The following is a 115,343-nucleotide window of genomic DNA, read 5'->3' on the forward strand; positions in this document are numbered from 1 at the left end:
TTTATTGAAAAAAGAAACCGACACGGAGATTCGTAAATATTTACTTAACCATTTTATCGACCAATTCAGGGGCACCTTTTTCACCCAGGTGATGTTTGCCGAGTTTGAAAAAATCACCCACGAACTGGCGGAAAGCGGCCAGCCATTAAACGCGGATGTGTTCAGCAAAACGTATGAAACCCTGTTTCGGGAGTACAACGGGGACGAGATCGTGTTTGATGACGAGGTCAAATACGGATGGGCCAGAATCCCGCATTTCTACCGGCCATTCTATGTATACAAATATGCGACCGGCTTCGCGGCTGCGATTCATATAGGGGAAAAGCTATTTGCTGGGGATGCCCAGACTTTGAAGGCATATTTAGAGTTCTTGAAAAGCGGCAGCTCCGACTACCCGCTTGAATTGTTAAAGAAAACAGGAGTGGATTTGACCGAGTCTGAGCCAATAGATAACGCTTTGAAGCGGTTTGGATCGTTGATTGAGGAATTTGCGGGGGTATAACTGCAAGGTTACGGGTCATGAGAACAATTTCACTTTTTGGATTCCAGAAAAACCTAACTCAAAGACAATTTGCACTCAAATCCAGGTAGTTTTGTCTTTAAGAAGGCCTATCAAGGACAAAATGCCCCTTTTTGAAAGCCGTTTTGTGTTTGATGTTACAAAAAAATCCAAAACAACTCTCAACTAAGAGACATTCCCGAGGACTCCTAAAATCCTCGGGAATGTTTCTTTTTACATTGAAGCCGTCCGCTGTTCCTCCAGCCGCTCCAATATTCTTCTTTTTCGATAAAGCATCATCCCGGTCTCGGCCACATCGCCGATCGATGAACGATTGACGAAAGCCCCGAAAATGATACCGGCAATCGGGACCATTTGCAAAAGCTTTTTCCACCCAAAACTATCACGGTAGGTCATCACGACCTCGCGCCAGCCTTGCAATTGCGAAATCACCCGCTTGTTTTCTGTGCCTTGGTCATAGGCGGCCAGTTCCTCCAAAATCGCCTTTTTCCCGACAATATCTGAAGAGGTAAATTGCAGGCATTTTACGATGAAAATCCGTTCCGCCTTATCCTTTGGGTCAAAGCCATAGCACAGGGCAATTTCTTGCAATGTCTTCAGGGAAATTCCGAGTAACAGCGGGATATCGATGGCAAGAGTGAAGATACCGCCAATTCCAGTGGTCGCCCCTTGAACGGTAGCCATTTTCGTACGGGAGTTTTTTAGCTGGTCGGCCACTTCATCCATTTTGCTTAATGGCAGCTGCCGGAGATCCTCCAGTTGCGAATCGCTCAAATCAAACTTCTTATAAATGCTTTCTTCATTAATTAAATATCGCCCGCCAGTCTGGACGTAGCTCCCCAATTCATCAATCGCAACCCCAATCTTCTCTTGAATGAACTTGGGGGTCACTTTATCGAGCAGCACGAATGGGAGCCGGCCAATTTTTTCCCAGAACCATAATCCCTTTTGGTCCTTTTCCCAGGCTTCAATTTTTTGTAATTCATCTTTTAAAAATTCCACTGATTCCAATTTATTCAACTCCATTTTTCGTAGTCCACCTTAAATATACGAGCAATAATAATACTAGTTTCAACTTTACGGGAGAAATTATGTTGGAAATGGAATATTTACCCAGACATATGATTTGTTAGTTTAAAAAGAAAAGGAACCCATAATGGGTTAATCCATCTGAAAATAAAAAAAGACTATCAGGAATTTGATAGTCTTCTGAAATTAAATAGAGCTTGATGTATGAACCTGCACAACGTCCTTGCGTTCTTTTTTTCCATGAAGGAAATAATAAAGAATCAGAGCTAACACACCCACAATGCTCATGATGATGTATAAGCTGCTGTAGCCCGTCAGCGGGATGAGGAAACCGAGAAGGTATGGACCGAAGCCGAGACCGGCATCCAAAAAGATGTAATAAGTGGATGTCGCCAGACCCATGCGGTGGGGCTCAGTCCGTTTTACAGCAACAGCCTGAGAAACAGACTGCATATTGCCGAAGCCAAGACCAATGAGCGCACCAGCGAGTAACATGGCCCAGCCTGAATGTGCCAAACCTAACATCAGCATGCCTCCGCCTAAAATAAAAAACGCCGGATACATAATGATGTTCGCTCCCTTAATATCCATCAGCCTGCCAGTTACAGGCCGGGAAATCAACACGGCCAGCGCGTAGACAACAAAGAAAAAGCTTGCGGCGTCAACTTGGTCGATTTCAATGGCATAAAAATTAATAAACGAAAGCACACTTGAATAACAGAAGGACACAATTAAAAGAACGAAAGAGATCGGCAGTGCCTTCGGTTCCACATAATTCGAAAGCTTGAAGCCCTTTGTTTCTGCTGTCTGTGCCGGATTGGATAATTCCTGTGTTTTAACAACAAAAGTGATAAGTAAACAAATCACACATAAAACAAAACAAAAGCCAAAGATCATTTCAAAGGTAGTATGCTGGCTCATCAATATTCCGATAAACGGACCGATGGCCGTGGCAAGGGTGGCGCTCATGCTATAGTACCCGATGCCTTCACCTCTTCTTCTTGCAGGAATGACTTGGGCAACAATTGTGCCTGCTGCTGTACTCGCCACCCCAAGAGTCACACCATGAATAAAGCGGTTGATCAGTAAAAAGGTAATTCCAAGATGGACAAAATACAACAACGTGGTAATCGTAAATAGGATCAATCCAATAACCAATGTCCGTTTTTGGCCGAATGTCCCAATTTTGCTGCCGATGTAAAGCCGTCCGATTAACGTTCCGATAATAAAAATCCCGGTCACCAGTCCAGCTTGGCTCGTTGAAGCATGATATTCATTAACGGCATAAACGGCCATTGTTACCACTAACAAATAGAAAATCAGTGTTAAGAAAAAATTGACGGAGGAAACTATAATAAAATCCTTCGTCCAAAGTTTAGGTCTTGTTTGATCCAACCTGTTCATCCCCTTATTTCATTATGTTGTTCCGAATCTCTTCCATAATTCGGATTGCGTCTAGCTGTTCATGTTCTGTGATTCCTTTTAAAATTTCTGCTTCAAATTCGTCAATCGGCACGCGGGTTTCGACGTAAACCTTCTTTCCAAGCTGTGTTAGCATGATTCGCTTTTCCCGTTTGTCCTTGCTCGGAACCTGCTCAATATAGGCGAGTTCTTCCAGACGGTTCACCGTCCTGGTCACAGTCGGTTTTTCGACCCCTTGATAATGAGCAAGCTCAACTAGCGTTGCCGAGCCAAAATGGTATAAGTAGTACAAAATTGTCCATTGCGCCCTCTGCATGCCATGTTCACTAAGAAGCACATTCAGCTTATTTTCAAAAGGGCGGTAGAGCATCATAAAATGATGAAAGAATTTTTGCGAAGATTTAATGATAAACACCTCTTCAAGGAAAATAGTTACCTAGGGTAACAGTTATCGAAGGTAACTAATATAATATATCAGATATGTCACCAAAATGTCCATAGTCAGGTGCGCCTTTTTTTAAAAACCGGCACGTTGACTGTACAGTTATTTGTGTGATATAGTTATTTGTATGTAGAAAGGGGTGAGTAAGTTGGGAAGTTGTATCGAATTGGCGAGTTAGCTAAATATATGAATCTATCAAAACGAACCATAGATTACTATACCCAAATAGGCTTACTGAACCCTGTGAGGGCGGACTCGAATTATCGAATGTATAGTGAAGAATGCATTCAGACTTTGGAATTGGTGGAACACTATAAAAACTTGAATATGCCCCTTGAAGAAATCAAGGATGCCATCGAAATGATGAGGGCTGATTATGTCATCGATCAAGAGAAAGTTAAAAAGCATGTCGAACAGATTGCTGGCATAATGGAGCATCTGGAAGAAGAGATTAAACTGATCGAACCTTTTCTGCAAAAGTTATCCGGCAGTGAAAAAGAACAGGTTGTCAGCAAATTATCGCCTCAGGGGATTACGTTGGCGAAATCATTACTTTTACTATTAAACTAGTTAACAATTTTTTAAAACAACAGGAGGTGTATTCCTGCTTGACTTGGCTTGAGCAGGAGACCATTGATCGCTATAAACTTAATCGTAATTGCAATTTTAATTGCTTTTACAGCTTTTTTCGTAGCATACGAATTTGCAATTGTAAAAATCCGCAGTACCCGAATTGACCAGCTCGTAAGTGAGGGCAATAAGAATGCCCTTGCCGCGAAAAAAATCATCACTAACTTGGATGAATTTTTATCAGCCTGTCAGTTGGGGATTACCGTGACAGCGTTGGGACTAGGTTGGTTGGGCGAACCAACAGTTGATAAAATGCTTCACCCGCTGCTTGCTTATTTACATCTGCCAGAATCGGTTACGAATATCGCTTCTTTCGCCATCGCGTTTTCAGTTGTAACCTTTCTCCATGTGGTAGTGGGTGAATTAGCTCCGAAAACGGTTGCGATCCAAAAAGCAGAAACGGTCACGCTTGTGTTTGCTAGACCGATGATTATTTTTTACAAGTTAGCTTATCCCATAATCAAAGCGTTAAACGGTACAGCCCGCTTCATTGTCGGGATTTTCGGCTTAAAGCCTGCATCTGAACATGAAACAGCTCACTCGGAAGAAGAGCTGCAATTGATCATTTCAGAAAGCTATAAGAGCGGGGAAATCAATCAATCGGAATATAAGTACGTGAACAATATTTTCGAATTTGACGATCGTGTGGCCAAAGAGATTATGGTGCCGCGAACTGAAATCGTTGCCTTTGACAAATCGCAAACATTAGAAGAATGTATGGATATTGTCAAGGCAGAAAACTATACCCGTTACCCGGTTATAGACGGGGAAAAGGATAATATTCTCGGCATGGTTAACATGAAAGAAGTGTTGACAGATTACATCTCCGGCAAGAATTTGGAGAAGACGATGGAAGAATATGTCCGCCCAGTGATTCAGGTGTTTGAATCGATTGCCATTCACGATTTGCTTGTGAAAATGCAGAAGGAACGGATTCATATGGCCATCTTGATGGATGAGTACGGCGGAACAGCCGGTCTTGTAACGGTAGAAGACATCCTTGAGGAGATTGTCGGTGACATTCGCGACGAATTCGACGCCGACGAAGTACCAGAAATCAACAAAATCAATGACCATAAGACAATTGTCGACGGTAAAGTCCTGATTGAGGAAGTCAATGACCTATTTGGTTTGGACCTCGATGATTCGGAAATGGACACCATCGGCGGCTGGATTCTCTCTCAAAAAATGGACGTCGCTGCTGGCGATAAAATTCAATACGGTGACTATGAATTTACCATTCTAGAGGTTGACGGCTATCATATTATCTCATTGGAAATTGTAAAAATAATCACACATGCAACCTCTGCTTAAAATGAATAAGGATTCCTTTCTTGGTGTCTCAGGCACCGTGAAGGGAGTCCTTTTTATTTTGTTTTGCTGTGGGGCAGCAGATGATATTCTGCCCATAGGAGGGTCGAAAGGGTGTCATCGGTAAAAAAGAAGGTGTTATTCTTCCCGTTGGAGAGGTCAGAGGAGTGTCAATGGTAACAAAAGAAGGGGTTATTCTTCCAGTTATGAAAATTCTTGTTTTTTGTTTTAAGAAAATTCTATATAATGGATGAAGATGTGGCAATTTTGTCTATACCACTTGGTCCAATTATAAAGATATAGAGACGGGGGAAAAGTTATGTCGAATGAAAATGATATTTTGATGGAAAAAGGAAAACAAAACGAACCCAAAATAAAAGTTGTAAGGAAAGAGGGAGAGCCGACTGCAGCTTTTAAAGGGGCATCTTGGGCGGCATTGTTGGTGGGAGTTGCGGCCTATCTCATCGGTTTGTTTAACGCAACGATGGAACTGAACGAAAAAGGCTATTACTTTGCCGTTTTAATCTTCGGCCTATATTCATCGGTGTCTCTACAAAAAGCAGTAAGAGATAAAGATGAAGGAATCCCAGTTACCAGTATTTATTATGGGATCAGTTGGGTAGCACTTATTGTATCTGTTTCCTTAATGGGCATTGGTCTTTACAATGCAGGAAGTATTGTTTTGAGCGAAAAGGGATTTTATGGGATGTCATTTGTCCTTAGTATCTTTGCAGCGATCACCGTTCAAAAGAATATCAGAGATACACAGAGGGCTAGGGAAAGAGATTAGTGAACCAATGAGAAAAAAGATATTAGTCCTTGTAAAAAAACAACCGCAATGGTTGTTTTTTTGTGGCCAGATTAAGATTCTAAACTGTTACACTAATGCTGCCATCCTCGGTAATCTCAACAGTTGAATAGCTTTTAAAAGTATCTGGATTTGTTATTTCATGCTTGACTGGGTGGCCAAAGCTTTCCATGTAATGTTGATAAACCTCAGGATTTTTAACAATATGGTAAAAATAAACCCGTTTTCCTTCGACCATATCACTAGTTCTCAATAAAAATCGATCCTGGTACAGGTTCTTAAACCATGCTCTCGCTTCTTCATGACTCTGAAATTTAGGCACGTCTTCCGAATTAGTTATTAAGTCGATGTCCAATGGTATTGCTCCTTTCACTTAAAAGACTTGGAAATAGTTCATTGGAAAAGTTAGAGGATTTACGAAATCAGACCCTTTTTTAAAAAGCCTGAACGTGTCTAGTATGTTTATTTTTCTGCTGAATATCCATTAAAAATATTCTAATGTAAATATAATTGCTTTTTTTAGTAAAAAGTGCAGTAAATTCCATATATTTGGGTTGTGTAACCAGTAATAGAAATATGTAGGGAAACGGGTAAAAGTCTAACAACACCGAATGTAAATTCTGTGTAAATTTAGTGTAAAGACTCTTTATAACTGCTTTACAGTAAATACATAATCGAATAATTTTGAAGTATGCATAATATGTCGACACGAGAAGGAGTGGAATTTTTGGAGTTTAACATTCAAGAAATGATTTTCACCTTTATCGGTGGTTTGGGAATATTCCTTTTTGGTATTAAATTCATGGGGGACGGCTTGCAAAAAGCTGCAGGGGATCGATTGAGAGAAATCCTGGACAAGTTTACCTCGAATCCGTTGAAGGGTGTCCTCGCTGGTATCTTTGTCACCGTCCTGATTCAATCAAGTTCAGGGACGACCGCACTGACAGTTGGCCTAGTGAGTGCCGGCTTTATGACGTTAAGACAAGCAATAGGTGTTATAATGGGGGCAAACATTGGGACAACTGTCACAGCCTTTATTATTGGAATAGAAATTGACGAGTATGCGCTGCCTATTATTGCAGTCGGGGCTGCGGCACTCTTTTTCTTTAAACATCAAAAAATTCAATCCTTAGGTCAAATCATCTTTGGATTTGGCGCGTTGTTCTACGGGCTCGACTTAATGAGTACAGGCATGAAACCATTACGTTCGTTAGAAGAGTTTCATGCCTTAACAGTCAGCATGAGTGACAATCCTTTCCTTGGCGTTATTGTAGGAACCATCTTTACTGTTGTCGTCCAAAGCTCAAGTGCAACCATTGGAATCCTACAAGAGTTATTTGCTCAAGGAGCGGTTGGCTTGAAGGCAGCTCTCCCGGTACTATTTGGCGATAATATCGGTACAACCATCACAGCAGTATTGGCTAGTATCGGGACTTCAATCGCGGCAAGACGCGCTGCCCTTGTCCATGTCATGTTCAATGTCATTGGAACAACTATTTTTATGATTTTCTTGTTGCCATATACAAAGTTAATAGGCTTCCTGCAGACATCCCTAAGTTTAAATCCTGAAATGACGATTGCTTTTTCACATGGGATGTTTAACGTAACAAATACGATTATTCAATTTCCATTTATAGCTGTATTGGCCTGGATTGTTACAAAAATTATCAGAGGAGAAGATACGTTCATTAACGTTAAACCACAACACTTAAATCCAATTTTTATCGAGCAGTCTCCGTCCCTTGCCTTAAGCCAGGCAAAAGAAGAGGTTTTGCGGATGGCGGAATTTTCTCATAAAGGATTACAGGAAGCAAGTGCTTATTTCCAGACGAAACAAAGGAAACACGCTGATCTTGCGGCCCAGTTGGAAGAAGCCATCAATAATTTTGATAAAAAAATTACCCATTACCTCGTGGAACTATCAGCGAAGCCATTGTCAGCGAATGACTCACAAATGCATTCCAACTTGTTAAATTCCATCCGTGATATTGAGCGAATAGGTGATCACGTAGAAAACATTGTAGAAGTAGTAGATTGGCAAATTGCCAATCGTGTGGAGCTGTCAGATGAAGCGAAGGCTGAATTAAACGAGATGATTTCATTAACTCTTTCAACCTTAACGGATGCGATTGGTTCCTTAAAGGACACGGATGCCGAATTATCCCATCAAGTATTTACAAAAGAGGCACAAATTGATGCGATGGAACGGCAAATTCGGAAAAAGCACATCCTGCGTTTGAATGAACGAATTTGCAGTGCGAATGCTGGGGCGGCCTTTGCGGATATCGTGACAAACCTTGAGCGGATTGGCGACCATTCTGCCAATATTGCTGGGGCTGTACTAGAGGAAGATCGTACCGCTCCACAACCTACACCTAGCAAGCTTAAGCATTTTGAACTGAATAATCAGATTCAAACAGAAGTTTTATAACCGAAAAAAAGGGATTCCCTTGGCTCAGGCCGATTGGGAATCCCTTTTTGTTTCATATATGTGACTAAGACATTGTAAATTAAAATAGACTATTTGTAAAAGCTTTAACCAAATCCCTTTTTATGGTACTATCAAAAATTCCTATGAAAAAAATGGTAAAAAAGGCGGCTGGGCTTTGAATTAATAAGCAGGCCTTAGCATAGCTTATGTTTTATGAGATCAAATCAAAAATGATTTGGTCTTATATTTTTGGGCTAAGTAATGTTCATTTGAATAGACATAAAATGGGGGTGTGTAAATTTAGTAAAATGTTGATGCAAATAGGCAGAGTATTTTTGGGGGTCGTTTTTTTGACAGCAGGTGTGAATGGATATTTTGTCATCTTTGGACTGGAACCTTTTATAGCCACTAGTCCGAAAGCAATGGCATTATTCGAATTTAAATATCTATTAATTTTTGAAAAATCCTTGGAAATCATATGCGGATTACTACTGATCATCAATCAATTTATTCCTCTAGCCATCGCCATTTTATTGCCTATTGTAGCCAATATTCTCATGCTCCATTTGTTCCTGGACCAATCATTGCTTCCTTTAGCGATCTTCCTCGTCTTAACTCACGGATATTTGTTGTTCTTTTACAGAAAAAACTTTATCAGTATATTTGATAGAAAACCAAATTCCCATTAATTACAAAGTTTTCGAAACACCGTGTTCCACCTTTGTAACAATTACCTTCCGTCGTGACATATAACTAGATTTGCCCTCCTTGTTTACTATTTCACAAAAAGAACTTAGTATTGGATTATGGAATATTTTTTGTGAAATGTGAAACGATTGAGGGTTACGAGGAGGTCATACATATGAAAAAATCAGCTTTCCCTGATGGATTTTTATGGGGCGGAGCCACTGCTGCGAACCAAGTAGAAGGCGGTTATAATGAAGGCGGTAAAGGATTGTCTATTTTTGACATGGTCACATTTGTACCAAAAGAAGAACGTGGCGTGGGTCACTCCATGGATGTTCATAGCGAACAGGAATTAGAAGAATTGCTGGCGGGAAAAAGAGGGGACAACTTCCCGAAACGCCGCGGCGTTGATTTTTACCACCGCTACAAGGAAGATATCGCGCTATTTGCAGAAATGGGCTTTAAAACATTCAGGTTGTCGATTTCCTGGCCTAGAATTTTTCCAAACGGTGACGACCTAGAGCCGAATGAAGAAGGGCTGGCTTTCTATGATAACGTGTTCGATGAGCTTTTAAAATATGGCATTGAGCCGTTGGTAACCTTGTCTCACTATGAAATGCCGCTTCATTTGGTGCGAAAGTATAATGGCTGGACAGACCGACGTTTAGTTGAATTCTTTGTCAATTATGCAGAGACAGTATTCAAGCGTTACAAGGACAAGGTAAAATACTGGTTAACCTTTAACGAAATTAACATTTCCACGTTCTCGCCTTATATCGGCAGCGGTATTCTGGTTGACCGCGTCGAGAATAAGGAACAAGCCGTTTACCAGGCACTTCACCATCAATTTGTTGCTAGTGCCAGAGCGGTAAAACTATGTCACGAAATCATTCCGGATGCCATGATTGGCTGCATGCTGGCCCGCATGGAAACGTATCCGGAAACGTGCAACCCAGATGATGTATTAAAAGCATTAGAGGACGACCAAAAGAACCTATTTTTCACAGACGTTCAAGTGCGCGGCTACTATCCAAGCTTTATGAAACGTTATTTTGAGGAAAACAATATCAAAATTGAAATGCTGCCAGGCGATGAAGAAATTCTGCTTCAGCATCCGGTCGATTTCTTATCGTTCAGCTACTACATGTCAATGGTGTCAAGCGCCAATCCGAATAAAGTTCAAGAAAAAGGCAATATCTTCAGTGTAATCAAAAATCCATATTTAAAAGCATCCGACTGGGGGTGGCAAATTGACCCGAAAGGCCTGCGGATAACATTGAAGAAATTGTATGACCGTTACCAAGTGCCATTATTTATCGTGGAAAATGGCTTGGGGGCTTATGACAAAGTCGAGGAAGACGGATCCATTATCGACGATTACCGCATCGACTACATGCGCGAGCATATAGAGCAAATGGGAGAGGCCATCAAGGATGGCGTAGACCTCATCGGCTACACCAGCTGGGGCTGCATCGACTTAATCAGTGCCAGTACTTCCGAAATGTCCAAGCGGTACGGCTTTATCTACGTAGACCAGGATGATTACGGTAACGGCACATTAGAGAGAAGAAAGAAAAAATCATTTGAGTGGTATAAGAAGGTTATCGAAACAAACGGAGCAGAGTTATAATGAAATAAGGAAGAATCCGAATAATGTAGAGTTATTTGGGTTCTTTTTTACGTTTTGTGACAGAATCCTAGTGATGCAAGAGCATTTAATATGATGAAGGAATCTTCAATATTTGATAAAGGGGCTTACCGATGACTAATAATTGATATTTACCCTGCCATGCTAAACCAAAGTGACTATTACAGTGAGGAAAAAGCAATCGAGATCATGGACTGTTGTGATAAAATATTAGATCTAATGAGAAGGTGTATCACTGAATAAACAGTAAAAACCGTCGTCACTGACGGTTTTTTGCATAGTTCCTAATTGCGCCAATCCTTCGCCAATAAGCTATATTCAACCAAATCCTCATAATGGTCATAGAGCCATTGGCCATCCCTTTTGATGCCATCTTTCACAAACCCTAATCTCTCTGGGATCGCCAAGCTTTTATGATTATTACCTGCACATTGAATTTCGACTCTATTGATTTTTAATGTACCAAATAGATAGTCTAATAAAGCTTTTACAGACCGGGTAATAATACCATGGCCTTGAGCATCTTCCGACAGAAAATAACCGATGCTTGTTGAACTATTTTTCCAATCAATATAGTGAAGTCCGATCATCCCAACAAGTTTCCCCTTGTATCGTATGCCCGCATCAAATCCATTGTTATCAGCATAATTTCTAATCCAAATAGGGATGATTGGCTCAAAATCCTCCGCAGATTTCCTTTTATCAACCCAAAGTAACCATTTCCTCAAATATTCACGGTTTGTATCTACTAGTCCAAACAACTCTTCCTTGTGATGCTGCTGGAATAATTCTATGACGATCTCTTCATCTACTTTAAAAGAAAACAAACATACTCCCCCTTTTATTTTCAAAATTATAGCATAAATTTGGGAAAATACTCCTGATCATAATTAGATAAGTATTATTTATAAAATCTTATTCTTTTACTCCGATTACACGGATCCTTTTATAATCAGTAACCCAATGACTATCTTTATATAAATCTTCTTTTAAGTTATTTTCCACGTTTGATATGATCGATTCTTTCCTATCGAGGGGGATCCCTTCAAATAGGCTCATTGCAAACATGTCGATCCAGTTTCTCAAGCCCTTTTCACCATCTAATTTCGTCGGCCTATCAAAGTGTTGCGCAAAGGTTACCCTAAAACCTGCTTCCTCCATCAAAGTTGAATACTCCGCAATGCTCGGATAAATCCACGGGAAATGTTCCTTATTGAATGCGATTCCTTCCTGACCTATTTGCTTTATGATTTCATCGGTAATCGTTTGTACGTTCCCTTTACCGCCAAATTCAGCCACAAACCTGCCGCCGTCTTTTAAACTCTTATAAATGCTGTTTAAGGCCTGCTCTGGTGGTTTTACCCAATGAAGTACAGCATTGGAGAACACGGCGTCAAATTCATTACAATAACCCAAGTCCGTCGCGTTTTTCACAGCAAAATGTATATGGGGGTACTTGCTTTTAGCCTGTACAACCATATTCTCGGAGTTGTCCACACCGATCACATCCACTTCGCAATCGGACAACTGCTTGGCCAAATCTCCAGTTCCGCAACCAAGGTCAAGAATTCGTTCCCCTTTTTTTGGAGCCAATAATTCTACTAAACTTTCCCCCAATGCAGAAACAAATGAATGTTTACTATCGTATAAAGCGGCATTCCAGCTGTCCTTATTACTTTTACTCAAAATGAACCTCCCCTTTCCTATTAACTTATTATCGCATAGTGAAGCTGATTATTTTAAACACCAAGATTCCTTTTTTTCATGATAAAATAGATTAATAGTCTGTATATATGGTATTAACTGCATGGGGGAACGGTTATGGCTAAAGTGAAATCAGTGAAATTCGATGGGGAGCTTATCCACGTGTTTAACAGTGCAATCTATGTTTTCGAGTCTGGCCAGGACCTTACTCTGCAGCTGGACATGATCGTCAGCGAGATAGTCGTTAAAAAGGTCCAACAGGTAGAGAACGTAATCGCTGAAATTGAGTTGGAAGATAGCCGGATGATTGATTCCATTATGCATGTAAAAATAATCCCCGGTGTGCTGCCGCAGCTTAGTTTATTTGTTGAATTGGATGATAGGCAGGATTACGACTTTCTTGATTTCGTTAATGAAAACGATGCATGGTTTCCAAATATAGAAGAGGGTATCACGATTGATGCAATTAGAAAAGTAGAAATGCCAGAAGAAGAAATCCGGATCAAGCTTAAGCTCCCGATTGACCAGGTGGAATGGCTGAAAGCGCAAAAGAAAACACGTTTGAATGAAATCCTGAAGGAAATGATCTATGAATATTGGAAGAAACATAACTCAAAATAATGCTGCACAAATCGTGCAGTTTTAAAAAAAAAAATTTAAAAAACACGATGAACATGTTGAAGATGAAGGAAGCTATTGATTTCTGAATTAAATTCAAAAAACCCTCTTCTAATGAGGGTTTTTTAGGTTCATTCTTTCAAATATCGAGGATAATTCAAGATGAAATTTGGGAATAACAGGATTATTATTTTCTTTTTTCCATGCAACAACTAGATCATATTGGATAGGGTCATTCATTATAGGTAAAAATTCCACTCCAAAGTTGTCATAATATAAATATACTAATTTTGGAATGATTGAGATACCATGATTTGCTTCCACAAGAGTCATAATATGTTCGAAGTTAGCCACTTCATTGATATTTATAGGTGTAAAACCAGCTGATTTGCATGTTAATAATGTATTCTCATACGCTGGAAAATCGATTTCTTTGTTTAATACGATAAATCTCGAATCCCTTAATTCAGATAAGTGAAGTGGCCCGTCTTTCTTAGTTAGTGGATGATCTTTACTACAAATAACAACATATGAGTCACCGTATAACCGATGATAGGTAATAGAATTTGTTTTTAAACTTTGTAATGAAGAAAAGGCTATATCTATTTCATCCTTTTCAAAAGCGTTTAACAAAGGGCTTAAATAATATTGCTTCGTTTCTAATAGAATTTCAGGATAATGATTTCGAAATTCGTTTAGAAGTTGTGGAAGAAACCTTTTTTCAGGAGGTCCCAAAAATCCAATTCGCAATGTTTTATTTTCAAAACATTCATGGGCCTTTCTTGTCTTGTCAATCGCCTCATCTATTTTGTTGATAATCTCTAATGCTTCCTTTAAAAGAACTCCCCCAGATTCCGTTAATTCTACACTCCGTTTGGTTCTATGAAAAAGTTTAACACCTAAATACTCCTCAAATATGGAAATTTGCTTACTTACTGAAGCCTGTGATACATAAAGTTCCTTCGACGCAGTTGTAAAATTCAAATGGTTCGCGACTGTAACAAAATAGCGTAGTTGCTGTATATTCATTTTTATCACTCCAATGTAATGCGGTTAATATAAGGGATCAATTATTAATAACAAAAGGTTATTACTGTCATTACATCTAAGTATTTCATATTTTTTGAATATTATTATATTATACGTTGTAAGCGCTGACAACAATGAAATACTATCTTAATCAAGCATACTAGGAGGTGATGAAATGACGGCTACGAAACAATTACTAGATGAAAAGCTGATTCAGTATTTGCAAGGTGAAAGAATTGTTACTCTTGTAACAATTGATAAAGAACAAAATGTGCCCATGACAAGTACCATTTCATGGTTAGTTGCTCAAAATGATTGTAAAACCATTAAATTTGCTGTTGGTCATAATGCCTCTTCTGTTCAAAATATTCAATACAATCCATTTGTTTTGTTGAACGTGGTAGGCCCTGATAGCACATATGAAATAAAAGGGAGGGGCGCTGTTTCTGAAATTTTTAAAGGGAGAATGAAATTTAGAGTTGTAACGGTTGAAGTAGAAACGGTTACAAATAATATGTTTTATGGCGGAGTAGTCACTGCAGTTGCTTCCTATAAAAAAACATATGATGCCAACTTGGCTGCACAAATCGATCAAGAAATATATGACAAAATAAAAAATTAATATAGAGGAGGAATTTATTTATGAATGAAAAAGGGTATCAAACCGTTTTAGTAGAAACGAGAGAAAATTTTACTACTCTGTTAGAAAATGCGAGAAGTTTAGTTCCGAACCTTAAAGCTAGGGTTCAAGAAGTGGATGAAATACGAAAGCTGCCTGAAGCAACAATTAATGAAATGACCGAGTTAGGATTATTTAATATTTTGACTCCTGAACGGTATGGTGGGAATCAATTAACATTCCGTGAATATATCGATGTTGTAAGAGAATTGGGTAAAGGCTGTGGTTCCACAGCATGGGTTGCAGCTTTATATAACGTTGCTAAATGGTTTGTAGCTGCTATTTTTACAGATGAAGTTCATCAAGAAGTGTTTAAAGATAACGGTGCTAGTAATATTTGTGGGGTTTTTGAACCAAGAAAATGTAAAGTAAAGAAAGTACCTGGCGGCTATTTAATTGAAGAAGGCTTATGGGGTTTTTGTTCAGGGTCGCAGCATTCTGATTACTTTTTCTTGGGATTTCCATTAATTGATGAAAATGGTGAAGGAAATGAACTGGGTGTTGCCTTAATTCCAAAAGAAAACGTCAAAATCCTTGATGATTGGCATACGATCAGCATGAGAGGAACTGGCAGTAATAGTGTGACAGTTTCCAATGTATTTGTACCAGAAAATTGGACAGCATCTATTTCCAAAGGGATTGTTGGAGAGTTCCCAGATAGTTTAGTAAGAGGGGAGGCATCTTATAATTCTGGATTTGTTCCTGTTGCAGCCCTCGTATTAACTGCTCCCGGATTAGGACTTGTATCAGCGGCATTAGACTATTTTGTAGAGAGATTGCCAAAGCGTCGGATACAATATACTTGGTATAACAATCAAGCGGATGCACCTGTCACACATCTTCAGTTGGCTGAAGCAGTGATGAAGTCTGAGACGGCTCATCTCCATGTTTATCGTGCCGCAAATGAAATTGACCGATGGGCAAAGGAAGGAAAATATATGGATTTTGAAGCACGGGCAAAAGTTAGAGCTGATTGTAGTTATGCTACGCGTTTGACAATGGAGGCAATTGAAATTTTAATGTCTGCAGGTGGTGGTAGTGCGATTGCGGAGAACAATCCATTATCTAGGATCATGAAAGATGGTAAAACACCGCCACAACACGGTTTATTAACACCAACAACAGGGCTTGAATTGTATGGTAGGGTTTTAAGTGAGAGAGAACCTAATACTGTATTAATTTAATAATATAATTAAACCTGTACCTATTGTGCAGGTTTTTGTTGCAAAAAACTTTGGGAAAAATATTGTTTTTTTAAAATCTCAGAAATTTTAAAATACATATTGACATGAAAATAAATAATATTTATTATAAAAATCAGATAAATAATATTTATTCCGTTTCAAAAAGGATGGTGTTCATCATGTTTTAATCAATTCCGATAAATTGAAAACGGTTACTCTCTAAAAAATTGCCTCTAAATCTACAATCCTGCGGAATATCATGTATTCTATTGGTAAGTTTAGAATGCGGCGGTAATGGCAGGAGGATATAGTTTTATGAAAAATATAAGTGATCAGTTGGTTCATGAACTAGGAAGAAAAATAGTAACTGGAGAGTTTGCACAGGGGGGAATTCTTCCGAAAGTAGAGGACCTAAGCAAAACATATGAGGTAAGCCGGACGGTCGTTCGCGAGGCTTACAGGGGATTATCGACACTTGGACTTGTCCGGTCCAATCAAAGGGCTGGGACAGTGGTACTGCCGCGTTCCGAATGGCAATGGTGGAACCTGGATGTCTTAACATGGGTGCTGGAAGATGAAAACAATACCGACTTCTTGCTTCATCTCACAGAAATAAGACTCGGATTAGAACCGACAGCTGCAGCTTTGGCAGCCAGTAGGGCAACCGAAGATGAGCTGCTTAAAATAAAAGGTGCCTTTGAACGGCTCGAGCAATCCATCGGGGATGAAAAGGCCTGGGCAGTTGCAGACTCTGATTTCCATGAAAGCATCTTGCAGGCTTCCCATAACGATTTGATGATCAATACGGTTAAAACACTTCGTAAAGCGTTACTCGTTAGCCGTGAAAAAACACTAGAAGCGGCGAAAAATGAGCCTGAATCGCCTTTTGACACGCCAACACAAGAGGTTTTAGAGAGGCATCGTTCCATATTTGATGCTATCATGGCACGAAATGAAATTTTAGCTCACCATAAAATGTCGGAATTGATCTTGCGTGTAAAAAATATTTTGGAAAAAATATATGGTTACCAAGGTTAAAAAAGGAGGAGAAAACATATGGGTTTACAGATTGTCAGATTTGAAAATGAGGGAAAAGAGCAGTGGGGAGTAGTAACGGAAAAACAAATTCTAGTACTAGAGGATTCCTATAGCTCTTTAGCCGATTTTTTAAAAAATGGGGCAGAAGAAGCGAGAAAAGTAAAAGAAAGTGGAGCCGGCAAATCCGTCGCACTGGATGAGGTGACATTGCTTAGCCCAGTCACCAAACCGGCAAGAATTGTCTGTCAGGGGGCAAATTATTCTTCGCATCGGGCAGAAGCTGGACTTGAAGCGGCCCGCCCTCCATTTAACCTGATCTTCAGCAAGGCAGATAGTTCTCTTTGTGGCGCCTATACCGAGATTGTCCGCCCTGCTAACGTGCAGCTATTGGACTATGAAATTGAATTAGGATTGGTCATTGGAACAGAAATAGACAATGCTGTGCAAGTGACGGATGAAACTTTGCATCAATACGTTGCTGGGCTCGTGATTTTTAATGATGTATCCGCCCGAGATGTGCAGCTGACAGAAGGCCAGTGGTTGAAAGGAAAAAGCTACCGGACATTCGGACCTACTGGACCATTCCTCTACCTGCTGGACAAGGAAGAAATCGCGCTAATCCATGACCTTGAAGTAAAATGCTGGGTCAATGATGAATTGCGTCAATCAGCGAATACCAATCAGCTGCTATTCAAACCTGCCGAAACCATTTCAGAGTTGTCAGAGATTATGGACCTATCAGCTGGGGATTTAATCGTAACTGGTACTACAGGCGGTGTTGCGCTAAATCTTACCCCGGACGTTCTCGGCCAAGTCTCCGGGATGGGAACTCCTTACCAGAAAAAAATGGAAGTGCTTGTTGAAAGTCAAATCAACAATGGCAAATACTTAAAAGATGGCGATGTTGTTCGCTGCCAGATCAAAAGCGCAGATGGAACCATTGACCTTGGTGAGCAAGTTAACAAGGTCGTTCCTAGTAAAGTAGCTATTTCTTAAAACTCTAGCTGGGATTTAATTTAGTTTAAATCCCGGCTCCTTCAAATCATTTTACCCATCATAGAGAAAAGATTCTTATACTTCTTTAACAAATATGTATCCGCTTACAACCTAAAACTACTAAAAAATAACGAAGGGGAATGATTGATGAAAAACGAAAATTTTGATGTGGCGATTGTTGGTTATGGTCCGGTATCAAAGCTATTGGCAGCCTTACTCGGTCAAAAAGGCTGGAAGGTTGGTGTTTATGAGCGGTTCCAGAAAGCGTATCCACTCCCGCGTGCAGTCCATTTTGATGATGAAACCGCCCGCATTTTGCAATCCGTGATTCCTGCAAGCGAAATTGAGAGAATCATCGACGTTGCGGAAGATCTCTATACATGGTGTAATGCCGAAAGAAAAATTCTGTTAGAAATAGACTTTTCCATGTTTGGTGTTTCTGGTTGGCCAGGGCATATGTTCTTTAATCAACCTGAGCTTGAAGAAGTATTGGATCGCGCCTGCCAAGAGCAGCCTACCGTTAGCGTCAATTTTGGCAAAGAGGCTATTGGATTGACCGAATTTGACGATCACGTGGAACTAGTTGTAAAGGATCTGCAGGGGGAAGTAAGCAAAATTCATGCCAAATATGTGGTAGGCGCTGATGGAGCCAACAGTTTTGTGCGAAAAAATATGGACCATACGATCACGGATCTCGGATTTGTCGCGGATTGGCTTGTGGTGGATATCATTCCTCAAACAGAAAGGGAATGGAAACCTATGAATCTGCAAGTCTGCGACCCGGCGCGCCCGACAACGGTCGTTTCAGGCGGGCCTGGCAGAAGACGCTGGGAATTCATGGCCCTTCCAGGGGAGACGAAGGAAGAGCTGAACAAGGAAAAAGTGGCGTGGGAATTACTCAAGCCATGGGATATTACCCCAGAAAACTCTATTTTGGAACGTCATGCCATCTATACCTTTAAAGCCTTATCGGTCGATGAATGGCGTAAAGGAAGATTGATATTAGCTGGAGACTCTGCCCATTTAACGCCGCCATTCGCAGGCCAAGGAATGTGCGCAGGCCTGCGTGATTCCAAGAATTTAGCCTGGAAGCTCGATTTAATCCTATCAGGAAAAGCAGACGACAGCATCCTCGATACGTATACGAAGGAACGGAATCCACATAACCGCGAGGTGGTCGAATCTGCCTTGTTTTTAGGGAAAGTCATTTGCATAACGGATCCGGAAGCCGCCGCTCAGCGTGATGAAATGTTCTTTACAGGTCAAGTGCCGCCATTTCCGGAATTTCCGTATTTGACCGACGGCCTTCTTGATCAACAAAGCAGCAAATATGCTGGAAAACTATCTTTCCAAAGCACGGTCAGTTATCAAGGCCAGACAGGACTATTCGATGATCTTGTCGGGAACGGCTGGATCATTATGAGCCCAGTGGATGATCCAAAAAATGTCCTGACGGAAGAACAGCTGGCTTTTCTAGAGAGCATCAGTGCAAAATGCGTCAAGATTTCAGAACCTTCAGATATCACATCTGAAAATCGGGTAGTGGATGTCGATGGAAAATACCATCAATATTTTAACGACACTGGTTTGAAGGCTGTTGTAGCCCGTCCCGACTTTTACCTCTTCGGTGCAGTAGACAATTTATCGGATTTGCCGTCACTTGTTGATAATTTAATGAAACAATTAGGTCAATATATGAACTCCATTACGGTGGGCTAAAACTATTTTTTAATCAAAACATTAGGAGGAATTTACTATGTCAAATGTAAAAGTATTTCGTTTAGCGTATGCCGATTTTTATGCAAAAAATCCGGTTGAGATGGTCGACTATTATACAAACACAATGGGGTACCGGATTACGGAGGAAAAGGATGGCGTTACTTATCTAAGCAACGGCTTTGACCATCACAATGTCGTCATCACACCTGCTGATGAAAAAGCAATCCGCCGCTATGGATACCAATTGGATGGAAAATTAACCTTAGAAGAGGTACAAGCACAGCTACAATCAAAAGGAATTGCTTGCAGTTTAAAAATAGATGCCAAACCGGGTGTCGCTAGATTACTAGAATTACAAGATCCGGCAGGAAATGTTCTTGAATTATTTACGGAAATGGAGCAAACAGCGGTTGGCTTCGGCACTGCCGGCATTGTTCCAATCAAATTGGGGCATATCGCCTTCTTGGCCAAGAATTTCAATGAGACGATAGAATTCTATAGTAATGCATTAGGTTTTAATTTTACCGACCAAATTGGCGAGGAATTTGCAAACTTCCTAACCTGTAATACTGACCACCATGTCATCAATATTGTGGCTTCTGACGAGACAAGGCTGCACCACATTGCCTACCAGCTTAAGGATGCCAGCCATCAATACTCTAGTTCGGATGTATTGGCGAAAAACGGGCGGTCTGTCATCTGGGGCCCTTCCCGCCATACTGCAGGCCATAATATCGCAACCTATCATTATGATCCAGATGGAAATGTAGTGGAATTGTATATCGATATGGATGTCCTGGTTCCAGAACTCGGAATTTTCGAACCTCGCCCATGGCATGAGGTACTGCCGATGAAACCTAGAGTTTGGGAATCACTCAGTGCGTGGGGCACAGAATTTGAATTCGATTTGGCCAAAGTATAAGGAGACCGGAATCAATGGTGCAAGAAACCTTTTTCCTTGAAGTGAAACCAGGAACCCAACAGGAGTTTGAGCATGCTTTTAAAAAAGCAGCGGTGCTGATGACAACTGCCAAGGGCTTCTTGGGATCTGAGCTGCAACGGTGCGTGGAACAAGAGAATAAATACCTAGTCTGTGTTCATTGGGAAACAGTTGAGGATCATGTGATTGGATTTAAAAATTCCCCAGCGTTTCAAAAAATGAAGGCTTTAATCGGTCCTTTCTATTTGCACATCCCGCAAGCGGAGCATTATAGACGAATTGTTTAATAGAAAATGTGATAAGCCGTGGAAAGATGAAATAGGATAGAAGAATGGGACTATGGGGTCGTAGGCTATGGACTTTCCGTCCCTCTTCTTTTTTCTATACTAAATAATTACATAAAAATGAACGGAGGAGCAGCAGATGAACACTTATTTGATAGAAGGAGCGAGAACCCCGTTTGGCACGTATGGCGGTTCTTTGAAGGATGTAAGCGACTTGGACTTGGGGGTCGTAGCGACAAAGGAGGCAATTGAAAGAAGCGGGATTCCGGCCTCTGATATCGATGAAATTATCTTTGGCAATGTGATTGGGACAGGGAGCCATTCCCCCTATTTGGCCAGACATATTGGCTTGAAAAGCGGCATGACCGTGTCATCAGCAGCGCTCACGCTCAATCGGTTATGCGGCTCGGGCCTCCAGTCGATTGTAACAGGGGCACAAGCCATTGCTTTAGGGGAAGCCAGAGTGGTAGCGGCTGGGGGAAGTGAAAGCATGAGTAGTGCACCTCAAATTTTAAAGGGAACGCGCTTTGGTTCTCCAAACAAGGCACCTGAAGTGGTTGATATGCTGTGGGGAACCTTGATCGACCAATATGTTGGCTGCGGAATGGGCATGACGGCAGAAAATTTGGCCGAAAAATATCACATCTCTCGCGAAGAACAGGATGCATTTTCGGTACTATCCCAGGAAAAGGCCGGAAAGGCAAGAGATGGCGGCCGTTTTGGGGATGAAATCGTTCCGGTCATCCTCAAGGATCGGAAGGGAAAAGAAATCGTAATCAACGTGGACGAGCATATAAGAGATGGTGTCAGTGTGGAGGGCTTAGCCAGATTAAAACCTGCTTTTAAAAAGGATGGTTCTGTCACACCGGGAAACGCCAGCGGCATCAATGATGGAGCAGCGGCCGTCATCCTGGCATCAGAGGACTATGTACAGGAACATCAATTAAAGCCGTTAGCTAAAGTCGTTTCATGGGCCGTAGCAGGAGTAGATCCGAAAATAATGGGCATCGGGCCTGTTCCTGCGAGTAAAAAAGCTTTGGAAAAAGCTGGGTTAACCCTTTCTGATATTGACTTGGTCGAACTGAATGAGGCATTTGCCGCTCAATCGCTGGCAGTCATTAAAGAGTTGGGTGTCGATAAGGAAAAAGTAAATGTAAACGGCGGGGCGATCGCGTTGGGGCATCCTCTTGGTGCGAGCGGTGCGAGAATCACCTATTCTCTTGCACTTGAACTAAGGAAGCGGAACTTGAGATATGGTTTAGCCACCCTTTGTATCGGCGGCGGCCAAGGAATTGCCATGATCATTGAATCTGTCTAGTCATCACAAATTCGATTAGGAGGAATAACAATGGGAAATAACCATGTTACGTTATCAATTGAAAATAATGTTGCGATTGTCACATTAAACCGTCCCGAAGCGGGGAATGCGCTTGACTTACAAATGGCCAAGGAATTGATGGAAGCAGCCATTTTTTGCTCCGAAAGTGAAAAAGTAAGAGCGGTAGTCATTACCGGAGCAGGAAACAAGTTTTCCGTCGGGGGCGATTTAAAAAGCTTTGCAGCGCATGGGGAGGATATGAGCGCGCATCTGAAACAGGTGACCGCATACCTGCATCAAGCTATTTCGTTTTTTGCCAGGATGAACAAACCTTTCATTGGAGCCGTTAATGGTGTTGCCGCTGGCGCTGGGATGAGCCTGGCGTGTGCCTGTGATTTGGTATACGCAACAGATAAGGCCAAGTTTGTCATGGCCTATAATCGTATCGGATTAACCCCGGATGGCTCGGGTAGTTACTTTTTGCCGCGCCTTGTCGGAATGAGACGGGCTTTAGAGCTCATGTACACCAATCGCGTGTTGACTGCAGAAGAGGCGTATGACTGGGGAATCGTCAATCAGGTTGTGACAGATGACAAATTAATGGAAACAGTTATTGGATTGGCTGAAACATTGGCAAAGGGACCAATGAATGCCTATGGAGAAACGAAGAAGCTTTTTCTTCATTCGTTGCAGGAAACACTGGAGTCGCAAATGGGCAAGGAGTCGATGCTGCTTGCTGAGCGAGCGAGCAGTCAAGAAGGAAAAGAAGGAATCGCTGCATTCCTTGAGAAGCGCGAAGCCAAGTTTTTCTAAGGAAATTAAATATCTGGAGGGGATATGGTTGAAGACAGAAAAGCTGCAAGAGAAATTGCTCTGGGAGCCCTCACAGGAAATGCAAAATCAGTCCAATATCAAAAGATTTATGGCTTGGCTGGAAGAAAATCGAGGGCTGAAATTTGACCAATACGAACAATTATGGGAATGGTCGGTCACAGAAGTGGAAAACTTTTGGGCCGCCATCTGGGATTTTTTCGAAATCAAAGCCGATAGACCATACGATGAAGTGCTGTCCGGCAGCAAAATGCCGGACGTTCAATGGTTCCCGGGGGCCGTGCTGAACTATGCTGAACACATATTCAGAAATGAGGAACCGGGTAAAACCGCCGTCATCCACCAGTCCGAACTACGGGAACAACAGGAGCTGACGTGGGATGAATTGAAAAAGAATACGGCCGCCATCGCTCAATACCTAAAGTCGATTGGAGTAAAGCGCGGGGACCGGGTAGTAGCGTATGCTCCTAATATTCCGGAAACACTAACCGCCTTTTTGGCTTGTGCCAGCATGGGCGCTGTTTGGTCGAGCTGTGCACCGGAATTTGGAATCAAAAGTGTCATTGACCGGTTTAAGCAAATCGAACCAACCGTCATGATCGCAGTCGATGGCTATCAATATGGCGGGAAGAAATATGACCGGCTTGAACTAGTTAAAAATTTACAAGCAGAGCTGCCATCCTTAAAGAGCACTGTTCTTGTTCCCTATTTGGGAGAGCAGTCCGTGATGTCTGAACTGCCAAATACAGTTGGTTGGGATAATATTTTAGCAGAATACGAGGATGCACCTCTCACTTTTGAACCTGTCCCTTTCCAACATCCACTTTGGATCTTGTATTCATCGGGAACAACCGGAAAGCCGAAAGGAATTGTTCAAAGTCAAGGAGGAATCCTGCTGGAGCATCTGAAATTTCTCAGTCTGCAAGGGGATTTGAAAAAAGGTGATCGATTTTTTTGGTACACGACAACGGGCTGGATGATGTGGAATATTACCGTCAGCGGACTGCTGACCGGAGCTGCGGTTGTGATGTATGACGGCAATCCAGCCTATCCTAATCATGATACCTTGTGGAAGCTGGCGGAATCCACGAAAATGACAACTTTTGGTACGAGTGCGAGTTTCTTAATGGCCAGCATGAAGGCTGGTGTAAAACCGAAGGAACAGTTCGATCTGTCTCACTTAAGAAGTATCGGCTCCACAGGCTCTCCATTGCCTGAAAGTGGATTCCAATGGGTTTATGAGGACGTTAAAGAAGATGTATGGCTTTATTCGACCAGCGGGGGAACGGATATTTGTTCTGGGTTTGTCGGCGGCAGCCCGACATTGCCTGTCCATTCCGGTGAAATCCAAGCCCGGTCATTGGGAGCCGCTGTGAAGGCATTTAATGATGGTGGTCAAGAGGTACTGGATGAAATCGGGGAACTTGTGATTACAGAACCAATGCCATCCATGCCGATTTATTTTTGGAATGATGAGGATGGGCTCAGATATCGCGACAGCTATTTTAACGTTTACCCTGATGTCTGGCGCCATGGAGACTTTATCGAAGTTACCTCGAGAGGGTCAGCTGTGATTTATGGCCGTTCCGATGCAACGATTAATCGCGGGGGCATCCGCATGGGAACGAGTGAAATATACGGTGCCCTGGAAATCATCCCGGAAGTGGTGGATAGTTTAATTGTTGACATTCCCATCAGTCCCGAGGAGTCCTACATGCCGTTATTTATTGTACTGAGGGATGGAGCAGAACTTTCAGCCGATTTAGTGACGCGCATTAACCAAACTATACGTATAAACTGTTCTCCAAGGCACGTGCCTAATAATATTTATTGCGTGAAGGATCTGCCGAAAACATTAAATGGCAAGAAACTGGAAGTTCCAGTTAAGAAAATTCTAATGGGCATTCCAACTGAACAGGCTGTTAATGAAGGTTCCCTTTTAAATCCGGAAACGCTCCAATACTTTGTCGAGTTTAGAACCAAGTTGGTTTCGGGTATCAAGATTTGATGTATTCCAACGCGTGGTATGACAGCTTCTCATGATGCATTGGAAGAGAAGTATGGAGGGAAATGTTTTTGATTTGTATTTATTTGGATAATCAAAGACAGAATCCCTCCGGAAAAAGGCGAAAATGTCTTTGATCAGGTTTCTCAAAGACAAAATGAGTTAGGAAAGGGTCGAAACTGTCTTTGATTTGTAATTATCTGGATAATCAAAGACAAAATCCCTCCGGAAAGCGGTTAAAATGTCTTTGATGAGTCTTCTCAAAGACAAAATGCGTTAGGGAAGGGTCGAAATTGTCTTTGATTTGTAATTATCTGGATAATCAAAGACAAAATCCCCCTGGAAAGGGGTTAAAATGTCTTTGATGAGTCTTCTCAAAGACAAAATGTGTTAGGGAAGGGTCGAAACTGTCTTTGATTTGTAATTATCTGGATAATCAAAGACAAAATCCCCCTGGAAAGGGGTTAAAATGTCTTTGATGAGTCTTCTCAAAGACAAAATGCGTTAGGGAAGGGTCGAAACTGTCTTTGATTTGTAATTATCTGGATAATTAAAGACAAAATCCCCCTGAAAAGCGGTTAAAATGTCTTTGATGAGTCTTCTCAAAGACAAAATGAGTTAGGAAAGGGTCGAAACTGTCTTTGATTTGTAATTTCTGGATAATCAAAGACAAAATCCCCCTGGAAAGGGGTTAAAATGTCTTTGATGAGTCTTCTCAAAGACAAAATGCGTTAGGGAAGGGTCGAAACTGTCTTTGATTTGTAATTATCTGGATAATCAAAGACGATATCCCCTTGTAAAGAGGCCAAAATGTGGTTGATCAAGCTTAACAAAGATAATTTCCGTCATCCTATTACCTAATCCAAAAGAAAAGCAACTCCTAAACAATAGCTGCCCTCAAACTATTCACCAATCACCCATTTCCATAAATTTTTCCTTCGTCTCTGCATCAAAAACCGCCGCTCTTGGCAATCCTTCCTCGGAAACAGAAAGAAAAACATACACTTGCCGATTTGGGTGACGCCCGCCGCCACTAACCCGAAAATGTGCATACTTGTCAGCCCGCATAAGAACAGCATTAATATCCTTATAAGAGATCAGTTCACGAATATTCAGCTTTGCATTCTTAAATTCCTTATATTCCCACCAGTCAAGGGACTTATAAAACGCATTGGCATCTTTGAATTTCTTCTTTGAGTTATCCTGGTAATTGCCCCATGGTTCCTTATTCGGAAACATAGACTCAACTACTTTGACTAACTCTTTTTTTGAAAGCTTAGTACCACTCAGCATCACGTTGTATTGCATTTTCTCATGCGAAAAAACGAATTCGTAACCATTAGCTGCTTTACCGATTAGGCCAGTCTTGCCATCCCTCAGCTCAACCGTCTTATACCCTTTTGGAACCCTACCCTCAGGCGAAGCCACAATTTCAAGTAGACCCGACACCATAATATTCTTATATTCTAAAGAGACCTCTTCGCTGCGGACCTTCCCATCCACATGCGTTATTTCAAACGGAAAATAGCTGGGTACGAGGAGATCTTTATCAAACTTGTCTCGATATTCCTTCGTCACGATCAATTCATTCATGAGGGGATTGGCCAAATCTGAAAGTACCTTAATATCGGATATTTTGTAATTTTTCCATGAAATTTCCCAAATAAACGCCATTCGCTCCGCATGGCCATGCTCGAAAAAATGCCCCATTAAAAGGACTGAATTTTCTCGCGTGGACGGAAGTGTGGCCAATCCTCCAATCGGTGTTTTTTCCCTGATTTCCGGAAGTTTGATATGAGGTTCTTTCAGTGAATTTAGCCTTTGGTCGTTGTTATGAAGCAATGCCTTTTCAAAGACACGAGAAACTTCATGTTCAAAATTTCTTTCCTTTGCAGATCCTACCATATTCGGTATGCTCAAAAAACAAACCAGCACCAAGAACAATATTTTCTCCTTCATTTTTTCATCACCTCCAATTAACATCACCGATAAAGCATCGCTCTATTCGCTTAAAACGCGTAAATTCCGTTAAATGCACTAGACTTCTTGCATAATGACTAAAACTACAATTGCGTCTACTATGTGTTCGATAGTTTCCTGGTTACTATTTGAAGCACGTTGGAGAATAATGTTGATAATATTTCTACAATTTGAAAAAAATAATCCTAAGAAAGGAGGGATTGAATTGAAAAAGTGGTTCATTCGATTGTTTGTTTTACTGGCAATGATGGTGGTTGCGACAACTCCAGGTTTACTTCATGTATTTGCGGAATCCAACGCCGTAAAGCAGTCTCTTACGCCAGCGAATGCGATTGAAGTGGAGTTGAACGATAATTACTTTAATCCGAAAGTCATCACGATTCCCAATGGGAAAAGTACAACGTTGGTATTGAAAAACAGAGGAAAGAAAGAGCATACCTTCACAGTGGATCAACTCGGTATTGATGCAGAAGTCCAACCGGGAACAGAAAAAACCATTACGGTGACCCCGAAAAACCCTGGTACATATGAACTGGTTTGCCGGTACCATTTGCAGCAGGGAATGGTTGGAAAAATAGTCGTCCAATAACAAGCGGGGATAAGGTACTAAGTACAATATTTTTTAAAGTGAATAGGATAGTTTATAAAAGGTGAAGGGAGTTGAGGGAAATGTACCATAATCCTAATGTTAATCAGTATCAATATCCTTATCATGGGAATAGTCCACGGTATAACTATTACAGTCAACCAATTAACTGGGCTTTTCGTAATGCTGACGGATATTATCCTTATCGGCCTTCGGCAGCGTTAAGGGACTATGGACCTAACCCACTTGTAATAAATATTAATGAGGCTGCCAAGCAAAATAATACGTATCGCACTGCATTATGGACCGGGAAACATTTTCAAGTTACCTTAATGAGTTTAAATGTTGGCGAAGACATCGGTTTAGAAATCCATCCTCATGTTGACCAGTTCTTACGAATTGAGCAAGGGCAAGGGATTGTACAAATGGGCAAAAGGAAAGACGCATTAAGTTTTCAAAGGCCTGTTTCCGATGACTTTGCGATCATCATTCCTGCTGGAACATGGCACAATGTAACCAATACGGGGAATGTTCCATTAAAGCTATACTCGATTTACGCTCCGCCAAATCACCCTTTTGGAACAGTTCATCCGACAAAAGCGGCTGCAATGGCTGCGGAATAAGTATATAACTACATGTAAAATAAGTAACGAGCTGCTATCTAGGGCAGCTTTTTTGTTTTTTCTAAAAATTTAGGTATAATAAAATTCTCATGACAAAAATAGGATATTATGAATCTAGGAGAATCAATAATGCAAACTACACTTCAATTGATCAAAGCATCCGAAGACATGCTAGAGCAAGTGAATGAGATTTATTTAAACTGCCGGGATCACCTCCTCGAAAATGGGGTTCTACAGTGGGATGACCACTACCCAAACAAAGAATATTTCCAGGAATGTATCGAAGATCAGGTTTTATTGGTACTCTTGGAAAAAGAGAAAATGATTGGCCATGTTGTCCTTAATGACTGGCAATCCGAGGAGTGGGCACCCATCCCTTGGACAGGAAGCCGGCCTCTTGTCATCCATTCATTAATGATTAATCCGCAAGTGCAAGATAAAGGACTTGGTACAAATTTTGTTAAGCTTTGCGAGCACTTTGCGGTGGAACAAGGGTATAAAAGTATCCGATTAGATGCCTTTTCGGGAAATGCGAAAGCGACACATTTATACGAAAAGCTTGGCTATCAGAAGCGCGGCAGTGTCTTTTTTGACTCAAAACCGGAAGGGCACCAGGAATATATTTGTTTTGAAAAAGTACTCTAAAGGAGTTCCAATCATGCGTTTATCAGAATTAACCTATGATCAGTACAAAACTATAGTAGAGGACACCGCCTTTTGGGACCGAAAAATAGCGGACATTATCCGTAAAGAAAACCTGCCTGAAGGAAAGCTGTCCCGATTTTCTTACGGGTCCAATATCGTTTACAGCCTAAACCATGAACTGGTAATCAAGCTATTTCCCAGTTATTTCAACGACCAATTTGACCGGGAAGTGGAGGTGCTCCGGGCAATCGCTGGCCAGATCACATCTGTTGAAACGCCAAAAATTATATCAGTGGGAAATATTGAAGGCTGGAATTATCTCATCATGACGGAATTAAAAGGCACGCTATTGATCGATTTGTGGGATGATCTCACAACGGATGAAAAGCAGGCATTCAGTGTGGCTTTAGGAAAGGTAATTAGCGAGTTTCATAGAGTTCCTCCAGGCGATTTTTCAAAAATAAACGTGAATTGGCAGGAGTTTATCCGTGGTCAGTTTCGGGGTGTGAAGGAAAAGCAGGCCGATTTGCCACCTGTTTTGCTGGAATCACTGGAAACCTATGTCGACGAATCGTACATCGATTACACCCCTGACTTGAAGCTGTTGACGGGGGAGTATACGCCGTTTAATTTGCTATTTAATAAGGAAGATGGAAAGTGGACCTTAACAGGTGTCATCGATTTTGCCGATTGCTTTTTGGGTGATGGGGATTATGATTTGCTGGGGCCAATCCTGTTTATGTTCAATGGGGACAGCGAACTGATTTCATCATTTTTAAAAAGCTACGGTTATGAAGAGTTGAACGAATCATTGCGGAAAAAGCTGATGACTTACACGATATTGCATCGGTACAGCGACATAAATTATTATATTGCAAAAAACGGACAGGCTAAACAAAGCGAAAACTTTGAAGAGCTTTCCACTTATTTGTTTCAGTTTTGATTTGGGGACTATTCCTGAGAAGGATGCTTATACAGGACTTTTAAATCAGATAATTTCCAATAATTAAATATTTGCTAGTTCCAAAAAATCATGCACATTTTTTTGATTCCGACATATATTAGCTTCTGTGTGGATTATACAGAGGGAAGGATGACAGAGGATGAGCAAAGACCAAGTAACGATTGTAAGAAAAGATACGAGCGGGGAAGGTACAATCAAGATTATTGAATGGAATGTAACCGACCCGGCAGAAAGCACCTATGCAGTAGTTACCCCAGTTAAAATGAAATAAACCTACTAACCAAAACCACCTTTATGTACACACATACATAAAAAAGGTGGTTTTTTTATAATCATAGGTTTTATTGAGTGTTCATAAAACACGTTACCAATGATTTCGCCTATTGTCGAGTCCTTTGAATCGTAAGTATTTTTTTAAAATGACTTATTGAACTTCATTTTTCCTTTTTTACCAAATAACCTAATAAAAAATACAAGATACTTAAACACAGAATAAGAAATTCAAACGTTGTTCCTAAGGCTCCTCTCGAAATAAAAAAAGTCAATAAAAGTGCGACACCAATTAACATACAAAACCCAATGTAAAAATATCTCCATCCTTTAAATTTGATACCATAAGAACCGGCTCCTGTTAAAACACCACTTAAGCCTATGCTAAATAAAATTATTAAAGTAAATTTTTCTCTAGATGTTGTCTCTATTTGGGAACCAAGAGCTTTTCCTAAAGATGTACCTAGTAAATATAGGAGCCCGTACCCTAAGGTAACTATTATGATTATTGCCCCTAAAATCATTCCAATCGTTTTAGACATTCTATATTTGCCCATATTTTCGCCCCTTAGTATCAATAACATTGGCTCGAAACTACATTTCAGTTGTCTGCTGGCTATATTTTGGACTACTAAAATATATTGTTGGTTAGTGTAATTTTACACCTCAAATTGTACTAAATCAATATTATTTTCCGAACTATTTGAAAAGACCGCCCACAATATGGACGGTCTAATTTTTATCGTTAGTCACTACTTTCATCAGAGCTCTCGTCATGAAATGAATCATCCCAGCAATCAGGAAGACAGTCAAAACACTGCGTAAAGGAGTCATCAGGGCATTGCCCTTGGATGACCTGAGTTGGGTCAAAATTTGGATTATCGAGAACTTCATAGGGTCTCATCATTTCATGATCTTCATGCTCAAGGATATGGCAGTGCCATGGGTAAATCCCCGTAAATGGCCCAAAGCGTGCAATAATGCGAGTGACCTCTGCGGGATTTGCCCTAACGATATCCTTCCAACCTCTTTCATTGGGATCGGGATCGACTGGCGTTCCCACATCGATGACATTTCCATTTTCATCGACGGTGATCGGTGCCCGATTGAGAATCTGAAATTGCACAAGGTGCAAGTGAATCGGATGGGTGTCGGCTGTTAGATTGTAAAGTTCCCAAACCTCAACAGTGCCATTGTATGGGGTTTCCGTTATCGGCAATTCGTCCCATTCCATATCATTGAGGAGAAGTTTTAAACGGTGAAATTCATCCGTTCTTTCCAATAGGAAGTTCTGTCTGACCGGGACGTTATTCGGATCCAGCCTTTCTATGCAACTAAGTGTCGATGGAATTTCACTTTTGTCCGGCTTGGAGACTTTTTCGCGAACGAGAAATTGCATAATTTCCGGAAGGGCCGGGGCGTCCGGGCTGCCTGTAGGGAAGGGGGTAGGTGCGTCATTTGTCAGAATGATCTGCTGGCCGGCATGGTTTGAAAAATCGACAATCACATCCGCCCGTTCCCCTGGAGCAAGCAGCAGTCCATCCCGATTTAATACGACAACGGGCGACTCAAGAAATCCTCCGTCCGTCCCGATTTGGACAAAGTCTTGCCCGGAGCTTAACCGTAAACGATAAAAACGGGAATTAGAACCATTCAGGAGGCGGAAACGATATTTTCGCGGCTCCACTTCCAGAAAAGGCCATACTTTTCCATTCACCAATGCAGTATCCCCGAAAAACTCCGGCACAACCGATGGATTTGGTGGCGGCGGCGGAGGAGGCTGTTCAGGTAGAGGCGGATAGAATAATTCACCCTGCCGATCCCCGCTAAGATAGAACGAGCGATCTTGGATAACCAACGGAATCTCATATTTCCCCCTAGGAAGATTCAACATCTCTTCGGCTTCATCTCTAATAAGATAAAACCCGGCAAGCCCTGCATACACATTTAATCGAGTGATGCCAACCGCATGGTCATGGTACCAGAATGTGGTTGGGCGCTGGCAATTGGGATAATAATAAACCTCATGCAAAAATTTAGGCCCTGTATTTTTAAAATTTTTCGTAAACCATGCTTCTGGATATCCGTCATTTTCCGGTCGTACCCGTCCCCCGTGCAAATGGACAACGGTTCTGACCGAAGGCTGGTCAGGTTCTGCGCCATGAACCGTACGGTCAACGGGCAGGAGGTGTTCAAAGGGCAAATGGTTTTCCCATTTAACCAGAATCGGATGATTCCTTCGAACCTCAAATGTCGGACCAGGATACAAACCGTTATACCCCCAAACGGTAGTGGGCGGTAAATCACGGTGCAATTTTTGTTGAACTTGCTTCATTGCTACCTCGTGGTAGGGGATTCCATTGTGTTTCCCCTTGGCTTTTATAACACTTGGTAATGGTAACGCATCAACAAATTTGTCTAAAGACAATCTATTATCACTCCTTAATATGGAAATTTTATTAACCCTATATAATATGTAGGGAATGAAGAGAAGTATGGTCGGTGGTCTTAGAATATAGTGGCGGTTGAATACTACTTTAAAAATCTGGCTGCAAAAAGAGCAGCCTTTTTCTTATGGCATAAAAGCGTAAGCTGTATGTTTTTTATCGGTTATATAGGTAGATGAAAAGTATAGTCACTTAGAATATAATGGATTTATATGGAAAAGGAGAGGGAGGAGTAGGATTATGGTTTATATCGCGCTCCTACGGGGGATTAATGTCGGTGGAAAAAATAAAGTTGACATGAAATTGCTGAAACAAACATTTGAACAAGCCGGGATGAATGATGTGGTGAACTACATCAATACAGGCAATATTATTTTTTCAAACAATGGTCTTTCAAAAACTGAACTATCACGGATTTTGGAAGAAGCGATACATAAGGATTTCGGATTACAAATTAAAGTAGTCGTTCGGAGTTTCGAAGATGTCAGTAAAATCATAAATGCTATTCCAGATACATGGAAAAATGACAATGACATAAAGAGTGATGTCCTGTTTTTATGGGAAGAAATTGATGATGAATCCGTCCTTGAGAATTTGGCCATCAAACCAAACATCGAGACGGTGAAATATGTCCCTGGCGCGATCCTTTGGTCGGTTGACAGGAAAAATGTAACCAAAAGCGGCATGTCAAAGATCATTGGATCAAAGATATACAAACAAATTACGGTAAGAAATGTCAACACCGCCCGTAAGCTCTATGAGCTGATGCAAGCTTGAGTTTTTAAGACCTGTATTTACGGGTGATACAATTGTATGTGAAGTTAAAATTGAAAAATATGAGAGGCAGGACAATAATAGAACGGCGATTACGGCGACCTTTATCGGCAAAAATCAGCATGAGAAAGAAGTGTTAAAAGGGGATTTTTCAGGAGTAATTCTTTAAATGCTGTTTTATCATTAGCGGGTGAATTGACACTCGCTTTTTTTCTTTATTTCAATACCCATTAAATATGAAAAGTTAAAGAGTCCAGAATTGTTCTTACTGTAATTTTTAGTTGTTTAATGAAAGTATTTCATGTCAACAAGGCAATTATTTATTGCAAAATGCAAAGGATAGTTTACATTTTGTAATACATGATTTACAATTTTAGTAAATAGTGTGAGAAGGGAAATTACATGCTGGAAAATAAAGTTAGAGAATTGCGTGCTCGTTTTAGATGGACTCAACAGGATTTAGCTGATGCGATTGGAGTTACTAGACAAACAATTGGTTTAATTGAAAAAGGGGACTATTCCCCTTCGGTTACATTGGCATTAAAAATCGCGAAGACATTTCATGTGACCGTAGAGGAAGTTTTCTTTTTGAAAGAGGAGGATTGATTTTTATGTTAAAAACGATTTTACGTTCGCCGATTTTTCCTATCATTTTACTGATTTTTATCATAGCCTCTTTGGTACTACAACTGAACACACAGCCTTTATTGGGGAGAATATGTTCATGGACTGCTTTTATTTTCGCCTTGATTTGGACGATCCTTATAAAACGGCAAAACAACAAAGATCCCAAAGGCAGTATCAAATTATCGGGTTTTATTCCGTATGAGTTTCGAGAAATGGATGAAGGCCAACAATGGGTAACTTTTAAGGCTTGCCGTAATGTCTATATTTATTACAGTCTTGCAATTCCTATCGCGGCGTTCATTTGCTTTATATTTTCCAAATATATATTCGTTCCGCTATTGAGTATAGGTGCGTTAGGCGTGGGACAATACATTGTTTATTGGATGACAACTTCTCGTCTATTAAAACGGACTTAATAGAAGAGATAGATGATCCTTCGTTTATAACGGGCAGTAAATTGAAAAGAGCAACTGGCAGGGGGAAACAAAAAATTTGTTATTAAATCAATTGCCAAAATAGGGCATGATAGTAGTAAATAAAACCTTGGAGTTAGTATTATGCACATAATATATAATGCCTTGTTCTTATTAGCAGCAATTAAATGGGGTGATTGGAAACGCTGGAGGGATTATTATCCAACCATCCTGTACTTTATTTGCGTTGATGCGTTAAAGAACTTCCTGCTCTTTAATCATAAGATGTGGACATACAAAGAAACATTTTTTGCAGAGAACCTATTGCAAAATCATACGTTTATTAACCTGATGATTATGGCGATTGCTTATCCTGCGACAGTCTTGATCTATCTTGGCCGTTTCCCAGATGAAAAATGGAAGCAAATAGTTTGGATGTCATTATGGATATTTATTTACTGGATTGTGGAATACATCAATCGAAATTATTTGGACTTGATTCATCATCATCATGGTTGGAACATGTGGTGGTCCTTTTTGTTTCTGGTGGTCATGTTCTCAATGCTCAAAATTCACCACAAAAACCCTCTATTGGCTTGGTTTTTGTCGGTGCTTTTTACTCTATTTTTATGGAATGTATTTGACGTTCCGATTGAAAAAATGAAATAAAAGAAAAAAGGGTGGCACCCACTGTACCACCCCCATACCTACCCCTGTATAAACGGCCGATTCTTCAAATGGCCGGTGTGATCCTTCAAATGATGGTAAAACAAATCGTACTGCACCCAGCGGAACGGGATTTTGAATGCAAGTTTGTTTTTCTTGCCATTTTAGGAACTTTATAAAAAAATGAAGTATACTGAAAGTAGAAAACTATAAATGATCGAATAAAATCTAAGAAATGGAGGGGAATGTTGTGAAGTGGGAGGAAGTTCGAGAAATCTGCCCGGACCAATATGTGAAACTTAATATTCTTGACTATCATTACGAAGGAAATAAAAAGATTGTCACGGATGTTGCGTTAATTAATACCATTAAAGATCCGAAAGTAGCAACTAAAGAATTGCTTAAATCTAAAGGGGATACAATTGTTTTCCATACTGGATCAGAAAAAATAGAAATTGAAATAAGGAACCCAACTGGCTTTAGAGGTTTAAGATTATGAAACTAGAATTAATTAACCAATTGCTAGAATCTCAAATAACCATCTGTTATAATGGACAAACTAAAGTTATTGATAAGTTAATCATAGATACTGGTGCTGCACATACCATAATTTCATCTGATATTGTTGATGATCTTGGTATTCGTTTTGAAAATGGTGATCAATTAGTTAGTGCTTTTGGAATTGGTGGGGAGGAGTACTCCTTCAGAAAAGCTGTTGGTTCTATTAAACTAGGGGATTTTGAAATTAAGGATATAAAACTAGACTTTGGAGATATGAATGATTGGGATATCAACGGGCTAATTGGACTTGATATTTTGATAGGCGGCAAATTCATAATTGATTTAGGAAACTTAGAATTGGTTCAAATATAACAGAAAACGGGTGGTGCCTCGCACTACCCGTTTTCTGTTATATTCCTACCCCTGTATAAACGGCCGATTCTTCAAATGGCCGGTGTGATCCTTCAACTGATGGTAAAACAATTCGTACTGTACCCAACGAAGCGGGATTTTGAAAGCCAGTTCGTTTTTCTTGTTATACACTAGGACATGCTTCCGGTTGTATTCGACCTTTTTGATTTCATCCATGCCAATGGTAAACTGCTTGGCCCCGTCCTGCTTCACCAACTGGCGGCCGATAATCAGGACTTTGCGTTGCTTATTTCTAGTAAACTCGTAAAAACAGGCAGCTCCGCCAATCGCAGTGAACAACAACGACGGCCATAGCGGCGCTTCAAACCCGGAAAGCAGGACCCTGACCCAATGGGTAATCAGCAGGGCGATAAAGAACCAGGCGCCTCTGCTGAGTCTTGGCGAGCTCTCGTAATAAACACTCTTTTCCATCTCCTGCATTGCTTCCGAGCGATAGTTGAAAAATTGCTGCTTATGGTCCTCATTCGAAGCTGAATCCAGGTCAACAAACTCTGTATACGTGCCATCCCACATCACGGCGGTATCATCGCTATCCTCCAACGCATAGCCGCCGGCCCAGCCGACATACACTCGATCTTGCTCACGGAAGCTCATCAAGTAATAGCGCACTGGCTGACCGTAGGTGTTTTCTGTCTCGACCTGATCAACGACCTGGATGTCCTCAGGATAGTGAGCCATTCCGTCCTCATCCTCAGGCAAGTGAATAATCGTCGAGAACAGCCGGGTCCGTGCCAAATGCTGCTGCTTTCCCTCCGTAATCGGGTAGAGGTGCTCCAAATTTTTATCCTTCAGTTCCCAGTACACCATTTCCGCCGTTTCAATATTTTTAGCACATTCCAACAGAGTACTGTTATCATAATGCAGATTCTTGCCAATCGAAATCAGCAATGCTTCCGCTTTCAGGAAAGGATCGCGAAACTCCTGAGCTTCCAGAAGCTCGCACTGTGTTTCCTTTGAAAAATAAAAATCCATTAAACTAATAAACAACCGCATCCGATTGCGGACAATCAAATAACTGTCCTTCCAGGCTGTGTACACATACTTCGTTGTATAATCTTGATCAAACTTGAGGTATTCCTGCTTCTCAGCCTGATAATCCTGTAACAAGACGGGGAGCACCTGCTCCTTTTTGAACCCTTGTACATGTCCGGAAGAGTTTAACGACAACAGCAGATCATAGATCATAAATTTATAATGTTTGGATTCCAATTTATCAATCGTGGACTCAAGGATTCCCTTGATTAAAATGGGATAGGATGACAGCTTCCGATAGGGAATCAGAAAATCCTCGGCATTCATTAACCCAACGATTTTTTCCTCTAAAAAGTAAAAGATTTCTTCGTCCTCTGTTTGCAAAAGAAAGTCAATCGCCCGTTCTTTGGCCTGAATGTCGAAGCCGTCAAAATGCTTGATCAGGCCTTCAATGACCTCGGGTCTGGCAAAATCACAGACAAAATCGATAAGATAGACGGAAGGATTGTCCCAATGATCGACAGGCTGAGGAAATTTGCCGGCAGCCGCTTTAATCATATCCTTAAGAACGTCAATCTGAACCTCGTAGCCGTCCTGCTGCTTGAGCTCCAATAGCTGTCCAAGGGCTTCGTAACGTTTTTCCGGATTACCGTTTTTCACTTGCCTCACTATCTTGCGCAGCTTTAATTCGTACAAACTCTTCACCTGTCTTCCCTAAAACTAAGAATATATTACTATCATTGTATTTCACGGTAAAATGCCCGTCAAACAGAAAAAAGAATAAATGCAAACAAGGAGAATAAATGGGAAATAGCCCTAATTTATAAAGTGAGTAGGGCTCTCTGTAAGGAACAGGATTCAATAGTAATACTTCTTATTTAGTTTTTCATGTTGTTAATAAAGCTAAAATTCAACGAGTTAGTGTTTGATTTACCCTATTAGTATAACGGCATTCGGTTTTTACAACTAATCAATTTTTATAACTTATACCTGAAAATGGATATATTTTTTTAAAAGGTTATTCTAAAATATAGATATACTAAATGACAAAAATAGACTTTTTTCTTATACCTGTTCTTTTATTGGTTTAAAGAGGAGAATTATCAATATCAGTATCACTGGGGGCTGTTTTTATAATGATTCAAGAGGTTGCAAGTTGGTCTAAAGATAATATTCCTGGTCTAATTGGGCGGAAAAAGGTCGATTGGTCTATTGTGGAGCATGGAGAAACAGTAATACCACTTGACTTTCATCATAACTTTTATGAAGCTAACGCAGGAGCTGTTATTAATAGAGGAAAAAGAGAAGAGGTAAGTTTAGTAATCAACGGTAAAAAATATAAGGCATTTTTAAGAAATGCTGACAGGAAAGTTGAATCTGATACTTTATTGATAACGTTCGGTAAAGACCTGAAGGATTTGGTTAAAGAGGCTTTTCATTCTAGCTATGAATATTTTACAAAGAATCCTAAAAGCAAAATCCCGGATGAAATAGCTGAGTTTATTGAGTTTTACAGAACGGAAGAACCTTATAAATATCGGTTAAGTTTGATTACAAATGAATCGAAAAAACTAGTTAGACTTTCAGATAAGGAAATGGTTGATCATATTTACAATTACATAAAAACTAAAGGTTTCTATTATGAAAAGGAAGAAGTTATCAATTTGTTTTTATCTCTAAAAACAAAACCGTTTGTTATATTGTCAGGAATTTCTGGGACGGGTAAAACAATGATGATAAAGTGGTTTGCAGAAAGTTTGGGTGCTACGAAAGAAAATGGACAATTTACATTGATACCAGTACGCCCGGATTGGAGTGACGGTTCAGACCTTCTTGGTTATCGGGATATAAAAGGTGAGTTTATACTAGGGCCTGTAACGGTAACCTTAAAGCGGGCTGCAGATAATTCAAATAAGCCTTATTTTATCTTGTTAGATGAAATGAATTTAGCACGTGTTGAATATTACTTTAGTGATTTTTTGAGTGTAATGGAAAGCCGTGAATGGCGAGATGGAAAACTCGTAACACACAAAGTTTTACCTGAGGAATTAATGGGTGAAAAGGTTGGAGTACCGGATAATGTTTATATTATTGGTACAGTAAATATGGATGAAACGACTTTTCCTTTTAGTAAAAAGGTTCTTGATAGAGCCAATACCATAGAATTTAATCGAGTAGTTTTAGATAATTTTTCTTTTTTAGAAAATACAAGTGTTGTTGAAAATATAAGTATAAACAACTCCAATATTATGGGTGGTTTCTTACATTTAAAAGATGCCTTTCAAGAAAATTCAGATTTAATTCGTTATATTTCTAATGAGTTAATGAAGATCAATAATATCCTTGAACGTATAGGTGCTCATGTTGGGTACCGTGTTCGGGACGAAATTTGTTTTTATATAATTTATAATAATAAAGAGAAATTATTGAAATTTAACAACGCTTTTGATAATCAAATCTTTCAAAAGATTCTACCGCGTATTTCTGGTAGTGATTATCGTGTTTTTAATGTATTACAAGAACTTTATACATTTTGTACAGGTAATAATATTAGTGATGAGAATATCGAAGAGGTATTAAGGGAAGTAGATGGAGCCAAGTATGTGAGAAGTGCTAAGAAACTTGGAGAAATGATTAGGAAATATAATGAAGGTGAGTTTACTTCTTTCTGGCTTTGAGGTTGATGGTATTAAACAATTACTTTATTAATGTAATGAGATATAACTGAGGTGATATAAATAAATGGATAATTTAGATACGATTTTAATTAAGATCGGGCATTCATATAGGGAAGGAATGACAGCTGAAGAGCTATATCGAGCGACAAGCATAAGTTGGAAAGTAGGGGAAAACAGATTACAATCAGGGGAATACAAATATTACTGCAGTGTTTTTAATAACAAAATTAAAGAGATTTACGAACTTGTAGGATACGAAAAAGATCATAAACCAGAAAATACTGGGCGCTTTATTTTGAAAGGAAGAATTGCGGATCAATCAATTAGAAAAAGAATTTTAGGATTGGATGTTAGTGAAGTTCATAAAGGTTTAGGGAATCCAATTAAATATGTATGCATGGAAAAATTGTTATCAATGGCTGACTTTGATTCCAAAATTAAAGAAGATAATTATGATATTATTCATGTGAAAAATTGGACGGTAAATGAAATTATTGTCCATGTTAATAAATACATAGCCAACAAAGGGTTCTATTATGAGAAAGTGGAAATTTCAAATTTATATTTATCACTAAGGTCAAAACCATTCGTAATTATTTCAGGCATCTCTGGAACTGGAAAAACAATGCTGGTGAAATGGTTTGCAGAAAGTTTAGGGGCTAACAAGGAAAATGGGCAATTTACACTTATCCCTGTGCGTCCTGACTGGAGTGACGGTTCAGACCTTCTTGGATATCGGGATATTAAAGGAGATTTTGTACCTGGTCCTTTAACAAAAGTATTAAAAAATGCACATGAAAATCCTGACAAACCGTATTTTGTATTACTAGATGAAATGAATTTAGCAAGAGTTGAACATTACTTTAGCGATTTTTTAAGTGTAATAGAAAGCCGCGAATGGCAAAATGGAAAAATTGTTTCTCATTCGGTATTACCGGAAGAAATAATTGGTGAAAAGCTTGGAGTACCAAGCAATTTCTATATTATAGGAACGGTAAACATGGATGAAACCACTTTTCCTTTTAGTAAAAAGGTATTAGATCGAGCAAATACAATAGAGTTTAATCGTGTGGACTTAAATAATTTCTCCTTTTTAGAGAATAATGTGAAAATGGAATCAATTAATATTATCAACTCACAAATTATGGGGAACTTTTTGCATTTAAAAGATGCATATCAAGAAAATCCTGAATTAATCCGTAATGTTTCAAATGAGTTAATCAAGATTAATACCATTCTTGAAAAAATTGGCGCTCACGTCGGATACCGTGTACGTGATGAAATTTGTTTCTATATGATTTATAACCAAAAAAGTGAATTAATGAGCTTTTATGAGGCATTTGATTATCAAATTTTACAAAAGATATTACCGCGAATCTCGGGTAGTGACAACCGTGTATTTAATGCATTAAAGGAACTTTACACATTCTGTACCGGAATTAATATTAATGACGACAATATTGAAGGACTAGAAAATGAGATAAAAGAGGCGAAATACACCAAGAGTGCAATGAAATTGATTGACATGATAAGGAGGTATAATGAAGGTGAGTTCACTTCTTTCTGGCTCGGGGGTTGAAGATGTTGAGCTTGTCGTTATTGAGACCTCTGAATTAATTTTATATATAAAAGGAAAACCTTTTCATGAACAATATAGCAACTTAAAAGCATATCGTAAAATGAAAATTGAGGATAGAATGCATTTTTCTGTTGATGAAGGGAGTAATGTTGAAAGAATTTTAGTATTCGATGTAAATCAGGGAGATCTTGCACTATATGACAATCAAGAATTTCGTCCAATTTTCTTTGAAAATGGTGTTTATCAACTGGTAGTAACTTCAAAGAAGGGAAGAAACCTTAGCTTTAATCATGAAAATCAACTCATGAGAAAGTCGGTAGGTATGGTCGGAAGCGGTTTAAACAAGTTAATGATCGGTAACCTTCATTTTCTAAATGAGATTGGTTACTCAACATTTGAAATATTCGATGAAGACCAATTGTTGTTAAAAGTTACTCTTGAGGTTTTTCCTTCAAAACTAGATTACAAAGAGGACTATAAACAGCTATTAGATGAAGTGAATAAAGAAATTTATAATTTGGCTTTTCATTTTATAAAGAAAACATACATGCAAGCTTCGAGTACTACGAGCAAATATCCTTCCTGGGCGGAGTTTTATCGTCTATTAGATGTGCATTTCACAAGATTTATGAAAGCCATAAAACGAATAGAGATACAACCCTATCATGTATTAACCACAACATACCAAAAATCAAGGGGAGATCAAATTCGTCGTGTTGATACATTTGGACGAAATTATTTAAGAAAAAGACCACACCTGTTTCTTGAAGTTAAAAATGGAATCACAATAAATCACAAGAATGTAATGCCCTCTCACGGAATGAGTATAAAGAAAAGTTTGACCTATGATACATTAGAAAATAAATTTGTGAAATGGATGATAAAGCGGCTTATTAATAAGCTTGATGATTTGCACAAGAAATTGACTAAAACTAGTGATTATTATGAAATTCAACAAAATGAATGGCTAGTATCAAAAATAACCGAGATGAGAAATCAATTAAAGCAAAAAATGCAAACGGTTTTTTGGCGTAATATTGGTAACTTGGATCGATCTGTAATGAGCCTAGTCATACAAATGGCACCAGGATATAGAGACGCTTATCAAATTTATTTGATTGTATCTAGAGGGCTTAACTTGAATAGCAGCTTTTATAAAATGTCTGTAAAGGATGTAGCTGTGTTATATGAATATTGGACATTTATAAAGCTTGGGCAAATACTTTCTCGCAAATATATTTCTATTTCCAATAATATCATTAAAGTCAATCGTGATGGTTTGTTTGTCAATTTAGACAAAACAAGGTCAGCATCATGGTCATTCGAGCATCCAATTACGTCTGAAAAAATTATTCTTCATTTTCAAAGGTCTGTTCAAAAGTTGCCAACAGTGTCTCAAAAGCCAGACACAATTTTAAGTATTGAGAAAAAAGGAAAGAGTTTTTCTTATAAATATATCTTTGATGCAAAATATAGGATGAATTTTGCCGATAGCAGCAATGATTTTAAAATACCTGTACCACTAGAAGAAGATATAAATACAATGCATAGGTACCGTGATGCATTAGTGGTTAAACATGGGGGGCCTTATGAGAGAGAAGCATTTGGAGCCTATGTATTATTTCCAGGGTTTAATGAAAAGGACTATGAAGACCATTCTTTTTATAAAAGTATAAATGAAGTGAATATTGGGGGACTGCCATTCTTGCCCAATACTACAAGAATGGTTGAACAATTTATTGAAAACCTAATCGAAAAAAGCCCTGAAGAAATTCAAAAGGAAGGAATTTTACCTAAAGGTACAAAAGAGGATTGGATTTCTTCATTAGATGACAAGGTAATGGTTGTAAACGTTAATAATCAAGTGGAGTATCGCGCCTTTAAAAATGAAAAATTCTTTATATTGCCTGTGAGAAATTTAAAAAAAGGTTGGCAAGAAGCAAAATACATCGCCTTGTATTTATCAAAAGATATTTCAAAGGAATTGAACGGTGTATACTTTTATAGCCAGGTTGAAGAGGTGCAAATTGTAAAGGGTACAGAAATTCAATTTATACCCACAATAAAGGATCAAGATTATGCTTTCTTTAAGTTAAAGCCTTGGGAAACATTGGGACAGGTTATCCGGCCGGTCCAGTATGGAATAAGTGTTTATGTATTAACAACATTAAATACGTTAAAGTACTCTAATGAACTCCCTGAACTTTTTATGAAATCAAATGAAGAAGTAACTTTATGGAGAATGATGAGGCGAATTTCAAACCACATTAAGGTTCATCTGGATGAAAATGAACTTGATAATGCAAGTAATATTACGTATCTAAATTTAAGGAATATTGATATTCATATAAATCATGTCGATAAAACACTTGTCATTGAAAATTCATCCTTAAGTGAAATTATGGATTTAAAGGATTTAGAGAGCCAGCCTTCAAAGGTATTTAAGGTAATACTTAGAATGATTGAATAGTTTTTTGGTGAGGGGAAAAATGAAAAACCAATATAAAATACGTAAATCAGAAGTTGTTTTATATCTTCAGGACCAAAAAGGAAATATTACTAATGAAGCGGTAATTGATTTAATGGATTTAAATTTAATAAAACAATTTCCAAATACTTGGAGACTTCAAAGTTTAAAAAACAGAATGGAAGTAAGAGGAACCTATAGGGTTGAAGGAGAAAAAAAACAAACAACATTAGCTAAATGGATTTTAGATTTTCCAAAGTCTCCAATCTACTTTAAAGACGGTAGTACACTGAACCATAAAAGAGAAAATTTAACTTTTGAAAAGCCGTTAAAAGCCAACAAAATAACCATTGAGAACAATATTGGCTATTTATATATTAACAGGAGACATGAAGATGACTTAAAAATAAAAATAGATACAGACATTACACATGGGTAGCTGATAAAAAAAAGGATATTAATGATTATATTATTTATACCAAAATTTACGAAGGAAAATCTTCAAGAAAAATTTCTCTTAGAAATTACTTGTTGAACAATGATGGTGAGAAAACAGCATATTTTGCAAACAATGACCGCCTCGATTTTAGGATGGAAAACATTAGATACTACGCAAATGAAATGACCAATGATTATTATGTGGATCAAGATATAGCTTATATATTTGTTAAAGTCCGAAATGAAAATAGATATGTTGTAACACTGATTGATACGGATGATCTAGAAAAGGTAAAAATGATAGGCTATACTTGGCATTATGCGCAGGGGATCGGAGAACCATATATTGTAAACACAATAGTTAATAAGAATGGAGAACGGAAAAGGGTATATCTTCATCGAGTGGTTAATGATTGTCCGGAGGACAGAGTAGTTGATCACATTAACATACTACTTTAGATAATCCAAAGAGAAATCTACGTAATGTTACCCTATCGGCAAACCAACAAAATAGAAAAGGAGCAAATAAAAATAGTTTATCAGGTATTAGAAATGTAAATTGGGATGAAAAGAATAAAGATTGGATTGTTACCTGTGGACAGCAATATGTTATGAGAACTAAGGATTTTAAAGAAGCCCAACTTGCAGCAATCCACGCTAGCAAAGATAAGTTTCCTTTTGCGACAAAATAAAAAGTGATCTTTGAACATATCAAATTAATCTAATGTAGGGAGCTAATCCTATGCCAATATACAACAAATTAGTTCGTGACCGTATCCCTGAAGTAATTGAGGAAGATGGAAAGAAATTTTCTACAAGAATTCTAGAAACCGAAGAATACATAAAAGAACTAAAAAAGAAAAGCTTCGAGGAACTGAATGAATATGTAAATACTCAAAACGACAAGGATGCGATCGAAGAACTAGCAGATCTATTGGAAATCATCCATGCCCTTGCCGAATGCCATGGAGCATCTTTTGAAACTGTAGAGGAAGTCCGCAAACAAAAAGCGGAAAAGCGGGGAGGCTTTAAAGAAAAAATCTTCTTGATTGAGGTTAAAGATGAGTAAGGTCCAATTGATAACCAGGGAACTGGGAGACCATTTGGTCAAGAAGCTGGAAGAGGCTTCCGCGATATGTATTTTAACCTCATTTGTGATGAAATCAGGGGTCAATTTTTTAAAGGAATCGCTAATACAAGCGACTAAAAATGGTGCCGATATTAAAATTTGTACCGGGGACTATTTATTCATTACCCAGCCGGCTGCCCTGGAAGAGTTGTTAACGATTGCAGGATTGGACATTCGTATTTGGCAAACTAATGGGGTTTCGTTTCATCCGAAGGCTTACCTGTTTAAATCCAATGTGCATGACTATCTGTTTGTTGGATCGTCCAATCTTTCTACTTCCGCACTGAAACATGGTGTGGAATGGAATTTGATGGTCAGTGATGAAAAGGACGTATTTGATCACGCGCAGTCTGGATTTCTTTCTATTTTTTTCGCGGATCAAACTGTGCCTTTAAACCGGGAAACATTGGAAGAATATAGGCGGAATTTCAACGAGTATCATCGTAAACATCCTAATCTGCATCAAAAATGGTCCGAGCTCGAAGAAATGGATTTAATGCTGCCTTCAAAAAGAGAAGTTCCAAAGCAACCTGAAATGATTATTGAAACACCTGTCCAATACGGTGAAATTCAACCCCGGTTTGCTCAATTGGAAGCACTTGAGGAACTTAATAAAACCCGTGAAGAGGAATATAATAAAGCTCTTGTCGTAATGGCGACAGGCCTTGGCAAAACATATTTGGCGGGCTTTTTTGCAAAAAGCTTCAAGAAAATCCTATTCATCGCCCACCGGGAAGAAATCCTTTTTCAAGCGAAAGAATCGTTTGTCAATATCATGCCAAACAAACGGTTTGGAATATATAACGGGAAAATAAAAGAAAGTGATGCAGACGCGATATTTGCCTCAATTTTTACTTTAAGTATGAAAACACATTTGGAGCAGTTTGTACCGGATGAATTTGACCTGATAATAGTGGATGAGTTCCACCATGCCGCTGCCGCTTCTTATAAGCGGGTGCTTGACTATTTTAGACCACAGTTCTTACTGGGAATAACAGCCACCCCAGACCGAAATGACAATAAGGATGTATATGCCATTTGTGATGGAAACGTGGCGTACCGTCTGGATTTCTTGGAAGCAATTCAACGTAATTGGTTATCGCCATTTAAGTATTACGGGGTATATGATGATACCGACTATACACAAATTACTTGGCTGGGTAACCGATACGATGAGGAAGAGTTGCTCCAAGCACAGTTAAGTTTTGAATTGGCGGAGAAGATTCTTCGCGCCTGGGAAGAGAAAAAGCAGACTAGAACATTGGCATTTTGTTCATCTATTAAACAGGCAAACTTCCTTTCCCGTTATTTTAATCAGCATGGGTATCATACAGTCAGCTTGCATTCCCAGCAGGTTGAAATTGGTAGAAAAAAGGCGATTCAACAGCTATCTGATGGTGTAATTGATATTATTTTTACTGTAGATCTTTTTAATGAGGGTGTTGATATACCTTCTATAGATACTTTATTATTTGTTAGGCCGACAGAATCTCTGACCGTGTTTACCCAGCAAATTGGCCGTGGCCTGCGGTTGAAAGAAGGTAAAGAAACATGCGTAATAGTTGACTTAATAGGAAACTATCGAAATGCCGATCTGAAATTAAGTCTATTTGATACCCAGCCGACTGAGGGAAAAGCACGGAACATCCAACCCCAATTGCCTGAGTTTTGTGAGATGGACCTGGATGTTCAAGTTATCAATCTGCTTAACGAGATGAAGCGGAAAAGGCAGCCGAGAAGAGAGGGCCTATATAGTGATTATTTCGCGTTAAAGAGAAATATTGGGAGAAGACCAACTTACTTAGAGCTTCATTTGCAGGGTTCCTCCGACTCCTATCAATATAAACAGGAATTCCATTCTTATGTCGGATTCCTGGATTGGGCTCAGGAATTATCGGAGCGGGAAGTCGAGGTTTTTCGCCGATATGAAAACTGGCTCGTTGAGGCAGAAAAAACAACTATGTCAAAAAGCTATAAAATGGTTGTTTTATTGGCGATGCTGCAACGTGGACCGTCAAATTGGTATAATCCGATTTCATCCGTAGAAGTTGCTCCATTTTTTCATCAATATTTAATGGAAAAAGAACACAGGAAACGGATTGATTTCTCCGATAAAGGTGCAATGAAACTTTGGGATTATGATGAAAAAGGCGTCAGCAGATTGATTGCTAGCATGCCAATGACCAAATGGAGCGGCAGTTCAAAAGGGTTAATTTCCTACGAAAATGATCTTTTTACTTTATATTTTGATGTTGTGAAAGAGGATGAGGATATACTTTTCCAATGGACAAGAGAAATATGTGAGTATCGTCTTCATTATCATTTTGAGAGGAAGGCAAAGAATCCCCAGATTTAATAAATCCGAGGATTCATTTTTTTGAATAACTAATTTCCAATATTTATTTCTTCCTTAACACACCTTTTTTAACTAGATTTATAAGCGTCCCTTTATTCTTATATCTCTGATAGGCAATAAGCCGATTTAAATCTTTAACTGTTAATTTGGTGGGTTCAATGGCAAGTTCAAATTCATTATTGACCTTTTCTATTAAAGAGAGGGCATATTCAGTTTGCTTTGCAGTTAATTTGTAATCGTCTTGATTTTCGGTTTGTTTTTCAACATCCATATTTGTAACGTTATTATCTAATGCGGCAGAGTGTTCTTTTAATTTCGCATCTATTAGAGCCTCTACGTCAGCCTGGCTAAATGGTGGAACCTGTTCTTGTTTGGTATTTTGAATTGGCTTGAAAAATTTATCAATAATTCCCTTAAGCAATATCACCACTCCACTTTCCTAGCGTTCGAACTACACTTTTACTATGTATCAATAAAATATATCCCAATTATAATATTAAAATATTGGAATAAAAAAACAACACTTTTTGGTAGAATTTTGTTAGTCTAAGCAAAGTTTGTAAAAAATAAGGGGATTTTGTAAACATTTAGGTAAATTGCACTAATTGTTGTATAATGGAGAAAAATGCAATTTTTGGGGCGATTGTTATGGCGATTACGATTCCTGAAACAATTAGAACATCTGCTACTACGGGGGAAAGATTGTTCTTTCGGACACTAAAAACCTTTCTTCCCGATGATTATATAGTCTATTTTGAACCGGAAATCCAGGGGAAACGGCCAGATTTTGTTATCATAGGCCCTGATCTTGGAATTGTCGTATTGGAAGTTAAGGATTATACCAAAAAAACACTCTTTCAATTGAACCATGATGAATGGCATATTGTCACTACCTCTGGAGATCAAGCAGTGATTAAAAGCCCGATGAAACAAGCAAGAGATAACATGTTTCATCTTGTGGACGTATTGAAGAAAGATAAAAACTTAATCCAATTGGAAGGCAAGTATAAATTTCAATTAAAATTTCCTTATGGACATGGGGTAGTTTTTACTCGATTGTATACCAAAGATTTTATACAGGAAGGGTTATATTCGGTAATTGAACCCAACCTTTGTTTAACAAGGGATGAAATCGACCCTGACAAAGATGGATTTTCTGAAGAAGTTTTGATGGAAAAGATTTTGAATATGTTTGTAGTTCCTTTCCGGCTAAGAGAACCTCTGTCAATTGAGGATATTAATGCCATTCGCTATCACTTATTCCCTGAGGTACGGATCAGTGCAGAATTTAAAGCGCCAGTTCCATATCAAGATCAGCTTCTTTTATCTCTTCATGATATCAAAACGATGGATCTTCATCAGGAAAATCTGGCCAAACAAATTGGTGACAGGAACAGGTTAATTCGTGGAGTGGCAGGCAGTGGAAAAACCATTATACTTGCTAGCCGTGCCAAAATGTTATCTAAACAAAACCCGGATTGGAAAATACTTATCCTATGTTTTAACATTTCACTTGCGAATGCAATCCAACAAATGATTAACCATATGTTAAATGAACCTGAGGATCTATTTGATTTCGACCCGGAGGCAAGGGAAGTTCAAAATCAAAATATAATTGTACGTAATTTTCACTCATGGTTAAAAAATGATTTGAAAATAAATGAATATCAATTGCCGGATATGATTGAAAAAATTGAGCGAAATGAAGCAATTCTCCCAACCTATGATGCTGTATTAATTGATGAAGGACAGGATTTTGAGGCAGATTGGTTGAGAATGGTGAGCCTGCTTATTAATTCTAATACTCAATCACTACTTTTAGTTGAAGATAGGGCGCAAACAATTTATAAGCGTAAACGCTCATACCTTCAGGATACTGGTTTAAGTTTTCAGGGAAGGTCAAAAGTATTAACGATTAATTATCGGAATACTTCTCAAATCGTCAAGTTTGCCTGGGATTTTTACCGGGAGCACTCCATGTTTAAAAATAAAGTAGTAAATCGTGATCTTGAAGGGGAGATTATTGCTCCGCAAAGTACAAAAAGAAAAGGACCTGATGTGGGTATTCTTAAGGCATCAAATTTTTCCAATGAGATAAAAGTGGTTGCAAGACAAATTAAAAAGCTGCATGAAGAGAGAAAAGTTCCATTCGATGATATGTTGATTCTTTACCGCGTTAAAAAGACCCATAAATTCCCGATTATTGATACAATTAAACGTACATTGGATGAATTTGGTTTGCCTTACTATTGGATAACTGAAAGTGATGTTTCGAAACGCTCCTTTAAGAAGGAGGATGGAAAGCTCAAAATAAGTACGATTGATAGCAGTAAAGGCTTAGACTTCCAAGCTGTCTTTATCGTAAATGTTGATTCCATGCCTTTTCCTTTGGAAGATGATAAGGAGCGGGAAGTATCATTATTATACATAGGAATGACCAGAGCAAAACAATACCTCTGCTTGTCTTATTCAGGAGAGTCTGAATTCACGAAGTATTTTGATCAAATTTTGGTAGAAAGAACCCAAAAGAAGAGCGGGTTTGAAAAGATAAATTAAGGTTTTGCAAAGAGTCGGAGTTGAGAATTTTTCCGACTCTTTGTTATTAAGAAGAAAATTTTCTTAATTGTGCTTAACTTTTGATAAAATATATCGTAAGAGATTTATCCTTAAGGAGGTCAGACTTTTGATAGTAGTGAGTTCTTGCTTAGCGGGGTTGCAGGTAAGATATGATGGCGGGCACTGTTTAAGAAATGAAATCACGAAACTTGTAGAAGAAGGGAAAGCCATTACGGTACGCCCTGAAGTGCTTGGTGGATTATCTACACCTAGAGAACCTGCTGAAATTATCGACGGTAACGGGGAAGATGTACTCGATGGTAAGGCTAAAGTCGTGAATCAATCAGGGAAAGATGTTACCGATTTTTTCATAAATGGCGCTTATGCTGCACTTGAAAAAGCTCTAGAAATAAATGCCACGATGGTGGTTCTTAAGGAAAATAGCCCATCGTGCGGCAGTTTAAGAATCTATAATGGCAATTTCAATGGTGAAAAAATGGCGGGTATGGGTGTTACGGCTGCTTTATTACGAAGAAATGGAATAAAAGTAATATCAGATGTACAATTTGCTGAAACTCTCCTTGGTTGAATAGACTGTTCTACGCTAATCCCCTTTGACATCAATTTTTTATGAGAATGTACTTGAAGTAGATGGGCTTTAATACAATAAGGTACAAATGAAGAGCGGAAAAATGAAATAATGTATTGTTGTAAAAATTTGTGGTAGGCCTACATCCCCCAGACTTGCCCGTATTTGAAAGGAGTAAAGGGTAAATGAACAGTCCAATTTAAGATCTCCCCTGGATTCAAAAACTTAAAAATTTGGGGGATATCATGAAATACAATCGAAACTTTTCTTTATTGCTTTGTGGTCAGTCTCTCGCCGATATTGGCGATATCTTATATATCGTGAGTGTAATCAGTACGATTTTTGCATTAACCGGTTCGGCAACGTCCGCTTCCTTTGTCCCATTTACGATTACTACATCGATGTTTGTTTCTAGCCTGTTGACACCACTTTTAATTGGAAGAGTCAATTTGAAGTGGTTATTGGCTGGGTCCCAAATGGGAAAAACGGTTTTGCTTTTCATTCTCGGATTTTTGTTAATGGGAATAACAGCATCGAACTACTATTTTATTTTTCTCATGATCGGCTTCATTGCCTTTCTTGACGGATGTGCCAATCCCATCAGACAGACATTAATTCCGCATTATGTGAAACCTGAGCAGTTGCTAAAAGCAAATGGCATCGCTGAAACCGTTGCTCAAATCATCCAGGCTGTGATGTGGTTTATCGGTAGTTTGTTTTTGGTCGTTATCAGTGCTCAGCAGCTTGTTTGGATTGTTGGTGGTTTGTTTGTTTTTTCGAGTGTGTTGTTAAGTTTGTTAGAAAACGTCATTCACCAACTAACTTCGTCAAAAAGCAAAGTAGAACAGATAAAGGAAGGCTGGAAAACCTTATCTAAAACTCCAGTTTTAAGAAAGATTGCTTGGATCGACATTTTCGAGACAATTGCCGGAACGGTGTGGATTGCGGCGATTCTCTATGTGTTTGTCAATGATGCCTTGCATGTGGATGAACAATGGTGGGGATATATAAACGGTGCTTTCTTTATAGGATTGATTTTTGGAAGTATTTATTGCGTTAAATACGCTGCTGTTATGGAAGACAAATTGGGTGTGTTTATTTTTGTAGGATCATCCGCAAGTTGCATTATCACCATACTGTTCGGGTTAAACAATATTCCAATTATCGCTCTGTTTTTATCTCTGTGTGTGGGATTGTTTGGACAGTTGAAAAATATTCCGCAACAAACCGTCATCCAAACCAGTGTCCCAAAAGAACAACTGTCCACTGTTTATACTTCTTTAGGAGCGATTGGATCGGGAATCTTTGGCGTAGGTTCGCTTATGATGGGGATCTTGGCAGATTTGGCGGGGATACGAATGGTCTTTGTTATTTCCGGGATATTGCTGGCCATCGTAAGCGTAGTTGTTTATCGCAACAGGGTATTGTTTGTGAGAAATGTGAAGGAACATAAAAGGGGAATGTAGGGCTTTGTTCCTGCAAAATCGTTTATTATTTCTAGTAATTTTCTTATTGACTTCTGTTAAATTATTTACTAGACTATTGATAATTATCAAAAAAAGGCTATGATGAGAAAAAGTAAAATGATGTTGTTTTTCACCAGAGAGCTTCGGTAGCTGAGAAGAAGCAAAAACATGCATTTGAACAATGGTCTCTGAGCTTCGTACTGAACGTACTTTTGTATTAGTAGGATACGACGGGATTTGGCACTCGTTATTCATGTCACAGTATAAGAGTAGTTTGTCTACTCCGTACTTGTTGAGGCAAATGGTGTAAGCTATTTGCAAATTAAGGTGGTACCGCGTGGAATTCAAACCTCGTCCTTAACTATTACAGTTAAGGCGAGGTTTTTTTGTTTTTTCATTTAAATTTTTGGAGGTAATCATTTATGAGTATTTTTATCGGTGGGGCCTGGGCCTATGCGAACGGCTCCTTGCATTTGGGCCATATTTCAAGTTTGTTGCCTGGGGATATTCTCGCGAGATATTACCGCTTAAAGGGAGAAAAGGTGTTGTATGTTTCAGGAAGCGATTGTAATGGAACACCGATTACAGTGAGGGCTAAACAAGAAGGTGTTTCTCCAAAAGTGATTGCAGACCGTTACCACAAAGAATTCGTGGATTGTTTTTCAAGATTAGGATTTTCATACGATACTTATACAAGGACTGATACTGAACATCATCATAAAATCGTTCAGGAGATCTTTTTGGAGTTACTGGAAAATGGGCTGATTTACAAAAAAGAAATGGAACAAACCTATTGTGACCATTGCCAGCAGTTTTTGCCTGACCGTTATGTGGAGGGGATTTGTCCGGTTTGCAAGGGACCTTCGCGCGGCGACCAATGCGACCATTGTTCTACCATATTGGAGCCGCTTGATCTGCTCGAAAGAAAATGCAAACTTTGCGGTCATGAACCTACAGCCAAATTCACTGAGCATTTTTATTTTTCATTAAGCACATTTCAACATGTTTTGGAGAATTATACCGAGGAAGCAGCGGACAAAAATCTTTGGAGAGAGAATGCCATCTCCCTTACGAGACGCTATTTAAAAGAAGGGCTGCAGGATCGAGCGGTTTCAAGGGATTTGCCGATAGGGGTCAGCGTTCCCGTGCTTGGATATGAGGATAAGAAAATCTACGTTTGGATTGAGGCTGTGTCAGGCTACTATACAGCCAGCAAACTATGGGCGAAAGAAACAAATAGCGATGATTCACACTTTTGGAATTCTTCAGCAGAATCTTATTATGTTCACGGCAAAGACAATATCCCATTCCATTCGATTATTTGGCCAGGGATTCTTGCTAGTCTTGGAAAGGAGCCATTGCCGACGCATATCGTTTCAAACGAGTATTTGACGTTGGAAAAGAAGAAATTATCGACAAGCAAGAATTGGGCCGTTTGGGTTCCGGATATTTTGGAAAGATACGACCCGGACTCGATTCGCTATTTCTTAACCATCAACGCACCAGAGAACCGAGATGCTGATTTTTCTTGGAAGGAATTCATTTATAGCCATAATAGCGAGTTATTAGGGGCTTACGGAAACTTCGTCAATCGGACTTTAAAATTTATTGAAAAGTCATTTGGTGGTGTTATTCCTGAAAAAGACATCACGACCACTATTCAGGATCAAGTGAATCGCCTCTATGATGAAGTTGGCCATTGCATTGAAAAGGCTGCCTTCAAGCAAGGACTGGAAAAAGTATTTGAACTGGTTAGATTTTGTAACAAATACTTTGACGAACAACAGCCTTGGAAACAAATAAAGAAGGATCCCGAGTCTTGCAAACAGACTCTGGCAGATTGTGTTTACCTTATTGCGAATATAGCTCAAGTCCTGACTCCATTCCTGCCTTTTTCAAGCAGAAAAGTAAAGGAAATGATCACCACAACAGAAACAGAATGGAGGGCGTTTGTTGTTCCATCGCAGTGTTTGGCAAAAGTAGAACCATTGTTTGAACGGATCGACCCAGTAAGGATAGAAGAAGAGCTTGAAAGATTAAAAAACCAATCGTGTTGTCTATAAGCGGGAAATGTAAGTTTTTTAAATTATATACATTTTTCCCCTTGACTTAGAGGTAACTCTAAGTTGTAGCATGGGTACAGAGGTGATGTTATGTACAGTATTTCAGAAGTATCAAGGGAAACGGGATTTTCTCCTCATACCTTACGTTACTACGAAAAAATCGGTTTATTGTCAAATCTGGCCAGACATAATGGCAAACGAACATACTCGGAAGGAGATGTTCGTTTGCTACGGTTTATGAAAGTATTGAAAAATACGGGAATGTCTTTAGAGGATATTCAAGAATTTTTGCTGGACGGATGTATTTTGGAAAGTGAGGATTCACAGCAAGTTAGAAGCACAAAAGTACAAAAAAGAATGAACATTTTACAAAAGCATTTACAGTCCTTGTTGCAGCAAAGGAAAGAAATTGAAATGGTCATTAAACTGACAGAAGAAAAATTAGACATTTATCAAGAAATGTTCGAGGGGGACAAAGATGAAGAGTAAAGTGTATGCAATGTTACTTGGGTTTGCGGTCTTTACTGGTGCTACTTTCAATCTTACAAAATTCTCCCTCCATTATTTCTCTTCAGCAAGTGCAGCGGGGTGGAGGTTTGGTATCGCTGCCGTTTTGATGGTTCTCATTATTGGCATACAAAAGAATGTAAGATGGGACATCGCTAAAAAATATGCTGGAATATATGCCGTATTAGGGATTATAGGTGTTTTTGGCTTTAATTCATTATTCTTTCTAGGGATGAAATATACCTCTCCTTTAAATGGAGCATTAATTATGGCCACAAATCCTTTGCTCACTACCATTTTAGCCTATTTCATTGTAAAAACACCGATTGCTAGAAGGCAGATAATAGGCATCATTTTAGCTCTCGTAGGTGTAATATTGGTATTAACTCAAGGTTCATTTGAAGTTCTAACTTCTCATTCAATATCTTTTGGAGACTGTCTTATCTTATTAGGAAATTTATGCTGGTCATTATACGGGGTATTGGGCAAAAAGTATTTAAGTCAAAGTTCTTCTATGGAAACAACCACCTATACTATGATCATCGGTGCCATTTGTCTGCTTGTATTGTCCCTATTTTTACCGAGCACACAGCCTCTATCAGAAGTTACGTTCACAGCTTGGGGAGCCATTTTATTTATGGCGATTTTCACCAGTGTGCTGGGTTATTTGTGGTGGAATAAAGGGATGGAAACGATAGGAGCAGCTAATACCTCGCTTTTCTTTAACTTAGTTCCTGTTGTAACAATGATGATCTCCATCATTACCGGAACGAGTGTGACCATTTCTCAAATAGCAGGAACGATTCTGGTGATCTTAGGGGTGTTATCTTCAACGGGTTTTTTGAAGTTAAAAAAAGGTCAAAAGCTTCTGTCACAGGATGTAAGGAGAAAGAAGCTAATCTCACAAAATCAAATGAAGAATACGTTGTGAAAGACGATCATTCTTTAATCCTTTGAAAAAATAGTTAATTTGTCGCAGAAATCTTGTTCGAATTTTAGGTAATGCTTCATACAATGAATTAAAAATATCGAGCAGGAGGTTTTGAATGATTACGGCAAATTTGAACTCATTGCAATTTTTGGAAGGTTGGTTTGAAAACGACCCAGCCACAAGACAAAGGACAGCATTTCCGCTCTATAAAAGCACTGGCACAACGAGTCTATCCGTTGTTTATTTCGAGATTGAACCCGGAAACAATCTCGGCACTCATTCAGATAGTGCTGAAGAAATCATTCTAGTTTTGGAAGGAAAAGCGGAAGCAACTGTCAACGATGAAATAGGACAATTAACCAAGGGTGAAATGGCTGTTATTCCTAAAATGGTTCCACACAATATCCGAAACATTGGTTCCGAAACCTTAAAAGTGGTCGGCTTTTTTTCAAGTCCATACGTTGCATCTACATTTGTTGAGCCACTTATGCCGATTAATCAAAATGTTGTTGGCACTCCCCCTATTGAAAGTGAAAATCCAATGAGTTGGAATGAAATCTTTTGTAAAATAACCGGTCAATAAAATTAGTCAATTATGGTTGGCAGTAACACCATTCACTCCGGACACGTAGAGTGTGTTTCTCAGCTAGTTTTATAGGAAGGCAACTAACGGAGGGATATTATTTGGTGCCTATTTTAGTAGAGTTAACAGAGGAAAAAATTAAAGAAGCCATTTGTAAGAACTTTGTGGACCAATGTGATATTTTACCAAAGGAACAAATTAGTGCGTACCAACAAGATGGGATGAGATGGTTCTCATCTTCTATACCAAACCCATTATTTAATCGAGTGGTGTCTACGAATTGTAGTGAAGAGGATTTGCCCCTGGTAGTTAATGATATTACGAATTATTATCAAGAAAAAAACCTGCCATTTATGTGGATGACTTGGTCGGCAGTAGATAAGCCTCACAACCTGAAAAAATATCTAGAGGAAAATGGATTCGGATCTATTGGAACAATGCCAGGAATGGCATTAAAGTTAGAGGAGTTATCCGGGGAAACTACAAATATCCCAGGGCTAGAGGTCGAGAAAGTGAAAACAGAAGATGAGTTTAGTAGTTTTAATGAAGGTATTGAAAGAGGGCTTTGAAGCCACCGACGAAGTTGCAAATGGTTTTAGAATAATTAATGAGGCCATTCTCAATCGACCTGAATATGGTACACATTTCTTAGCACGTTTAGATGGTGAGGTAGTAGCAGTATCTTCAGTCATTTATCTTGCTGGTGTTGCTGGAATATACAATGTAGCTACACTTGAAAAGGCTAGAGGCAAAGGAATAGGCACTGCCATTACCAAGCAGCCGCTATTTGAAGCTAAATCAAAAGGATATCAATTGGCGATACTCCACTCCAGTGATCTAGGATTCAATATATATAAAAATAATAAAACTTGATCATCTTATGGCTATGATAGTAAATCAGCCTTTTCTTTTTTTAGTTGACAGATTTTAAGACAAAACACTCATGAATGCCGTTTACTAAGCATTAGTGGGTGTTTTTTTGTGAATGAAAATGAACGTCCAGAAACCTAACCCCATAGGTAAAAATCCCTAAAAAAAATATATACATTTAATGACAAAAAGCGTATACTTTTTTCGTAAATAAAGGAAAACAAGCCATTAATTGGTGTTCCAAAGAGGGGTTTGTTAAAGGGGAGAAACTAGATGGGAATGGTCTTGCTTATTTTAGCAGGGGTAATTGAGGTTGGGTTAGCGGTATATAGCAACAAGACGAAATCCAATCAGAAGCGGTTAAGAAATTGGGTGCGGATTGGTAGTTTTGTTGTTTTTGCCGTGTTTGCAACGATTATGAAGTGGAGTTTAAGATGGGAGATTCCTGCCGCAGTGCTATTACTTTTTGGCATTATCGCAATTATTTCATTACTTAGAAACAAAGAAGAGAAAAAATATCGTCCTGTAGGCAACCTATTTAAGGCAGTTGGTGTGTGGGCGTTGATCGCTGTCGCTTTCTTGCCAGCATTAATTTTTCCACAGCACAAGGCAGTAGCAGTATCTGGTGACCTCAAAATCGGTACAAAATTGTTTACATTAACGGATGAAAATCGAGTGGAAAGTTTCACGGATTCAGGCGAGAATCGAAAGGTCAATATTGAGTTTTGGTATCCACAGAATGGAAGCGGGAAATATCCACTCATCGTCTTTTCTCACGGTGCGTTTGGCATTAAGACAAGCAATACGTCAACCTTTGAAAATCTGGCAAGTAACGGGTACGTCGTTGTTTCGATTGATCATCCCTACCACTCTTTGTATACGAAAGATGCGGATGGCCATATGACGTTGGCGGATCAATCGTTTACGAAGGAAATACAAGATGCGAATAATGGTGTTTATGATGAGGAGAAATCCTATGAGCTCGGGCAAAAATGGTTGAAATTGCGAACAGACGACATCAATTTTGTGATCGATTCGATTAAGCAACAAGCAGGCGATCAGGCTGCGGATAAAGTGTATCAGTTAATCGACACTGATAAAATTGGTTTAATCGGCCATTCCTTAGGCGGAGCTGCAGCTGCCAAACTTGGCAGGGATCGAAATGACATTGCGGCGGTCATTAACCTGGATGCAGATTTGCTTGGTGAAGAGCTTGGCGTGAAGGATGGCAAGCCGGTCATAAATAAAGAAATCTATCCTGTTCCTTTATTCAGTATTTATACAGATACAATGAAGAGCTTAATGGACAGTGTCACGGACCCGGATGTTGTGCTTCCACAGCAGTATATCTCGGATACGGCTTCTGATGCCTATGAGGTTCATATTAAAGGAACCAATCACTTGAGTCTCACCGATTTACCAATTGTGTCACCGTTTTTAGCAAATATGATCAATGGTTCAACCGAAAAGGGAAATGCCGAACAAACCGCGGATCAATACAAAGTGCTAAAAACGATGAATGGACTTGTCCTGAAATTCTTTAATAGTTACGTCAAGGGCGAAGGAAGTTTTAAAGCGTCCGAGACGTATTAGTCAAAAAAGTGTAATGCCGGGAGGGTTTTGCTACTGCAAAATCCTTCATTTTTTATGAAGGGGGAGATGGACGGATATGAATCGAAGAATCGAGCGATATTTTGCAGAAGGGCTGGCAATAGAATATTCTATCGTCGGTGAAGGAGCGCCCATTTTAGTGATGCATGGGGGACATTCCAATTGTCACGAAGAATTTGGCTATAAAGCTTTAGTGGAGAATGGTTTCATGATCATAACCCCGACTAGACCAGGATATGGCGGGACATCTAAGGAGATTGGAGAAAATCTATCAAAAGCATGTATGTATTATGCTAAATTACTAGACCATTTAAAGTTGGAAAAAGTTCACTTGCTCGGTATTTCTGCAGGGGGTGCCAGTGCGATTTATTTTGCTTCAAAATATCCAGACCTTGTTTGGTCGCTAACCTTGCAATCTGCTGTGACAAAAACATGGCTAACGCAGGAGGATAAAAAGTACAAAGCTGCAAGGCTGCTATTTCATCCTAGAGTTGAAAAGCTGACATGGCGTTTAATTTCATCGATAAACAATGTTTTCCCAGGATTTATTTTTAAACAAATGTTTCCCTCCTTCAGTAATCTTAAGTATGCGGAAGCAAAGGAAAAGATCAATAAATCCGATGTCGAAGCGATTAGGAAGATGAATAATCGGCAGCGGTCAGGATATGGTTTCATGATTGACTTAGAACAGGTGAATGAACTTACAGACAATAACCTAAAAAGCATTACTTGTCCCACGTTAATTATGCATAGTAAATTTGATGGTTCCGTTCCAATAGACCATGCCTATTTTGCACACCAACAGATCGCTTCTTCAAAACTTTGTCTGCTAGACTCATGGGGACATTTAATTTGGCTTGGTAACTCGTCTGATGAAACAGATGAAAAGATAAATACATTTCTGGGTTCTTATCTTTTGAATGCTGTTAAATAAGCTTAGTGGTTGTTTTTGGAGTGTATCTCGCAACTCGCAACTAAATAAAAGAAAGGCAACTACCTTTTGGGCGTTGCCTTAATATGTTTCCTGTTTTTGGGAAGATGATACTACAATTTCAGTCCTGGTAATTTTGAATCATACTGGTGCTAAATCTTTTAATTGAGCTAGATTTTGAATGTTTTCTTTTGCATATAGATTTGCTGGCATTTTCAAAACTCTTTTTAACCATTTATTTTTATTATGTCTGTCTTCTCTATCTTCAGAAATCAAATTGTAAAGCAAATTCCCCCTACATCTTCTGCTGCATCCAATGTAATGTTTTCTGGATTCCTTTTGAATACGGCGTCCGTGGTACCGGCCCTATTTTTGCTTCGTACTTCTTCCCGCTCAAGATTACGGGGTTCTCTGTCAAGTACATCATCTCTACCAGCTCCCTCATGAAAGGCTGAAAGATTCCCATGAAGCGAATCATTGTTTTTGACACGGTTCTGATTGACTTTGTATATCCTGCTTCCTTTCGTAAAATCTCAATAATTTTTTCGCCCGTTATCGGATGCGCGGACGGAATGTTCCAATTTTGATTGTACGTATCTTCGCGTGAAGCTAATTCCACCATCGCCTTTGCAGCGTCGAATGTAAAAATAAACTCACGAGCGATCTTGAGACCACCAACGAAATTTGCAGTTTTATGCTGAACTACGTTTTTGAGCGTTTCATGAAGGATTGTATTTTCCGCATTGGGTCCGTATACATCCGGTAAATGAACAATTAATGAAGGGACACCGCTTCCTTTCAATCGATTTTCCATTGCAAGCCGGATTTTCCCTTTTTTTGTATGGGGCTCCTTCTTCGTCTCTTCATTGGCTTCAACGTGGGATTGCCTTCCATATGCATAAATATTATCGACTAGGGCAACTTTTGCTTGGTGCTTCTTTGCAGCCCGGATGACTATCTCGATGCATAAAGGATGCTTCTCCTCCCATTCTGGATAAGGAAAGCTTACTGCATGAAAGATGACATCGACACCCTCAGATGCCTCGACAACGTCCTTTTCCACTAAGGCATCCCCCGGAAAAATGGTTACCTTCGATTCCTCATGATAAAGAGCGTGTAACTTTTCTTTTCCCCTAGAAAAAGCAACCACCTCCAGACCTCGGCCAGCCAACTCACGAACTAATGCATACCCGATTCCACCTGATGCACCTAAGACTAGTGCTTTCTTCATTAATAACATCCTCCTTTTTTAATTGACCGCTGGTCAAACACTGCTAAAAAAATAAAGGGAAGCTCAAAACCGGCAAAATGATTTAGTGCAATCCTTTTATGATAAATTGTACATGTGATTTAGCTGCCAGCTCCGCTTCATCAAAGCGTTCAACATATCCACAGTAATGTGACACAAAGCCATGCAGCGCGATAAATGCCGACCAAACATCGATAATCTTCAGTTGTTTCGTAGATAAAGATTGGACCGTTTGGGCAAATTTTTGATAACAGAGGTTGGCTGCTTCCTGGGAAAGGCTATCCACCTCCGTATTCCTTACCATAAACATGATTTCATACTGACTTTGATGGTTTAATCCGAATTCAATAAAGCGAAGAAGCAGGTTAGAAAGCTTTGTAGCATCATCTTCAGGCCCTTGAATTGATTCTTCTATAAGATTGTTCAATATCGAAAAATCATCTTCGACAATCGCATAAAACAGTTCTGCTTTATTTTTAAAATGGTAATAAATCGCACCGTGACTACAGCCTAGTTCCTTTGCTATATTCCGCATGGAAACTTGTTGAAAACCTTTTTCGACAAACTTGGTCCGTGCTTTCTGTAAAATTAATTCTCTTGTCAGCTCTTGGGATGCTGTTTTGCGAGGGGACATATTCAAACTCCTTTAATTGACCGCTGGTTAATAATAAGCATAACACGTACTATTTCAAAATGGAAGTAATTTCTAATCGATACACCATTACTAATGAATCCAAGCTGTAAAAACAGGCAATCAATGAGCTGTCAGTTGCAGAGAGAAGAACCGAGACGGTACCACTGAGATTTTAGTCTTGTAGAAAATGTTATAATATAGAGTATTATTTGTATTTCTTAATGGAGGCAGTTAAATGGATTTATATAAAATTGCGGAGAATATAAATATTTTAAGTGACTTTCTTGGAAAAAAAGAGATAGATTCTTTGTCTAGTCGTGACTTGGAAGAAAAATACTATATTTCACAAGCGGATTTGCTGATTTTATTTGGAGGCAGTATTGGATACGGCCCTAACGGAAAAAATTATATTGCTCATGTTGATATTCCTGTTTATGTTTTGAAAGCATATGATGAGTTAAAAGTTGAATATGGAAATTTGATAAGAGCTGCAAATCCTTTGTACGCTTCAAAACAATAAGCTGGAGGGTCCACACTGAATAGATAGGGGTGTTATCCAATGGTGAGGAATGATTGGTGCATTGTTTTAGGAATGATTTGGACGATTATTTTTTCGGGCATGAGTTTTTATTGGGCAATGGGAGGCATGCTTGGTGTTAGATCTCTAGGAGGGTCTATTTATCAGATGTCCCAAAACCCTTCCCCTTCATTCGTGATGATTGTATGGCTTACCGGTGTCATTAAATTACTTGGATTCCTATTTTTGTTGATGTTGCTTGTACAGTGGAAGAAGCCTATAATACCCCGTATTCTATAATTCGTTGCGAAAATGGTAGGGGCTTTATTGTTTTTATATGGATTTCTTAATTTTGTTACCATTACATTAAGTGCGCTAAATATCCTAGATTTTGATTTAGATTCATATGCAACGTTTTGGAGGTTACTATTCTGGGAGCCATTTTGGATGATTGGTGGGGTTTTTTACCTTTATTCCATTAAAAGCAATAAAACTTCATTGAAGGCACCTTCTTAATAGATAACATCAGAAAGGATGATAATATGTCAGAAATAAAAGATGAAATCATTTTAAGAGGGCTTAAAGAAAATAATTTAAAAAATGTAGATTTAAACATACCAAAAGAAAAAATCATCGTATTTACTGGACTTTCAGGTTCAGGAAAGAGCTCTGTCGTTTTTGATACATTGGCAACAGAAAGCAGAAGACAAATGACGTTAAACTATCCTCTCTATGTCAGAAATCAAATGCCAAGGTACGAAAGACCGCACGCCGATCTTATGCAAAACTTAAGCCCTGTTGTAGTAGTTGAACAAAGACCTATAGGAGGAAATTCCCGCTCAACAGTAGGCACCTATATGGATATCAATCCATTAATCAGACTTTTGTTCTCGAGAATAGGAAAGCCATCCATCGGTTCTGCCAATGATTTTTCAAGTCAAAGTTCCTTTGGCAGATGTCAGGAATGTGGAGGATTTGGGGAAGTAATTACGCCCGATATAAATAAGCTTGTAGATTTCGATAAATCTCTTCGAGAGTATGCCATTAGATTTAAGCCGTTATCTCCTTCAGGTTGGCAAGGTAATTGGATGATGACGTGTGGATTATTTGATCCGGATAAACCGATAAAGGACTACTCAGAAGAAGACCTCCACCTGCTATTATATGGTCCCCGGGAAGGTCAAAGAGCCTATGCGCCATTTCACACAAAAAATGGACCCCATAATGCAGAGTGGGATGGGTTATTGCCTAGATTTACGCGGGTCTATATAAATAGAGATATCTCAAAACTAAAACAAGTATCCCAAGATGATGTATTAGCAATGTCAACACATTCATTGTGTCCGACATGCCAAGGTTCAGGCCTAAACCCCAAGGTATTGGAATGTAGAGTAAATGGCCTAAATATCGCAGAGTACGACCAATTAGAACTTCCAGAATTACTAAAAGAATTAAAGAACATAAGTGACCCTATGGGAGAATCGATCGCTAAACAAGCAATCCCGCATGTAAAACAACTAGTCGACATGGGGTTAGGATATTTGAGTCTATCCCGAAAAATGGGCACTCTGTCCGGCGGCGAAGCTCAAAGAGTCAAAATCGCCCGTCATCTAGGGAGCAGCCTAAACAATATCACATACATATTCGACGAACCGAGTGCAGGGCTCCATCCAGAAGAGGTGGAACTGTTAATACAGATGTTAAAAAGGATAAAAGATCAACATAATACGGTAATCGTAATCGAACACGATCTATCCGTAATAAAAACAGCGGATGAAATAATCGAGATGGGACCAGGAGCAGGTGTAAATGGAGGGGAAGTTGTCTATCAAGGCAAATTAGCAGGACTAAACAACACTCCAACCGCAACAGCTCTAAATCACAAGCTAAAAATCAATAAACATCCAAGGGTTATAGAAAGTTATTTTAAAATAAACAGAGCAAATAACAATAACTTAAAAAATATAAGCGTCAATATTCCTAAAAATGTCTTGGTCTGCATTTGTGGAGTATCTGGTTCAGGTAAAAGCTCCTTAATGTTGGAAGCCTTCCCAGAAAAATATCCGGAAACGATAATGGTAGGACAAGGCAGCATCGGCATCTCCAGCCGTTCAACCCTAGCTACCTATATGGGAATAATGGACGATATTCGCACAATATTTTCAAAAGAAACAGGACAACCAGCAGGTTTGTTCAGCTTTAATTCTTTAGGAGCATGCCCTATCTGCAAAGGGAAAGGAGTCCTAACACCAGAAGTGGCATTTGCAGATCCCGTGACGATCCCTTGCGAAGCATGCGGCGGAACAAGATATTCGGACGAGGCGCTGTCCTATCGATATCAAGATAAAAATATTGTAGAGATTCTAGATTTAACGATCGACGAGGCAATAATTTATTTTAAAGCGCCAAAGATTATAAAAAGAGTGCAAACGTTAAAAGACGTAGGACTAGGATACCTGACCTTAGGACAGACGACAAGTTCCCTTAGCGGAGGGGAAATCCAACGATTAAAACTGGCAAGCCATTTACAAAAAGAAGGACAAATTTACCTATTAGATGAGCCATCTCTAGGACTACACTCAGCAGATAATGAAAAACTCTTAGACGTTTTTCAAAATCTCGTCAACAGAGGCAACTCTGTTATCATAATCGAACATAAACTAGACTTTATCGCGGCGAGCGACTGGGTAATAGAATTAGGTCCTGGAGGAGGAAAACAAGGCGGACAGATTATATTCGAAGGCATACCAGAAGAGATGGTACATGCAGACACATTGACAGCGAAATGGTTTAAGCTGCATGAAAAATTTTGACATATTCATGACAAGTGAAATTCTGTGATTTGGTTCACATTAAAGACCAGCCAAAACCAATATGCTAAATATGTGAAAGAATTGCACATATTAGTTTTTTGGAGGTCTTTTTTATGAGTATGTTTTGCCATCAATGTCAAGAAGCCTTGAAAGGAATTGGTTGTAACTTAAATGCAGGAGTATGCGGAAAGACAAGTGAGGTTGCGAATCTGCAAGATTTGTTGATCTACACGTTAAAAGGTGTTGCTTTGTATAATCAACAAGCACGTCAGGCTGGCATTCATCTCCCAAAAACCAATCGTCTGATCATAGATGGTCTTTTCACGACTATTACCAATGCCAATTTTGATGAGCACTCGATTTCAAAGCGAATCGAAAATGCTCTTCAAGAGCGCGATCTTATCAAGAGCAGACTAATCAATCAGGGTGCCTTAGAAAAACGTCAATATCCAGAATATGCTACTTGGACTGGGAAACGGAATGAATTTGTAATGAAATCTGAAGAAGAGCAAGTCGGTATTCTCTCAACAGAGAACGAGGATGTTCGAAGCTTGCGTTCTCTTGTCTTATTCGGGTTAAAAGGTATGGCTGCCTATGCTGAACATGCCCAGAATTTAGGGTATGAAGATGAAGCGATTTTTGACTTTATCGAGAAGGCCCTCATTGCAACCGAAAATGATACAATAACAGCGGATGATCTGATCAGCTTAGTAATGGAAACAGGAAAATTTGGTGTTGATGTGATGGCATTACTGGATAAGGCCAATACCACTTCTTATGGTCATCCTGAAATGACGGAAGTAAATATTGGTGTACGTAACAAACCGGCCATTCTTGTTAGCGGTCATGATTTGAAAGACTTTGAAGAACTTCTAGAGCAAACAGCGGGCACAGGTGTTGATGTGTATACCCACTCTGAAATGCTTCCTGCAAACTATTATCCGGCCTTCAAAAAGTATGACCATTTTGTCGGCAACTACGGGAATGCTTGGTGGAAGCAAAAAGAAGAGTTTGAAAGTTTTAACGGACCAGTCTTGTTTACAACCAACTGTATTGTACCGCCTAAAGCAAGCTACTCTGACCGTATTTATACAACAGGTGCAACCGGGTATCCAGGATTTAAACATATTCCTGACCGCGAGGAAGGCGGGAAGAAGGATTTTTCAGCGATTATTGAACATGCGAAGAAATTGCCAGCCCCAACACAAATTGAGGAAGGAACCATCGTTGGCGGCTTCGCACACAATCAGGTGGTTCAATTAGCCGATCAAGTGGTTGCTGCTGTCAAATCTGGTGCCATCAAGAAATTCTTTGTAATGGCAGGCTGTGATGGAAGAATGAAGTCACGTTCCTACTATACAGAATTTGTGGAAACACTTCCGAAAGATACCGTCATTTTAACAGCCGGTTGTGCAAAATATCGATACAACAAGCTGCCTCTTGGCGATATCGGCGGCATTCCGCGTGTACTTGATGCCGGACAATGCAATGACTCTTACTCTTTAGCCGTGGTTGCCATGAAGTTAAAAGAAATCTTTGAGTTAAATGATATTAATGAATTGCCAATCGAATATAACCTGGCATGGTATGAGCAAAAAGCGGTGATTGTCCTATTGGCCCTATTATATCTGGGAGTGAAAGAGATAAAATTAGGACCTACACTTCCTGCGTTCCTATCGCCAGGTGTAGCGAAAGTCCTTGTTGAAAACTTTGGCATCAGCACCATTTCAACAGTCCAAGAGGACATGGAAGCATATATGGCTTTAGCTTAATCGAATGAAAACAAACGAACAGTAATAACCTTAACCTTAGCCTGGTTCTGTGGTTTTGATGGTAGTGTTTTTTTAAAAAGGTTCCTTTCAGAAGCGAATGTAATAGATTCGTGATGAGGGGGATCTTTTTTTAAATCTTCCCCTAATATAATTGGTTTTGATAAAATGGATAATGAGTACAAATGAATGAATGGATCATTTAAAAAAATCATTACCATAACCATAACGGAGGAACTGAGATGCCTATTAAACTTATCGCTGTCGATATGGATGGAACTTTTTTGAATAATCAACAGGACTATGACCGGGAACGCTTTCGCAAGCAATATCTAAGAATGAAGGAAGAGGGAATTCGCTTTGTGGTCGCCAGCGGAAATCAATACTTTCAGTTGAAGTCTTTTTTCGGCGAGTTTCAAGATGAGATTACATACGTTGCCGAAAATGGCGCTTTTGTTGTGGATCAGGGTGAGGAATTATTTTCGGCCAATATTCCGGGGGAAGTCGTAAAGGCTGTAACAGAAGAAATTTTGCAGCACACTCAGATTTCTGTTGTTTTATGTGGAAAAGAAAGTGCTTATGTTTTGGAGAGTCTCCCGGAGGAATCTTTTGGTATTATCAATAGGTACTATCATCGGTTAAAACGTGTGACGACTTTCGATGTGGTTGATGATCAAATTCTAAAATTTGCCTTGGCTTGTCCGTTTGAAGAGACCGAAGGGTTGCTTGAATTGCTTCAGAGCAAAATAGGCATGTACATGACACCTGTTTCAAGCGGTCACGGTGATATTGATTTAATTTTACCAGGGTGCCATAAAGCAGCGGGAATTGAACTGCTGCAAGAGAAATGGGGTCTTAACCCGGGGGAAATGATGGCGTTTGGCGATGGCGGCAATGACATTGAAATGCTAAGGCATGTTTCCTACAGCTTTGCCATGGAAAATGGCAGTGAAGCAGTCAAAGAAATAGCCAAATACATAGCCCCTCCCAACACCAACAACGGTGTGTTAGAAGTGATTGATCAGTATTTTGACAAGCAGGGGCCATTCGCGAACGAAAAACAAGTTATGATGGATGCATTTTAAAGTGGTAAACAAGAAAGGCATGTAAACAGGCTTCCAGATTTACATGCCTTTTTTATTAGAATTCGATGTTTTTGAAATACTTACTTAATGTAAAAGCAATCCCATCTTCTTCATTAGAACGAGTCACTTCATCTGCTACTTCTTTTAAGTCATCTACTGCATTGGCCATTGCTACGCCGATTCCAGCATATTTAACCATGGTGGCATCATTGTGCCCATCCCCAAATGCGATCATTTCTTCCCTTTTATATCCCATTGGAATTAGCACAGTATCCAATGCCTTTGCCTTATCAATTCCGTTAGCCGTATATTCGAAGTAAAATGGAGCGGTAAACATACAGCTTAAGTTGTCTTTGAATGGTTCCATCATGGCTTTGTAATTTTGCTGAAGGTAATCAGGATCTCCTGCAGTTAAAATTTTATTTAATGGATAGTCTGCAAATGCGGCTAAATCATCCACCTCACATAACTTGTATTTACCGCCACGTGATTCATATTTGATAATATTAAGTGTGTTCCCATTGTATTCAATTTCATTGTTGAACACATCGTTCACATACATATAGTCATCTTTGTCAATCATTGGCTTAACATCAAACTTCTTCATATGCTCCAGTACAGCTTGTCCTTCCTCAACACTCATCGTTTCGTTGAATAATACTTCGTTTGTCTGACAGTCAACAACCTTTGAGCCATTAAACGAAACGAGTAGCCCATTATTTTCATCCATTTTTAATTCTTTGGCAAAATCCATAAGTCCAGAGGTTGGTCTTCCGGAAGCTAGGATTAAAATCGCTCCCGCTTTTTGGGCTTTCATTAAAGCATCCTTCGTCTTTTCGCTAATGACTTTATTGTTGTTAGCAAGCGTACCATCTACATCCATAATAATAACTTTAATATCGTTCATGTTAATTCCACCTTAAGTGTTATGGTAAATTAGACAAGTATTAAATCTGTCTTTTTATCTATAAATAAATCTTATCATTTATAGAAAAGGAGATTAATAAGCCTGAAACAATTAATTATTTGTGACAGAAGAAGATAAGAGTTACAACGTTGTAACAACCTGTTACTTAGGGGGGGCAGGGACGACTCACAGCTCGATTGTCCCTAAGCATTAAGTCGATGTTAAAAATCCAGCACAGTGTTACTTGCTTCCATATGATAAAATAGAAATAGTGCATAAATCGAGTATAGATCGTTGTTGAAAGCAGTGATGGGAAATGGTAATGGAAAATCCATTGAATAAAAAAATATACCGAGGACTACTTTTAGGAGAGATAATTTTGGGTAGTAAAAGCACCCTGATCATCCTTTTGCTATATGTTTTATTGTGGCGAGTTACCTACACGATTTCACTAATCGGGCAATTGAAAACCAATATCCCGATTTTTCTAGCACTCTGCTTTTTGTTGCTTGTCATGTTTATACATATTATTGTTGTTTATCGTAAGTATATGAAACAAGACTGGATCTACCAAAGTGCCAGCCAGATTGAAATCAATGAGAAGCAATTCGTTTTTGTATCAAGGAATTCTATTGACCGTTATGTAATACCCATGGGAACTTTAACAAAAGTAAAAGAAAATAAAAAGTGGTATTTCCTATACTTTCAGGATCACATGTTTGTCCCGATATTAAAGGTTACGGGATATACTCCTGATCAAAAGCCCGCTAGGCCGATTCTTTGGAAATGGACGGTGTTGATTTTTTCACTGGTTACCATTTTAGGAGGATATTATGTTGGTTCCAATACGGTCAATTTTAGAGGGGCTTTAGCTTGGAAAATCTTCGAGTGGAGAACAGAGACGCGACTGAAGCTAGAGGATGATAATTTTTATACAACCAGGCTGGAAGGAATCATCGATGCTGTTAAAGCGGAAACGGAACTGGAACCGTATTTGATGACCAATGATTTAAAAATAGAATTTAACAAGGATGGGACCATCACAGATATCTACACGTATATTTACGGATTTGACGAAAACCAAAAGTTACAATCGGGATATTTAATTTATACAAAGGGAAATAAGTTCAAGCTCCATAAACAGGATTGGAAAGGGCAAGGAACCGCGTTTTACAATCCGAACAACGATTTAACGATTGTCATTAAGATGCTGAACTGGATCCCTGTTAAAGAGGAAGTAAAGCAGTGGAATGAAGAAAAGAATGCTGTCCTGTATAAAGGAATAAGAGACTGGAGAAGTCCGGATGGAATTCGTTTTATCGATGAAAAAGGAAAAATTTATATTCCTGCCATGACGGAAACAGAAACAGGTCCAACGGTTTCCTTATACATTCCGGGCAAGGAGGATTTGATTACACCAAAGCGGTATATTTATGAACCATTTTATCGTGGAGATTACTGAAGTAAGGATGAACGCAGATGAAAAAACCTAGCAGTCGATTACTCATTTTCATATCCATATTCATAGTTATTTTCGTTATTTTTCAATTGGTGAATGGGGGACCTGAAACCCCCGATACGGAACCGGTCAAAGTAAAAAAGGTTGATATAAACAGTAAGCTTCCCTATACTGTTCAAGTGGAAGAATCTGATCAAAAACCGGAAACGATTGCTTACCGAGTGTGGTTTGATTTTGTAAAAAATTTAGAGCGTGAAGGAGCGATCGTCAATCCGGGCTTTACTAGATTTACGAAATTGTCGGGGGACGAGAATTCTTTTGAGGCAGCGGTGGTTTTTCAGGTAGGGATCCCGGAAGGAACACAAGAAATCGATTACGGTTGGGGCAAGATGGAGGAAAATAGAATTGTTCCTAACATCGTTTGGAAACTGACGATCAATAAGGAAGAGGAATTAACATATACCTTAACTAAGATTGAGAGAACAACGGATACGGAAATTGGTTTGCCGCCTGTTGAGTCTCTGGAAGAATATCGAAAACAGGCCGGTATGGAGGAACCTTCGAAAAATATTAGGTATGAAATGAAGGATGAAACGCTTAGGGTCACCTATGATAATGGCAAAAACTGGCGGGATGTTCCTGTTCATGTTGGGGAATTATTAGGCAGTGAAACCACTGTTACGAAACAACAGTTAACCGATGGCAGCTATGTGCTTAAACCGGAGATAACAGCGTTTGTATTGAACGGAGGGTCGCGGGTCCTGGTCAGTACGGATAAAGGGAAATCTTGGCATGATGCCGTCGTTTCGGATCAGCTGCCATTTTTGCGCTTCGTAAAACTAGGGTTCACTTCTGCCCAGGATGGATACCTGATCGTGACCGGCGATAAAACGATGAGCAGTGAGGCGCACTTTATTTTTAAAACCAACGATGGCGGGAAGTCCTGGGCTAACGCTGCCCCGGTGAAAGACGTTTATTCTTTAGTGACCGACGGCGGGTTTATTAACGCTCAACTAGGCTTCATGTCCTTTGGTGAATTGCGCTATGAAGTTCAGCCCCCTGTTCCAAACCTATACCGGACTGCCGATGGCGGAGCGAACTGGGAACGCGTAGAGGTTCCGATACCAGAGGAATATCAGGGCTATTTCACGATTGCGGAGGTTCCTACTTTTAACGGAAATGAAGGCACTTTGTTAGTAAAACAAGGACCAGATGGTGATTACTTGGGCGGAAAGGTATTGGCCAAGTTTACCTCGGCCGATCAAGGGAAAACATGGTCATTTGCTGGGTTGGTCGATCCGAACGGAGTGCTTCGAACGAGGTAGGGAGACTTAAAAGCCAAGTAGTAAAAATATCAAAGGAGACAAAACAAAATGAAAATCATTGTTACTAGTTTATTTGTGCAAGACCAAGACAGGGCGCTGGAGTTTTACACAGAAAAGCTCGGATTTGTAAAAAAACATGACATTCCGATGGGGAAATTTAGATGGATTACGGTTGTTTCTCCTGATGCTCCTGAAGGTACCGAGCTTGTGCTCGAACCGAATGAGCATCCTGCAGCACAGGAGTATCAAAAGAAGTTATTTGCCGACGGCATCCCCGCCACCATGTTTGGCGTTGCAGATCTTCATCAAGAGTACAAACGATTATTGGAAAGCGGCGTGAAGTTTACGAAGGAGCCAACCAAAATGGGCGAAGTCACAATAGCGGTCTTCGATGATACTTGCGGCAACCTTATCCAAATGATACAGAAATAACCGATGCACGAGACCCTTGATTTCGGATAATCAAGGGTCTTGTTTTTGCCTATTTTATTATAGGTTTTTTCAAAAAACTATTTTAGAAAACAGGATAGTACCTGATATTTCTATACAAATGTTCGCATAGTTTTCCGCTGCTTAACGAATAATATGAGCGTTAGAGAAGGGGAGATCAGAATGCCTAAACATGAGAAAAATCAGGATGTTGTCGAGCAGCCATTAATGTCAACAGGCACACCAGAGCCTGGGTTTAAGGTGGATTCTGAGAAGTCAGAACCAGTCAGCCCGCCCAAAATTGGTGACACGGTTATTGGAGACGAGGTAAATGAAAGTTAGTCATCGAACAAATTATTTTTTAGGAGCTGAATGGCAATGGAAAAAAAGGATGATTTCCTAAAAGGGGCAAAAGTCACCAACGATAATCAAATTTACGGGACGCCAAATAGCAAGAGCAAAAATGGAACTGGCGATTCGCCAAATGACAATGGCGGAAGGACAAAAGGGATTCCGAACAACTGATCTATCAACCAAGAACTACTTGGTTGATTTTTTTTGCGGACCATTTGTGATGAATTTGGATCGGTTTTGTCCGCAGGACCCCGGGACTTCGGAAAATTTGGAGTGAAATTGAGTTGGTTTTGTCCGAAGTAGGCGGATTCAATATGTTTTAATTAAAGAGCAAATCAATTATTACCATTTCAACCCAATCAAGCAATAGTAAAACAGAGCAGCCGCGAAGGGTGCTCCGTTACTTAGGTATTTGACAATACTTCTTTAATTTTGGAAACCACTTCGCCAGGACTAAATGGTTTGGAGATAAAACCGCTTGCCCCTAATTCCAATGCACGCATTTGGTCTTCTTCTCCGCTTTGTGCCGTTAGTAAAATAACCGGAGTTTCTTTGAGTTTTCTGAGTTCTTCCAGCACCTGGAACCCATTCTTCCCAGGCATAAAAACATCTAAAAGAATTAAATCATAGTTTTCGTTTAAAGCTCTATTTAGGCCGTCCGCCCCGTTATGTTCCACATTGACATGCCAGGTTTCCCGTTGCAAATAAATCCTTAACAGGTTACTGATTCTTGTCTCATCTTCCACAATTAAGATATTCAATACTAGTAGTCCCTCCAAATTATTTCCTTTTCTATATTTCTATAATAGCAAGGGTTTTCCCTTTATACATAGAGAAAAACTTAGTTAGTTTTAATTTAATATATTTTTATATGGATATTTTGGTAAATTATAATTAAGATACAAAAGAACTGATTAGAGGATTATCAAGAAGGGGACTTTTTAATGACGGAGTGAACCATTTATAACGACCGATCCTCAGATTTAAAGGAGGTCCCGGTCGATAAGAGCCTCTCAAAACGCCCGAGCTGCAGATTTAAAGGAGGTCCCGGTCGATAAGAGTATCTCAAAACGCCCGAGCCCTAGATTTATAGGAGGTCCCGGTCGATAAGAGCCCCTCAAAACGCCCGAGCTGCAGATTTAAAGGAGGTCCCGGTCGATAAGAGCCCCTCAAAACGCCCGAGCTCCAGATTTATAGGAGGTCCCGGTCGATAAGAGCCTCTCAAAACGCCCGAGCCCTAGATTTATTCGAGGTCCCAGTCGATAAGAGCCCCTCAAAACGCCCGAGCTGCAGATTTTCACGAAGTCTCGGTCGATATGCCCGCCTAAATCAACCAACCCCAACTATTTACGTATTAAACAAGGTCCCATTCAATGCCGCGATATACCTGTCCCCCGACTTTTGGACGGACAATTTCGCATCCTCTTTCACGATGCCGTGAAAAGCATTATATATACGGTCAAACTTAAATTCGGCAGTGGTGTCTGCCATCTGGCGCACTTTTGCTGCCGGAAGCGGGATTAAATTAGGGTAGCTATACATGAAACTGACCCATTTTTGGTCGGCGACCACCTGGATAATATCCCCTGTTAATAGAATGCCCTTTTGCTCATTTCCGTCCTTCCATTCTAGGACAGACCCGCCTTTAAAATGCCCGCCTAACCGATTGATCACTAGGCCCTTATGCAATTCGAGGGACTCGCCAGACCAGAAAATGATTTTGTCACTTGGACGCATGACCCATTCACGATCGTCTTCATGGATATAAACGGGCACGTTGAAGGCCTCGGCCCATTCAACCTGCGTTGAGTAATAATGCGGATGGGAGAGCGCAATCGCTTGGATTCCGCCCAATTCGTTAATCCTTGCAACGGTCCGTTCATCAATAAACGTGATGCAGTCCCACAACAAATTGAAGCCGGCGCTCTGGACAAGATAGGCGGTTTGGCCAATTCCGAACTTTGGCGTCGTTTTTATGCTGAATAACCCTGGTTCTTCAAAATGAAACATGTTCATGTATTTGCCATTTACCAGTTCCTCCAAGGTTGTCCATGACTGCCCATTTGGAGTTATGTATTGCCGTTCTTCATCACAAATCAAACAATGTTCCGGTTCCTCCATCGCCAGTTCATACTGGACCCCGCAAGTATTACAAATATAGTTTTTCATAACTCTCCCAACCCTTCCAAAATATGTATAAGAACATAGTAATCATACCAAATGGAAAATAGATTTTTAACTTAAAAGTATTAGAGTTTTCTACGACAACTGGACTATTTTCAAAAAGGGATTGGCTGTTGTGGCATTGAAACAAGATTCATCCATATAATTGTTCTACACCATTATTGAAGGGGGATTGGTTTCATGAATCAACAAACCTTGATATTGGATTTGGATGATACGCTGATTCATTGCCATAAGTACTTTAAGGAGTCCCAGAACAAATTTGGACAATTAATGCAAAAATGGTTTAAGGAATTATCGAAACAGGAATTGATCCAGAAGAAGACCGAAATTGGCATTCGAATTGTGGAGGATTACGGCCTGCATTCTGTAAATTATCCTGTTTCGCTTGTCGAGACCTATCTATATTATTGTAAAAAATACAAAAAGAAGCTGGATGAAAAGAAAATCGCACAAATTCGGGAAATTGGCCAAAGTGTATTTGAACGGAACGTGGAGCCGTTTCCCCATACCTTTAACGTGCTCCGCAGGCTACAAAGTGATGGACATCGATTGTGTCTGTTTACTGGCGGGGATATTGCCAATCAACTTCGGAAAATTACCCAATTAAACCTTGAACAGTTTTTTGATGGTGGGGTGTTTATTTTTGAAAAAAAGGATAAAGATGCCTTAAGGAAAGTCTTGCACCAGCTGAATGGTGATAAAAAATCGACGTGGATGATCGGAAATTCGTTGAGGTCTGACATCAAGCCGGCCATTGAGCTAGGCATCAATGCGATTCATATCCCATCACAAATCGAATGGTACTATAACGTTGTCGATGTTGAGATCGAGCCGAGCGGCACGTTTGCCGAACTGCCATCCCTTCAGGAACTCCCCGGCTATTTACAAGAACACTGCTTTCATTATGAAGGCATCAGGGGCCACCCAATAACCCTCTGATTTAACACAATTCCATCATTATTGTAAAAAACGACTGATCGCTATTGATTAGTCGTTTTAATATTTCCTCATAAAAAAAGGATTAACAATCCACTTAATCAGATGAATATTTTTTTAGTATATGTCAATGGTAAATAGTAGAAATGTGTTGAAAATTTTTTCAGAAAAATATAAAATTAAATCGGGATAAAAGAAATAACGCTTTTATCTTATTAAAGGATGGTCTTTTTTTTGGAAAAGAAACAAGTTCAAATGGAACTGGCCAGCTATATTGGCCGGACACTCCGCGAAAATTTTGGTAAAGGTCCTGAATCTGTTTTTGTTTCATTAGGGGATTCGGTATTAACGGTGTACTTGAGGAATTTTAGCACCCCAATGGAAAATGTTCTGCTAGGACAGCAACAAGATATGTTGGTTCAGCGAACAAGGGATATACTGATGGGGACATTGATTCCCGAATTTAAAGCGTACATTAAAATTCTCACTGGAGTAGAAGTGAAGGAATTTTATTATGACTGGAGCTTGCAGAATAACAGCGGTGTTTTTGTTTGCATTGGGTCAAATTTCTCTGATCGTGACTTTGATGATGATTTTAATGGCAAACAGGCTGTTCAGGAAGAGGTTCGGGTCATTAGCATTCAGGCACAGAGGGAACCTGAGAAGATTTTCTCGTTCCTATTAAATGACAGAACACTGGTCGTTATCCGAAAAGGGATTCTTGTCCCGATTGAAAAAGAACTAATCATGTTAGGCAATTCTGAAGCGTTAAAGTTGGCAAAGCGAAATTTGGAAAAACGATTACTGCATAATAAAAGGACTTTTGAGGGGATTCTTCAATCAAAAGTGGTTGACATTTTTGTGGATTGGGATTTTCAATTGGACAAAAGTGCCATCGTACTGATTTTGTCTCCAACAGCATAGAGGCGGAAGTGAGTTAGACAATTACAGTTGAGCTAAACGCAAGCCAAGATGGGATGACTTTGTCCTGTCTTGGCTTTTTTTATAGTTTATAGAAGATTATGGGGAAAGGAACGGAGATAGAGAGATGAACAGTCCTGTAGAGAATATTAAAAGCGAGAAGCAATTGGTATTAAAGAAATATGCTGATGAGAGAATTAGCAGCAATGAAGTCCTGATTAATCAAACCAAGGATGCTATTTGCTATTTGGATTTGGAAGGTTTTGTAGTGAAGGTTAATCCGGCATTTGAAGCATTAACCGGATACAGTGCCGCAGAAGCGCTGCTTATGAAAAAGCAGCAGTTTTTTTCACTGGATTGCCTTGATCGATTGTTCCATGCTTGTCATAAAGCTACGCTGGGCAGGGTGCAAAACTTTGATTGTCAAATGCAGACCAAAAACGGAGCATTTGTCGATGTGAATGTCACGAATATCCCCATTGGTGTTGATAATCAAATTATCGGTATTTGCCTGGTGGCCAAAGATATTACCCGCATAAAAAAGAAAAAGGCGGAGGTTAAAAAGATCGAGGAATTCCATCGGGTATTAACTGAAAACGTGCTCGATGTCATCGTTTGTACAAACCTGCTGGGAAAGATTGTCTATATTTCACCGTCCTGTGAAATGATTTCCGGTTTTACCCCTGAAGAGATTGTCGGCAAATCCTATACCGACCTGATTTATCCTGAGGATTTAGACCTAGCTAACACGAATCATAATGTTTCAATGACACTGCTAGAAAACACTCGCGGCAACTACCGCATCCGCAAAAAAGATGGAGAGCTTATTTGGATTGAGACACTAAGTAAGCCGATTGTCGATCCGGAAACGAACACTGTCGTTGAAGTCGTGTCTGTGTTTAGGGACATTACCGAACGGATTAAGGCTGAGGAAGACTTATGGAGCCGGAAACGGGCGTTTCGCGACTTGGTCGAGCATTCACCCGATGCTGTCGTAATCACGGATTTTAATGATATCCTGTTTATTAACGAAACCGGGTTTGAGTTATTGGGGGCAGAAACAAGTGAGGAGATTTTGGCCAAAAGGTTCTTGGATTTTATTCATCCTGCAGACCATCGAAAAGCTAGAGAGATGATTGAAACCGTTCATAACGGTGATAGTATCGATTTTCAAGAATATAAGATTACTAGATTGGATGGCACGGTTTTTGATGCTGAAATAAAAGGAATACCTACCTATTTTCAAAATCAATCAGCCCAGCACATCATTATTCGCGATATCACCGAGCGGAAGAAAACCCAGGATCTTCTGCTTCATTCTGAAAAACTGTCGGTTGCCGGGCAATTAGCGGCGGGAATTGCCCATGAGGTTCGAAACCCATTAACCGCGATTAAGGGATTCCTCCAGCTAATGGAGGTGCAAATGGATAACAAAGTGTATGTGGAGATTATTCAGTCGGAGATAGAACGAATTGAGTTGATTTTAAGTGAGCTTTTGGTCCTGTCCAAACCACAAGATTCAAAAATAGAAACGGTCGACTTGATCTTGTTGATTGAAGAAATCAAAACGCTAATCGATACACAGGCGATCATGAACAACGTCCTGATTTACATAGAGAAAGATTTCAAACAACTCTTGGTCAACTGCGATAAAAACCAGCTTAAGCAGGTATTTATCAATTTTTTAAAAAATTCGATTGAGGCGATGCCGGACGGAGGAACCGTTACCGTTGAATTGAAGAGAGTAGGTGCGGACAAGGTGAAAATTTTCTTCAAAGATACCGGTGTCGGCATCCCGCCACACGTATTAAAACGAATTGGGGAACCCTTCTTTACGACAAAGGAAGGCGGCACCGGTTTGGGAATTATGATTTCCAAGCAAATTATTGAAAACCATCACGGCAGCGTCCATCTCTGGAGCGACGACCAGGGCACGATTATTGAGGTCATTTTGCCGGTGGGATAGGGTATCTCGTCGGGGGAGTGGGTTATGTCCTCGGGCGGAGAAGAGTATATTTCTCGTGTCGAGCGGAGGGCAAAAAAGCGGGGTCGCGGATATATTGGATTTATCGCGGATATATCTTATTTATCGCTGATATATTCAAATTATCGCGGATAAAACCTTCAAACCCGCGGATATAATGGATTTTGTCGCGGATATCCTTGAGCTGTGACAGGCAGATTAGCTTTTTGGACGAAAAAATGCTTAAACCATTCTTTTTTGTAAGTTTTAAAGGGTATAATATTAATCATGGAGTAAGGTTTGCGACTCCTGCCGGCTTTTTTGCACCCGGCAGGGTTTTTTTCGTTGGGGGAATGTTTCGATGATATATATCTATGTCGGGATTGCCGGTTTTTTTGGCGCTTTGTTAAGATATTTAATTGGTTTGGGATTGGCGGGGGAGAACAGCGTGTTCCCTGTGGCCACCTTGACCATCAACCTTGCCGGGAGTTTCCTTTTGGCCTGGTTGACGACAGTCGTTTTAAAAAAAATATCCTTGCCTGATTTAATTAAAACGGCGATTGCCACGGGCTTTGTCGGTTCGTTTACTACTTTTTCGACTTTTAGTGTCGAAACGGTCGAATTATTCCGGGAGGACCAGTTGTTTTTTGCGTTTGCATATGTCCTACTCAGTTTTTTCGGAGGCTTGGCGATGAGTCGGCTTGGTTTTCGTGTTAGGAAAGGCGGGGCAAGCGAATGACATTTTTACATATGCTTTTGGTCGGTGTTGGCGGATTTTTTGGCGCGATATCACGATTTTCCCTTAGTCGGTTAATTAACCGCTGGTATCCATCCAAGATTCCGGTCGCCACTCTGACGATCAATCTAACAGGTTCCTTTTTGCTAGGAATGATAATCGGGGCGGGAATGAACAAATTCGGGTTCCTCTTGCTTGGGACCGGGTTTATGGGGGCGTTTACCACGTTTTCCACTTTCAAACTGGAGGGTGTCCAACTCTATGCGGACGGGAAACGCAGAGAATTTTACCTGTATAATGGATTAAGCTACGGATTTGGAATTTTATTGGCCTTCCTGGGCATGATGTTGGGCGGTACTTTTTGACATTGGATTTGAGGATTTTCATGATTGATTTCGCAAACACTATTAATTAAAACATTAAGAAAGGTACCCTTTTAATGGATAAAGAAACAGAATCTCCCTTCTACTCGAATAAAAGACGTTACATACCTGTATTATGGAAATTTTGGCTCAGTCATGGCGTTGCCTTAATCTGGATGATCGTGTCAATCTTGATATCGATTCCTTGGGTAAAAGAACTGGGAGAGCTGGTCACAGTTCCACTTGCGATTGTGATCATTGCCGGTATCGCCTACATTCCAGGCTATTTGAATGCCTTTCTTGTGGTGAGTCTGCTTTTTGACAGGCAGCCGAGCTTTAAAAATGATACCCCGACCGAACCAGTTTCGGTTTTAATCGCCTGCTGGAATGAGGAGAAAGGCATTTTCGAGACACTAAAGCAAATTGCCAAACAGGATTACCGCGGTAACCTCCTTGTTTATGTAATTGATAATAGTTCCACCGACCGAACGGCCCAAGTGGCAAAGCAGTTAGGTGCTGAATTGGGATTGAAGGTGACGGTTCTTTTTGAAAAAACACCCGGGAAGAATTTTGCTTTAAATACGGGCCTGAGACACGTTAAAACGAAATATGTCATTACGCTAGACGCCGATACATTACTGCACCCGCAGGCGATCCGCCGGTTGATGGCGAGGATGGTGTCTTCTCCTGATAACGTCTGCGCCATTGCCGGGGCCGTCCTCGTCCGCAACAGCCGGGAAAACTGGCTGGCCCACATTCAGGAATGGGATTATTTTTTGGGAATTGCCTCGATTAAACGGCTTCAGGGGCTGTACCAGGGAACGCTTGTGGCACAAGGTGCGTACAGCCTTTATCTCGCTGACGTGATTAGAGAAGTGGGGGGCTGGCCAGATGCAATCGGTGAGGACATTGTACTGACATGGGCCTTCCTGGCAAAGCATTACAAGGTTTATTTTGAGCCGACCGCTGTCGCTTTTACTGATGTTCCGACCAAAATCAAGCACTTCGCCCGTCAGCGCAGCCGCTGGGCCCGGGGGATGATTGAAGCGTTGAAGCGGGTTAAACCGTGGCAGCATCCGATGATTTTCACGCGCTATTTGACGGGTTCCAACCTATTGATGCCGTATCTTGATGTCGTGTATACATTTGTTTGGATTCCGGGCCTCCTGTTAAGCTTCTTCGGTTTTTTCTGGATTGTCGGACCTCATACACTCTTTGTCCTGCCGCTCACCTTGCTAACCAACTATATTTTGCTGCGGTACCAGAAAAATGTATTCAAAACCTTGAAATTACGGATTCGGAAAAATTGGGCCGGGTTTATTCTGTACGTTTTGTGTTATCAAATCATAATGGCACCGATATCTGTTTGGGGGTATGTCCAGGAATTCATGCAGCTGCGCAGAGTATGGAAGTAACTTGGGATTTTTCAAAAACTTTTTGAAAAATCCCTTTTTTATTGAGCGGAAATTGCTGTAAAATTGAGAGGGCATAAGGGGGAATTTACTTGCATAAACGATCAATCATCTATTTGTCTATTTTTCTATTTTTCTATCATTCATCCAATACCATTATTGGGACGTTTCTACCGCTTTATTTTCAGGACAAAGCTTTATCAGGGACTGAAATTGGCTGGATCATGGCAATCGGTCCATTGACCTCGCTGTTTTTCCAACCGTTTTTCGGTTATATGAGTGATAAATACAAAACAATTAAACGGATGTTATTTATTTGTTTAATCGGGGTCATCATCATCAGCTTGGTCATGTTTCAAGTGCAGGGATTTTTGTTGCTGCTGTTAGTTTGCGGCGCCTTCTTTTCTCTGTTTATTCCAATCGGAGCGTTGGGGGATAGCCTCGCGCTTAGCACAGCCCACACGGCTGGCGCTTCCTTCGGAAGAATCAGAATGTGGGGGTCAGCGGGCTTTGCCGTCACCTCGTTCCTTGGCGGACAGATTCTTTTAAAAATCGGCATTGGAAATCTGATGTATCCATATTTATTATTCGCGCTCCTCACGTTCGCGGTTTGTTGGAAATTGACGGATGTAAATGTCCCAGCCGATCCGGTGAATTTAAAAGGGGCTGTTTCGGTGGTGCTTCAGCCGCGGTTTGTTGCCTTTTTGGTGTTTATCATGTTTGTGACGATTGGCCACAGGACAAATGATATTTATTCGGGTTTGTACATAAAAGAGCTGGGCGGGAATGAGTCGTTGGTCGGCTTGTCGTGGTTTGTCGGTGTTACGTGTGAAGCGTTAATCTTTTTGTTAAGCCCGGTTTGGATTCGGTGGTTTAATGAAATGACCTTTATGGTCATTGCCGCTGCCTTATACGGGCTGCGCTGGATTCTGATTTCGGCCGCCTCATCGCCGCTTGAGGTAATTGGGCTACAGGCGATGCATGGAATTACTTTTGGTGTTTTTTACTTATGCGCCTTCCAATATGCAACGAATTATTTTCCGGCTAAATTCCGCTCGACCGGCCAGCAGGTATTTATTTCCGTATTCTTCGGCCTCTCGGGTATCATCGGCTCGCTCGCGGGTGGCATGATTTTCGACCATCTCAGCGGAGTGGCCCTGTATAAGATTATTGGTTACAGCGCCTTTGCCGGCTGTGTCGGACTGGTGTTGTATCATACTTTTGTTAATAAAAACAAGATTGGGATTACGCATGGGTGATTTTTTTAGTTACCTTCTTTTGGGGAATTAGAGGGTAACTTCGGACAAAATGGGATGAGCAAAAGGTAAAACTGTCCTCAACAAAAACAAAACCAACAAAGGGGAGAATACATATGCGTGAAGAAGGACTAATCGAAGTAATTGGGGGAAGGGTTTATTATCAGAAGTACGATAAGGGAACGGGCAGGACGCCGGTAATTGTGCTCCACGGCGGACCGGGTTCATCCTGCTATTCACTCGAATGCTTGCAGGCACTTGAAGAAGACCGCCCTGTCATCCTGTACGACCAATTGGGCTGCGGGCGGTCGGACCGGCCAACCGACCCATCATTATGGAAAATTGACCGCTTTGTCGAAGAGCTGGGCCGAATTAGACATGCGCTAAATCTTGAAGAAGTGCATATACTCGGCCACTCCTGGGGGACAACGCTTGCGGCGGCGTATTGCTTAACAAAACCGAGCGGCGTGAAGAGTGTTATTTTTTCAAGCCCTTGCTTAAGCGCACCAATATGGGAGCAGGACCAAAAGCGCAATCTGCAAAAGCTGCCGGCAGAGATTCAAGAAATTATCCAGCGCTGCGAAGAAAACGGTACAACGGATTCGGAGGAATTTGAAAAAGCAATCGAGGTATTCGGCAATGAATTCGTTTGCCGAATTCCAAGACCAGATCACCTCAAACTCAACCGTCACTACCGAAATCCTGAGATTTACAATATTATGTGGGGGCCGTCGGAATTTACTGTAAAAGGTAACTTAAAAGAGTTTGATTGCACGTCCCGATTAAACGAAATTACATGTCCGACGCTGTTCACCTGTGGCCGTTATGATGAGGCAACACCAGAATCGACGCACTATTTCAGCAGTCTGGCACCAAACTCCAACTTCCACGTATTCCAACAAAGTGCGCATTTGCCGTATATCGAAGAACCGGAAGAGTATTTGCGGGTGGTCAGCGGATTTTTGAAATCAGTCGATGGCCGATAAGCAATTTTTTAAAAAGTCCATCTAAACAGATGGATTTTTTTAATAAGGACATAGGTTACATAATATAATTATGCGTAATTATATTTTTGCAGGAAATCAATGGTTTCTGTCGAACTAGTTAAATAAAATAAATACATTTCGCAAGAGGGATTATTATGAAAATATGGGGACAGATTGCCCTCGTGAGCATTTCGATACTGTTTACCGCTTATCAATGGCTGATCCATCAGGTTCCTTTTTTTACGGTCGACTTTGTTATTTTTACGATCATCGCTTGGATTGTCGGCTGGCAGTATGACAGGGCCCGTCATTTCGAAAAAAAGGCACGGGCCAGCGAGGACAGCTACAAACAATTGCTTGATGCGATGCCGGAAACGATTTTTATTTATCATGACGATAAGATTGTATATGCCAATCTTTCCACCTTGCGGATGATTGGGGCTAGAAGCCGGGATGAGGTGCTGAGCCGCTCTGTTTATGAATTTCTGGACCATGAATATGAGGAACGCCTAAGAGAAAGAATCAAGTTGATCAAGAAGGAAAAACGTCCTTTGACTAATATTGAATATAAGCTTAAGCGCCTTGACGGTTCAAAGTTTTTCATTGAAGCGTCTTCGTTGTTGATTGTTTTTGGGGGAAAAGAGTCTATTTTAACAGTTGGAAAAGATGTGACTGAAAGAAGGGAACAAACCGACAGGCTGCTGCAAAAATCGGAAAAATTAGCGCTGCTCGGGCAAATGGCGGCTGGAATTGCCCATGAAATTCGCAATCCGCTTACGTCAATCCGAGGGTTTATTCAGCTATTTAAACACAATCAACTTCAAGAAGATTATTATGATATTGTTTTAACTGAACTTGACCGCATCAATAACATTGTTGGCGAGTTTCTGGTTCTGGCCAAACCGACGGCAGCGGCCTTCACCGAATTAGATGTAAAGAATTTGATCAAGGATGTCGTGACCTTTTTTAATACGCAATCAATCATGAGCAATGCCCAAATTTTTGTGGAATTTGACAGCGAGTTACCTAAGCTAATGGGGGAAGAGAACCAGCTTAAACAGGTGTTTCTTAACCTTCTAAAAAATGCTGTCGAGGCAATGCCAAACGGTGGAAATATTGATGTGACGGTGACCGTGAAGGAAGAAGGAAAAATTTCAATCCAGGTCTGCGATCAAGGGGTCGGAATTCCTGTCGAACGGATTCCAACACTTGGCGAGCCGTTTTATACGACAAAGGAAAAGGGTACCGGCCTGGGGCTGATGACTTGTTTTAAAATCATTGAAAGCCACAGTGGTGAGTTAAAGATTCAAAGTGAAGAAGGGTCAGGAACAACTGTTGAGGTGACCTTGCCGACAATAACGCAGCCGTTGCTGAAGCCGCGGGAAATGAGCTATTCAGCGGCGGAATAGTTTAGGGAAATAGTCCGAACATGCTGATGCAGCATGTTCGTTTTTTCGGCCTTTAGTAGGGAAAAATATACGACTAAATGGTCAAAAATTTGGGAGCTAGCTGCTGTAAAATAAAGTAAATCACTTAAAAGAATAGATTGATAAAAAGATAATTGTTATAATGTTCTTTGGCTAAATATTAAGGTGTAAAAAAAAGGAAATTATTCAACGTTTTTGTGGGGGTTTTTATGGGGAAAAATCGATATGTATTATGGGGTCTCGTGATTACGACCCTTATTTCGGCTCTGGATGCCAATATTATGCAGACGGCCAGTCCGACAATCGTAAAGCAGCTCGGCGGCAGTGAACTGTTTGCCTGGATTTTCGTTGTCTATATGCTAGCGAGTACCGTCACGGTCCCGCTTTACGGGAAACTTGCGGATATGTACGGGCGGAAAAAGCTTCTGATGATTTCGGTGGCTATGTTCACTTTAGGTTCGATCCTTTGCGGGATGGCGAATTCGATGGTACAGCTAGTCATTTATCGCGGCGTTCAAGGTCTCGGTGCTGGCGGAATGGCTCCATTATCGATGATTATCGTCGGTGATTTGTTTTCAATTGAAAGGCGCGGAAAAATTCAAGCGGTGTTTAGCAGTATTTGGGCGATATCTTCCATTGTCGGTCCGGTATTGGGCGCTTTTTTCGTAGAAACATTGACCTGGGAATGGATTTTTTATATCAACATTCCAATCGGCATTGCCACTGTGCTTTGCTTGCTTCCTTATAAGGAACAGATGGAATTCAAGAAGACGTATATCGACTATAAAGGGTTCTTTTTGTTTGGAACTTCGATTACGTTGCTATTGCTGGCGACCAACGTTAAACAGCCGTTATGGTATTTGGTTTTTGGCGTCATTGGCTTGATCGTGTTTGTGTTGGTGGAACGAAGGGAATCCCAGCCGTTCCTCTCCGTTTCGTTGTTTAAGAACAAAGGGATTTTTCGAGCAAACCTGTTTATGCTGTTCTATTGTTTGTCTTTCTTCGGGACCTCAAATTATATTCCATTGTTTTTGCAGGAAGGCTCCAATATGAGCATTTATAAAAGCGGCTTGATTCTGCTCAGTATTTCGGGCGGCTGGATGTTCGGCAGCACGCCGGCTGGGAAATGGATTATCAGGTTTGGTTATAAAAAATTGTTTATTGCCGGGAGTTTTCTAACGACGCTCTCAGGTGTGGCGCTGTATGCATTTATTGAACATATTTCCTATATGAATTTGTTTATTATTTTAGCCGTTCAGGGATTCTCATTTGGGCTTTTGTTTGCGGTCGGAACGATTGCCTCACAGGAGTTTGCTGAACCAGGCATCAAGGGCTTGTCGACGTCGCTGCAAATGTTTGTGCGTAACATCGGGACTTCGGTTGGCGTGACCATCATGGGGGTAATCATGAACCAGGCCGCCAATGTCGTGGTGGGGATGCAAAATGTGTTCCTATATGCATTAATCCTAAGCTTTGTTACGGTAGGCCTAAGCTTTATTATCCCGGATGAGTCGAAGGTTTTAGTTGCGGAGAATGCTTCTTAGAGAGGCTATTGAAGCGGAGAAACGACTATAATTATGTTATGTAATCTATTTAAGCCGGGCCGGATGATTCTTGCCCGGTTTTTTGTGTGATTTCTATTTTAGCTTCCTTTTCCTGGAACGCTAAAGACAAAACCGTCCTTGAGAGGGGTAAAACTGTCTTTAAGACGGCCTCTTAAGGACAAAATTGCTAGAAAAATGGAGAAAATGTCTTCGGGACACCATTTTCTGGAATAACAAAGACAAACTGCCTTCGAAAGGGGTAAAAATGTCTTTGATACGGCCTCTTAAGGACAAAACCACCCTCGAAAATAAAAAAATGTCTTTGATATGCCGCTTTCTGGAAACCTCAAAGGTAAAACGCCTGCCGAGGCTAAATAAAGCTAAATTACCTTTTTATTTGTTCCCATCTTCCTGACTCCTGACATCCTCCCTTACCGGCGTCAATTCCTCAGATGCCTCAGTTTGAAATTGTGGACGCGGCTGGATTTGGCTGCGCGTAGTTTGTTTCTGATCCTTGACGACCAGGAACTTATGGTAGAAGTATTCAAATCCCGCTACCGCCAATGCCGAAATCAACGAAGCTGAGAAGAGGTCATCCTCAACCGTCAGCGCCCGCCCCATAAACCATACCACCAAAAATGCTAAAGCAAAGTCTGCGGCTGTAGCCATCACATTATTAGTTGCGCGTAGTAAAATTAAATCACCTAAAATATAACTCACGAGTCCCAACACAGCGGTGATCGCCAAAACATCTCCAAAACTAAAAGCATAAAACATACCTAGGATAATACCGAGGGCCACGAGACAGGCAATGAATTTAATCACTAATCTCAAAACATGCTGCATAGTAGCTCAACCTCCTTTTTTGGCTAGTTTGCCCAATTTTCACTATATATACATGGCAATGGGTGTCAGGCACCATGTGAAAATTTCACATACTCCCGCACACAATCTACTCAAAAAAAGTAATTGACAATAACAGGATTAAATTTATAATAAATGTTATTAATGCAATTAATCCGATAAAACTAATGTGAATTTAGGGGAATTAGGTGATAACAAAATGTTTCTTCACATTAACAATTTAAATAAGCAATTTTTCAATCAAAATTCGACGAGTACGGTTCTGTCAGATATTAATCTTGAAATTAAGGAAGGCGAGTTTGTTTCGATCCTTGGGCCTTCAGGTTGTGGAAAATCTACGTTGCTATCCATTGTCGCAGGTCTCACCAAGCCCTCAGCCGGAGAAATTCTGCTCAATGGACAGAAAATCACCAAACCGGGCAAAGACCGCGGAATGGTTTTTCAACAGGCGGCCTTATTCCCATGGCTGAATGTCGAGGACAATGTGATGTTCCCGCTCCGAAAAGAGATGAAGAAAGCGGAAGCAAGGGAGGTCGCCCATCGCTACCTGAAAATGGTGCAGTTAAGCAATTACACCAAACATTCGGTCCACGAGCTTTCCGGCGGGATGCAGCAGCGGGTGGCCATCGCCCGGGCGCTATCCATGAACCCAAAGGTGTTATTAATGGATGAACCATTTGGCGCCCTCGATGAGCAAACCCGTTCCCGCTTGCATCATGAACTTGAAAAAATATGGCTGGAAACCCGTAAAACGATTCTGTTTGTGACCCATAGCATCAGTGAATCTATCAAACTATCGGATCGCATTGTCGTAATGGGAACAAGGCCAGGAATCGTTCTGGAAGATATCCAAGTCAAGATTCCTCGACCACGGGCAAACCACCCGCAAGCTGTGACAAAGTTGGAAGAGAAAATAATGGGATTGCTCCAATCCGAGATTGATAAAGTTGTGAAAGAGGAACTGGCCTATGCAGCAAACAATTAAACGGATCATTTTCTTTTCCTTGCTGATTATCGGCTGGCAGGCAGCCGTGAGAATCCTTGAAGTATCACCGGCGCTGATGCCGGCGCCAACTGACGTTATCGAGGAACTGGTTAAAGGTTTTTCCGACAAAACTTTAATCTATGATGTTCTGGCCAGCTTCAGAAGACTGGCGATTGGCTTGGGCGCTGCCATCATAATCGGCGTCGGGCTGGGCATTCTTTTAGCAAAAAATAAAACCGCCGATGAAACCTTGGGAACAATGGTGCTGGCGTTACAAAGTGTACCCAGTATCGTCTGGCTGCCGATAGCCATTATGTGGTTTGGGCTTAATGAAAAGGCGGTTACTTTTATTGTCATCCTGGGGGCAACCCTCGTGATCACCATCAATATGCGTATGGGGATCAAGAACGTTTCGCCGTTGTACATCAGGGCAGCACAAACGATGGGTTCTAAGGGGATTGACTTATTTGTGAAGGTTATTTTTCCGGCATCGATTCCATATGCTGTGACGGGAATCCGCCTGGGCTGGGCCTTTGCCTGGCGGGCACTGATGGCGGGGGAGATTCTAAGCACCGGTCCGGGGCTTGGTTATACGCTAAAGTATGCTTCAGATTTCGGAAACATGAAAATGGTCATTGGGATTATGATCATCATCGGTGTCATCGGAACTATTGTAGACATCCTTTTCTTCCAAAGGGTAGAGCGAAATGTTCTGCGCCGCTGGGGATTGGAAACAAATAATTAATTTTTAAAAAGAGGAGAAAAAAGATGAAGAAACAGGCAGCAATTTTTAGTTTCATATTCTTATTTGTCGTGGGGGCATTGACAGGCTGCGGAACCGACAAAGCAAGTTCAGGCTCTGGCACTGAAAAAGCAACGGAAAAAGTGGTAATCGGCTATTTCCCGAACATTGATCACGCCCCTGCGATGGTCGCTCGTGAAAAAGGGCTTTATGAAAAAGCTTTAGGCAAAGATGTTAAAGTGGAATACAAAACATTCCCTGATGGCGGCGCGTTTATGACAGCATTAAAAACGGGTGACATTGATGCCGGGTTGGTTGGACCTGGTCCTGTTATGAACAATTTTACCAATGGTGCTGATGTCAAGATTATTGCCGGCGCGTCTTCCGGCGGTACGGCGATTGTAGCAAGCCAAAAAAGCGGCGTGAATTCTATTGAAGATTTCAAGGGAAAAACTTTCATTACCCCAGGGGTCGGCTGCACGCACGACGTCCAAATGGAAACATTTTTACAGGATTACGGTGTAACTTCTGCTCGTATTGGCGGAACCTTGAAGCACGTAACCGGCAACCCGGCGCAATATGGCAACATGTTTGAAACTGGCAAGGTGGATTTAGCTGCTGTTCCAGAGCCATGGGCGTCTCAGTTAGTGAAGGATGTCGGCGCAAAGATTATTGTCGACAGCTCCAAGATTTCTTTTGGAAAAACGTTGCCAAATACCATACTGGTTTCAAGCGGCAAGAAAATTAAAGCGGACAAAGCCATTATTGAAAAAATCGTGAAAGCTCAGGAGGAAGCCATAGCCTTTATCGAGAAAAATCCTGAAGAGGCCAAGGAGATCACCATCAAGAGCATCAAGGATATTACTAAGCAAGAGCTTGATAAAGATGTCATTGATACTGCTTGGAAAAATATCCGTTTCACGACAGAAGTAAATAAAGATGTCATTCAAGCATTTGCCAACTCTTCTGTTGAACTGAAATTCTTGAAAGAGCAGCCAGATTTTGCGGCGTTAATCGATTCTTCTTTTATCAACTAAATTAATAGAAGGTGCTGGGCGAGTTGGCTCGGCACCTTTTTCATAAGGTGGGTTTGAATCATGAAAAAAATATTATGGATCCTGCTTTGTGTCGCAGCCCTAACGGCTTGTTCTGAAAAAAAGGAAGAGGTTGTCTTTCCGCTTGAGATGAAGGTGGAGAAGTTTGCGGGAGTTAACCAAGATGGAGTGCCCATTACGTTATCCAATTTGAAAGGGAAGGTTTGGGTAGCAGATTTTGTGTTTACTCATTGCGATACGGTTTGTTCACCGATGACCGCGAATATGGCTCAGCTGCAGGAACGGTTGGCGGATGAAGGGGTTAAGGCGCAGCTGGTATCGTTCAGTATTGATCCGGTACAAGATCAACCAGACGTATTGAAAGATTATGCTAGCCTGTTTCAGGCTGATTTTTCAAACTGGGATTTAATCACAGGGTACGATCAGGAGTTTATCGAAAGCTTCGCCAATAGGTCATTCATGGCCCCAGCAGCAAAACTTGAGGGCTCTAACCAATATGTTCACAGTACCTCTTTTTATCTGGTTAATCAGGAAGGGATTGTGGTCCAAAAGTATGAAGGGGTCGCTGAACAGCCGTTTGACCAGATTATCAAGGATATTAAGTCGCTTCAGTAATCTTTTAAGGGTAACCGATTAAACGGTTACCCTTTCCATGTTATTTTCTAGCTTCTCGAGCTGCTTTCTTTCTTGCCTTCTTGCTTAAATTGGTTTCTGAACCGAATTCGGTATCAGCTTTGCTGCTTCCCGTATGGGGCTGGTTTCGATTGTCATTGCGGTTTGTCATGCTCATTCGCCTCCTCAAATATTTTTGATTTGCTACTTAATACATGCAAAAAGCCGCCAATTCTAGAACACCCTCATATCAGTGAGCATCCTCCAGCAGCCATTAATAGGGTGTGTTAAATATGGGTTATTATTCCTTTGTGAAATCTTCAACGATTCATGACCTTTTTCCACAACGCAGAGACTTTTCCAATAATTGTTAAATTGTGTTAAAATACCAATGTAATTATTTATTTTGAAAAAAGGACGAGGGGGAAAGCAGTTTGGGCAACGAACGCAAATTGGCATTATTTATAGCTTCAAGTCTGGATGGATATATTGCTACAAATGACGAGTCGCTAGAATGGCTTTTTCGTGTCGAAGGCGAAGGGGATAATGGCTATTCAGAGTTTTACGATACGGTTGATACGGTAGTAATGGGAAAACGGACATACGATTGGATCATGGACCAAGAAGATAATAGACAGGAATTTCCTTATAAAAACAAAGACTGCTTTGTGTTCACAAGGTCGTCTATTGAAGATACTGAAGATGTGAAATTTGTTAATGTTGATTTGACTAAGTTTGCAAACGAACTAAAAAGCAAAGATGGGAAGAACATTTGGATAGTGGGCGGAGGAGAGTTGTTACAACATTTTTTGCAAGAAAAATTAATAGACGAAATCATCATAACAGTGGCTCCAACTATACTCGGAAGCGGGATTCCGTTGTTTCGGGAAGGGGACTATCAATTAGATCTAATATTAAAAAGAATGAGGAGCTTCAATCAGTTTGCAGAGTTGCATTATGAGGTTAAGAAATAATAGTCGATAATGTTCATGCGGTTTGGGTACGAATAGGCTTGATTGGCGACCCAATCTGCTTTAACCGTCTGGTTTCGGTCGCCAATAAGCTCGATTGGCGACCCAATATGCTTCAACCGTCTGGTTTCGGTCGCCAATGCCCTCAATAGGCTACCCAAATAGGCTCTTCCATTTACTTTGAGTAGCCAAGACCAAATGCATGAGGTGTTTTTTTGCAGTTGTTTTATTTAAGAATCTCCTTAAAGTCTTTCCCTTTTTGTACATAATGGGTACTCGACATTTGCAGCATTTGTAGGTCTTTTTCCGTTAGTTCGCGGACGACTTTGCCAGGAGATCCCAGCACCAGCGAGCGCGGCGGGATTTTAATTCCTCCGGCCAGCAGCGTATTGGCACCGATGATGCATTCCTCGCCGACCTCCACGTTATCAAGCAGGGTGGAGCCCATGCCGACAATCGAGCGATTGCCGATTTTACAGCCATGAAGAATCACGTTGTGGCCAACCGTGACATCGTCGCCAATGATGACGGGAAATCCCTCATATAAGTGAATAGTAGAGTTATCCTGAATACTGCATCTTTCGCCGACAATGATGGGGCCGTCATCTGCCCGTAGCACGGCGTTAAACCATACCGTCGAGTCTTTGCCGATTTGGACATCGCCGATTAAATAAGCGCCAGGCGCGACAAAGACAGACTCATGAACATCAGGGGATTTACCGTTATAGGGAATTTTCAATACTATTTCCTCCTTAAATGTCTGATAATTTCTATTATTATAACACTTAAAACTATGAGATAGTGTAATAGATTATCGGGGTTTGCTATTATTAAATAGGAGGGAGGCTAATAGGATGACAAGGACAATTTTGACAAATGGAAAGATTTATACGTTTGATGCGATAAACCCGCTGGTAGAGGCGGTTGTGGTTGAGAATGGAAAAATCGTAGAAACAGGAAACCACAAGGATATGCTGCTGCAATGGGGGCGAGACAGTTCTAAAATCATTGATTTGGCTGGGAAAATGGTCACGCCGGGACTAATTGACAGCCATTTGCACCTATCCGGGGTTGCTTTCAATTTTTTAGAATTGGATTTAATAGGGATAAGATCCAAAGGAGAAATGCTTGAAAAAATAAGGGGAAAAGCAGAGACCCTGACACCGGGAACATGGCTGGTCGGCATGGGCTGGGATGAAAATTTGTTTATGGATGGAACCATTCCAACGATAGAAGAATTGGATCATGTTGCCCCGCACTGCCCGGTTTATCTAAAACGGGTTTGCCATCATGCGTTTTTGGTCAATTCGAAGGCGTTGGAGATTAGTCAATACCACTCTTCAATTGAAGTTCCTGCAGGCGGAAAGGTTGTGCTTAACCCTGATACCGGCAAACCAACGGGTCTATTGCTCGAATCAGCCTCAAAACTGATTTCAAAGCACATCCCGGACAGAACCTATGAGGAATTAAAGCACGGGTTGAAGCAGGCGATGGAGTTTGCTGTTAAAAAAGGGTTAACGAGTGTACATAGTAATGATCCAGCATGGCTGGGTGGTCTTGAGCAAACATACAGAATGTACGATGAACTGATCAATCAGGAAGGCCAAGGCGTGCGCTGTAATTTGCTTATTGATTATACATTTTTAAAAAATTTGAAGGAAATCGGCATGTACGCAGGTTACGGAAATGACCGGCTGCAAATTGGGGCAATTAAGGTTTTCGCTGATGGGGCATTCGGCAGAAGGACGGCACTTCTGTCAGAGCCTTACTCGGACGCACCAGGGCAATTTGGTGATGCAATGCTAAATCAGGAGAAATTGTATGAGATTGTCAAACGAGCGCGTGACCTTTCTATGCCGATTGCGGTTCATACAATTGGCGATCAAGCATTGGAGAATGTCTTGAATGTGTTGGATCAGTTCCCGACGGTGGCTTATCGTGATCGTTTGATTCATGTTTCCTTGGTTCGGGAGGATCTGATTAAGCGGCTCCAGGATCCAAGCCGGGTTGCTGATATCCAGCCGCGATTTGTTGTGGGGGATTATCCGTGGATATTGGACAGGCTTGGGTCTGAGCGGGAATCTCACTTATACGCATGGAAAAAGATGCTCCATGCCGGCGTGTTGTGTGCCGGCGGTTCAGACGCGCCTGTTGAACCGGTCGACCCATTGCTCGGCCTGCATGCGGCCGTCACTCGCAGAGCGCCTGGCGACAATCATGAGGGCTGGAATGTGAAGGAAAAGCTGTCGATGCTCGAGGCATTGAAGTTATTTACCGTAGGCGGTGCCTATGCCACAAATGAAGAACACCTAAAGGGCACGCTGACACCAGGGAAATTCGCCGACATGACCGTTTACTCAGAAAACCTGCTCGAAATGGATAACCCGGATGGACTGCTTAATACAGATATCGAAATGACCATCATCAACGGAGAACTACAATATACCAAGTGAGAATAGTGCCATGGGTGTCAGGCACCAATAGCTAACAATTCACTGTGATAATAGTGCTATTGGTGCCTGACACCAATAGTTGATAAACCACAGTGAAAATGGTGGAATTGCCCCCGCTTGACATCCTTAAAATGGCAGGGATGCAAAAAGGTGTAATGAAAGCGCTTTATTAATTGTCTAAATATATAAAATAGTCAAAAAATATTGACACGGTGTTTTTTAGGTGGTAACCTTATTAAAAATTGATGAGAAATCGATGACGAGAAGAGTAGGTTTAGTTCCTTGTCCGTAGAGAGTCGGCAGTTGGTGGGAGTCGATGACGGGGCTATTCTGAAGATCATCTCCGAGATGCAGGGCTGAACATTCCAAGTAAGCCATGCCGGAAAGTCCGCCGTTAAAATGGAACTCGTACAGTCGAAGTGAATATGTACGTGAATCGAGAGCCGCAGCAGTCTGAGGATTTTTTTGCTGTGGAAGTAGGGTGGTAACGCGAGCAACTCGTCCCTATACCAATGGGGCGGGTTTTTTTATTTTTTTAAAAATGAATTGAAGATGTTTGAAAACACAGGAGGGACCAGTAGTATGAGTCAGCAAGTCGAGAAGAAAACGTTAAATGTGGAGGATATCATCATTGCCAGTCATACGATAAAAGATGTGATTTCACCGACTCCGCTGCAATATAACCATTTATTATCAGAGCGATATGGCGCTCATATTTACTTGAAGCGTGAGGACATGCAAAGTGTCCGTTCATTTAAAATACGAGGGGCCTATAACCGGATTAAACGGCTCAGCCCGGAAGAACTCGAGAATGGCATCATTTGTGCGAGCGCCGGTAACCATGCTCAGGGAGTGGCGTATTCCTGCCATTTATTAAAAATCAGCGGTAAAATTTTCATGCCAACTACGACTCCAAAACAAAAGGTGAACCAAGTCAAATTTTGGGGCAAGGAGGACGTTGAAATTGTTTTAATCGGCGATACCTTCGATGATGCCTCTGAACAGGCGATGAAATGCAGTCAAGAAGAACAACGGACGTTTATCCATCCATTTGACGACTACGATGTCATTGCCGGACAAGGGACTGTCGGTGTCGAACTGCTAAATGATTGCCATGAAAAAATCGATTATCTGTTCGCAGCGATTGGCGGAGGCGGTTTGCTTGCCGGTGTCGGAACGTACCTTAAACACTATTCCCCTGAGACAAAATTAATTGGTGTGGAGCCGCAGGGAGCCGCGGGGATGAAAGAATCGATTTTAAAAGGGGGAGTCACGACCCTGGACCATATCGACCCATTTGTAGATGGTGCAGCAGTCAAAACAGTCGGGACCAATACGTTTAACATCGTTAAGGACATTGTCGATGACATTCTCGTGATACCAGAAGGCAAGGTCTGCACGACGCTTCTTTCCCTGTATAATGAAAATGCGATTGTCGTCGAACCGACGGGGGCACTTTCCATTGCCGCACTCGATACATATGCGGAGCAAATTAAAGGCAAAACGGTTGTTTGTATTGTCAGCGGCGGGAACAACGATATTGGCCGAATGCAGGAAATCAAGGAGCGTTCGAAGCTTTATGAAGGGCTGCAGCATTATTTTATCGTTCAATTCCCACAACGGCCCGGCGCCTTAAGAGAATTCCTGATGGAGGTCCTCGGCCCGAATGATGACATCAGCCATTTTGAATATACGAAAAAGAACAACCGTGAAACAGGCCCGGCGTTGGTCGGAATTGAACTGAAGGATAAAGAGGATTACTTCCCGCTGATTGAGCGGATCAAGACGAAAGGTTTTGTATATCGCGAATTGAATAATGACAGCACTTTGTTTCAAATGCTTGTATAAGGCGGAACCATATGGTTTCGTCTTTTTGTTTTCGAGAATTTTCAGTATAATGGTATAGATGTTATATTGAAAAAAATTATTGAAGTTATCGTTTCATGCTTTATAATAGAAAAGTGCAGAATCAAATAAGAAAGAGAGTGTTCTTATGGGTCGTAAATGGAACAATATTAAAGACAAGAAGGCAGCAAAGGACGCAAACACAAGCCGAATTTATGCCAAATTTGGCCGCGAGATTTACGTGGCGGCACGCAGAGGCGAGCCTGATCCGGATGCAAACCAGGGCTTAAAGTTTGTCCTTGAGCGCGCAAAAACATACAATGTGCCAAGACATATTATTGACAAGGCGATTGATAAGGCAAAAGGCGGCTCCGAAGAGAACTATGATGAACTTCGTTATGAAGGCTTCGGTCCAAACGGTTCAATGCTCATCGTCGATGCCTTGACAAATAACGTGAACCGGACAGCATCGGAAGTTCGCGCCGCGTTCGGCAAAAATGGCGGAAATATGGGCGTCAGCGGGTCAGTTGCGTATATGTTTGATGCCACCGCTGTTATCGGTGTTGAAGGCAAAACAGAAGATGAAGTTCTGGAAATCTTAATGGAAGCGGATGTCGATGTCCGTGACGTGATTCCTGAAGATGACCAAGTCGTTGTTTATGCCGAGCCTGACCAGTTCCATGCTGTTCAAGAAGCATTCAAAAACGCAGGCGTAACGGAATTCACTGTTGCCGAGCTCACCATGCTTGCGCAAAACGAAATTACTCTTCCTGACGACGCAGTGGCCAAATTTGAAAAATTAATTGATGTACTGGAAGACCTTGAGGACGTCCAGCAGGTATACCATAACGTTAATTTAGGGGAATAAGATCAGAAAGCAGACCTTTTTGGGAGGTCTGCCTTTTATTTTTTTACTGAAGATAAGATAAAAATCGTGGCAATAATCGCCAGAGAGCCAATCCATTCAGCAGCGCCAAATGAGACCCGGAGCCATACAACAGCGAGAAATGCCGCTGATAACGGCTCGACGCAGGCGAGCAGGCTGGCTTCCGAGGCCCGAATATATTTCAGGCTTTCCATGTAACAGAAAAAGGCGATTAGTGTGCCAAAAATAACAACAAAAACGACTGCCACAAATGCTGGAAACGACCATGATCCTTGGAACACCCAAGGCGGGCTGATAAAACTAAAACCGATTCCGCCAATCATCATGCCCCAGCCGACCGTAATGAGGGAACCCCATTTTGTCAGGAGCCGGCCTGGATAAAGGGTATAAAACGCGAGCGCGAATGCTGATAGTATCCCCCAAATGAAGGCTGGTATGGAGATGGACAAAGAATCTACATTACCTCTGGTTACTAGCAAAAACGTTCCGCCCAGGGCAAAGATGATTGCGATCGTTTCGTGCCGGGCCGGCCACGACTTTGCTCTTAGACAAAGATAGCCAGCGATGATCACAGGCGCCAGGTATTGCAGCACCGTTGCAGTGGCCGCGTTTCCGTGCTCGATTGCAGCAAAATAAGTATATTGAACCCCAAGCATGCCGATGATCCCGAAGATCACCAGCCGCAGGACGTCCTGTTTATTTTTCCAAACACTCCAGATATTTTGTTTCCCGGCCGTGTGGGCAAACAGCAATAAGCCAGCCCCGGAAAACAGCAGCCTGATGACCACCAGCCAGCTGGCGCTGAAGCCTTGCTGATGGAACAGGTATTGCGCCACTGTTCCGGAAACGCCCCAAAATGTCGCGGCAATCAGGACAAGAATAATTCCTTTTGTCCGCGAATAGGGCATAGTGGCGCCGTGCGTAGTCATGTATGTATCCCCCCATGAATCTGTGGAATTTTTTAAAATTTTATCCCTGCAGTTCCTTTATGCTTTTTCCGGATGTATAAGCATGCCCGGTTTTAAATTTTCCCACTGTATTAAACCCATACCTGGCATATACCTTTTCAACCCGTTCATTTATTGGGAACACCCATAAATGGTCGATTCCGCGATTTTGTACTTCTTTTTGGATATAATAGATCAGCTCGCCAATCAGGCCTTTCCCGCGGTATTCCGCCAGCGTGGCCACGCTTTCCATCCGGGCCAGTTCATTGTGCTCGAAAATGCACGCTGTTGAACAGGCGACCCCATTGTAACGGAGCAGATAATGCGTGTAGGCAGGGTGCTTGAACTCTTCCGGAAACGCTTTTTCGCGGACTTCACGGCCGCCAATTTCTTTAATGTTGCACTCAATCTCCAGAGCTTCATGGAAATTTTCCTCCGTGACGGTCTCAATGGCAATCTGCTCGCCCGGTTGGTGGTCGGCGATTTGTTTGTTCCAGATTTGCACTGGACTGATTAATTCCTCATATTTAAACCCAGAATGATATAATTCTTCAATCAGTGTTGACTGGTTTTCGGTATCATAAATATAAAAGCGCGGTGCTAGGTTTTTATTTTTATAGAAGCGGACCACTTCTCCGATGACATCTTTGGGATCCGCCGGGACATCAAGGATGTGGGCATGATTGGCATCGTAATAGCTTGGCTGCGCCTCATTATAAAACAAATGTCCCCAGTTCGTATCAATCCGGTTCGTAAAGGTATCTAAATAGGCGATGTCGAGCTCTAATACCTTCTTAAGCAATTCCTTCAATATATGTACCCCCAATAAAAGCAAAATTCACATTAATTAAACCATAATCACTTTCAAGAGCGCCATTTAAAAGGTTGGATATTTAGTGATAGTTTACATGCATCATTTGATTATCATACTGCTAGCAGATTGATAAGTTCATTTAGCACTAGGGAAATGCATCATATGGTGTCAGGCACCCATATGATGAGCGCTTTAATCATTAAAAGAACTAAAGCGTTTTGGTTGTTTAATTGTGGGAATATTGTTACTATACTCTTTAAAGTCGAAAAAGGAAGGATGGAAAGAGATGTCAATTGAAAGCGTTAGAGCGCATTTTAAACAGTGGGATCGGGAACAGGATATCATGGAGTTTGAGGTTTCGAGTGCTACGGTTGAACTAGCAGCCGCGGCAATTGGCGTCGAACCAGCCCGAATAGCCAAAACTTTGTCCTTCAGGGGCGAAGGAGATACTGCAATATTGGTAGTAGCTGCCGGTGATGCCAAAATTGACAACAAGAAATTCCGGCATTCCTTTGGATTGAAAGCGCGGATGCTGACACCTGATGAGGTGCTCGAGCAAACCGGACATGCCATTGGCGGGGTTTGCCCGTTTGGGTTAAAAAACAAACTGGACGTATATCTAGATGTGTCGATGAAGCGGTTTGATACCCTATTCCCAGCATGTGGAAGCACCAATTCCGCGATTGAATTAACATGTGAGGAAATTGCGCTTTATTCCTTTGCAAAGGACTGGGTCGATGTTTGTAAGGGCTGGGCAGATGAAGAAGAACTGAAGGAAAACGCAGGGTGATGCGCAACCCGATACATAGTTAAAGCAATCGTCGAATATTGGCGGTTGCTTTTTGTTTTGTCAGTCTTAAGTTGTAGCCAATCTCATCCCTATTCTCGATTTCATCTCATCGGAGTCCTCCTATAATAAAGGTAAATAGAGGAAATTCTTAAGGAGGGGTTCGCGATGACCTTAAATATACTGTTTTTTACGATTGAAATCAGGAAAAGGGAAAAAAGTTTGGCGGCTGCACTTCATGATGAACAAGTTGTGAAGCTTTATGAGGAAAACAAGGACCGGCAAATTTCTGTGCATCATTTTTTATAAGAGTTAACGGCTGTTTATAGTTTATAAATTGATGAATGAAGGACATTTTTCAGGTTTTGGCTGTGAAAAGTGTCCTTCATCGGGATTATGAAAGACATTTTGGAGTTAGATGGTGTGGAAATTGTCTTTCATCGGGTTTATGAAAGACAATATGGAGGTAGTTGCAGTGGAAAATGTCCTTCATTGGGCTTATGAAAGACGCTTTTTAGTTTACAGTAGTTGAAAATGTCTTTCATAAATTTTCTAAAAGACACTTTCCTTGTTTTTTAATAAATTTTGTCTAATAGATGCGTTCTAAAAGACACTTTTCCATTAAACTAGTCCAAATTGTCTAATAGAGCTCGTCTAAAAGACAATTTACACATCCACCCCGCTGTAATTGTCTATTAAAAGGAAAAAGCAGGAAGCGATTTCCTGCTTTTTGAAAAATGTCATGAGAATCTTTTTAGAAAAACATAGCTAACCTTATCGTAGTCCATTTTCTCTTGATAAAACCGATGAGCACCCACCCGCTGCAATCCCGAGGAAAGGGAAATTGACTCATACCCGTTCTCCTTCCCCCAAGCTTCGACGTAGGCCAGCAGGGCAGCTCCATACCCATTCGAACGATTTTCGGCATCTGTCACCAAATCGCAAACCCAGACATGTCGGCCGTTGTATAGATTAATCGCCGGTTGATAGCCAATTACAGCCCGAACCTGATTGTCTTCATACAGAGCAGCCATTTGATAGTCTTCTTTTTCGACCGCTTCCTCCATCAATTCTAGAAAACTTTCTTCATTGAGGTGAGTCCTCAGTTGTTTCATGACCGGGAAAGCCTCCAGCCACTCTTGTTTCGTTTTTAATTGTTTAATCATTTTCGATTCCTCCTTTACCACTATTTTTGCAGGATGCTGGTATAATCAAAAGTATCAGATTAAGAGTTTTTAATGGTACCAGAAGGAGGGAGCCAGCATGTTCGAAATTACGCCAATTTTTAAAAATGAAACTGGCATGCCTTTGTATTTGCAGCTTGTACAATACATAAAAGTAGAGATTCTTAACGGAAGAATCCATCCCAAGGAAAAATTGCCTTCCAAGCGAAAATTGTCTAAACATCTAGGGATAAGCCTTAATACGATACAGGCGGCCTATGACCAGCTTGCGGCGGAGGGCTATGTCGAAAGTAAACCGCGTTTAGGATTGTTCGTGGCGGAGATTGATGAGGAGCTGTTGCCAAAGCAGGCGTTGCCCCCTGAAACAACTGGCAGTGAACTGGAACCATCTTCAGTCCGAATTGATTTTAATTCCGGCAAGGTGGACTTGGAGCATTTTCCTTATTCTGTTTGGCGGAAGCTGACGGTACAGTCACTCTATCAGGATCAAGGGGAGATTTTTGATATTGGCCATCCACAAGGTGAGGGCCAACTGCGTAATGAAATTGCCCAGTACCTTTTTCAGTCACGAGGGGTAAGATGTACGGCCGACCAAATCGTGATCGGGGCGGGAACTCAGGTGTTGATGGGGTTGCTATGTTTGATTTTAGGAAAAGAGCATGTCTTTGCAGTCGAAAATCCGGGGTTCCACCGGACGCGAATCGTGTTGCAGGATTTCGGGGCGGCGACCATTCCTATTTCAATGGATGAAGAGGGGGTGGATGTGAGTCTTCTGAAGCAGACGAATGCAAGTGTGGCCTATGTGACGCCGTCACACCAATTCCCGTACGGCATGGTTATGCCCGTCTCCCGAAGGATGGAGCTGTTAAGATGGGCCGAGGAAATCGGGGGCTTCATTATTGAGGATGATTATGACGGGGAATACCGCTATAAGGGGCGGCCGATTCCATCGCTTCAGGGCCTTGATTCGAGTGGCAGGGTTGTTTATTTGGGGACTTTTTCAAAAGCCTTGATTCCGTCGATTCGCATCAGCTTTATGGTTTTGCCACCTGCACTGTTGGACAGGTACCTTGGGCATTTTACAGTGTATAAACAAACGGTTTCCCGGCTGCACCAGGACACTCTGTTTCGTTTTATGAAGGAGGGGCACTGGCAAAGCCATTTGAATAAAATGCGGACACTTTATCGGAGAAAGCAGGTCAGTTTGCTCACGGCCATTCGCCTCTATATGGGCGAGCATGTTGGGGTGATCGGGGAGAAATCCGGTTTGCATATTGTTTTGAAGGTTCGGTGCGGCATGACGGAGGCGGAACTTGTGGAATCGGCGCTGTCAGTCGGGGTCAAGGTGTATCCGTTGTCGGTGTATTTTGATGGGCCGCGTGTTGGGGGAGATGCAATGGTGGTCCTTGGTTTTGGCGGGTTGACAGAAGCAGAGATTAATGAGGGGATCCGGATTTTGGCTGAGACCTGGGGGATTTCACAATAGGGTTGGTGACACTTTTGGTTTTTATAGATTCGAAACTGTCGCCAATGAACCCCATTGACGACAGTTATTAACATTCATGACCAAAAATCGTCGTCAATATGGAAATTTCTATCAAAATACAAATCAAAAAACGCCCGGAAAAACCCCCAGGCGTCAAATTACCATTTTTACCCTAACTTACTCACAACAAATAGACGGGTGGTCTTCCTTGGCATTCGGGGCGGTTACCCACTCGGACGGAATACCTTCGACCGTAATTTTTTCCACTTTGACATCAGGTGCAACCGGCGTAAACGCTGATAATGCTTCCAGCCCTTGTCTGGCGGCCTCAAGATTGAATTCCTGCGTTTGGTTTGTTAATGAGGCTTTTAACATTTGTTTTACCATTATACTTTCTTGACTTGGCATGTTGGAACCTCCTTATTGATGTGATACGCATAAGTACTTCTAGAAGCTTCTCGATATTTCCTCTATTAAAAATAAAAAAGAACCCGATTACTACGGGTTCAGATGGCCTTTGCAATGGCTGTCCGCTAAGCGTTACCTTGGCGTCAACGGCTTCACCGAAATGGCCGGGGAGAGGGTGGTCACGATACAGCCCTCCAGCTGCTCCGGCCCCAGCAATTTCAGGTCAAGCGCGGCCTTGATTTTTGTATCGTCCGGTTTTTTCACGACCTGAATCAAGTCGTTCAGCTGCAACTCTTCTAATCTCTTGACCGTTTCCGCCTCATTGTACCGCTCGGTTTTCCGGACCTGGCGCTGCAGCTTGTAGCCGCTGATGGTAATTTCCCCTTTACGGTCTGTCCCTACCAGGTTATTAAAATATGTTTGAAAAACTTCCTTTAATTCATTCATTTCAAGCTCAATTTCTTTTTTCTTCTTGTTCAGTTCGTAATACTTGACCAACATCTCTCCTGTTATCAAGGATTCATTACTTTTTAGCAACATCCTCGCCTCCCTGAGAACGTATATTCTATTTTATGAAATTTTCCGAAAAATAGTACCTGCCAAGACCGATTTATTTTTTGACAAAATTTTTCTATATATTTAAAAAATGGTATGATAGAATAATTTTAGTTAGAAAATTCGAAATATTAATTAGGGGGGATTGAAATGAATGTACCTTTAGTACTGCCGCAATTTTTGGACCGGGCCGTATCGTTGTATGGGGACAAGCAGGGCGTCTACTGTGATGGACGCAGCTTTACATACGCTGAGTTGAATGCTCGGGTAAACCAATTTTCGCATGGTTTGAGAGACTTAGGTGTAGAAGCGGGCGACCGTGTTGCCTTCCTGGCACCAAATACCGTTGAGATGCTTGAAGGCTTCTACGGGGTGTTTCAACTTGGCGCAATTATGGTGCCGCTCAACATCCGGTTAAAGCCCGAGGATTATTTGTTTATTTTGAACCATAGCGAATCGAAGGTACTTTTTGTGGACCAGGACCTGTATCATCTGATTATGCCGATCAAATCAGACCTCACCACGGTGGAGCACATTATTGTCCATTATAAGGAACCGGGAACAAACGAAACCAATTACGACCATTGGATCGCTCGCTATCCAGGGACAGCATTTGACCGTGCCGAGCTGGATGAAGATGACGTATGCAGCCTTCTTTATACGAGCGGCACCACTGGGAACCCAAAAGGTGTCATGCTTACACACCGCAACAATTATTTGCATGCGTTAAGTACGATGCACCATTTACGCGTCAGTGACCGTGATGTTTACCTGCATGTTCTGCCGATGTTCCATGTAAACGGCTGGGGTTCGCCGTTTTACTATACGGCGAACGGCGCAAAGCATGTTTGTTTACGGAAAGCTTCGCCGGAGTCGATTTTTCAAGCCATTGTCGAACAGAAGGTAACGGTGCTCCATATGGCCCCGACCGTGTTGAATGCACTCCTGCAGTATTATGAAAAAAATCTCCCTGAAATTGAGCAGCCAGTGCGGGTTGTAATTGCAGGTTCGGCACCGCCGCCGGCATTTGTTACCCGGGTTGAAAAAGAGCTTGGCTGGGAGTTCGTTCAGGTTTACGGGATGACGGAATCCTCGCCATTAAGCCTTGTCTCAACCATCCGTTCGGAACTGGATATTCTCTCACCTGCAGAAAAAGCGCGGATTAAAGCAAAGGCAGGCTACCCGATGATTGGTGCTGATGTGAAGGTGATCAATGAGCACGGGGAAGAGGTCACCCATGATGGCAAGGAAATCGGGGAGGTCGTGACAAGGAGCCACGGCGTTATGCTCGGATATTGGAAAAATCCAGAAGCAACCATGGAGGCCATCCGAGATGGCTGGCTCCACACCGGGGATATGGGGACGGTTGATGCCAATGGGTATATCGACATTGTTGACCGGAAGAAGGATATTATCATTAGCGGCGGGGAAAACATTTCTTCCATTGAGGTTGAAGGGGCGCTGTATGAACACCCTGCCGTGTTGGAGGCAGCGGTTATTGCCGTTCCTCATGAGAAATGGGGCGAAACACCGCACGCCTATGTCGTTTTAAGGGAAGGCCATAAGGTGAGCGAAGCCGACATCATTGCTTTTTCACGTGAAAAACTGGCCCATTTCAAGGCGGTAACGAGCGTTACGTTCGTGGACGAACTGCCAAAAACCGCATCCGGAAAAATTCAAAAGGTCCACCTGCGCGACGAATATTGGCGCGCCAAAGGCAATACGGGCCGATTTGTAAACTAATAAGTGCCGTCATGGGAAACCATGGCGGCTGTTTTGTGGAAATTTCAAAAAATTTAACGAGGTTTGCAGCAGGCCATCCGTTTTTATTGCCCTTTTCCTTGTATTAGTAGTAACGGAAGCTCTTCCAGCACCAGGGGGGCAAAATCCGTTTTTCTTCTTTGTCATTTTCATCATGGGCTTCATTACATCTAGCCAGCCTAGCTATCAGAAAATGTTTAACCGGGTTCGTGGCATGGGGCTTGTTGTCCTGATTGTTACGGTCCCGCTGTGGGTTTTCTTGTTGACAAAGGATTTTCAAGGAGCCGGTTTCCTTCTGACCGTTTTAAGAACGTTTAATCTCTGGTTAACGCTCATGGTGCTTCTAGGCTATGGCAATAAATTATTAAATTTCAAACATAAAGCCATCCCTTATATGAATGAGGCGGCCTTCCCGGTATATATCATTCATCAAAGCGTGCTGGTGGTAATCGGGTATTTTTTCTTAAAATTAAACCTTGGCAACATCCCGACGTTTTTGATCATCATGGTGTTAACCTTCGTCATTTCGCTACTTATATATGAATTTATCATTAAGCGACTTGCGATTTTATGCTGGGCATTCGGTGTAAAGGTGAAGTCGACTCAGGGACAGAAAACCAATATTGAAATAAATCGGTGAATATCGCGGGTTTATATTGGGCGAGTTGAAAGAAAAGCTGGGTGCCGGTCACTATGTGAGCTTTATAGTGCCCGAGCGGCAGAAAAATAAAGGAAGCCGGTAACTATAGGAGCTTCATAGTGCCCGTGCGGCGAAAAAATGAAGGGAGTCGGTAACTCTAGATATAGAGGCTTCCTAATTTCCATCTGGCAGATAATACTGAAATATCGGGAACATAAACGAACAAGAAAGGGGCAACCACTAATATTAATCTCTATGAAAAAAGAAGTTTTCGAATCGATGGATGTTACAGCGCTTGGAGCGGCATGTTTCGATCCATTTATCCCATCCATTCGCGGAAAAGATATCAAGGTCAAAGAAGAACTGTATCAGAAGTTGACCACGGGGCAGAAAGCATTGTTCATGTTAAGGCCTTTTATAACCATGCAAATAAGTCGCTGGCGGAATTTTTTGGTGGAGCGCTTATTATTATGCCCAACCTAAATCCTGGTCGGAAATCAAAAATGGTCTGAAGTACTTCGAGGCGGAAGATTTTTACAGGTTGATTCAGCAAATAGAAAATGTGTTAGTGGCTTGGGAGTTTCCAACAAGTTTAGAGGAATTTGCGGTATCCTATAATGACATCGAAAAGGATCCAGAGCTATTGTCCGCCATTGAGCCGCTGAATAACCTTTTTATCGAGATTTCGCCAGCAACATTAAGGATTATTGGCGGAAAAATTAGGTCCAATCCAAACGAATTTATCCAATTTGCAGAATAAAAAAGAGCCACAGTTGGCTCTTTTTTCGATCGGAAAGACAGGAATTGAACCTGCGACCCCTTGCACCCCATGCAAGTGCTCTACCAAGCTGAGCTACTTCCCGAGGATAGTTTCTTACTTCAAATTATATAAAAATTCCCATTTTCAATCAACCTAAATTTTGTATATAAAAGTCCGAATTGGACCATTATTATTGTGACAATGAACAGAAGGATGATGGTTTTGACCAAGCAAGAGGCATATTCCCTTATGGTTTTGATTGAAAAAGTATACCCGTTGTTTACCTTAACAAATGAAATCGTCGACTATTGGTTCCGATCCTGCGGGGAACTGGATTATGAGACTACACGAGCAAGCATTCAAGACCACATCAGACGAAGTCCATATCCGCCGTCGTTTTTGGAAATTAGCGCGTTATGTAAAAACGTAACTCCATTTAGCGGGATGGATCATTATGTTTTAAGAAAATAAAAAGGAAATGGGGACATAATTGGAGAATATTATTCAGATGGAAAAAAGGGGAGGCGGAAATATGCATATTAAAAAAGCAACGATCCATGAATTAGAAGCCGTAACAGAACTATTTGATTTATACCGGCAATTTTATGAACAGCCGAGCGATTTAGCAGCGGCAAGAGAGTTTTTGCTGGCAAGAATGAGGAAGAACGAATCTGTCATTTTTATCGCCTATGATGGGGAGGAGGCGGCGGGCTTCGTCCAGTTATACCCTTCGTTTTCATCGGTCAGCATGAAGCGTTCGTGGGTGTTAAATGATTTGTATGTAAAAAAACAAGCCCGCGGCAAAGGCGTTGGTGAGAAATTAATTGCGAAGGCGGCTGAAATGGCGGGAGAAACCGGGGCAAAGGGATTGTTCCTAGAGACTGCCAGCGACAATCTTCCGGCTCAGAGGCTTTATGAAAAAATAGGTTTTACAAAAGAAACGAATTATTTTTACTACTTGTCCGTATAAATGGGATGCTTTTTCAAGCATCCTTTTCCATTTCAGGGTTTAGCTCTTTAATGGTTTCCTTATCACAAATGACAAATAACTGGGCATCGGGCGGTATCGGCTGGTCGAGCTTTTGGTTGATGTGGAGGTCGCCGCGGTCGGCTACCAAGGTGGCTCCTTTATCTAACAAATCCATGAACGCATCCCGATACGTTTTCCATTCCGGCTGTTTCGGAATTTCGTACATTGTTTCCCGATGCTGCGTACTCATCAATTCCGAATAGATGTTGGTGACCCCATGGGAAAACAGTGACCTTACCGCTGCATGAGAAATCATCTCCTGTGTTGGAATGAACTCATCAACCTTCACATGCTTAAACAATTGAATATGTTCTTGGTTAATCACCTCAGCAGTGACGTGAATTTCTTTTTTTAATTTTTCCTCAAGTGTCGTGATGGCGGTAGCGATTAGCAGGGTTTTGCCATCAACGAGGAGCGGGTCGCGATTGGCGTAGTTATCCTGGGTGATTTGGTCCGCAAAAATAATCACCCCTTTTGCTTTTGGCAGATTGGCATTATATAAAGTTTCTTCTTCCGTGGCATTGCCGCGCACATAATAGAGGCGCTCTTCCATCATCGGGGCTTTTTCCAAATCGTCGATGATGACGATATCCATTTTCTTGTCAGATTTAAAAATTTCGCGAATCGCCAATTTGGATTTCGCACTCCAGCCAATTAAGATGATGTGGTCCTTACCCGTATATTTCATTTTTCCTCCAACCTTCATCCGGTCAATCAAATAGACGGATTTAATCATTTTTCCAATAGAAACACTAATCAGTGCGATTCCTGTAATGTACAGGAAGATGGTATAAATCTTTCCATGATCCGTAACCGGGGCGTAATCCCCGAATCCGACTGTTGCCAGGGTGGTTAAAACCCAATAAATTGAAGTAATGTATGATTCAAAGGTTTGTGGTTCAATAAGATAGATTCCGAGTCCGGCCAATAAAATGTACAACAGCACGAACGGAACGAAAATCTTATCCCGAAGTTTAATCAAGTGATAGAGCAGCTTTTTTGCTTTCATTCCCAATGCCATCATCCCTGTATTACGTCATTCATATTCATATATTTCCCAACCTTCGCCAAAAAAGTATGACTGCTGAAAAGTATGTTTCTTTTCCTTCAAGCATAAAAAGTTCTAAGAGTATGATGCCGACCGTTCCAATTTACCTAATTTTCCTATTTCAATTTGGCAGGATCATGACCAATGTATCTCTAAAATCCAATATTTTATTAACATTGGCTGTGATCGTTTTTAGTACATTAGTATTTCTAGAAATGGCTCTGATTGAAAATTGGTAGCTGAGCTTGGCAGCGGACCTGAAAATCCAGCTTCCATGGTGTGGCTTACTGCCAATAAAATGTAAGCAGGAGAGCTTTTAAATTTGGCTCCTTTTTTCCATTTTTTGATAAAATATGAAAAGAATTTATATTTGCCAGGGGGAAATGAAAATGGGGGAGCCATCTACTTCAACTGAAACTGTAGTGCTAGATTTTTTTAATGAAAAATATAGAAGCTATTTAGAGGATTACTATTTATCAGAAGATCAGGTGAAGTTTACCGCGCACCCATTGGATGCCCTGCTTGCCTGTAAAAAGGATCCAACCAGATTTCCGGTTGTTATTTTTTATAATGACTTGCCGGCTGGCTTTTTTGTCTTGCATGGCTGGGAGGGTGTGAAGGAATACTGGGATAATCGGGCCGCGATTCTGTTGCGGGGATATTCAGTGAATACTGCTTTTCAGGGAAGGGGAATTGCCCAGAAGTCAATGGCGCTCTTGCCCGAGTTTGTAAAACAGCATTTTCCGGACCGGAATGAAATCATCCTATCGGTTAATCACGGGAATGCTTTGGCGCAGCATGTATACAAGAAATCCGGATTTGTCGATAAAGGAGTTCGGACTATGGGGTCTAAAGGAGAGTTGCATATTTATCATATGCTTTTATAATATTTTCGGCTTTTTAAAAAGAAAGGAAACATCATGAATTTCTTGTTTGAGCTCATTGTCGAATTTATAATTGAGGTTGTATTTCACGGAATCATCCGGTTTTTTGCAGGAATATTTAAGTTCTTTCGTAAAATGGTTCGGAAGGTTTCGAAGCTTTTCCGGTCAGGAATATAAACCCCCCCATCCACAGCGGAAAGGGGGGTTCGTTTTATTTTCCTAAAAGATGATCCAAATGCTTAAAAATTGCGTCCTGGTTTCCGGAAATCTTTGCTTCTCTTTCTTGATCCTTTGTTAATTTTTCCAAGGCTTTTGCCAGAACCTCTTGTTCGCTGGACTGTGGAATGACAACGACCCCATCCGCATCACCAACGATGATGTCGCCAGGGTGAATCGGCATTCCCCCGCAGGAAATTGGGACATTGATTTCGCCCACACCGGCTTTACCGCTGGCCGCCACAGTGGTTCCCTTGCTAAAAACAGGGAAATCTAACTCTTTTATTCCCACGATATCGCGAATGACGCCATCTACCACCAAACCGCCGATTCCTATTGTCTGCATCATGCCCACGACAAAGTCACCGGCAATGGCCCGGTATTGGTTGCCTTTTGCATCGACTACCAAAATATCTCCCGATTTGGCGTTGCGGATCGCTTTAAGAACAGCTAGGTTGTCTCCAACAGGAATCTTGACTGTGAAAGCCCGGCCGGCAAGCTTGTAATCTTCCTTAAGCGGTTTGATAGATGGGTCTAGGTTGTTAAGTCCATCCATTGCGTCAGAAATGCAGGTAGTCGGCAGTTTTTTAAACTCTTGCACATGGTTGTCCATAAAAATACACCTTCTTTGGTCATTTTCTTTATTATACTACTATTCTGAAAAGTTGAGGAAATATTAAAAAAGGCCGCCAACAACCATTGTTGGAGCCTCTTATAAAACATGTATTTTAAAACCATATTCGCCTGACCAACCACTTCTGTACCAAAAAAAGAAAAGTGGCCAGTTGCCACTTTTTAGAAGGAAAAACTTATGGGTTAGTACATCCTATGCCGGAAGGTGGACGTGCATGTAGGCGACTTGTCCTGTGGCTGAAAAAAATTTTACGTCCATGTGAGCAACTTGTCCTGGTCTGAAAAAATGGACGTCAGCAGATCTCTTGAATCAGTTCAATCGAATTATTTTTCGGTGAGTTAACCAAAGGAGATACTTGATAGGCTTCCATCAGATTATGATCAAGCGGGACAAGGAATCGTGCCATTTCCTTGGGGTCGTTGATCGCCGGGTTCAACCATGTTTTTTCATCCTCTGGCTTTAAGATTACCGGCATCCGATCGTGAATTTCCGTCATCAGTTCGTTTGGTGTTGTCGTGATAACCGAGCAGGAAAATACCGATTTTCCCTCTGGCGATTTCCATTGCTCCCAAATTCCCGCCATGGCAAACAAGTCTTCATACTTTAATTTAATCCGCATCGGTGTTTTCGTTTTATCGTTATGCCGCTTCCATTCGTAAAAGCTGTCGGCGATGATTAAGCAGCGCTTTTTTTGAAAAGCCTTGCGGAAGCTTGGTTTTTCGGCAATTGTTTCGGCACGGGCGTTAATCATTTTATAGCCAATGGATGGATCCTTTGCCCAAGGGGGAATCAGGCCCCATTTGAGAAAACCCATCCGGTTCGCTTTCCCGTCGTTAATAATTGCTAATACAGACTGTGATGGGGCAATATTGTAACTGGGTGCATAGTTTTCTTCATCTAAAAACGCTTGAATATCAAAACGGTCAAGAATTTGGTCAATCGACGCGGTTAAGGTAAAACGGCCGCACATCGTGCATCACCTCGTTAAATAGTTATGTCCATTTTAGCAAAAAACAGAAAGGGAGTGAAAAGGATGACTTCGATAGACCAATTATTTAGGGAGCGAATCGATTTCCCGGAGCACGAACGGATTACATTTGAAAAATTGGATGAGGTTTTAGAGCGAATCGCGTTTACGATCCCGTTTGAAAATATTTGCGTCATGAACAAAAGCTTCAACGATATTTCGAGAGAGAATGTTGTTGAAAAAATTTTAACCCAGGGGGAAGGCGGGGTATGCTATGAACTAAATACGATCTTGTATTACTTTTTGCTCGAGAACGGTTTCGACGTGAAGATGGTAGGCGGGGTGGTTTTTAATAGCAAGACCCAGGACTGGAGCGAGACGGGAAGAACGCATGTTTTGAATCTGGTGAAGCATGAAGGCATGCAATATTTGGTTGACTCCGGTTTCGGCGGGAATATTCCGTTAAAGCCGGTTCCGCTAAACGGGCAGACTGTTACTTCCAGCAACGGGGACTTTCGTGTTAAGGAAGAGGGGACAGAGCATGGCGACTTTGTCATGGAGATGAAGCTGAAGCACCGCCATGACGATTGGGCAACCGGCTATGCGTTTGACTCCACAACAACGATTACAGACGTTGAATTGAATGAAATTCAAAAAATTATTGTCGAAAGCCCGGCGTCCGGGTTTAATAAGGGTTATCTCGCAACCCGGCTTACCAGCAACGGCAGTTTAGTGTTATCGGAAACTTCGTTCACGCAGCGGATTGACGACAGAGAAGTGAAGGAGGAAATTGACCGGGCCCGGTTCAAGGAGTTGGCGAAGGAGCATTTCGGGCTGAAAATATAGATAAAGGAGACCTCGCCATGAGATCTCCTTTTTTAGTGCGTCCGCCTCGCAAAGTCGACAAACCGGAACTTATCAGGGCGGTGCCGCGATTCGGTATATTGGAACAGGCTGGCGTCATCCAAATAGACATGGTTTTTGATGACGACGATGTTATGGAAGCCATCGAGGTCGAGGAGGTCGCGGTCCTCCTCGTTCGGCTCCTCGACGACAATTTCCTTTTTGGCAAAGCTGATGGTTAAGTTCAGCTCGTTCTCCAAGTATGCATAAATGGAATCCGCGCAAACTTCTTCGGTTAGTTCCGGAACAAATTTTTTCGCCAAAAAATCGCGGTCCAAGATGATTTTTTCACCGCCGATTTCCCGGGTGCGAATGACCTTCCAGACTTGGTCCTTACCGGAGAGCTGCAGCTGCTGGCGGATATAGGCGTCAGGCTTCAGCAACGAGAGCTCATTGACAATCGTTTTCGATTTCTTTTCCATTTTTTGCGCCAGCTCTTTAAAGCTGGTCAGCCCGGAAATCGGAAAATCTAATTTGGACAGGTCAATCACGATGGAGCCCTTGCCTCTAACCTTTTGGATATAACCATTTTGCGCGAGTAAATTGAGCGCTTTGCGGATCGTTTCCCTCGAGGTGTTGAATTGTTCAGTTAGTTCATGCTCGGAGGGAAGCAGCGTTCCCGGCGAAATTTCCCCATGTTTGATTTGCTCGACAATATGGTTATAAATGGTTAGATATTTGTTTGTCATTGGTATCCCCGTTTACTTTTTAAATAATAGACAACCGACTCATACGGCCGCAGATGGATTCTTCGGTCAAGCAGGGCGGTGTCCTGATAATTAGAGAGTAACACTTCACTTGTAAAATCAGCAAGGTTTAATTGAGCTGGGAGGTTCACTGTTTTTTCCTTGCCGTAAAAATTGTTCATCACCAGCAACTTTTCCGACCCATGGTTCCTAACATATGCAAAAATCTCATCATCATTTTCCAACAGTTGCTCAAAATCGCCTTCGACGATCACTTCGTACTGCTTCCGCAACTGTATCAGCTTCTGATAGTGATAGAAGATCGAGTTGTGATCGTTCAACGTGTTTTCTGCATTTATTTCAGTGTAGTTCTGTGCAACATCAATCCATGGTGTTCCGCTGGTAAACCCGGCATTGTGCGTGGCATTCCATTGAACCGGTGTTCGGGAATTATCCCGTGATTTTTGTTTTAAAATCTCCAGAACTTCCTGTTCATCCATGCCTTTGTTTTTCAAAATTTGGAACATGTTCAAGGATTCCACATCACGATATTGGTCAATCGAGTCAAACTTCGGATTGGTCATGCCAAATTCCTCACCTTGGTAAACGTACGGGGTGCCCTGCATCATATGGAGAGCAGTGGCCAGCATTTTCGCCGATTCTTTATGATAGCGGCCGTCATCGCCAAATCGTGACACGGCACGGGGCTGGTCGTGGTTGCACCAGAACAGGGCATTCCAGCCGCCGCCTTTGTTCATTTCCACCTGCCAGTCGGAAAGTATCTTTTTCAAGGCATGGAAGTCGAAGTCGGCCTTTGTCCACTTGTCGCCGTTCGGGTAATCAACCTTTAGATGATGGAAGCTGAACACCATATTTAATTCTTTACGTTCTGGTTTCGTGTATTGGATGCAGTGGTCGATGGACGTGGACGACATTTCACCGACCGTGATTAAATCATATTTTGAAAAAACTTGCTCGTTCATTTCATGTAAAAACTCGTGGATTCTTGGTCCATCGGTATAAAATCTGCGGCCATCGGTATCGTCTTCAGGGAAATGCTGGTTTTTCGAAATTAGGTTGATGACGTCGAGACGGAATCCATCGACGCCTTTTTTTAGCCAAAAATGCATCATCTCGTATAAGGCTTTGCGCACCTTTTCGTTTTCCCAGTTCAGGTCAGCTTGGGTGACATCGAAGAGATGGAGGTAATATTGGCCGGTCGTTTCGTCGAATTCCCAGGCCGAACCGCCAAATTTGGACTGCCAGTTATTCGGCGGCTGCCCCTCTTTGCCGTCCTTCCATATATAGAAGTCACGGTACGGGTTATCCTTCGACGATTTTGCCTGCTGAAACCACTCATGTTCTGTTGAGGTATGATTTATGACGATATCCATCATGATTTTCAAGCCGCGCTTGTGGGCTTCGGAAAGGAGCTGTTCAAAGTCTTCCATTGTTCCGTATTCTTCGTAAATCTTATAGTAATCGCTGATATCATAGCCATTGTCGCGCTGCGGCGATTGGTAGATAGGGGTGAGCCAGAGGACATCTACTCCTAATTTATTTAAATAGTCCAGTTTTTCAATAATCCCTTGAAGATCGCCGGTTCCGTTTCCAGTTGTATCTTTGAAACTTTTTGGATAGATTTGATAGACTGTGGCGTTTTTCCACCAAGCTGTTGACATTTGATACACCTTCCTCGTTCTTTAATATGGAAAAGGAGGGATGCATCTCCCTCCTTCCTGATTATTTTTTAAAGGCAAATTTCTTCATGCCTGTTTTGGCAAAAATGAAAGTTAAGATAAATGGTACGACGATGGCCACAACCATTGCGACTGCAAACATGCCCATATGCTTCGCCTGGATAGACAGGATGCCAGGGAGACCGCCGACACCGATGGAGTTGGCCATAACATCAGTTCCAACTGAGATGACGGCTGCCGCCATTGAACCAAGCATCGCAGCCAGGAATGGGAAGCCGTATTTCAGGTTAATACCGAACATAGCAGGCTCAGTTACTCCAAGATAACAAGAAATAGCCGCTGGAATTGATACTTGTTTTTCTTCTTCATTTTTCCGGTTAATATAAATCATCGCAAGCACGGCAGAGCCTTGAGCGATATTGGACAACGCAATCATTGGCCAAAGGTTGGTGCCCCCAAGTTCGCTCATCAACTGAAGGTCGATGGCATTTGTCATGTGGTGCAAACCAGTGATGACAAGCGGTGCATAAGCAAAACCAAAGATTGCTGCAAACAGCCAGCCAAATGCAGAAGTTAAGCTTGAATACACGACATCGGAGATCCATGAGCCAATTGTCCAGCCGATAGGACCCAAAATAGTATGGGCAATCAAGACAGTCGGGATTAATGCGAAGAAGGGAACGACAATCATGGAAATCGCATTTGGCACGATTTTACGCAATCTATTTTCCAAGAAGGCTAATAATAGCCCTGCCAAAATGGCTGGAATAACTTGAGCCTGGTAACCAATCATTTCAATTTGAGCGAATCCGAAATCCCAAACTGGAATTTCCTTTGCTCCAGCTACGCCATATGCATTCAACAACTGTGGCGAAACAAGGGTAATACCTAGAACGATCCCAAGAATTTGCGACGCGCCCATTTTTTTTGCAACTGACCAGGTGATACCAACTGGAAGGAAGTGGAATACCGCCTCGCCAATCAGCCAAAGAAACGCGTGAACACCGGCCCAAAACTGGGATACTTCGATAATCGTTTTTGTTCCGTCTTCCATTAATTTAATATCGCCAATGACGTTTCTGAAACCAAGAATTAAACCTCCGACTACAAGCGCCGGAATGAGCGGTGTGAAGATATCGGCAAGATGCCCCATCACACGCTGCAGCCAGTTCATGTTTTGCTTTGCCGCAACCTTTGCGTCATCTTTGGTTGTTCCTTCCACACCGGCATGTTTTGTGAATTCGTTATAAAAACTGGCCACTTCATTTCCGATAATGACTTGGAATTGCCCGGCTTGGGTAAAAGTGCCTTTTACCAGTTTA

The 115,343-nt window shown here is 41.1% G+C and carries 116 protein-coding genes, 1 tRNA gene, 2 pseudogenes and 2 other annotated features (2 of these 121 only partly in view); of the genes and pseudogenes, 85 read left to right on the forward strand and 34 right to left on the reverse strand.

What is annotated here, in order from left to right:
- Positions 1–502: the 3' end of an oligoendopeptidase F gene (gene pepF / locus M3234_RS05685; RefSeq protein WP_262303777.1), read on the forward strand. 1,331 nt of this gene lie to the left of the window's left edge; only the last 502 of its 1,833 coding nucleotides appear in the window; its start codon lies off the left edge, out of view; it ends in the stop codon at positions 500–502.
- Positions 503–733: 231 nt separating this feature from the next.
- Here the strand turns inward: pepF and M3234_RS05690 are convergent, their stop codons facing one another.
- The 3 genes from M3234_RS05690 to M3234_RS05700 form a co-directional block, all read right to left on the reverse strand.
- A complete protein-coding gene (locus M3234_RS05690; RefSeq protein ID WP_262303778.1) occupies positions 734–1,546 on the reverse strand; it encodes an EcsC family protein in 813 nt (270 codons plus the stop codon).
- A 189-nt stretch (positions 1,547–1,735) separates the two neighbouring features.
- Positions 1,736–2,944, reverse strand: coding sequence for an MFS transporter (locus M3234_RS05695; protein ID WP_262303779.1), 1,209 nt, complete (start codon positions 2,942–2,944; stop codon positions 1,736–1,738).
- A gap of 13 nt (positions 2,945–2,957) precedes the next feature.
- The gene (locus M3234_RS05700) at positions 2,958–3,377 is read right to left on the reverse strand and encodes a MarR family winged helix-turn-helix transcriptional regulator (protein ID WP_262304121.1); all 420 of its coding nucleotides are present in this window, start codon (positions 3,375–3,377) and stop codon (positions 2,958–2,960) included.
- A 192-nt stretch (positions 3,378–3,569) separates the two neighbouring features.
- Between M3234_RS05700 and M3234_RS05705 the strand changes: the two genes are divergently transcribed.
- The 3 genes from M3234_RS05705 to yiaA all read left to right on the forward strand — a co-directional run bounded on the left by M3234_RS05705 (position 3,570) and on the right by yiaA (position 6,144).
- Positions 3,570–3,983, forward strand: coding sequence for a MerR family transcriptional regulator (locus M3234_RS05705; protein ID WP_285858279.1), 414 nt, complete (start codon positions 3,570–3,572; stop codon positions 3,981–3,983).
- Positions 3,984–4,046: 63 nt separating this feature from the next.
- The gene (locus tag M3234_RS05710; RefSeq protein WP_262303780.1) at positions 4,047–5,357 is read left to right on the forward strand and encodes a hemolysin family protein; all 1,311 of its coding nucleotides are present in this window, start codon (positions 4,047–4,049) and stop codon (positions 5,355–5,357) included.
- A gap of 316 nt (positions 5,358–5,673) precedes the next feature.
- Entirely contained in the window at positions 5,674–6,144 is a 471-nt protein-coding gene (gene yiaA, locus M3234_RS05715) for an inner membrane protein YiaA (protein ID WP_262303781.1), read from the forward strand.
- 79 nt (positions 6,145–6,223) lie between these two features.
- Here yiaA and M3234_RS05720 read toward each other — a convergent pair whose 3' ends face one another.
- On the reverse strand, positions 6,224–6,517 hold the full coding sequence (locus M3234_RS05720; RefSeq protein ID WP_262303782.1) for a hypothetical protein: 294 nt from the start codon (positions 6,515–6,517) through the stop codon (positions 6,224–6,226).
- A gap of 372 nt (positions 6,518–6,889) precedes the next feature.
- Between M3234_RS05720 and M3234_RS05725 the strand changes: the two genes are divergently transcribed.
- The 3 genes from M3234_RS05725 (at position 6,890) to M3234_RS05735 (ending at position 10,910) form a co-directional block, all read left to right on the forward strand.
- Positions 6,890–8,593, forward strand: a complete 1,704-nt coding sequence (locus M3234_RS05725) for a Na/Pi cotransporter family protein (RefSeq protein ID WP_262303783.1) — start codon at positions 6,890–6,892, stop codon at positions 8,591–8,593.
- 350 nt (positions 8,594–8,943) lie between these two features.
- Positions 8,944–9,282, forward strand: coding sequence for a hypothetical protein (locus M3234_RS05730; protein WP_262303784.1), 339 nt, complete (start codon positions 8,944–8,946; stop codon positions 9,280–9,282).
- Between the two features lie 173 nt (positions 9,283–9,455).
- Entirely contained in the window at positions 9,456–10,910 is a 1,455-nt protein-coding gene (locus M3234_RS05735) for a glycoside hydrolase family 1 protein (protein ID WP_262303785.1), read from the forward strand.
- A gap of 302 nt (positions 10,911–11,212) precedes the next feature.
- Here the strand turns inward: M3234_RS05735 and M3234_RS05740 are convergent, their stop codons facing one another.
- Together M3234_RS05740 and M3234_RS05745 are read right to left on the reverse strand one after the other, a co-directional pair.
- Entirely contained in the window at positions 11,213–11,755 is a 543-nt protein-coding gene (locus M3234_RS05740; RefSeq protein WP_262303786.1) for a GNAT family N-acetyltransferase, read from the reverse strand.
- Between the two features lie 88 nt (positions 11,756–11,843).
- The gene (locus M3234_RS05745) at positions 11,844–12,614 is read right to left on the reverse strand and encodes a class I SAM-dependent methyltransferase (RefSeq protein WP_262303787.1); all 771 of its coding nucleotides are present in this window, start codon (positions 12,612–12,614) and stop codon (positions 11,844–11,846) included.
- A 135-nt stretch (positions 12,615–12,749) separates the two neighbouring features.
- On the opposite strand from M3234_RS05745, the gene M3234_RS05750 reads away from it, so the two are divergent.
- Complete coding sequence (locus M3234_RS05750) at positions 12,750–13,253, forward strand: hypothetical protein (RefSeq protein WP_262303788.1); 504 nt, start codon at positions 12,750–12,752, stop codon at positions 13,251–13,253.
- Positions 13,254–13,361: 108 nt separating this feature from the next.
- Here the strand turns inward: M3234_RS05750 and M3234_RS05755 are convergent, their stop codons facing one another.
- Positions 13,362–14,279 carry a LysR family transcriptional regulator gene (locus M3234_RS05755; protein WP_262303789.1) on the reverse strand — a complete coding sequence of 306 codons (918 nt, stop codon included), beginning with the start codon at positions 14,277–14,279 and terminating at the stop codon, positions 13,362–13,364.
- 175 nt (positions 14,280–14,454) lie between these two features.
- On the opposite strand from M3234_RS05755, the gene M3234_RS05760 reads away from it, so the two are divergent.
- The 10 genes from M3234_RS05760 (at position 14,455) to M3234_RS05805 (ending at position 25,276) form a co-directional block, all read left to right on the forward strand.
- Positions 14,455–14,901, forward strand: a complete 447-nt coding sequence (locus M3234_RS05760; RefSeq protein ID WP_262303790.1) for a PNPOx family protein — start codon at positions 14,455–14,457, stop codon at positions 14,899–14,901.
- 20 nt (positions 14,902–14,921) lie between these two features.
- Positions 14,922–16,142, forward strand: coding sequence for an acyl-CoA dehydrogenase family protein (locus M3234_RS05765; RefSeq protein ID WP_262303791.1), 1,221 nt, complete (start codon positions 14,922–14,924; stop codon positions 16,140–16,142).
- A 315-nt stretch (positions 16,143–16,457) separates the two neighbouring features.
- Positions 16,458–17,180, forward strand: a complete 723-nt coding sequence (locus tag M3234_RS05770) for a FadR/GntR family transcriptional regulator (RefSeq protein WP_262303792.1) — start codon at positions 16,458–16,460, stop codon at positions 17,178–17,180.
- A gap of 18 nt (positions 17,181–17,198) precedes the next feature.
- Positions 17,199–18,176 (forward strand): fumarylacetoacetate hydrolase family protein, encoded by a 978-nt coding sequence (locus M3234_RS05775; protein ID WP_262303793.1) that lies wholly within the window; start codon positions 17,199–17,201, stop codon positions 18,174–18,176.
- 147 nt (positions 18,177–18,323) lie between these two features.
- Complete coding sequence (gene mhpA, locus M3234_RS05780; RefSeq protein WP_262303794.1) at positions 18,324–19,895, forward strand: bifunctional 3-(3-hydroxy-phenyl)propionate/3-hydroxycinnamic acid hydroxylase MhpA; 1,572 nt, start codon at positions 18,324–18,326, stop codon at positions 19,893–19,895.
- Positions 19,896–19,932: 37 nt separating this feature from the next.
- Positions 19,933–20,817 carry a VOC family protein gene (locus M3234_RS05785; RefSeq protein WP_262303795.1) on the forward strand — a complete coding sequence of 295 codons (885 nt, stop codon included), beginning with the start codon at positions 19,933–19,935 and terminating at the stop codon, positions 20,815–20,817.
- A 14-nt stretch (positions 20,818–20,831) separates the two neighbouring features.
- Positions 20,832–21,122: an antibiotic biosynthesis monooxygenase family protein gene (locus tag M3234_RS05790; protein ID WP_262303796.1), complete on the forward strand. Its 291-nt coding sequence runs from the start codon at positions 20,832–20,834 to the stop codon at positions 21,120–21,122.
- A gap of 136 nt (positions 21,123–21,258) precedes the next feature.
- Positions 21,259–22,437 (forward strand): acetyl-CoA C-acetyltransferase, encoded by a 1,179-nt coding sequence (locus tag M3234_RS05795; RefSeq protein ID WP_262303797.1) that lies wholly within the window; start codon positions 21,259–21,261, stop codon positions 22,435–22,437.
- Between the two features lie 30 nt (positions 22,438–22,467).
- Positions 22,468–23,250 (forward strand): enoyl-CoA hydratase/isomerase family protein, encoded by a 783-nt coding sequence (locus M3234_RS05800; RefSeq protein ID WP_262303798.1) that lies wholly within the window; start codon positions 22,468–22,470, stop codon positions 23,248–23,250.
- A gap of 28 nt (positions 23,251–23,278) precedes the next feature.
- Entirely contained in the window at positions 23,279–25,276 is a 1,998-nt protein-coding gene (locus M3234_RS05805; protein WP_285858280.1) for an acetoacetate--CoA ligase, read from the forward strand.
- Between the two features lie 903 nt (positions 25,277–26,179).
- On the opposite strand, the gene M3234_RS05810 is transcribed toward M3234_RS05805, so the two are convergent.
- A complete protein-coding gene (locus tag M3234_RS05810) occupies positions 26,180–27,232 on the reverse strand; it encodes a hypothetical protein (RefSeq protein WP_262303799.1) in 1,053 nt (350 codons plus the stop codon).
- Positions 27,233–27,452: 220 nt separating this feature from the next.
- Between M3234_RS05810 and M3234_RS05815 the strand changes: the two genes are divergently transcribed.
- From M3234_RS05815 to M3234_RS29210, 5 genes are all read left to right on the forward strand, one after another.
- Positions 27,453–27,842 (forward strand): cupredoxin domain-containing protein, encoded by a 390-nt coding sequence (locus M3234_RS05815; protein ID WP_396953929.1) that lies wholly within the window; start codon positions 27,453–27,455, stop codon positions 27,840–27,842.
- An 80-nt stretch (positions 27,843–27,922) separates the two neighbouring features.
- Positions 27,923–28,462: a cupin domain-containing protein gene (locus M3234_RS05820; protein ID WP_262303800.1), complete on the forward strand. Its 540-nt coding sequence runs from the start codon at positions 27,923–27,925 to the stop codon at positions 28,460–28,462.
- Positions 28,463–28,591: 129 nt separating this feature from the next.
- On the forward strand, positions 28,592–29,107 hold the full coding sequence (locus tag M3234_RS05825) for a GNAT family N-acetyltransferase (protein WP_262303801.1): 516 nt from the start codon (positions 28,592–28,594) through the stop codon (positions 29,105–29,107).
- Between the two features lie 13 nt (positions 29,108–29,120).
- The gene (locus M3234_RS05830; protein ID WP_262303802.1) at positions 29,121–30,050 is read left to right on the forward strand and encodes a phosphotransferase family protein; all 930 of its coding nucleotides are present in this window, start codon (positions 29,121–29,123) and stop codon (positions 30,048–30,050) included.
- A gap of 160 nt (positions 30,051–30,210) precedes the next feature.
- On the forward strand, positions 30,211–30,342 hold the full coding sequence (locus M3234_RS29210) for a hypothetical protein (RefSeq protein WP_285858282.1): 132 nt from the start codon (positions 30,211–30,213) through the stop codon (positions 30,340–30,342).
- A gap of 163 nt (positions 30,343–30,505) precedes the next feature.
- Here M3234_RS29210 and M3234_RS05835 read toward each other — a convergent pair whose 3' ends face one another.
- Both M3234_RS05835 and M3234_RS05840 read right to left on the reverse strand, forming a co-directional pair.
- Positions 30,506–30,898 carry a hypothetical protein gene (locus M3234_RS05835; RefSeq protein WP_262303803.1) on the reverse strand — a complete coding sequence of 131 codons (393 nt, stop codon included), beginning with the start codon at positions 30,896–30,898 and terminating at the stop codon, positions 30,506–30,508.
- Positions 30,899–31,086: 188 nt separating this feature from the next.
- Positions 31,087–32,769, reverse strand: a complete 1,683-nt coding sequence (locus M3234_RS05840; protein ID WP_262303804.1) for a multicopper oxidase family protein — start codon at positions 32,767–32,769, stop codon at positions 31,087–31,089.
- Between the two features lie 259 nt (positions 32,770–33,028).
- On the opposite strand from M3234_RS05840, the gene M3234_RS05845 reads away from it, so the two are divergent.
- From M3234_RS05845 to M3234_RS05875, 7 genes and pseudogenes are all read left to right on the forward strand, one after another.
- A complete protein-coding gene (locus M3234_RS05845; protein WP_262303805.1) occupies positions 33,029–33,565 on the forward strand; it encodes a DUF1697 domain-containing protein in 537 nt (178 codons plus the stop codon).
- A pseudogene (locus M3234_RS05850) lies at positions 33,564–33,731 on the forward strand (hotdog family protein); the annotation flags it as partial. The gene M3234_RS05845 and the pseudogene M3234_RS05850, both read left to right, overlap by 2 nt.
- Positions 33,732–33,964: 233 nt before the next feature.
- Complete coding sequence (locus M3234_RS05855; RefSeq protein ID WP_262303806.1) at positions 33,965–34,168, forward strand: helix-turn-helix transcriptional regulator; 204 nt, start codon at positions 33,965–33,967, stop codon at positions 34,166–34,168.
- Positions 34,169–34,173: 5 nt separating this feature from the next.
- A complete protein-coding gene (locus M3234_RS05860; RefSeq protein ID WP_262303807.1) occupies positions 34,174–34,605 on the forward strand; it encodes a hypothetical protein in 432 nt (143 codons plus the stop codon).
- 141 nt (positions 34,606–34,746) lie between these two features.
- Positions 34,747–35,271 carry a CBO0543 family protein gene (locus tag M3234_RS05865; RefSeq protein WP_262303808.1) on the forward strand — a complete coding sequence of 175 codons (525 nt, stop codon included), beginning with the start codon at positions 34,747–34,749 and terminating at the stop codon, positions 35,269–35,271.
- A 247-nt stretch (positions 35,272–35,518) separates the two neighbouring features.
- A complete protein-coding gene (locus tag M3234_RS05870; protein ID WP_262303809.1) occupies positions 35,519–35,767 on the forward strand; it encodes a hypothetical protein in 249 nt (82 codons plus the stop codon).
- Positions 35,764–36,141 (forward strand): retropepsin-like aspartic protease, encoded by a 378-nt coding sequence (locus M3234_RS05875; protein ID WP_262303810.1) that lies wholly within the window; start codon positions 35,764–35,766, stop codon positions 36,139–36,141. The genes M3234_RS05870 and M3234_RS05875 overlap by 4 nt, the downstream gene beginning before the upstream one ends.
- A 45-nt stretch (positions 36,142–36,186) precedes the next feature.
- Here the strand turns inward: M3234_RS05875 and M3234_RS05880 are convergent, their stop codons facing one another.
- The gene (locus tag M3234_RS05880; protein WP_262303811.1) at positions 36,187–37,878 is read right to left on the reverse strand and encodes a hypothetical protein; all 1,692 of its coding nucleotides are present in this window, start codon (positions 37,876–37,878) and stop codon (positions 36,187–36,189) included.
- Positions 37,879–38,309: 431 nt separating this feature from the next.
- Here M3234_RS05880 and M3234_RS05885 point away from each other — a divergent pair, with 431 nt between their 5' ends.
- The 6 genes and pseudogenes from M3234_RS05885 to M3234_RS05910 all read left to right on the forward strand — a co-directional run bounded on the left by M3234_RS05885 (position 38,310) and on the right by M3234_RS05910 (position 47,820).
- Positions 38,310–39,851 (forward strand): McrB family protein, encoded by a 1,542-nt coding sequence (locus M3234_RS05885; RefSeq protein WP_396953925.1) that lies wholly within the window; start codon positions 38,310–38,312, stop codon positions 39,849–39,851.
- 490 nt (positions 39,852–40,341) lie between these two features.
- Positions 40,342–41,430: pseudogene (locus M3234_RS05890) on the forward strand (McrB family protein); the annotation flags it as partial.
- Positions 41,393–43,900 carry a restriction endonuclease-like protein gene (locus M3234_RS05895; protein WP_262303812.1) on the forward strand — a complete coding sequence of 836 codons (2,508 nt, stop codon included), beginning with the start codon at positions 41,393–41,395 and terminating at the stop codon, positions 43,898–43,900. The pseudogene M3234_RS05890 and the gene M3234_RS05895, both read left to right, overlap by 38 nt.
- 19 nt (positions 43,901–43,919) lie before the next feature.
- Positions 43,920–44,336 (forward strand): hypothetical protein, encoded by a 417-nt coding sequence (locus M3234_RS05900; RefSeq protein WP_262303813.1) that lies wholly within the window; start codon positions 43,920–43,922, stop codon positions 44,334–44,336.
- Between the two features lie 741 nt (positions 44,337–45,077).
- Positions 45,078–45,404 carry a nucleoside triphosphate pyrophosphohydrolase gene (locus M3234_RS05905; RefSeq protein WP_262303814.1) on the forward strand — a complete coding sequence of 109 codons (327 nt, stop codon included), beginning with the start codon at positions 45,078–45,080 and terminating at the stop codon, positions 45,402–45,404.
- The gene (locus M3234_RS05910) at positions 45,397–47,820 is read left to right on the forward strand and encodes a DEAD/DEAH box helicase family protein (protein ID WP_262303815.1); all 2,424 of its coding nucleotides are present in this window, start codon (positions 45,397–45,399) and stop codon (positions 47,818–47,820) included. The genes M3234_RS05905 and M3234_RS05910 overlap by 8 nt, the downstream gene beginning before the upstream one ends.
- Positions 47,821–47,863: 43 nt before the next feature.
- Here M3234_RS05910 and M3234_RS05915 read toward each other — a convergent pair whose 3' ends face one another.
- On the reverse strand, positions 47,864–48,247 hold the full coding sequence (locus M3234_RS05915; protein ID WP_262303816.1) for an ABC transporter ATP-binding protein: 384 nt from the start codon (positions 48,245–48,247) through the stop codon (positions 47,864–47,866).
- Positions 48,248–48,468: 221 nt separating this feature from the next.
- Here M3234_RS05915 and M3234_RS05920 point away from each other — a divergent pair, with 221 nt between their 5' ends.
- From M3234_RS05920 to M3234_RS05970, 11 genes are all read left to right on the forward strand, one after another.
- A complete protein-coding gene (locus M3234_RS05920) occupies positions 48,469–50,376 on the forward strand; it encodes a 3'-5' exonuclease (protein ID WP_262303817.1) in 1,908 nt (635 codons plus the stop codon).
- Positions 50,377–50,503: 127 nt separating this feature from the next.
- Positions 50,504–50,965 (forward strand): 2-thiouracil desulfurase family protein, encoded by a 462-nt coding sequence (locus M3234_RS05925; protein ID WP_262303818.1) that lies wholly within the window; start codon positions 50,504–50,506, stop codon positions 50,963–50,965.
- A gap of 245 nt (positions 50,966–51,210) precedes the next feature.
- Entirely contained in the window at positions 51,211–52,431 is a 1,221-nt protein-coding gene (locus M3234_RS05930; RefSeq protein WP_262303819.1) for an MFS transporter, read from the forward strand.
- Positions 52,432–52,521: 90 nt separating this feature from the next.
- Positions 52,522–52,793: a binding site (T-box leader), on the forward strand.
- 60 nt (positions 52,794–52,853) lie between these two features.
- The gene (metG, locus tag M3234_RS05935; protein WP_262303820.1) at positions 52,854–54,494 is read left to right on the forward strand and encodes a methionine--tRNA ligase; all 1,641 of its coding nucleotides are present in this window, start codon (positions 52,854–52,856) and stop codon (positions 54,492–54,494) included.
- A 90-nt stretch (positions 54,495–54,584) separates the two neighbouring features.
- Positions 54,585–54,983: a MerR family transcriptional regulator gene (locus M3234_RS05940; protein WP_262303821.1), complete on the forward strand. Its 399-nt coding sequence runs from the start codon at positions 54,585–54,587 to the stop codon at positions 54,981–54,983.
- Positions 54,973–55,932 (forward strand): DMT family transporter, encoded by a 960-nt coding sequence (locus M3234_RS05945; protein WP_262303822.1) that lies wholly within the window; start codon positions 54,973–54,975, stop codon positions 55,930–55,932. The genes M3234_RS05940 and M3234_RS05945 overlap by 11 nt, the downstream gene beginning before the upstream one ends.
- Positions 55,933–56,047: 115 nt before the next feature.
- On the forward strand, positions 56,048–56,515 hold the full coding sequence (locus M3234_RS05950; RefSeq protein ID WP_262303823.1) for a cupin domain-containing protein: 468 nt from the start codon (positions 56,048–56,050) through the stop codon (positions 56,513–56,515).
- Between the two features lie 104 nt (positions 56,516–56,619).
- Positions 56,620–57,084, forward strand: a complete 465-nt coding sequence (locus tag M3234_RS05955) for a hypothetical protein (RefSeq protein WP_262303824.1) — start codon at positions 56,620–56,622, stop codon at positions 57,082–57,084.
- Positions 57,041–57,388, forward strand: coding sequence for a GNAT family N-acetyltransferase (locus M3234_RS05960; RefSeq protein ID WP_262303825.1), 348 nt, complete (start codon positions 57,041–57,043; stop codon positions 57,386–57,388). Before M3234_RS05955 ends, M3234_RS05960 begins: the two co-directional genes overlap by 44 nt.
- Positions 57,389–57,658: 270 nt before the next feature.
- Positions 57,659–58,978, forward strand: coding sequence for an alpha/beta hydrolase family protein (locus M3234_RS05965; RefSeq protein WP_262303826.1), 1,320 nt, complete (start codon positions 57,659–57,661; stop codon positions 58,976–58,978).
- 76 nt (positions 58,979–59,054) lie between these two features.
- Complete coding sequence (locus M3234_RS05970; protein WP_262303827.1) at positions 59,055–59,930, forward strand: alpha/beta fold hydrolase; 876 nt, start codon at positions 59,055–59,057, stop codon at positions 59,928–59,930.
- A gap of 138 nt (positions 59,931–60,068) precedes the next feature.
- Here M3234_RS05970 and M3234_RS29215 read toward each other — a convergent pair whose 3' ends face one another.
- The 3 genes from M3234_RS29215 to M3234_RS05980 form a co-directional block, all read right to left on the reverse strand.
- The gene (locus tag M3234_RS29215) at positions 60,069–60,203 is read right to left on the reverse strand and encodes a hypothetical protein (RefSeq protein WP_285858285.1); all 135 of its coding nucleotides are present in this window, start codon (positions 60,201–60,203) and stop codon (positions 60,069–60,071) included.
- A gap of 19 nt (positions 60,204–60,222) precedes the next feature.
- A complete protein-coding gene (locus M3234_RS05975) occupies positions 60,223–61,158 on the reverse strand; it encodes an SDR family NAD(P)-dependent oxidoreductase (RefSeq protein WP_262303828.1) in 936 nt (311 codons plus the stop codon).
- Between the two features lie 82 nt (positions 61,159–61,240).
- The gene (locus tag M3234_RS05980; protein WP_262303829.1) at positions 61,241–61,810 is read right to left on the reverse strand and encodes a TetR/AcrR family transcriptional regulator; all 570 of its coding nucleotides are present in this window, start codon (positions 61,808–61,810) and stop codon (positions 61,241–61,243) included.
- 235 nt (positions 61,811–62,045) lie between these two features.
- Between M3234_RS05980 and M3234_RS05985 the strand changes: the two genes are divergently transcribed.
- The 5 genes from M3234_RS05985 to M3234_RS06005 all read left to right on the forward strand — a co-directional run bounded on the left by M3234_RS05985 (position 62,046) and on the right by M3234_RS06005 (position 67,994).
- The gene (locus tag M3234_RS05985; protein ID WP_262303830.1) at positions 62,046–62,330 is read left to right on the forward strand and encodes a hypothetical protein; all 285 of its coding nucleotides are present in this window, start codon (positions 62,046–62,048) and stop codon (positions 62,328–62,330) included.
- 39 nt (positions 62,331–62,369) lie between these two features.
- Positions 62,370–62,627 (forward strand): hypothetical protein, encoded by a 258-nt coding sequence (locus M3234_RS05990; protein WP_262303831.1) that lies wholly within the window; start codon positions 62,370–62,372, stop codon positions 62,625–62,627.
- A 242-nt stretch (positions 62,628–62,869) separates the two neighbouring features.
- Positions 62,870–65,140, forward strand: coding sequence for an ATP-binding cassette domain-containing protein (locus M3234_RS05995; protein WP_262303832.1), 2,271 nt, complete (start codon positions 62,870–62,872; stop codon positions 65,138–65,140).
- Between the two features lie 113 nt (positions 65,141–65,253).
- Complete coding sequence (gene hcp, locus M3234_RS06000; RefSeq protein ID WP_262303833.1) at positions 65,254–66,912, forward strand: hydroxylamine reductase; 1,659 nt, start codon at positions 65,254–65,256, stop codon at positions 66,910–66,912.
- Between the two features lie 239 nt (positions 66,913–67,151).
- The gene (locus M3234_RS06005) at positions 67,152–67,994 is read left to right on the forward strand and encodes a Cof-type HAD-IIB family hydrolase (RefSeq protein ID WP_262303834.1); all 843 of its coding nucleotides are present in this window, start codon (positions 67,152–67,154) and stop codon (positions 67,992–67,994) included.
- Between the two features lie 55 nt (positions 67,995–68,049).
- Here M3234_RS06005 and M3234_RS06010 read toward each other — a convergent pair whose 3' ends face one another.
- Complete coding sequence (locus M3234_RS06010; protein ID WP_262303835.1) at positions 68,050–68,901, reverse strand: Cof-type HAD-IIB family hydrolase; 852 nt, start codon at positions 68,899–68,901, stop codon at positions 68,050–68,052.
- A 379-nt stretch (positions 68,902–69,280) separates the two neighbouring features.
- Here M3234_RS06010 and M3234_RS06015 point away from each other — a divergent pair, with 379 nt between their 5' ends.
- The 5 genes from M3234_RS06015 (at position 69,281) to M3234_RS06035 (ending at position 72,639) form a co-directional block, all read left to right on the forward strand.
- Complete coding sequence (locus M3234_RS06015; RefSeq protein WP_262303836.1) at positions 69,281–70,363, forward strand: hypothetical protein; 1,083 nt, start codon at positions 69,281–69,283, stop codon at positions 70,361–70,363.
- Between the two features lie 17 nt (positions 70,364–70,380).
- Positions 70,381–71,685: a WD40/YVTN/BNR-like repeat-containing protein gene (locus M3234_RS06020; RefSeq protein ID WP_262303837.1), complete on the forward strand. Its 1,305-nt coding sequence runs from the start codon at positions 70,381–70,383 to the stop codon at positions 71,683–71,685.
- Positions 71,686–71,733: 48 nt separating this feature from the next.
- A complete protein-coding gene (locus M3234_RS06025) occupies positions 71,734–72,117 on the forward strand; it encodes a VOC family protein (protein ID WP_262303838.1) in 384 nt (127 codons plus the stop codon).
- A gap of 180 nt (positions 72,118–72,297) precedes the next feature.
- Positions 72,298–72,456: a hypothetical protein gene (locus M3234_RS06030; RefSeq protein ID WP_262303839.1), complete on the forward strand. Its 159-nt coding sequence runs from the start codon at positions 72,298–72,300 to the stop codon at positions 72,454–72,456.
- Between the two features lie 36 nt (positions 72,457–72,492).
- Complete coding sequence (locus M3234_RS06035) at positions 72,493–72,639, forward strand: hypothetical protein (protein WP_172799147.1); 147 nt, start codon at positions 72,493–72,495, stop codon at positions 72,637–72,639.
- Positions 72,640–72,872: 233 nt separating this feature from the next.
- Here the strand turns inward: M3234_RS06035 and M3234_RS06040 are convergent, their stop codons facing one another.
- Together M3234_RS06040 and M3234_RS06045 are read right to left on the reverse strand one after the other, a co-directional pair.
- Positions 72,873–73,229, reverse strand: a complete 357-nt coding sequence (locus tag M3234_RS06040; RefSeq protein ID WP_262303840.1) for a response regulator transcription factor — start codon at positions 73,227–73,229, stop codon at positions 72,873–72,875.
- Positions 73,230–73,815: 586 nt separating this feature from the next.
- The gene (locus tag M3234_RS06045; RefSeq protein ID WP_262303841.1) at positions 73,816–74,637 is read right to left on the reverse strand and encodes an MBL fold metallo-hydrolase; all 822 of its coding nucleotides are present in this window, start codon (positions 74,635–74,637) and stop codon (positions 73,816–73,818) included.
- A gap of 195 nt (positions 74,638–74,832) precedes the next feature.
- Between M3234_RS06045 and M3234_RS06050 the strand changes: the two genes are divergently transcribed.
- The 10 genes from M3234_RS06050 (at position 74,833) to M3234_RS06095 (ending at position 86,198) form a co-directional block, all read left to right on the forward strand.
- Positions 74,833–75,594, forward strand: a complete 762-nt coding sequence (locus tag M3234_RS06050) for an HAD family hydrolase (RefSeq protein WP_262303842.1) — start codon at positions 74,833–74,835, stop codon at positions 75,592–75,594.
- Between the two features lie 231 nt (positions 75,595–75,825).
- On the forward strand, positions 75,826–76,515 hold the full coding sequence (locus M3234_RS06055) for a DUF2294 domain-containing protein (protein ID WP_262303843.1): 690 nt from the start codon (positions 75,826–75,828) through the stop codon (positions 76,513–76,515).
- A gap of 124 nt (positions 76,516–76,639) precedes the next feature.
- Entirely contained in the window at positions 76,640–78,478 is a 1,839-nt protein-coding gene (locus M3234_RS06060; protein ID WP_262303844.1) for a PAS domain-containing protein, read from the forward strand.
- A 358-nt stretch (positions 78,479–78,836) separates the two neighbouring features.
- A complete protein-coding gene (crcB, locus tag M3234_RS06065; RefSeq protein ID WP_262303845.1) occupies positions 78,837–79,214 on the forward strand; it encodes a fluoride efflux transporter CrcB in 378 nt (125 codons plus the stop codon).
- Positions 79,211–79,576: a fluoride efflux transporter CrcB gene (gene crcB, locus M3234_RS06070; RefSeq protein WP_262303846.1), complete on the forward strand. Its 366-nt coding sequence runs from the start codon at positions 79,211–79,213 to the stop codon at positions 79,574–79,576. The genes crcB (M3234_RS06065) and crcB (M3234_RS06070) overlap by 4 nt, the downstream gene beginning before the upstream one ends.
- Before the next feature lie 74 nt (positions 79,577–79,650).
- Positions 79,651–80,988 (forward strand): glycosyltransferase family 2 protein, encoded by a 1,338-nt coding sequence (locus tag M3234_RS06075; RefSeq protein WP_262303847.1) that lies wholly within the window; start codon positions 79,651–79,653, stop codon positions 80,986–80,988.
- 89 nt (positions 80,989–81,077) lie between these two features.
- On the forward strand, positions 81,078–82,244 hold the full coding sequence (locus M3234_RS06080) for an MFS transporter (RefSeq protein ID WP_262303848.1): 1,167 nt from the start codon (positions 81,078–81,080) through the stop codon (positions 82,242–82,244).
- Between the two features lie 113 nt (positions 82,245–82,357).
- The gene (locus M3234_RS06085) at positions 82,358–83,227 is read left to right on the forward strand and encodes a proline iminopeptidase-family hydrolase (protein WP_262303849.1); all 870 of its coding nucleotides are present in this window, start codon (positions 82,358–82,360) and stop codon (positions 83,225–83,227) included.
- A gap of 155 nt (positions 83,228–83,382) precedes the next feature.
- Positions 83,383–84,636: an ATP-binding protein gene (locus M3234_RS06090; protein ID WP_262303850.1), complete on the forward strand. Its 1,254-nt coding sequence runs from the start codon at positions 83,383–83,385 to the stop codon at positions 84,634–84,636.
- 227 nt (positions 84,637–84,863) lie between these two features.
- Positions 84,864–86,198 (forward strand): MDR family MFS transporter, encoded by a 1,335-nt coding sequence (locus M3234_RS06095; protein ID WP_262303851.1) that lies wholly within the window; start codon positions 84,864–84,866, stop codon positions 86,196–86,198.
- Between the two features lie 393 nt (positions 86,199–86,591).
- On the opposite strand, the gene M3234_RS06100 is transcribed toward M3234_RS06095, so the two are convergent.
- Positions 86,592–87,044, reverse strand: coding sequence for a YndM family protein (locus M3234_RS06100; RefSeq protein ID WP_262303852.1), 453 nt, complete (start codon positions 87,042–87,044; stop codon positions 86,592–86,594).
- Between the two features lie 217 nt (positions 87,045–87,261).
- Here M3234_RS06100 and M3234_RS06105 point away from each other — a divergent pair, with 217 nt between their 5' ends.
- The 4 genes from M3234_RS06105 to M3234_RS06120 are packed head-to-tail and all read left to right on the forward strand — an operon-like array spanning position 87,262 to position 90,459.
- Complete coding sequence (locus M3234_RS06105; RefSeq protein WP_262303853.1) at positions 87,262–88,047, forward strand: ABC transporter ATP-binding protein; 786 nt, start codon at positions 87,262–87,264, stop codon at positions 88,045–88,047.
- Positions 88,031–88,792 (forward strand): ABC transporter permease, encoded by a 762-nt coding sequence (locus M3234_RS06110; RefSeq protein WP_066305038.1) that lies wholly within the window; start codon positions 88,031–88,033, stop codon positions 88,790–88,792. Before M3234_RS06105 ends, M3234_RS06110 begins: the two co-directional genes overlap by 17 nt.
- Positions 88,793–88,815: 23 nt before the next feature.
- A complete protein-coding gene (locus tag M3234_RS06115) occupies positions 88,816–89,826 on the forward strand; it encodes an aliphatic sulfonate ABC transporter substrate-binding protein (RefSeq protein ID WP_262303854.1) in 1,011 nt (336 codons plus the stop codon).
- 60 nt (positions 89,827–89,886) lie between these two features.
- On the forward strand, positions 89,887–90,459 hold the full coding sequence (locus tag M3234_RS06120; protein WP_262303855.1) for an SCO family protein: 573 nt from the start codon (positions 89,887–89,889) through the stop codon (positions 90,457–90,459).
- A 40-nt stretch (positions 90,460–90,499) separates the two neighbouring features.
- On the opposite strand, the gene M3234_RS29220 is transcribed toward M3234_RS06120, so the two are convergent.
- Positions 90,500–90,628 carry a hypothetical protein gene (locus tag M3234_RS29220; protein ID WP_285858290.1) on the reverse strand — a complete coding sequence of 43 codons (129 nt, stop codon included), beginning with the start codon at positions 90,626–90,628 and terminating at the stop codon, positions 90,500–90,502.
- Between the two features lie 262 nt (positions 90,629–90,890).
- Between M3234_RS29220 and M3234_RS06125 the strand changes: the two genes are divergently transcribed.
- A complete protein-coding gene (locus tag M3234_RS06125; protein WP_262303856.1) occupies positions 90,891–91,430 on the forward strand; it encodes a dihydrofolate reductase family protein in 540 nt (179 codons plus the stop codon).
- Here the strand turns inward: M3234_RS06125 and M3234_RS06130 are convergent.
- On the reverse strand, positions 91,412–91,588 hold the full coding sequence (locus M3234_RS06130; protein ID WP_262303857.1) for a hypothetical protein: 177 nt from the start codon (positions 91,586–91,588) through the stop codon (positions 91,412–91,414). The two genes, M3234_RS06125 and M3234_RS06130, sit on opposite strands and share 19 nt — an antisense overlap.
- Before the next feature lie 65 nt (positions 91,589–91,653).
- Positions 91,654–92,166: a gamma carbonic anhydrase family protein gene (locus M3234_RS06135; protein WP_262303858.1), complete on the reverse strand. Its 513-nt coding sequence runs from the start codon at positions 92,164–92,166 to the stop codon at positions 91,654–91,656.
- Between the two features lie 115 nt (positions 92,167–92,281).
- On the opposite strand from M3234_RS06135, the gene M3234_RS06140 reads away from it, so the two are divergent.
- From M3234_RS06140 to M3234_RS06150, 3 genes are all read left to right on the forward strand, one after another.
- Positions 92,282–93,880, forward strand: coding sequence for an amidohydrolase (locus M3234_RS06140; protein WP_262303859.1), 1,599 nt, complete (start codon positions 92,282–92,284; stop codon positions 93,878–93,880).
- Positions 93,881–94,127: 247 nt separating this feature from the next.
- Positions 94,128–94,389 (forward strand) — a binding site (T-box leader).
- A 73-nt stretch (positions 94,390–94,462) separates the two neighbouring features.
- Positions 94,463–95,728 carry a threonine ammonia-lyase IlvA gene (ilvA, locus tag M3234_RS06145; RefSeq protein WP_262303860.1) on the forward strand — a complete coding sequence of 422 codons (1,266 nt, stop codon included), beginning with the start codon at positions 94,463–94,465 and terminating at the stop codon, positions 95,726–95,728.
- 145 nt (positions 95,729–95,873) lie between these two features.
- The gene (locus tag M3234_RS06150; protein WP_262303861.1) at positions 95,874–96,593 is read left to right on the forward strand and encodes a YebC/PmpR family DNA-binding transcriptional regulator; all 720 of its coding nucleotides are present in this window, start codon (positions 95,874–95,876) and stop codon (positions 96,591–96,593) included.
- 35 nt (positions 96,594–96,628) lie between these two features.
- Here the strand turns inward: M3234_RS06150 and M3234_RS06155 are convergent, their stop codons facing one another.
- Together M3234_RS06155 and M3234_RS06160 are read right to left on the reverse strand one after the other, a co-directional pair.
- Entirely contained in the window at positions 96,629–97,540 is a 912-nt protein-coding gene (locus tag M3234_RS06155; protein ID WP_285858292.1) for an EamA family transporter, read from the reverse strand.
- Positions 97,541–97,580: 40 nt separating this feature from the next.
- Positions 97,581–98,369: a GNAT family N-acetyltransferase gene (locus M3234_RS06160; RefSeq protein WP_262303862.1), complete on the reverse strand. Its 789-nt coding sequence runs from the start codon at positions 98,367–98,369 to the stop codon at positions 97,581–97,583.
- A 289-nt stretch (positions 98,370–98,658) separates the two neighbouring features.
- Here M3234_RS06160 and M3234_RS06165 point away from each other — a divergent pair, with 289 nt between their 5' ends.
- On the forward strand, positions 98,659–99,162 hold the full coding sequence (locus M3234_RS06165) for a YbaK/EbsC family protein (protein ID WP_262303863.1): 504 nt from the start codon (positions 98,659–98,661) through the stop codon (positions 99,160–99,162).
- A gap of 165 nt (positions 99,163–99,327) precedes the next feature.
- Positions 99,328–99,468, forward strand: coding sequence for a YrzI family small protein (locus tag M3234_RS06170; RefSeq protein ID WP_262303864.1), 141 nt, complete (start codon positions 99,328–99,330; stop codon positions 99,466–99,468).
- A 431-nt stretch (positions 99,469–99,899) separates the two neighbouring features.
- Here the strand turns inward: M3234_RS06170 and M3234_RS06175 are convergent, their stop codons facing one another.
- Positions 99,900–100,325, reverse strand: a complete 426-nt coding sequence (locus M3234_RS06175) for a GNAT family N-acetyltransferase (RefSeq protein WP_262303865.1) — start codon at positions 100,323–100,325, stop codon at positions 99,900–99,902.
- Between the two features lie 97 nt (positions 100,326–100,422).
- Between M3234_RS06175 and pdxR the strand changes: the two genes are divergently transcribed.
- Positions 100,423–101,829 carry a MocR-like pyridoxine biosynthesis transcription factor PdxR gene (gene pdxR, locus M3234_RS06180; RefSeq protein ID WP_262303866.1) on the forward strand — a complete coding sequence of 469 codons (1,407 nt, stop codon included), beginning with the start codon at positions 100,423–100,425 and terminating at the stop codon, positions 101,827–101,829.
- Positions 101,830–102,006: 177 nt separating this feature from the next.
- Here pdxR and M3234_RS06185 read toward each other — a convergent pair whose 3' ends face one another.
- Both M3234_RS06185 and M3234_RS06190 read right to left on the reverse strand, forming a co-directional pair.
- Positions 102,007–102,237 (reverse strand): hypothetical protein, encoded by a 231-nt coding sequence (locus M3234_RS06185; RefSeq protein WP_262303867.1) that lies wholly within the window; start codon positions 102,235–102,237, stop codon positions 102,007–102,009.
- A 132-nt stretch (positions 102,238–102,369) separates the two neighbouring features.
- The gene (locus tag M3234_RS06190; RefSeq protein WP_172799145.1) at positions 102,370–102,777 is read right to left on the reverse strand and encodes a hypothetical protein; all 408 of its coding nucleotides are present in this window, start codon (positions 102,775–102,777) and stop codon (positions 102,370–102,372) included.
- 165 nt (positions 102,778–102,942) lie between these two features.
- Between M3234_RS06190 and M3234_RS06195 the strand changes: the two genes are divergently transcribed.
- From M3234_RS06195 to M3234_RS06205, 3 genes are all read left to right on the forward strand, one after another.
- Entirely contained in the window at positions 102,943–104,535 is a 1,593-nt protein-coding gene (locus tag M3234_RS06195) for a long-chain-fatty-acid--CoA ligase (RefSeq protein WP_262303868.1), read from the forward strand.
- A gap of 85 nt (positions 104,536–104,620) precedes the next feature.
- On the forward strand, positions 104,621–105,193 hold the full coding sequence (locus M3234_RS06200; protein ID WP_396953930.1) for an acyltransferase family protein: 573 nt from the start codon (positions 104,621–104,623) through the stop codon (positions 105,191–105,193).
- 541 nt (positions 105,194–105,734) lie between these two features.
- A complete protein-coding gene (locus M3234_RS06205; protein ID WP_262303870.1) occupies positions 105,735–105,953 on the forward strand; it encodes a hypothetical protein in 219 nt (72 codons plus the stop codon).
- Between the two features lie 29 nt (positions 105,954–105,982).
- On the opposite strand, the gene M3234_RS06210 is transcribed toward M3234_RS06205, so the two are convergent.
- Positions 105,983–106,056: transfer RNA gene (locus tag M3234_RS06210), tRNA-Pro, on the reverse strand.
- Between the two features lie 119 nt (positions 106,057–106,175).
- On the opposite strand from M3234_RS06210, the gene M3234_RS06215 reads away from it, so the two are divergent.
- Entirely contained in the window at positions 106,176–106,424 is a 249-nt protein-coding gene (locus tag M3234_RS06215; protein ID WP_262303871.1) for a hypothetical protein, read from the forward strand.
- A gap of 61 nt (positions 106,425–106,485) precedes the next feature.
- Complete coding sequence (locus tag M3234_RS06220) at positions 106,486–106,923, forward strand: GNAT family N-acetyltransferase (RefSeq protein ID WP_262303872.1); 438 nt, start codon at positions 106,486–106,488, stop codon at positions 106,921–106,923.
- A 13-nt stretch (positions 106,924–106,936) separates the two neighbouring features.
- On the opposite strand, the gene M3234_RS06225 is transcribed toward M3234_RS06220, so the two are convergent.
- On the reverse strand, positions 106,937–107,992 hold the full coding sequence (locus M3234_RS06225) for an ion channel (protein ID WP_262303873.1): 1,056 nt from the start codon (positions 107,990–107,992) through the stop codon (positions 106,937–106,939).
- A gap of 428 nt (positions 107,993–108,420) precedes the next feature.
- Between M3234_RS06225 and M3234_RS06230 the strand changes: the two genes are divergently transcribed.
- Positions 108,421–108,918 carry a GNAT family N-acetyltransferase gene (locus M3234_RS06230; RefSeq protein ID WP_262303874.1) on the forward strand — a complete coding sequence of 166 codons (498 nt, stop codon included), beginning with the start codon at positions 108,421–108,423 and terminating at the stop codon, positions 108,916–108,918.
- 208 nt (positions 108,919–109,126) lie between these two features.
- On the opposite strand, the gene M3234_RS06235 is transcribed toward M3234_RS06230, so the two are convergent.
- A complete protein-coding gene (locus M3234_RS06235; RefSeq protein ID WP_262303875.1) occupies positions 109,127–109,744 on the reverse strand; it encodes an RraA family protein in 618 nt (205 codons plus the stop codon).
- 313 nt (positions 109,745–110,057) lie between these two features.
- Complete coding sequence (locus M3234_RS06240) at positions 110,058–110,735, reverse strand: SOS response-associated peptidase (protein ID WP_262303876.1); 678 nt, start codon at positions 110,733–110,735, stop codon at positions 110,058–110,060.
- A 63-nt stretch (positions 110,736–110,798) separates the two neighbouring features.
- On the opposite strand from M3234_RS06240, the gene M3234_RS06245 reads away from it, so the two are divergent.
- Positions 110,799–111,578 (forward strand): arylamine N-acetyltransferase family protein, encoded by a 780-nt coding sequence (locus M3234_RS06245; protein WP_262303877.1) that lies wholly within the window; start codon positions 110,799–110,801, stop codon positions 111,576–111,578.
- A gap of 32 nt (positions 111,579–111,610) precedes the next feature.
- Here M3234_RS06245 and treR read toward each other — a convergent pair whose 3' ends face one another.
- From treR to treP, 3 genes are all read right to left on the reverse strand, one after another.
- Positions 111,611–112,324 carry a trehalose operon repressor gene (gene treR, locus M3234_RS06250; protein WP_262303878.1) on the reverse strand — a complete coding sequence of 238 codons (714 nt, stop codon included), beginning with the start codon at positions 112,322–112,324 and terminating at the stop codon, positions 111,611–111,613.
- On the reverse strand, positions 112,321–114,003 hold the full coding sequence (gene treC / locus M3234_RS06255) for an alpha,alpha-phosphotrehalase (protein WP_262303879.1): 1,683 nt from the start codon (positions 114,001–114,003) through the stop codon (positions 112,321–112,323). The genes treR and treC overlap by 4 nt, the downstream gene beginning before the upstream one ends.
- Before the next feature lie 61 nt (positions 114,004–114,064).
- Positions 114,065–115,343, reverse strand: partial view of a PTS system trehalose-specific EIIBC component gene (treP, locus tag M3234_RS06260; protein WP_262303880.1) — the 3' portion only. The gene runs 146 nt beyond the window's last position; 1,279 of the gene's 1,425 nt are visible here — the last part of the coding sequence; its start codon lies off the right edge, out of view; its stop codon occupies positions 114,065–114,067.

The sequence above is a fragment of the Neobacillus niacini genome, assembly GCF_023715785.1.
Taxonomy (GTDB): domain Bacteria; phylum Bacillota; class Bacilli; order Bacillales; family Cytobacillaceae; genus Neobacillus; species Neobacillus niacini_E.

Coding starts and splice junctions, on each gene's coding strand:
- M3234_RS05690 (WP_262303778.1), bottom strand. CDS start 1,546: ATGGAGTTGAATAAATTGGAATCAGTGGAATTTTTAAAAGATGAATTA.
- yiaA (WP_262303781.1), top strand. CDS start 5,674: ATGTCGAATGAAAATGATATTTTGATGGAAAAAGGAAAACAAAACGAA.
- M3234_RS05735 (WP_262303785.1), top strand. CDS start 9,456: ATGAAAAAATCAGCTTTCCCTGATGGATTTTTATGGGGCGGAGCCACT.
- M3234_RS05750 (WP_262303788.1), top strand. CDS start 12,750: ATGGCTAAAGTGAAATCAGTGAAATTCGATGGGGAGCTTATCCACGTG.
- M3234_RS05755 (WP_262303789.1), bottom strand. CDS start 14,279: ATGAATATACAGCAACTACGCTATTTTGTTACAGTCGCGAACCATTTG.
- M3234_RS05760 (WP_262303790.1), top strand. CDS start 14,455: ATGACGGCTACGAAACAATTACTAGATGAAAAGCTGATTCAGTATTTG.
- M3234_RS05765 (WP_262303791.1), top strand. CDS start 14,922: ATGAATGAAAAAGGGTATCAAACCGTTTTAGTAGAAACGAGAGAAAAT.
- M3234_RS05770 (WP_262303792.1), top strand. CDS start 16,458: ATGAAAAATATAAGTGATCAGTTGGTTCATGAACTAGGAAGAAAAATA.
- M3234_RS05775 (WP_262303793.1), top strand. CDS start 17,199: ATGGGTTTACAGATTGTCAGATTTGAAAATGAGGGAAAAGAGCAGTGG.
- mhpA (WP_262303794.1), top strand. CDS start 18,324: ATGAAAAACGAAAATTTTGATGTGGCGATTGTTGGTTATGGTCCGGTA.
- M3234_RS05785 (WP_262303795.1), top strand. CDS start 19,933: ATGTCAAATGTAAAAGTATTTCGTTTAGCGTATGCCGATTTTTATGCA.
- M3234_RS05790 (WP_262303796.1), top strand. CDS start 20,832: ATGGTGCAAGAAACCTTTTTCCTTGAAGTGAAACCAGGAACCCAACAG.
- M3234_RS05795 (WP_262303797.1), top strand. CDS start 21,259: ATGAACACTTATTTGATAGAAGGAGCGAGAACCCCGTTTGGCACGTAT.
- M3234_RS05800 (WP_262303798.1), top strand. CDS start 22,468: ATGGGAAATAACCATGTTACGTTATCAATTGAAAATAATGTTGCGATT.
- M3234_RS05810 (WP_262303799.1), bottom strand. CDS start 27,232: ATGAAGGAGAAAATATTGTTCTTGGTGCTGGTTTGTTTTTTGAGCATA.
- M3234_RS05820 (WP_262303800.1), top strand. CDS start 27,923: ATGTACCATAATCCTAATGTTAATCAGTATCAATATCCTTATCATGGG.
- M3234_RS05825 (WP_262303801.1), top strand. CDS start 28,592: ATGCAAACTACACTTCAATTGATCAAAGCATCCGAAGACATGCTAGAG.
- M3234_RS05830 (WP_262303802.1), top strand. CDS start 29,121: ATGCGTTTATCAGAATTAACCTATGATCAGTACAAAACTATAGTAGAG.
- M3234_RS29210 (WP_285858282.1), top strand. CDS start 30,211: ATGAGCAAAGACCAAGTAACGATTGTAAGAAAAGATACGAGCGGGGAA.
- M3234_RS05835 (WP_262303803.1), bottom strand. CDS start 30,898: ATGGGCAAATATAGAATGTCTAAAACGATTGGAATGATTTTAGGGGCA.
- M3234_RS05845 (WP_262303805.1), top strand. CDS start 33,029: ATGGTTTATATCGCGCTCCTACGGGGGATTAATGTCGGTGGAAAAAAT.
- M3234_RS05855 (WP_262303806.1), top strand. CDS start 33,965: ATGCTGGAAAATAAAGTTAGAGAATTGCGTGCTCGTTTTAGATGGACT.
- M3234_RS05860 (WP_262303807.1), top strand. CDS start 34,174: ATGTTAAAAACGATTTTACGTTCGCCGATTTTTCCTATCATTTTACTG.
- M3234_RS05865 (WP_262303808.1), top strand. CDS start 34,747: ATGCACATAATATATAATGCCTTGTTCTTATTAGCAGCAATTAAATGG.
- M3234_RS05875 (WP_262303810.1), top strand. CDS start 35,764: ATGAAACTAGAATTAATTAACCAATTGCTAGAATCTCAAATAACCATC.
- M3234_RS05885 (WP_396953925.1), top strand. CDS start 38,310: ATGATTCAAGAGGTTGCAAGTTGGTCTAAAGATAATATTCCTGGTCTA.
- M3234_RS05895 (WP_262303812.1), top strand. CDS start 41,393: ATGAAGGTGAGTTCACTTCTTTCTGGCTCGGGGGTTGAAGATGTTGAG.
- M3234_RS05900 (WP_262303813.1), top strand. CDS start 43,920: ATGAAAAACCAATATAAAATACGTAAATCAGAAGTTGTTTTATATCTT.
- M3234_RS05905 (WP_262303814.1), top strand. CDS start 45,078: ATGCCAATATACAACAAATTAGTTCGTGACCGTATCCCTGAAGTAATT.
- M3234_RS05910 (WP_262303815.1), top strand. CDS start 45,397: ATGAGTAAGGTCCAATTGATAACCAGGGAACTGGGAGACCATTTGGTC.
- M3234_RS05920 (WP_262303817.1), top strand. CDS start 48,469: ATGGCGATTACGATTCCTGAAACAATTAGAACATCTGCTACTACGGGG.
- M3234_RS05930 (WP_262303819.1), top strand. CDS start 51,211: ATGAAATACAATCGAAACTTTTCTTTATTGCTTTGTGGTCAGTCTCTC.
- metG (WP_262303820.1), top strand. CDS start 52,854: ATGAGTATTTTTATCGGTGGGGCCTGGGCCTATGCGAACGGCTCCTTG.
- M3234_RS05940 (WP_262303821.1), top strand. CDS start 54,585: ATGTACAGTATTTCAGAAGTATCAAGGGAAACGGGATTTTCTCCTCAT.
- M3234_RS05945 (WP_262303822.1), top strand. CDS start 54,973: ATGAAGAGTAAAGTGTATGCAATGTTACTTGGGTTTGCGGTCTTTACT.
- M3234_RS05950 (WP_262303823.1), top strand. CDS start 56,048: ATGATTACGGCAAATTTGAACTCATTGCAATTTTTGGAAGGTTGGTTT.
- M3234_RS05960 (WP_262303825.1), top strand. CDS start 57,041: ATGAGTTTAGTAGTTTTAATGAAGGTATTGAAAGAGGGCTTTGAAGCC.
- M3234_RS05965 (WP_262303826.1), top strand. CDS start 57,659: ATGGGAATGGTCTTGCTTATTTTAGCAGGGGTAATTGAGGTTGGGTTA.
- M3234_RS05970 (WP_262303827.1), top strand. CDS start 59,055: ATGAATCGAAGAATCGAGCGATATTTTGCAGAAGGGCTGGCAATAGAA.
- M3234_RS05975 (WP_262303828.1), bottom strand. CDS start 61,158: ATGAAGAAAGCACTAGTCTTAGGTGCATCAGGTGGAATCGGGTATGCA.
- M3234_RS05980 (WP_262303829.1), bottom strand. CDS start 61,810: ATGTCCCCTCGCAAAACAGCATCCCAAGAGCTGACAAGAGAATTAATT.
- M3234_RS05985 (WP_262303830.1), top strand. CDS start 62,046: ATGGATTTATATAAAATTGCGGAGAATATAAATATTTTAAGTGACTTT.
- M3234_RS05990 (WP_262303831.1), top strand. CDS start 62,370: ATGGTGAGGAATGATTGGTGCATTGTTTTAGGAATGATTTGGACGATT.
- M3234_RS05995 (WP_262303832.1), top strand. CDS start 62,870: ATGTCAGAAATAAAAGATGAAATCATTTTAAGAGGGCTTAAAGAAAAT.
- hcp (WP_262303833.1), top strand. CDS start 65,254: ATGAGTATGTTTTGCCATCAATGTCAAGAAGCCTTGAAAGGAATTGGT.
- M3234_RS06005 (WP_262303834.1), top strand. CDS start 67,152: ATGCCTATTAAACTTATCGCTGTCGATATGGATGGAACTTTTTTGAAT.
- M3234_RS06010 (WP_262303835.1), bottom strand. CDS start 68,901: ATGAACGATATTAAAGTTATTATTATGGATGTAGATGGTACGCTTGCT.
- M3234_RS06020 (WP_262303837.1), top strand. CDS start 70,381: ATGAAAAAACCTAGCAGTCGATTACTCATTTTCATATCCATATTCATA.
- M3234_RS06025 (WP_262303838.1), top strand. CDS start 71,734: ATGAAAATCATTGTTACTAGTTTATTTGTGCAAGACCAAGACAGGGCG.
- M3234_RS06030 (WP_262303839.1), top strand. CDS start 72,298: ATGCCTAAACATGAGAAAAATCAGGATGTTGTCGAGCAGCCATTAATG.
- M3234_RS06035 (WP_172799147.1), top strand. CDS start 72,493: ATGGAAAAAAAGGATGATTTCCTAAAAGGGGCAAAAGTCACCAACGAT.
- M3234_RS06045 (WP_262303841.1), bottom strand. CDS start 74,637: ATGAAAAACTATATTTGTAATACTTGCGGGGTCCAGTATGAACTGGCG.
- M3234_RS06050 (WP_262303842.1), top strand. CDS start 74,833: ATGAATCAACAAACCTTGATATTGGATTTGGATGATACGCTGATTCAT.
- M3234_RS06060 (WP_262303844.1), top strand. CDS start 76,640: ATGAACAGTCCTGTAGAGAATATTAAAAGCGAGAAGCAATTGGTATTA.
- crcB (WP_262303845.1), top strand. CDS start 78,837: ATGATATATATCTATGTCGGGATTGCCGGTTTTTTTGGCGCTTTGTTA.
- crcB (WP_262303846.1), top strand. CDS start 79,211: ATGACATTTTTACATATGCTTTTGGTCGGTGTTGGCGGATTTTTTGGC.
- M3234_RS06075 (WP_262303847.1), top strand. CDS start 79,651: ATGGATAAAGAAACAGAATCTCCCTTCTACTCGAATAAAAGACGTTAC.
- M3234_RS06085 (WP_262303849.1), top strand. CDS start 82,358: ATGCGTGAAGAAGGACTAATCGAAGTAATTGGGGGAAGGGTTTATTAT.
- M3234_RS06090 (WP_262303850.1), top strand. CDS start 83,383: ATGAAAATATGGGGACAGATTGCCCTCGTGAGCATTTCGATACTGTTT.
- M3234_RS06095 (WP_262303851.1), top strand. CDS start 84,864: ATGGGGAAAAATCGATATGTATTATGGGGTCTCGTGATTACGACCCTT.
- M3234_RS06100 (WP_262303852.1), bottom strand. CDS start 87,044: ATGCAGCATGTTTTGAGATTAGTGATTAAATTCATTGCCTGTCTCGTG.
- M3234_RS06105 (WP_262303853.1), top strand. CDS start 87,262: ATGTTTCTTCACATTAACAATTTAAATAAGCAATTTTTCAATCAAAAT.
- M3234_RS06110 (WP_066305038.1), top strand. CDS start 88,031: ATGCAGCAAACAATTAAACGGATCATTTTCTTTTCCTTGCTGATTATC.
- M3234_RS06115 (WP_262303854.1), top strand. CDS start 88,816: ATGAAGAAACAGGCAGCAATTTTTAGTTTCATATTCTTATTTGTCGTG.
- M3234_RS06120 (WP_262303855.1), top strand. CDS start 89,887: ATGAAAAAAATATTATGGATCCTGCTTTGTGTCGCAGCCCTAACGGCT.
- M3234_RS29220 (WP_285858290.1), bottom strand. CDS start 90,628: ATGACAAACCGCAATGACAATCGAAACCAGCCCCATACGGGAAGCAGC.
- M3234_RS06140 (WP_262303859.1), top strand. CDS start 92,282: ATGACAAGGACAATTTTGACAAATGGAAAGATTTATACGTTTGATGCG.
- ilvA (WP_262303860.1), top strand. CDS start 94,463: ATGAGTCAGCAAGTCGAGAAGAAAACGTTAAATGTGGAGGATATCATC.
- M3234_RS06150 (WP_262303861.1), top strand. CDS start 95,874: ATGGGTCGTAAATGGAACAATATTAAAGACAAGAAGGCAGCAAAGGAC.
- M3234_RS06155 (WP_285858292.1), bottom strand. CDS start 97,540: ATGACTACGCACGGCGCCACTATGCCCTATTCGCGGACAAAAGGAATT.
- M3234_RS06165 (WP_262303863.1), top strand. CDS start 98,659: ATGTCAATTGAAAGCGTTAGAGCGCATTTTAAACAGTGGGATCGGGAA.
- M3234_RS06170 (WP_262303864.1), top strand. CDS start 99,328: ATGACCTTAAATATACTGTTTTTTACGATTGAAATCAGGAAAAGGGAA.
- M3234_RS06175 (WP_262303865.1), bottom strand. CDS start 100,325: ATGATTAAACAATTAAAAACGAAACAAGAGTGGCTGGAGGCTTTCCCG.
- pdxR (WP_262303866.1), top strand. CDS start 100,423: ATGTTCGAAATTACGCCAATTTTTAAAAATGAAACTGGCATGCCTTTG.
- M3234_RS06185 (WP_262303867.1), bottom strand. CDS start 102,237: ATGCCAAGTCAAGAAAGTATAATGGTAAAACAAATGTTAAAAGCCTCA.
- M3234_RS06190 (WP_172799145.1), bottom strand. CDS start 102,777: ATGTTGCTAAAAAGTAATGAATCCTTGATAACAGGAGAGATGTTGGTC.
- M3234_RS06195 (WP_262303868.1), top strand. CDS start 102,943: ATGAATGTACCTTTAGTACTGCCGCAATTTTTGGACCGGGCCGTATCG.
- M3234_RS06220 (WP_262303872.1), top strand. CDS start 106,486: ATGCATATTAAAAAAGCAACGATCCATGAATTAGAAGCCGTAACAGAA.
- M3234_RS06225 (WP_262303873.1), bottom strand. CDS start 107,992: ATGAAAGCAAAAAAGCTGCTCTATCACTTGATTAAACTTCGGGATAAG.
- M3234_RS06230 (WP_262303874.1), top strand. CDS start 108,421: ATGGGGGAGCCATCTACTTCAACTGAAACTGTAGTGCTAGATTTTTTT.
- M3234_RS06235 (WP_262303875.1), bottom strand. CDS start 109,744: ATGGACAACCATGTGCAAGAGTTTAAAAAACTGCCGACTACCTGCATT.
- M3234_RS06240 (WP_262303876.1), bottom strand. CDS start 110,735: ATGTGCGGCCGTTTTACCTTAACCGCGTCGATTGACCAAATTCTTGAC.
- M3234_RS06245 (WP_262303877.1), top strand. CDS start 110,799: ATGACTTCGATAGACCAATTATTTAGGGAGCGAATCGATTTCCCGGAG.
- treR (WP_262303878.1), bottom strand. CDS start 112,324: ATGACAAACAAATATCTAACCATTTATAACCATATTGTCGAGCAAATC.
- treC (WP_262303879.1), bottom strand. CDS start 114,003: ATGTCAACAGCTTGGTGGAAAAACGCCACAGTCTATCAAATCTATCCA.